Genomic DNA, 106,088 nt, shown 5'->3' with positions numbered 1-106,088 from the left:
GCGGGCGGCAGCACCCGCGCGGGGGCAAGGCCGGCCGCCGGGGCCGCAGGCCGGCTATCGGCCGCGGCGCGGACCTCGTGGGCGCCGATCTGCGCGGCGAGGACCTGCGCGCCGCGAATCTGCGCGGCGCCTACCTGATCGCCGCGAATCTCAGCGGCGCGGACCTGCGCGAAGCGGACCTGATCGGCGCGGATTTCCGCGACGCCGATCTGCGGGGCGCCGACCTGACCGGCGCCCTGTTCCTGACGCAGGTCCAGTTGAACGCGGCCCGGGGGGACGCGTCGACGACCCTGCCGCCGGGCCTTGAGCGCCCGGACCACTGGACGGCGGCGGGCTGAACGCCTGCCGCTTGCCGCGAATCGACGAGAGAAGGAGGCAGGCCCGATGAACGGAATGAAGTTAACGCCGGCCCACGCTTCGGACGTGGAGCGGTTGGCCGAACTGCGCGCGGAAGCGCTGCATGAATCGTTGACGCGGCTGGGCCGCTACGACGAGCGGGGCGTGCGCGAGAGATTCCGCCGTTCGTTCGTGCCGGAGCATACGAAGATTGTGGAACAAGGCGGCGAATTTGCCGGCTGCGTGGCTCTGCGCCCGGAGCCGGAAGGCTACTGGCTGGAGCATTTCTACCTGCGGGGCGGCAGCCGCGGCAGCGGGCTCGGCACGCGGGTGCTGCACGCCGTGCTGGGCGAAGAGCGGGATCGGCGCCTGCCGGTGCGGCTTAACGTGCTGCAGGGCAGTGCGGCCCGCCGCCTGTACGAACGTTTCGGCTTCGAGACCGAAAGCGAAGACGAGATCGACGTCTACCTGATCTTGCATCCCCGAGCGGAGGTGTCCGAAGCATGAAGTTGAATCGGCTCGGCCGCAGCGGCCTGTACGTCTCGGAACTCGGGCTCGGCACCAACGCGTTCGGCAAGCGCGCCGACGAAGAGACGTCGATCCGCGTCATCCATGCGGCGCTGGACGGCGGGATCAACTTTCTCGATACGGCCAATATTTATGCCGGCACGGAATCGGAACGCATCATCGGCAGGGCGCTTGAGGGACGCCGCGACCAGGTCGTGCTCACGACCAAAGCCGGCCTGCCGCGCGGCGAAGGCCCGAACGAGCGCGGTTCGTCGCGCCGCCATCTGCAAAGGGAACTGGAAGACAGCCTCCGGCGCCTGCGCACCGATCATATCGACTTGTACCAGATCCATACGTTCGACCCGGATACGCCGCTCGAAGAGACGCTGCGCGCGCTGGACGACTTCGTCTCCTCCGGCAAAGTGCGCTACGTCGGCGCTTCGAATTATGCCGCGTGGGAATTCATGAAGGCGCTCGGCATCAGCGAGCGGGAAGGCTTCGTCCGCTACATATCGAGCCAGACGAGCTATTCGCTGGCGGACCGTACGCCGGAGCGCGAACTGATCCCGATGTGTCTCGATCAGGGCGTGGGCGTCATTCCGTATTTCCCGCTTGCGGGCGGCATTCTGAGCGGCAAATACGGCGAAGGTACGCCGGCTCCGGCCGGTTCCCGTGCCGAGACCGATCCCAATTTCCGCCGTTTCCTGCACGAACGGTATGTGCGATTGGGCCGCGACGTGTCCGCGCTTGCGGCGGAAGCGTCGACCACGCCGAGCACGCTGGCGCTATCATGGCTGCTGCGCCGTCCGGCCGTGTCGACCGTGATCGTCGGCGCGACGCGTCCGCAGCAGGTGGAAGACAATCTGGAGAGCGTCCGGCTGCGGCCGGACGCGAAGCTGCTGGCGAAGCTCGACGAGATCAGCGAGCCGTTCCGCTCCGGCGAACCGTTCGCGGTATACCGCCTGAATTGACCGGGATCTCCGGCATGACCGACTTCAGGATCGAGAACGGAGCGTGATTCCATGCACGGCCATACGTTTCTGCTTGCGCCGGATTCTTTTAAGGGAAGCATGACAGCCAAAGAAGTCTGTCTCGCGATGGAGACGGGACTGCGCCGGGTCTACCCGGACGCCCGCTATATCCACGTCCCGATGGCGGACGGCGGCGAAGGCACGGTGCAGTCGCTGGTCGACGCGTCGGGCGGCACGCTGCACGAGCGGGAAGTGACCGGTCCGCTCGGCGCGCCGGTGACGGCAAGCTTCGGCCTGCTCGGCGACGGGCAGACGGCGGCGATCGAGATGGCGTCGGCAAGCGGGATCCGGTTCGTTGACGAGCATACGAAAAATCCGCTGATCGCGACCACTTACGGTACGGGCGAACTGATCCGCGCGTGTCTGGACCTCGGCGTCCGGAAGATTCTGATCGGCCTCGGCGGCAGCGCCACCAACGACGGGGGAGCGGGCATGGCCGAAGCGCTCGGCGTGAAATTCCGGGATGCGAACGGGCAGGAGATTCGCCGCGGCGGCGGCGGTCTGGCCGAGCTGCGGTCGATCGACACGTCGGGACTCGATCCGCGGCTCGGGCAGGTCGAAATCGTCGTCGCCTGCGACGTGAACAATCCGCTGTGCGGCGCGCAGGGCGCATCGCATGTGTTCGGCCCGCAAAAAGGCGCCGCGCCGGATGTGGTCGAGACGCTTGACGCCAATCTGTCCCGTTACGCCGACGTGATCGCGCGGCAGCTCGGCCGCGACGTCCGCGACGTGCCGGGAGCGGGCGCGGCCGGTGGCCTCGGCGCGGGACTGCTCGCGTTCACCCGGTCCGGGCTGCGCCGCGGCGTCGACATCGTGCTCGATTATAACCGGTTCGAGCGCCAAGCGGCTGAAGCCGATCTCGTGTTCACCGGCGAAGGCGGAATCGATGTCCAGACCCGGTTCGGCAAAACGCCGTACGGCGTCGCCCGGGCTTCCCGCCGGGCCGGCAAAAAAGTGATCGCGATCGCCGGCTTCGTCGGCGACGGGATCGAGAGCTTGTACGACGAAGGCATCGACGCGGTGTTCGGCATCGTGCCGGGCGCCGCGCGGCTGCCCGACCTGCTGGCCGCCGGCCCGGAGAATGTGGCCCGGACGTGCGAGAATATCGCGCGGGTGCTGAAGCTCTCCGGTTGGAACAGTCGGCAGGAGCCGCCGATTTAACGCAAAAGCCGAAGCCGACCGCTTCGGCTTTTGCGCATGGAATCGGTTCGTTCGTGAAGCCTTCGCGTAACAGGTATACTTGTTTGTGGAAAGGTCGCCCCGAGTATTTATTCGCGTGTGCGCGATTGGGCGAAACGCCGAGCGCGGGAGCACGTAATCCCCGTAGACACTCCCGCGCGACATTCGATGCAGGGCCCGGATCGTTCCCCGGCGTCCATGAAGCAGCGGCACGAGACAAAGCGGAAGTTTGTTAACAATTGTTTAGCATTGTTTAATCTGCAATTCGAATGTATTTTAAACATAGAGCTTACAATAACAGAATCCGCATTCCCACCGATCAAAATTCTATCGAAATCGAGGGACAGGTATGAAAATTTTGATTACGACCGAATGTTACCGACCGATCATCAACGGCGTCGTTACCTCGGTGGTCAATTTGCAAAACGAACTGGAGAAGAACGGGCACGAGGTTCGCATCCTGACCCTGTCGCCGGACGGCCGTTCGTTCACCGAAGGCGGCGTCACCCATATCGGCTCCGTGGGCGCGCTCTACCCGGGCGTTCGCACCGCGCTGCGCGTACATCGAAGAGAGCTGCGCGAGCTGCTCGACTGGAAACCGGACGTTATTCATTCGCAGTGCGAATTCAGTACGTTCCGCATGGCCAGATACATAGCGGGAGCGCTGAAGATCCCGATCGTTCATACGTACCATACGGTGTACGAAGACTACACCCATTATTTCTCGCCCAGCCGCACGTGGGGACGCGCGGCGGTCGCGCTGTTCACCCGCCGCACGCTGAAGCATGTGGAGAGCGTCGTCGCCCCTACGCAGAAAGTCCGCAGTCTGCTGCAAAGTTACGGCGTGCCCGGCGATATCCAGGTCGTGCCGACCGGCGTGGACCTAAGCCAGTTTCAGGCCGAACTGCCTGCGGAACGTCGCCTGCTTCTTAGAAAAAGCCTCGGTCTGGCCGAAGAAGATCGGGTACTGGTGTCTGTCGGACGGTTGGCCAAAGAGAAAAACCTCGAAGAAATCCTGCGCTTCGTCTCACGCTGTCCCCATCCGCGGCTGAAGCTGCTGATCGTCGGAGACGGCCCGAACCGGCAGGCGCTGGAACGGCGCGCGGACGAGCTCGGCTTGCGCGAGCGGATCGTGTTCGCGGGCATGGTCCAGCCGGAACAAGTCGCGAATTATTATAAGCTGGGCGACCTGTTCGTCAGCGCTTCGAACAGCGAGACGCAGGGCTTGACCTACATCGAAGCAATGGCTTCGGGCGTGCCGGTACTGTGCCGCCGGGACGACTGCCTCAACGGCGTCGTCGACAGCGGCGTCAACGGTTGGCAGTACGAGACGTTCGAGCAGTTCGAAGCGTCGCTCGCGACGGCGCTCGATCGGCCGGGACTGCTGGCGGAGCTCGGCGGGAACGCCCGCAAGCTTGCGCTGGAACGCTACTCGTCTTCCGCTTTCGGCGACAGCGCGGAGCAGATCTATCTCCGGGCCGCCGCGAGCTACAGCCCGGCCGCCGGCCGGGCGCCTCTCATGGCGGCGCTCAAATAAAGGTCATCCAAGCCTTGGCAGGCGAGCAGCCCAACAGCCGGATCACCCGGCGGCTTCCGGATTCCATACTGACAGATCGGAGGGAACGACTTTGAAGTCTTTCTCGATGCGCTACATGATGAACGCTACGACCGCCGCGGGCCTGGCCGCCTGCGCGGCCTGCATCGTTTACGGATTCTATGCGGGCCTATTCAGTTCCCAGGCTTCGCTGGAAGCTTTTCTGACGGGTTTTGGCGTCTGGGCGCCGCTGATCTTCGTCGTCTTCCAGGCCGTGCAGGTCGTCATTCCGATTCTGCCCGGCGGTATCGGCTGCGTCGGCGGCATTCTGATCTTCGGGCCGCTGGCCGGATTCCTCTACAATTACGTCGGCATCTGCCTCGGCTCGCTTGCGGCGTTCCTGCTGGCGCGAAGATACGGCCGTCCGATTCTGGACAGCATGTTCAGTCCGAAGCTGCTCGCCAAATACAAACACTGGACGGAAGGCCGGCGCTTCAACAATTTGTTCGCCGTCGGCATCTTCATGCCGGTCGCGCCGGACGATTTCCTCTGCTATCTGGCCGGAACGACGAAGATGACGCTGCGCCGCTTCACGACGATTATCCTGCTCGGCAAGCCGCTGGCGATCGCCGCCTACAGCTTCGGCCTGAGCGCGGCGATTACGTGGGCCGCCAGATTGTTCGGGATGGCTTGAACGTGAAGAAGGGAAGGACAACGAACATGAAAATACTGCTCTATGCCGGATCGCTCGATACGGTCAGCCGAAGCGGGGTCGGCGAAGCCGTGCGCCATCAGCGCGAAGCGCTGGAAAGGCTCGGCGTCGCGTACACGATGGACGAACGGGAAGATTACGACGTCGTCCATCTGAACACCATTTTCCCCGATTCGCTGCGCATGGCGCGAAGAGCGAAGCGGCAGGGCAAAAAGGTCGTGTACCATGCCCATTCCACGATGGAAGACTTCCGCAATTCGTTTATCGGCTCCAATCTGGCCGCTCCCTTGTTCAAACGCTGGATCATGCGCTGCTACCGCAGCGCGGACCTGCTGATCACGCCGACCGATTATGCCAGAGGCCTGCTGCTCGCGTACGGCCTGACCGGCCCGATCGTCAGCTTGTCGAACGGGGTGGACAGTGCCTTCTTCGCGCCGGACGCCGAAGCCGGGCTCCGGTTCCGCGAGCGGTACGGAATCGCCGCCGACACCAAAGTGGTTTTGTCGGTCGGGCATTATATCGAGCGCAAAGGCGTGCTGGACTTCGTGGAACTGGCCCGCCGGATGCCGGACCACGAATTTTACTGGTTCGGCCACACGCCGCTGTACATGATCCCGCCGAAGATTCGCCAAGCCGTCGAGACGAAGCTGCCGAACCTGCATTTTCCCGGCTACGTGAACCGGACCGAACTGCGCGACGCCTACTGCGGCAGCGACCTGTTCCTGTTCGCCACGCACGAGGAGACGGAAGGCATCGTGCTGCTGGAAGCGCTGGCCGCCGAAATTCCGGTCCTCGTGCGCGATCTGCCGATCTATGCGGATTGGCTGCGCGACGGCGAGACCGTGTACAAAGCGCGGAGCCTGGAGACGTTCGAGCGCGGCATACGCGGGATCACGCAGCGCACGCTGCCGGATCTGACGGGTAATGGCCGCGAGCTTGCGCTCGGCCTCGACCTCGACGCCGTCGGACGGCGGTTGGTCGAGCTGTACGGCAGGGCGCTGCATGGCGAACCGGAGCCGCCGCGGGCCAAAGTGCTGCGCACCGACGGGTAACGGCCGTCGAATCGGCCGCCGCCGCTCCCGCAAGCCGGCACGAAGCGTTACCTACCAAAAAGCCCTGTCGTCGCTCGGGAGTATCCGCGGATACCCCCGAAGCGTACGAACAGGGCTTTTTGCGCCGAAAATAAGGCGTTAATCGTTAATCGTTAATCGTTAATCTTTAGCCTGAAGTTAAGGCAGTTTGTTGCCCGCCGCGCGGTAGATGGCGTACCATTCTTCGCGGGACAGCTTCACTTCGCCGGCTTTAATGCAGTCTTTGATGCGCTGCACGTTCATCGTGCCTGTCACCGGCTGCATGTTGGCCGGGTGGCGCAGCAGCCACGCGATCGCGATCGTCGTGTTGCTGACGCCGTGCGCTTCGGCCACGTTGTTGATTTCCGCGTTCAATTCCGGGAACTTGTCGTTGTCGAGGAACACGCCTTCGAAGAATCCGTATTGGAACGGCGACCACGGCTGGATCGTGATATCGTTCAGGCGGCAGTAGTCGAGAATGCTGCCGTCGCGGTCGACCGATTCGTCGATCAGCATGTTGACGTTGACGCCGTTGGAGATCATGTTGGCGTTCGTGATGCTGAGCTGGAGCTGATTGGCGACCAGCGGCTGCTTCACGTATTTTTTGAGCAGATCGATCTGCATCGGTTTTTGGTTGGATACGCCGAAGTGGCGCACTTTGCCCGAAGCTTCCAGCTTGTCGAACGCTTCCGCCACTTCTTCCGGCTCGACGAGGGCGTCGGGACGGTGCAGCAGCAGGATGTCGAGGTAATCGGTGTTCAGTCGTTGCAGGATGCCGTCGACGGAAGACAGGATATGCTCTTTGGAGAAATCGAACTGTCCCTGACGGATGCCGCATTTGGATTGAAGGATCAGGTTCTCGCGTACGGACGGGCTCATATGTACCGCTTCGGCGAAAATCTCTTCGCACTTGCCGCCGCCGTAAATGTCCGCATGGTCGAAGAAGTTCGCGCCTTCGTCGAGTGCCGTTTGCACGAAGGTTTCCGCTTCTTTTTTGTCCAGGGAATCGATTCTCATGCAGCCGACAGCGACTACCGGTACGTCAAGATTGCTGCTTCCGAGCTTGATTGTTCTCATCAGGTCTTTCCTCCTTGTATTGGACGAAGGTCCGATTCAACGGAACCCCCGCTGCTGTATGAATGGACGACATGGGAACAGCACTGTTCAGCACTGCCCGTTACTTGAAAACATATCAATTGTGGCATAAAAATAAAACGTTTTCAAGGTATAAAAGCCACCCTGCGATTTTCGGGGCGAAGCTTAGGCAGACCTTGTCCCTTGGACCGGATTCAGTGGAAAATACCGAGCCCGATCGCCAGAATCATCGCGGTGAGCAGCATCTTTTTCTCGCACGCCGTCACGGCTGCCGCGTCCTGCACGTCCACCCGGGCCAGCCAATAGACCGACAGCGCCGCAGCCGCCAGCACGATACCCGCGGCGAGCGTCCGGCCCGTTCCGGCGAACCAGAGCGCGGATACGCCGATCAGGGCGAAATAGGCGACGGCCGGCAGACGGGCGAACGCGGGGCCGAACCGGTCGGCGGCCCAGACGACGCTGGTCCGCTTGACGGGGGAAGCGCCGCGGTCGGCCTCCAGATCGGGAATATGGTGCACCATTACCCAGGATATGCAGTACATGGCGTTGATCCACGCATTTTGCACGGCCCACAGCGGCAGATCGTCCAGCAGCAGCCACGCTCCGCCCAGTCCCAGCGCGAAAGTGGACGGAAACGTGCTCAGCCACTCCCCGGCAAAAGGAACGTACGACAGCCGAAGCGGAGCCGCGGAGTAGGAGACGGCGCCCCAGATTCCGATGACCAGCAGCACGGCAAGCCGAATCTGCCCCATTGCGGCGAGCGCCACCGCGCCAATCAGCAGTACGGCCGTCAGCCCGAAGCCGAAACGTCCCAGCGCTTCCGGCGAGATGCGTCCGTTCTGAATGACCCGGCTGCCGCCGGACAGCAGGGCGGGACTGCGTTCGTCCGTGCCGGACCGGTAATCGGTATAATCGTTGAGCGCATGCGTCAGCAGGCCGTGGATCAGCAGACAGCCGACGAGCAGCAGCGCCGCCGCGGTCAGTACCCGGTCGGTCGGCACCGCCGGATCGGCAAACAGCGGATAGACGCCGGAGAAAATAATGACGACGCTCGAAGCGATGACAGCGGCCGGCCGCATAAGCAGCAGTCCGTTTTTGAGGACGGCCGCGGCGGAGTTTGGCAAAGGTCCAGCTCCTTTCGAGAGAGGATTCCCTCCTTATATAACACCCGTTCGAAAAGCAGAACCAGTCCGGCCGATTCGAAGCGGTATGAAACCTTTTATCCAGTTTTGGGTTACATATTAAGTATCAAATGGAAAAGGAGTGAGGATATGTCGATCGAATCGTTTTGGCTTTTTTTGCCGGGAATCGCTTTGATCCTGCTGGGTGCTTTTTATTTGAGAAAAGGATCGATGCCGAGGATGGAGCCTTACCGCAAAGACGAACCATGGGACCGAAACGACGCTGCTGCCCGCGAGAAAACGGGCAACCTCGCCGCCGGCGTCGCTTTTCTGATCGCGGGCCTCGTTCTGATTCTCTTTTTCGCGACCGTTCCTGCCCTGATTCCGTGAAGATTGAACCGATTTTTAAAACAAGACTTGAAATCTCCGGAGAAAAAGCCGATAATGAGTATATAAAATAATTATAGTTACTTACTTTAATAAATATATTTAGCCTTCGACTCGGCGGCTCATCAAAAGGAGATTCAATCATGGAAATCGGCATCAGTACATTTGTGGAAACGACCCCTGCGGACGGCACCGGCCCGACGATCAGTCACGCGGAGCGCATTCGCCAGGTGGTGGAAGAGATCGTGCTCGCGGACCAGGTCGGCCTCGACGTGTTCGGCGTGGGCGAGCATCACCGGATCGATTATGCGGCGTCCGCGCCTGCGGTCATTCTGGCCGCGGCGGCGGCGCGCACCGAGAAGATCCGCCTGACGAGCGCGGTGACGGTGCTGTCTTCGGCCGATCCGGTCCGCGTGTTCCAGGACTTCTCGACGGTGGACGCGGTCTCGAACGGCCGCGCGGAGATCATGGCGGGCCGCGGGTCGTTCATCGAGTCGTTCCCGCTGTTCGGGTACGATCTGAACGATTACGACGATCTGTTCGACGAGAAGCTGGAACTGCTGCTCAAGATCCAGCAATCGGAGATCGTCGACTGGAAAGGCGGACACCGTCCGGCGATCAAGGGCCGGGGCGTCTACCCGCGTCCGGTACAGGAGAAGCTGCCTGTCTGGATCGGCAGCGGCGGCAACCAGGAATCCGTCGTGCGCGCCGGCCTGCTCAACCTGCCGTTGGTGCTTGCGATCATCGGCGGACGTCCGAGCCAGTTCGCGCCGCTCGTCGACCTGTACAAGCGCGCCGCCGAGCACGGCGGGAACGACGCTTCCCTGCTTCCGGTCGCTTCGCATTCGCACGGCTTCGTCGGCGAGACCGACGACGAAGCCGCGGACAAGTTCTTCCCGTCGATGCGCTACGCGATGACGGTGCTCGGCAAAGAGCGCGGTTGGGGCCCGTATACCCGCCAGGGCTACGACGCTTTGCGCGGTCCGGAAGGCGCCCTGTACGTCGGCAGCCCGGAGACGGTTGCGAAGAAGATCATCGATCTGCGCAAAAAGGTCGGCATCACGCGCTTCATGCTGCATACGCCGGTCGGCACGATGGGCAATCACGAAGACGTGATGCGTTCGGTCGAGCTGCTCGGCACGAAGGTCGCTCCGATCGTGCGCGAAGAGATCGCGGCTTGGGAAGCGGCGGGACAACCGGCCGAGTAAAGAGGCCGCACGGGATAACAGGATTTGCGAGTCGGGAAGGTCCGCGCCGGAGGGCGCGGGCCTTTTTTGTCGTTGGTCGTTGGGGATTGTGCCGACGAGCGGATCTGGAAGATTGAAAAGAGGAAATCGAAAAGTAAGAAATCGAAAAGAGAAATCAAAAAGAGAACCGAATATTCCTTTACAGGAATATTCGGTTGGGTTATACTGAAGCCGACACAAGACGCAGAGCGGAGAGAGGTGATCTTGCGCGGGCCCGCTTCGGGCGAAAGTAGACAGAAGCCGGATCGAGGGGCCGCGCAGAGACGGTATGGATGAAGGGAATACGGAGTTGTTCGGCGCGTTGGCGGAACCGGGCCGCATGCGGATCGTCTCGCTGCTGCGCGGCGGGCCGCTCAGCGTGGGCGAGATCGCGCAGCGATTGGACATGCGCCAGCCGCAGGCTTCCAAGCACCTGAAGGTGCTTCAGCAGGCGGGCGTGGTCGAGGTGCGGGCCGAAGCGAATCGCAGGCATTACGGGCTGCGGCCCGAGCCTTTTCGCGACCTGGAAGATTGGCTGGCGGGCTACCGCGAGCTGTGGGAAGAACGGTTCGACCGGCTGGACGCGTACCTGCGCGACATGCCGGACTGATCGGCAGCACGGGAACGGGACTTCGGGCCGATGCCCGGGGCAGGCTTGGAATTTGCATTCAAATTCAGCTTTTCGAGGAGGACCACGACATGACCGACCGCATGATCGTAAGAGTCGAAGGCCGCGAATTCATTATGGAACGGATCTTCAAGGCACCGCGCGAGAAAGTGTTTGCCGCCTTCACCCAGTGCGAACACCTGACGCATTGGTGGGGACCGCGAGGCTGGGAACTGACCGCGTGCACGCTCGATTTTCGCCCGGAAGGTGTCTGGCATTACTGCATGACGTGCAAAGACAAGAATCAGGGCGAGTTTTTCGGGATGGAATCGTGGGGCAAAGGGGTATACCGGTCGATCGACGCGCCGAACTCGTTCGTCTACACCGATTATTTTTCCGACGCCGACGGCGCGATCAATGAAGACCTTCCTCCGTCCGACACGACGCTCGTTTTCGAAGAGATCGAAGGCGGCACGAAGCTGGTCTCGCGCACGCTGTACGACTCCGAACAATCGCTGCAGACCGTCGTCGAGATGGGCATGGAGCACGGCATCCGCGAGACGTGGGACCGGCTGGAAGAGTATTTGGCCTAAGCGGCGGCTGCCTGCGGATATAATAGGGATTAATGAGCAAGAACTAATAAGCCCACTGCGGGTTACTTGGGCGTTTCGAATACCGTATCGCGAAGAAGATCGAGCGCCTGCTCGATCTTTTTGGTTTCTTCCGCTGACAGGCCCTGAACGCGCTGTTCGAAGCGCTGCTGCTCCCGCGCGAATATGCGGCTGATAAGAGCCTGCCCCGCTTCGGACAAACGGAACATCTGGCGCCGGCGATCGGTTTCGTCCGCGTCTTTTTCGCACAAGCCTTTCTCTAGCAGCTTGCGCAGTTCCCGGCTCGTATTGGGCAGCGATTGATTGACACAGTCCGCAATCTCGCTTGGGGTGACGGGCTGGGTGAACATCATATATTCCAGAATTTTGTATTGTACGTACGTGATGTCTTCGTCTTTTATGCCCCGCGTCATCTCATGCGTGACTTCATGCACGGCAGATGCAAACGAGACGACTTTTTGAAATAAAGCACTATGGTCCATGTTCTCACCTCTCTTCTTAACATAGCAAAAAACTTATCTATAAACAATTATCATTTGACAAGTATAAACTTGACGTGTTATCTTTTTGTTATCAAATGATAACGAAAAGGGGAACACACATGAACATGCTGTTGATCTACGCGCATCCCAATCACCAGAGCCTGAGTTACTCCTTTATGCAGCAGGTGCTGCGCGGCGGAGGCGAGAACCAGGGCGTCAAGGAAGTTCGCGTGCTCGATCTGTACGAAGAAGGCTTCGACCCGGTGTTGGTGTTTAACGAAGACAAGCGCCGGCGCGACATGCATATCGATCCCGAACTTTCGCGGCATCGCGAGCTGCTCATGTGGGCGGACAAAATCGTGCTGATCTATCCGATCTGGTGGGGACGCCCGCCCGCGATGATGCTGGGCTTCGTCGACCGGATGTTCGCGTCCAAGTTCGCCTATCTCGACAAAGGCGGCCTGATGCCGGAAGGACTCATGAAAGGCAAATCCGTCGTCTGCATCTCCGTCATGAAAGGACCGACCGGCTATTTGCGCCTCGTCATGGGCAACGCCCATCAGGTACTCATGCGCCGGGCGCTGTTCGGATACGTCGGCATCAAAAAAGTGAAGTTTTTCGAATTCGGCGGCATGGAAAGTCCCAAAGGCAAGCATGCGCAGAAGCTGGACAAAGTCTACAAGTATTTCCGGGCCGTGGCTCAGTGAGTCTGGCTGTCTGTCCCGGTACACAGCCCGATATTTCGGAAAAGTTGACACTATGACCACATATTCGCACATCGCAAAAAAAAGGAACGGCTCATAAGCCGTTCCTTTTCTTTTCCTGCCCTTGTCGGAAAAATCGAGTAGAGCGCCGCTCGCCCCATCCGCTTTTTTCCCAACTTCGTCTCGCTTAAAATTTCCCCGGCATCTTTTTCACCACCGCTTCGGACAGGTCGTTGCCGGTCATCCACATATGGTTGTAGCCGATGCGCAGCGCCTGATACGTCTTGGCGTAGTTGGCGTTGTGATACGAATCGATCGCCGTGATCACATGCGCGCCGTGCATGGCGTTCGCCTGGTACGTCATCGTCTTGTCGAGCGGCAGACGGTTGACCTGGAACGCGGTAATCTTGGCGACGAAATCGCCGAGATCGGCTTTGGCGGCTTTGCTGCCCGCTTCGTTACCGGCAAGCGTCGCAGCCAGATACAGCTGGTAATCTTTGATGTGGCGGTTCCACTGTTCGTTGAACGTTTTGGCGGCGCCGGCCCCGAACAGGCTGCGGTGCACCGCGGTCAAAGCGGCCGTGTTTTTATCCAGCGCGGCTTTGGCGTTGGCGTAATCCGGCGCTTTGTCGTGCGCTTTCTGAAGCACGAGGATCGACAGGATCGCGTGCTCGCCGAGTCCTTGTCCCATCTGCTGACGCAGGTAGGCGGCATCCGTCTGGGTCGACGTTCCTTTGAACTTGGCCGGGAACTGCTTCACGACGGCGGTCGCCATCATGGCGCCGATCGTCGAAGTGCGGGCATAGGCGTTATGCGCAGCCGTGTACGCGGTTCCGTATTTGCCGGAAACGTAGCCGTCGAACGATTGCAGCAGATACTGCTCGTGGACGAGCAGGTTTTGTTCGAGCGTCTTGCGGTCGAGGTGTGGATTGAGATTGTTGAGCACCGCGGCCATGGAAGCCGCGTTTTTCTTCAGTTCCGACGTGGCCTGTTTGCGGGCGGCGTCGTTCTTGGAGCGGGTCGCGTCAACGTAGTTCATCAGCAGCGCGATATGGTTATCCCAGCCTGTGCGGAACGTTTGGGCGGCGCTTTTGCCGTAGAGGTCCGACACCATCATGGCCATCGTGTTCGAGTTGGCGTTGAGCAAGTTCATCGCTTCCGAGGCGTCTTTGGCTTGGTTAAATCGTTTTTGCATGGCTATAACCGTGTAGTAGGCATGTTCGCCGTGCACTTTGGCCATCGTCGTGCGCAGATCGGAGGCCGGCGTCTTCGTGGTAGGCGCCGAAGCGCCGAAAGCGGTTGCGGGCAAAGCGGTCAGAACGAGACAAAGCATCAACAAAAGAAAGGGACGAAGCGGTTTTCTCATAGATGCAGCTCCTTTTCTGTGTAGTGGGCTTCACGCTTACCTTTAAAGAAAATTTTTCCTGTTGAATCACCTCAATGGAAATTTGTGTTCGCCTTGCGGGCATGCTATCCTAAAGGCCGTAAAGTGGAAAAAAACGGGCAAGTCTATCTTTTTTCAAAACGGAGGGGAAAATATGAAAGCGCTATTTATCGGAGGAACGGGCACGATCAGCACAGAGATTACGAAGCTTCTGCTTGCGCAGGGGCATGACCTGTATTTGCTGAACCGGGGCAGCCGCAACGCGGAACTGCCGGAAGGCGCGCATCTGCTGCAGGGCGACATCAACGACGAAGCCGAAGCGGCCAAGCTGATCGCGGACCTGGAGTTCGACGTGGTCGCGCAGTTCATCGCATTCGTGCCGGGGCAGGTCGAGCGCGACTACCGTCTGTTCAAAGGGAAGACGAAGCAGTATCTGTTCATCAGCTCGGCGTCCGCCTACCAGTCGCCGCCGGCGGATTACCGGATCACCGAGAGTACGCCGCTTGCGAATCCGTACTGGGAATACTCGCGCAACAAGATCGCCTGCGAAGAATACCTGATGCAGCGGTACCGCGAAGACGGCTTCCCGGTGACGATCGTCCGTCCGAGCCATACGTACAGCGAACGTTCGGTGCCGGTCGGCGTACACGGCAGCAAAGGGCCGTGGCAGGTGCTCAAGCGGATGCAGGAAGGCAAGCCGGTGCTCGTGCACGGAGACGGCACGTCGCTCTGGACGGTTACGCACAGCCGCGACTTCGCCAAAGGCTTCGTCGGGCTTATGGGCAATATTCACGCGATCGGCGATGCGGTGCATATCACGTCCGACGAATCGGTCACGTGGAACCAGATTCACGAGATCGTCGCGTCGGCGCTCGGGGTGGAGCCGAACCTGCTGCATGCGCCGTCGGCGTTCCTCGACGCGTGCAGCGGCGAAGACTACCGCGGCAGCCTGCTCGGCGACAAAGCCAATACGGTCGTATTCGACAACTCGAAGCTCAAGCGGCTCGTGCCGGAATTCGTCGCGACGACGCGGGCGGACCAGGGGCTGCGCGAAGCGGTGGCGTACATGCTGTCGCATCCGGAAGCGCAGCAGGAAGATCCCGAATTCGATGCCTGGAGCGATAAAGTGGCGGCGGCGCTGGAACGGGCCGTGGCCGAGATCAAAGGCTGAAACAAAGTTCGGCCCGGCCGCTTCGCGGATTTTCCGCGAAGCGGCTTTTTGATTGCAGGCCGCGCGGCCCCGTAAGCTTCCGCATGAACCGGCCGCTATCCAACTAATGGTTGGGCACAATCAGCTAAACTGCTATATAATAAAAAGAATTGCGCAAGAATACCCAGTCCCTATAGTCCGTTTGACCGAAAGCGATCCTATCTTCCAGATGGAGCAGGTGAACATGGCCCAGCCGTTATTCGTATACGTATCGATCATCATGATGGGCGGGATGCTGAGCCTTTTTCTCGCGGTTTATGCCCTGCTCCGATTCAAGCATGCGCCAGGCGGCCGATATTACGTGTTGGCCGCGCTTATGGCTTCTATTTTGGCGTTCGGATACGCGTTCGAACTGACCAGCGACACGCTGGAACAGATCAAATTCTGGATCGGCATCGAATATTTCTCCCTGCCTTTCCTGCCGGTGTTTACGCTGCTGATGTGCGTGGAATACGCGGGCATCCGGCTCGGCAATTGGAAAAAGCGCATGCTGTACCTCATCCCGCTGCTGACTTTCGTGATTCAGCATACGAACGATCTGCATTATTTGTACTATACGTCGATCGGCCTGCGGGCGGACGCGCCGTTCCCGATCGTCGAACTCGGCCGCGGGCCGTGGTATGCCGTCCATACGCTCTATTTGTACGGCTGCCTGGCGCTCTCGATCTTCGCGCTGTCGACGCGCATGCGCCGGAGCGGCCGCCGTTTCCGCCTGCAGATGCTGGCGATGGCCGCGGGGTTGCTCGTGCCGGTCGCGGGCAATCTGTATTACCTCGCAGGGCTCAGTCCGTACGGCATCGACCTCGGGCCGGTCTTTATCAGCTTCTCGTTCGTGTTCCACAGCATGGCCGTGTTCCGTTTCCGCATGTTCGACGTGGCGCCGATCGCGCGCGACCTCGTGTTCGAGAATATGGAAGACGGCGTGCTCGTCCTGAATGCGCAGAACGTCATGGTCGATTACAACGCCGCCATGTTGAAGCTTGCTCCCGGCTTGAACAGCCGCCTGATCGGGCGTCCGGCCGAGGAAGTGCTGGCCGAGCGTCCGCAGATCGCGCAGAGCGTAGTCGACGGCCGGGAATGTGATCTGCGGCTCGGCGGGGACGAAGACGGGATTTACGTGCATCTTCGGTTCTCGCCGATCCGCGACCGCGAAGGGCAGCGCTCCGGCAGCATCGTCACGTTCGTCAACATTACCGAACGGGTCGAGATGGAAAAAGAACTCAAGCGGCTCGCCAATACCGACGGCCTCACCGGGCTGTTCAACAAAAACGCCCTGATCGAGCGGGCCGAGCGGGGACTGCGCGAAGCTTCGCGGAATGGCGGGTCCGCCGCGGTCGTCATGTTCGACGTCGATCACTTCAAGCGCGTCAACGATACGTTCGGCCACGAAGCGGGCGACCGGGTCCTGTCCGGCGTGGCGGAGATCATCCGCTCGATCATCGAACCCGAAGACGTCGCCGGCCGCTACGGCGGGGACGAATTCGTCCTGTACCTGCCGGACACCGGCGCACAAGAAGCGTGCGCCCGGGCCGAGCGTATTCGCGCCGCCGTGGCGGCGCTTGCGATCGACGTCGTCGGCCACGGCGTGAGAGTCACGTCCAGCTTCGGCGTCGCGCAGCTTCCGGCGGAAGCGCTGTCCGATCCCACGCCTGCCGACGTCTGCATGCAGACGCTGATGCGCAAAGCCGACCAGGCGCTGTACGAGTCCAAGCAGCTCGGCCGCAACCGCGTCAGCCTGTACGCGGACGAAGTCCGCGGGACGGACGCCGCCCGGTTGGAAGGGGCGGAGTGAGCGGGCTCCCCAAACGGCCGCTCAATCGCTCCACACCGCCGACGCCCATAAATTTATGTTGCGGCTAAACGGCGATTCTCCCTTGTGCCGGAGCCTCGTCTAACGTACGATAGAACGACAGACGTCCATGCGCATCGGAACGGCCGATAGATCGGTACGGCGGGAGGCGAGGGACGCGAAAGCGAGGCGAACCAATCATGGCAAGCAAGAAGGGCGGCACGGGCCGCGGTACCGGCAAGAAAGGCTGGACCCGCTGGCAAAAAGCGGAGAACCGCAAGAAGAACGCACCCAAACCTTACAAGACCAAGGGAACCAAAGACACCGAAGCGAAACCCGAAACCGGCGGAGCAAACGGCGAGTAGGCGGAAGTTTCCGGCCGCAGCCGATGAAGATACAGTCGGCGCAGCAGCGCGGGCAGCAAGAAAAGACCGTTTTCCACGACCATCTGAGAGATGGCGGGGAAAGCGGTCTTTTTGATGGTTTTTTTCGACGGGGATTCGGGATTGGCGCTGCATGTACAAGGCCGATATTCAGTTCGCCGACGAGCCGTGCGCCGCCATCCGCGCGTTGTGCTCGGCGAGCGGCAGGTCGAAATTGTCGCGATTGCCGAGCTGCGTCGTCTGTCCGCTGCCGTGCCGGCCATACAGGACAAGCCAGTAGAAAATCGGATACTGGCGCAGCGGATTCCGCTTCGGCCCGACGCGCACGTCGGCCAGTTCCTCGTAGCGGGGCCAGAGATCCGCGACGTTCGGCGTGATCTTGCGGTGCGCGCGTCCGCCTTCGATATGTTCGCACACGCGCTCGGTTCTCAGCCGTTCACGCCAGCTGCCGTAGAACGTATGCGAGCTGCCGTGCGTCCGGCACAGAAACGGGCGCGCCGGATACACCCGGCATCGTCCCGTCGCCCGGTCGAGCAGCGGACAGGGGAAACTGTTGCGTCCCGCATGGTGGCGAATCGCGTCCAGTTCGCCTTGGCGGTCGGCCGTGTGCGTCAGCGACGCATGCAGGTCGGGATTTTCGCTCTGAAGCGCCAGCAGGTTCTCTTCGGCGCGTTCGAACGCTTCGCGGACTTCGTCTTTGCTCCAGTGTCGTTCCATGTAGACGAGCAGCAGTTCGAATTCGACTTGGGACACGGGAAAATAGTCGGAGCAGCATGAGCTGCATCCTTCGTGGCAGGGGGGCTGCTTGGGACTGCCCGCCCGGTAGTCCGCGATCGTGACTTCGACGTCACCGTACAAGCGGGTCATCTGCACCGCCCGGCTGTCGGCCGAGGCCGTCTTGTGGCAGAGACGCATTTTGCGTCCGCTGCCGCAAAAACACGGTGCGTTCTCATCCGGAGCCAGCTGCGGCGTGTGCGCTTCCGGCGTATTCGGCATGCGGGTTTCACTTCCTCGAAGTTGGATTCTTTTCCCATTATACGCTTTATGCCGCACGGTTGACAAAAAAGGGCCATTCTTTTATTGTTGATAGTAACTTTTAGATAATATCAAAATGTGACGAACGAAATGCTTGCCGTGATAGACGGACGCAGGCGGAAGACGACGCGGAGGTGCACAGGCATGACGGAAGAACGGGCGGAAGGAAACGGTTCGGGAAAAGAAGACGGCCGCGACCACGTGAAGCGTAACGATACAGGGCAGCGAAACGATACAGGCAGCGACGGCGGAAAAAGAGACAAAAGCGGCGAAGACGCGGACAAACGCAGTCCCGGGACGTCGCGCGACGCCGACGGCCGGACGGAAGCGGAGTTTCTCGCCGCGTACGACGTCGGCGATTACGAGCGGCCTTCGGTGGCGGCGGATATGGTCATTTTCACGGTGGCGGGCGACAAAGAAGCGAATTACCGCAAGCTGCCCAAGCGTTCGCTGCGCGTGCTGCTCATTCGCCGGGGCGGGCATCCCTACTTGGGCAGCTGGGCGCTGCCGGGCGGATTCGTCCGCCCGAACGAGACGGCCGATCAGGCGGCGGCCCGGGAGCTGCGCGAAGAGACGGGCGTGGACCGCGTCTATCTGGAGCAGCTGCACACGTTCAGCGACGTGGGGCGCGATCCGCGTACCTGGGTCATGAGCTGCGCCTATATGGCGCTCGTCGACAGCCGCGGTCTGGACGTGCGCGCCGGCGACGATGCCGATCGCGCCGCCTGGTTCGAGCTGACGTACCGGCTGCAAGGCGACAGTCGGGAGCGGCTGGGCGGCGGCGTGGTGCATACGCGGCGCTATGAGCTGCGGCTGACGTCCGTCGGGGCGGACAGCAGCGAAGCAGAAGCGCGTCGCGGGAACGGGCCGGACGGGCCGGAGAGCACGGACGAAGCCGACGTGATCGAATTGACCGCGCTCGTGGAGCGCCGGCTTACCCGCACGAACGGGGCTTCGATCGACGAGTACCGGATCGCGGACAATGACGGTCTGGCATTCGACCATGCGAAGATGATCGCGATGGCGATCGAGCGGCTGCGGATGCGCGTCGAACGCGACGAGCTGGCGCTGCATCTGATGCCCGAGCGGTTCACGCTGACGCAGCTGCAGCAGGTCTACGAAGCGATTCTGGACCGCGAACTGCTCAAAGCGGCTTTCCGCCGCAAAGCGGAGCCGCTCGTGGAGAAAACGGACGAATATACGGAACATGCGGGTCACCGGCCGTCGAGATTGTATCGGCGCAGCCGCGAAGAATGGGGAGATTACCGATGAATTACGAGCTGAACGAACTGCGCCGGGCGCACAAAGCCGGGCAGCGGTTCAAATATTTGTTTTTCTGGGGACATACGCCCAAGCGGCCGGGCACGATCGACGCCAGCTGCCTGAGCCAGTGGTGGCCGAGCGCTTTTACGGTCGACGGCACCGAATATGTCTGCGCGGAGCAGTACATGATGGCGGAGAAAGCGCGGTTGTTCCGGGACGAAGAGACGCGCCAGCGCATTTTGCGGGCCGGACATCCAAAGCGTATGAAAGAGTTGGGCCGGGAAGTCCGGAACTTCGACGACGCCGTCTGGAAAAAAGAAGCGTACGGCATCGTCCGGCGCGCGAGCACGGAAAAGTTCCGGCAGAACGCCGAGCTGTGGGCTTTTCTCCGCAATACCCAAAACCGCGTGCTGGTCGAAGCCAGCCCGAGAGACCGGATCTGGGGCATCGGTCTCGGCAAAGACCATCCCGATGTGGAAGACCCGTCCGCATGGCGCGGAACGAATCTGCTCGGTTTTGCGCTGAGCGAAGCGCGGGATACGTTATTGAAGGAGGAAGTTCAAGATGAATGAACGGACGCAGGGACAGGCAGGCGGCAGCCGGGAAAAAGCGCGCGACCGCATGCGGCGAACCGCCGCCGGGACGGTGGAGATCGCCCGCAGCGGCGTGTACGCCTACCGCGGACAGACGATCGATATTCGCGCAGCGCAGCGGCTGAGCGAAGAGAACAGTCGGCTTATCACGCCGGAACGCGGCGCGGAAATCGTGCGCACGCTGGCCGGCCGCAGCGGCAGCCTGCGCACGGACTACCGCGTCGTCAACGAATCGGCCGTGAAAACGGTGCGGGAGTTGGCGGTGGCCGAAGCCGGGCGGGGCGATGCGGGGCGCGATGTGGAGGCAGGCGAAGCGGCCATAGCTGGAGCGGGCCGTATCGGGCTGCTGAATTTTGCCAGCGCCAAAAATCCGGGCGGCGGCTTCTTGAACGGGGCGACGGCGCAGGAAGAGAATCTGGCGATTTCGAGCGGCCTGTATCTGTCGCAGTTGCGAAACGCCGGTTACTACGACGCCAATCGGGCCTGCGGCTCGATGATGTATACGCATCATGCGATTTATTCGCCGGACGTCGTCTTTTTCCGCGACGAGCGGTTCGAACTCTCGCCTCCAATCTGCGCGTCGATCCTGACGCTGCCGGCCGTCAACTACGGCCAGGTGCTGCTCAAGGGAGAAGATGCCGACCAAGCCAAAGTCGTCATGCTGGAACGCATGCGCCTGGCGCTGGCGATCTTCGCCGAACGCGGCGACCGGACGATCGTGCTCGGCGCCTACGGCTGCGGCGTGTTCCGCAACGACCCGGCGGAAGTCGCTTCCTGGTGGCGCCGCCTGCTGGACGGCGAAGGCTGGTCCGCGCACTTCGAACAAGTCGTGTTCGCCGTACTGGACCGTTCGCAAGACGGCCGCACCCTCCGGCCGTTCGAGCGCATCTGGGGCCGCGCGCTCTGAGCGAGGCCGGCGCCGCGCAGCGGGCGGCTTCGAGCGGGGACACATCGCGGAACGCCGCGACACGCCGCGCAAAGCCAAAAGAAGAGGAAATAAGTGCAAGAAAGCACTTATTTCCTCTTCTTTGCGAGCTCGCCGCAAATAACTGCGTGAGAACACTTATTTGCCGCTTTCCTTGCGGATATTCTCGTCTTTGGGCAAATTAGTTGTTCTCTCGCACCTATTTCGCGATTTGCGGCTTTTTGGAGCCGAATAACTGCAGCTGTGCACTTAATTCGAAAACGCCGGCTGTTCAGGCGATCGGATAGCTGACAAACGGCGGACGATGTGCCTGATGCGCCGCCGCGAAAAGGCCCGAACCGCGATACATGCGCGGCTCGGGCTCCAACTTGGCGTCCGTCTCCAGTGCTCAATACTCGCCCTGCGCTCAATGCCCGCCCTGCGCTCAATGCCCGCCGCTGCGGCGTTTCAAAGATTCCGCGTACGTGTCGCGGCGGAAGTTCAGGATCGGGTCATCGGACAGGGCGATTCCGTCCGGGACGGCGGTCGGGTCCATGATCAGTCCCGGTGGCTCGGCGATCGGTTCCAGCAGCACGAGGCGGCCGGCGTCGATCCGTTTGCGGTCGCTTGGCCAGCGCTTGGTCGGATCGTTCGTCGGGTCGCCTTCTTCGCCGAAGACGATATTCAGCTTGAACGACGGCGGATGTGCGAGCATACGCAGTTCGAGTTCGCGTTCCAGGTAGTCGTCGGGCATGGCGGCCGCGTCGTGGATCGACAGCGTCTGCACGCCGAGGTCGGGAATCCATTCGAACTTGACCGGCCGGCGGCGTCCTTCCGAATCGACGAGAATATAGACGTGAATGCAGTAATAGAGGTTGGTGGCGTAGCTGGCCGGCGGCTTGAGACGCTTGAGCGCCAGCAGGCTCTGCCGGCTCTCGCCGAAGTGGCGGGCGAAGCGGCGCAGCGCTTCCGCTTTGGGCATCTTGCCGGCTTTGGTGCGGTTGAGCGTCGTCAGCATTTCCATAAAAGATTCCGGCGTCCGGGCAAAAAAGACCGGAACGGTGACGCCCACCATATTGGTGTGGCCGCCTTCCGGCAGCATAAACTGGACGGCCATGCCTTTGGCCGGCGATAACAGGTCGGCCAGCGCCGGATCGGTCGAGCTGCCGGAGAAGCGGACGATCGTCTTGATCTCGCGCTCCTGCAAATGCGCGGCGGTCGTGTACGGGGCGGCTTTGCCGCTCGGGAGAAAAGAAGCCCGGCAGCAAAAGCCGCGCGCATGGGCGCGCCGGTAGCCGGGATGGACGCCGGAGACGTGTTCGAGTTCGTCGACGGCTTCTTCGGCCGCCGTGACGTATAGGGAATCGGATGTACCGGAAGCCTCGTTCGCGCCGCCGGATAAGCCGTTTGCTTGATGATTTTCAGTTTCGCTGAACATAGCGGTCGTTCACCTCTCGCTTCCTGTCGCTGCCGGAGAGCACACAGCCTGTGCCGCTCCCCGGCCCTTCTCTTTTCTATACCCGAGAATTCGGCAAATAGAATCGCCCTTCGCCGGATTCGGCAAAGGGCGGTTTGGTCGGTTGGACACCGGAATTCAAACGGTCGACTTTTTCGCCGACCGATTCTTCCTTCCGATTCCAGAAGAGGATGTTGGAGCCTGCTGCCTCTCAATCCGTTTCACATGATCGGAATGCAGCTTACCCCAACAAGATCAGCCCGTAATCGGCTGCAGCCGGTATACCTCGCGGCTCTCGATCAGCGGTTCCGTCGCCCGTCGGTATTCGCGGTAATGCTCGCTGTCCAGATGCGCCTGAACGGCCGCCGCGTTCTCCCAACGCTCGTAGAAGACGAAAGTGAGCGGATCTTCGGTCGATTCGTTCAACACGTATTCGACGCATCCCTGCTCCGTCCTCGTCGGACCGACGACTTTGATTAACTCGCCTCTTAGCTCGTGCTCTGTTCCGGGTTTGGCTTTGAGTATGGCCGTGATCGTGATTTCTTCCATTTTGAAAACCCCTTAGTATCGAAAATTGAGAGAGCCTATGGCCATTTAATTTGCAGCCGCCGCGTCGAAAATTGAGAAAGCCTATGGCCCCTTAATTTGCAGACGCCGCGCTAAGCGACATCTTTTAATCCTTAATCTTTAATCTTTAATCCTTACTCTTTTAGAACTTTACCCTTTCCGTCCCCTTTCAAGACTCGCTTTTCGCCCCCCGGCTTCTTTTCCAGAAAAAGAATGCCGCTCCTCCGACGACCAGTACGCCGAGGATGACGTAGATCACGTTCGAGAAGACGTCAAGCTGGCCGACTACGCTTTCCCACGATTCGCCGACCGCGCTGCCGATATACGTCAGTACCGTGTTCCACAGCAGCGAGCCGAGCGTTGTGAGCAGCAGGAACGAACCCAGATTCATGCGCACGCTGCCGGCGGGGATCGAGATCAGGCTGCGCACGAGCGGCACGAGGCGGCAGAGGAACACGGCCCATTTGCCAAAACGGTCGAACCAGCCGTAGGCTTTGCCCACGTCTTCTTTTTTGAGCCGGAGCCATTTGCCGCGCTTCTCGATCAGCCGCTCCATGCGGTCCTGCTTCATGACGGCGCCGATCGCGTACAGCGCGACCGCGCCCGCCACGGAGCCGAGCGTCGAAGCGATCACGACTCCGGTAATGTTCATGTCCGTCTGCGTCGTCATGAATCCGCCGAACGTCAGGATGACCTCGGACGGAATCGGCGGGAAAATATTTTCCAGGGCAATCAGCAGAAAAATGCCGAAGTATCCCCAGTCGTTCATGAAGTCGGTAATCCAATTCTCCATTTCGTTCACCTCGGCTGTTGAATTTGAAGGGATTCCGGCTCCCGATACTGCTGTGAAAACGTCGATGACGGCGTCCCGATTCAATATGTAAATATCGATATATTTTCAGAAAAAGAAGAGATATTTTCAATTTTGCTTGCGAGCGTCCGCTTGAGGGCAGGGGCCCGGTACCCGCCGCGATGTCCTCCACCTGATCTTAAAGGATGCGGGAATGCGGTTGCAAGTTTGGCCCGGAAGCCGCAGTATTTCGGACTGGGCGCGAACGTTTGTTTGCCGTAGAATAGAGGAGAGAAGGCTGCGCGAAGAGGAGGAAGAACGTATGAAAATCGACCGTTTGCTGGCGATCACCATTCTGCTGCTGAACCGCAGGCGCATCAGCGCGGGGGAGCTGGCGGAGAGATTCGAAGTCTCGACCAAGACCGTCTACCGGGACATCGAGACGCTGTGCCGCGCCGGGATTCCGATCGTGTCGCATCAGGGCATGAGCGGCGGGTTCGAGCTGATGGAACGCTACACGATCGGGCGGCAGATGCTCAGCTCCGGCGAGATCGAAGCGCTGCGCACGGCGGTAAAAGGCGCGGCCAGCGTTCTCGGGGACCGGACGTTCGCCGATCTGACGGAGAAAGTGCAGGCGCTGCTGGGCAGCGGAAGCGGCCAGGAAGGAGCCGGGACGGGCGTCGTGTTCGACTTCAACCCGTGGGGGCCGAACGGAATGATGCGCGGGCAGGTCGAGATTTTGCGGCAGGCTGCCCGGGAAGCGGTGCGGATGGACATTCGCTACCTGAATATGAACGGGCTGGAGAGCCGGCGCCTTATCGAACCGTCCATGCTGCTGATGAAAGGAAGCGTCTGGTACGTACAGGCGTACTGTCTGCTGCGCAGCGAATTCCGGCTGTTTCGGCTGTCGCGCATACTGGAGCTCAGGGAGACGGGCGAGCCGTTTCTGCCTAAGCCGGCGCCGACGCTCGACGGTTACGCATGGAACGACGACTGGAATCCGCTGCCCCGGATCGAAGTGTCGCTGCGTTTTCGCCCGGAAGTCCGGATTCGCGTGACGGACGAATTCGATCCGGCGAGCATCGAAGAAACGGAAGACGGAAGCGCCCGGGTGCGCACGTCGTTCTCGCGCGACGAATGGTTCTACGGCATGCTGCTCAGCTACGGCGACAAGGTGACGGTCGAATCGCCGCCCGAAGTGCGAAGCGAGCTGCTGCGCCGGGCACGAAGCCTGATCGCCGCTTACGGCGCGGACGCCGACGCCGATGGGAGCGACAGGTCCGGAAGCGAAGGCGAAGCCGGAAAAAGCGTGCCGGATCGCGCGTCGGAGCGGGTATTGGAGCGGGTGTCGGACCGAAAATGAGAAAGTGTCGTCAACATGGACAGCAAGCTGTCCATGTTAGGGGCGTATACTGACGGAAATTGAGTCGAGAGAGGAAGAGGGAAATGGAATCTTTCAATGCGTCAGCCCGTCAGCGTGAGCATGAGGAAGAAGCGGACAGCGGGGCCGTGTACGAGACGCGCAAAGCGTTTGCCCTGACCGGCTTCGCCGCAAGAACGACCAATGCGGCCGAATTCGGTTCGGTCGGCAAAATTCCGGGCTTGTGGCAGACGTACGGACAAAGTTCGCTTGCCGCCGAACCGGGGCCCGAAGTGCTCAATCCGCATCTGCTCTATGCGCTCTATACCGATTACGAGAGCGACGCTTCGGGCGCCTACACGCTCGTGATCGGCCATGAATCCGCCGCCGCTTCGGCCGGATCGCAATCTTCGGCCGTTCGGTCCGAAGCTTCCGAAGCCGCAGCGGAGAGCGGTGAAAGCGGCGCGTTCCGTCTGCCCGAGACGTTCCGGGCGCTGGTGCCGCAGAGCCGCTATCGGGTGTTCAAGACCCGTACAGGCCCGATGGGCGAAGTCGTCGCCGAAGCGTGGGCCGGCATCTGGGCCCATTTCGAACAGTCGGCCGAGCGGCGGACGTATACCGGCGACTTCGAGCTGTACGATACCCGGGGCATGGACCCCGAAGCGGCGGAAGCGCTGATCTATATCGCGGTCGGCTGAACGCTGGGCGCTTGGGCGGAGGTCCCGGTTGGAGCGAAGACCGAGTGCGGAATCGAACGGACGATCGAACCGAAGACGGTGCCGGATATGGGAAAAGAAAAGCGAGACACGAACAACCCCCGCCGGGACCCGGCGGGGGTTGTTCGTTCCGATACGCAGCGAGCGCTTAAAGCCGAAGCCGGCCGACCCGCTCGGAAGCACGCTTATGAGCGGGTCCCGTCACTTCGCCGCGGCGTTCAGCATCGCCCAGATGTCTTCGGGCGGAACCGGGCGGCCGAACAGGAAGCCCTGCATCTCGACGCATTCGATCGTGCGCAGGATCTCGGCCTGGTTCTCGCTTTCGACGCCTTCGGCGATAACGCTCATGTCCAGCGTCCGGGCGAGATCGATAATATGCGAGACGATCTTACGGTTGACCTGGCGGTTCTCCAGCTTGCTCGTGAACTGCCGGGCGATCTTGAGTTTGTCGATCGGGAACGTCTCCAGATAAGACAGGGACGAGTAGCCGGTGCCGAAGTCGTCGATCGACAGCGTCAGACCGAGCTGCTTGAGCGCTTTTAACCGGGCCAACACGAGTTCCGGCTTCTCCAGCGCCGCCGATTCGGTAATTTCGAGATCGAGCAGTTCCGGGCGGAGGCCCACTGCGCTCAGCACGCTTTCGATCTGTTCGACGATATCCGGCCGGTGCAGCTGCCGGGGCGACAAGTTGACGCCTACCTTGATCGGCATGCCGGCGTCGCTCCACTGCTTCGCCTGCCGGCACGCCTGGTTCAGCACCCAATCGCCGATTGCCAGAATATGCCCGCTCTCTTCCGCGATCGGAATGAATTCGACCGGCGAGACAAGTCCCAACTGAGGATGGTTCCAGCGGATCAGCGCTTCGACACCGTTCAACTGCCCGGAAGCGGAATCGATCTGCGGCTGATAATGCAGGAAGAACTGCTCGGCATCCAGCGCAAAGCCCAGATCTTTTTCCAACATGAACTTGCGCGACACGCCCGGATCGGTCTCGCAGTACATCCGGTGATGGCCGCGGCCGCCGTATTTGACCTGGTACAGCGCGATATCTGCCTTTTTCATCAGGCCGACCGCGGTGTCGTCGTCGATCGGATACACCGACAGGCCGATACTCGGCAGCGCGACGATCTCCTGCTCTTCCAGATCGTGCGGAGGCCGGAGCGCTTCCAGAATGCGCTGGGCGGCCGCCCGGACGCCTTCCCGGTCGACGACGCCGCGCAGAATCAGCGTGAACTCGTCGCCGCCCTGGCGCGCGACCGTGTCCGCTTCGCCGATGCAGAGCCGCAGCCGTTCCGCTACGGAGATCAGCAGGCGGTCGCCTACGTCGTGGCCGAGCGTGTCGTTCACGTTTTTGAAGCGGTCGAGGTCGATGAACACGACGGCGAACGTCTCGCCCGACGTGCGCGCTTCCTCGATCGTCCCTTTGAGTTCGGCATCGAACGACGCGCGGTTGGGCAGGCCCGTCAGCGCGTCGTGGTAAGCCAGATAACGAATCTGCTCCTCGTTGCGCTTGTTCTCCGTAATGTCGCGGCCGATGCCGAAAATGCCCACGACGCGGTCGCGCACGCGAATCGGGATATGCGTTACGCTGACGATGCTGATCCGGCCGCTGAGACTGCGGATTTGGCCTTCGTAACGTTCGGACAGCCCGGACTTGGCGGCGCCCATGTAATCGTCCAGGCCGCTGACCGGATCATGCACGAATTCGGTATGGGACCTGCCGATCAGCTGTTCCGGCGCGCAGTCCAGCAGATCCGCGGAAGCCGCGTTTGCGCTGTCGAACTTGCCGTTCGAATCGAGCGAATAGACGGCGTCCGGATGGTATTCGAACATCGATTTGTACCGCTGCTCGCTCAGTTCGAGCTGTTCCGTTTTGCGGTACACGCTGAGCAGCAGTTGGTGATTTTCCAGAATGATCAGCAGCTGCCGCACGATCACGAGCAGGATCGACACGCCCGTTCCGATCGTGAAGGCATCGATGCCGGCGGAGCCCGAGATCATGAAGAAGAACAGGATCATCACGTTCAGGTAAGGCAGCACGATCCGCGGGATGTCGAGCCGTTCGACGCCCGCTTCCGGTACGTCCCGAACCGATTCGGTCTGCGTTTCGGGCTGCTGGATATAGCCGGCGCAGCCGACCAGCAGCAGGCTGAGCATGAAGAACGGATCGACGAAGCTGCCGGAATCGTACGATTCGGCGGACAGCAGGTACAGATAGATCGAATCGACAAACGCCTGGGTCACGAGACCGGCGAAGATAAACACGATCAGGCGTCCGGGGAAAATACGGCGCGCGCCCCAATACAGGCTCATCGCGCCGAACAGCAGCGCCAGATCGGTGATCGGATAAGACAGGTTGACGACCATCGTCAGCGGCGACAGCTTGCCTTCGCGCAGAATCGGCCCGATCAGGTAATGCCAGCTGAACGTGGCGGCGACGGTCATGACGATCAGGATGTCGAACACGAGCTTGAACGCGCCGTAGCTTTTTTTGAGCCGGATGAACGGATAGATGAACGCGGCGAGGTAGCAGACGACCTGAAGAATATAAAAGAAGTCGGTCCAGCCCGGGGAAGGGGGATCGATTCGCAAAAATTTCTCTTCGTACAGCCAGATCAATTCGGCGATAAAATAGCTGAAGCAGCCGATCGACAGCAGCGTCCAGAACGTTCGTTTCTCTCCGAGCGTTCGCCGGGCGGCGCCGGCCAGCCAGAAAGCGGCGATAAGGCTTCCGGTTACGGACAGGAGATTGCCTCCCCACGTCGCGACGTTGTCGTTGTCGGTCCAGATCGCGATCCAGGCATAATACCCGAGCGTGAACAGCAGGACGAATAAAAGGGCGGCGGCAGGTTTGACGGAAATGCGCATGAAGGGTTCCCTCTTTTTTATATAGTTCTTTAGTTCTATGGTTATCATAGTCTATCTCTCTCTTCATCGGTACGAAAAAAAGAAAGATTAGAAAAATATCCTCATGGAAATAAAGGGCGCCATAGTAACCAAAACCGCGCCCAGCGGCACTAATAGGGTGAACGAACGGAGGAGGCCGAGAACGACGATGGAAGATTGGGTGAAAAAAGCACAGGCGGGAGAGCCCGAAGCGTACGAGCGGCTGTTTCGGCAGTTCGGTAAAATGGCCTATGCCGCCGCCTACGAAAAACTGGGCGACGTGCAGGCTGCGGAAGACGCCGTGCAGGAGGCATTCGCGGAAGCGTTCGCCGGACTGCGGGAGCTGGAACGCCCGGAAGCGTTCCCCGGCTGGCTGCGCACGATCGTCAGGCGCCGCGCTTTCCGGATGATCCGGCGCAAAGCGGTACCGACGCTGCCGATCGAAGAGACGACGGCGTTCGCCGACGAAGCGGCGAATACGGAACAGATCGCGCAGCGCAGAGAGCAGCGGCGGGCGCTGTACGATTCGGTGGAACAACTGCCGGGCAGCCAGCGGCTCGCGGTACGCCTGTTTTATTTCGAAGGCTACCGGATTCGGGACATTTCGGCTTTTTTGGGCGTATCGGAATCGGCACTCAAAAAAAGGCTGTTCGACGCCCGCGCCCGGCTCCGGTCGGCGCTGCACGTCTCGGACTTCTCCGCCGCGTTCCACGATCTGTACGAAGGAGGAACAAGCATGCTGCACCTTGTAAACGGAGACCATGCCGCCGAGCGGATACGCGAAGCGGGCATCGAAGGGGACGTGCTCGTCTGGCGGGAACTGTACCCGTTCGGACCGGTCTTTCCCGATATGGAACAAGCGTCGGCGCGTTACGCGCGGGCGGAACATCTGGAGCGGGAGCTGGGCATTCCCCGGCAGACGCTGCTCGGCGGCTGCGCGGAGCAGGAACGCAAACTGCGGGAATTGCAGCAGTACGAAGAAGTCGTGCTGTGGTTCGAGCACGACCTGTTCGACCAGACGATGCTGGCGCTGCTGCTGAACCGGATCGGACGCATGCAAACCGGCAGCGCGCGCATCAGCCTGCTCTGCGTCGGCGCCTTCCCGGGCATCGAGATTTTTCACGGCCTCGGCCAGCTCCGTGCCGACCAGCTCAAGACGCTGTCCGGCACGTGGCAGCCGGTCGGGCCCGAGCAGTACGCGCTCGCGGAGCGGCTGTGGGCGGCCTACAGCTCGCCGAATCCCGAAGACCATGTCCGCTTCCTCGAATCGGACACCGCGGCGCTGCCGTTCGCGCGCGCCGCGTTCGAGGCGCATCTGTCGCGGCTGCCGTCGACCGCGGACGGCCTCGGCGTCATCGAGCGGACCGCGCTCGAAGAAGCGGCCGCCGGCGCCTCTTCGCCCGCCGAGCTGTTCAAGCGCTCGGCGGACCGGCTGGTCGCCCTCGGCCTGGGCGACCTGGAATTCTGGCGGCATCTGGAGCGGATGACCGCCGGCCCTGATCCGCTGCTCGTCGCCGGCGGATCGGGAGCGTTCCCGAAATACGGCTTCTTCGAGCCGGAATTCGGGAACCGGACCTTCGCGCCGTCGGAACTCGGACGGCGCATCCTTGCGGGAGAGACGGCCGCGCCTCGGCCGGTCTCTCCCGCCTGGGCCGGCGGGCTGCGCCTCGCCGGCGAAGCTTCGCCGCGCTGGGATGCCCGCGCGCGGCAGGTGGTGCCGGCCGCGGATTGAGCGGCGCGGCAGCAGCGGCCCTCGGCCGTCCGCCTACCCGCCCGCAGCTCGGCCCGGCGGACCGGGTTCGCCGTTCCCACGCGTTCCTCTGCGGACCTACGGCCGGCCCTGCGTACACTCTGCGCTCCGCCGCCCCGTCGACGCGTCTTTTTTTTCGCATCTTTCTTTTCTGGATCGCGTATAAAGGGTAGTCTAGAAGATACACATCCGAGACCAGGGAGGAACACGCATGACGAACGAACCCGACGAGATCCGTCCGGAGAACGCGGAAGAAGCCGCAGCCGGGCGCGAAGCCGCGCAACCGGCCGTGCCCGACAGCGCCGAACAACTTCGCGCCGCATTGGCGGAGGTGGAGAAATGGATGAAGAGCCAGCGCAAACTGCCGATCTGGGACCGCATCACCCAGATTCCGTTCAAGCTGCTCGACAAAGTCACGCCCAAGTTTATCCACCGCAAGATCGGCAGCCTGCTCGACGAGATGGGCAACTACGTCCAGAACGGCGGCAAATACCTGATCGCGCGGCGGCGCGTGACGGGCATGCTGGAGAATCTGGCACGCAAAAGGCAGCAGCCGGAAGCCGGTCCCTACCCGCTCTCCCTGATGGACGAAGCTTCGTCCCGATTGAGCGCGGAGAGCCGCAATCTCGCTACGGCGCAGGGCGCGACTACGGGGCTTGGCGGAGTATTCACGCTCGCGGCGGACATTCCCGCGGTGCTGGGCCTGTCGCTCAAAGTCATTCAGGAGATCGGCCTCTGCTACGGCTACGACGCCAACGAGAAAGCCGAGCGCGTCTTCGCGATCAAAGTGCTGCAGTTCGCTTCCTCCGACATCGTCGGCAAGCAGGCCGTGCTGGAAGAACTGAATCTCAAAGCCGGCGAAGACGGCAAACTGCCGCCCGCCATCACCGGGATGTCCAAAATCCAGGGCTGGCGCGAAGTCGTGATGACCTACCGGGAGAGCTGGGGCTGGAAAAAGCTGCTTCAGGCCGTCCCGGTCGCGGGTATCGTTTTCGGCGCGTTCGCCAACCGGCAGACGCTCGGCGACGTGTCCGAAGCGGCCGTCATGCTGTATCGCAAGCGGCGCGTGCTGGAGCGGCTGGACGCTCTGGACCGGCAGTAGCCGCAGCGGACGGCGTTGCGTGACGTGCGCGCTCTGGCCGTCCCGGCGGCAAAATCGGCGTTCGGTCCTGGACCGGACGCTTTTTGGCGCGGTTTTTGCCGCGATTCGCGTTGATTGGCGGGCTGCGGGTTAATGGTGTGGAAGAGAGCGAGAACGCAGCCGGCGCATTCACTCGCGGGAACGCGGCGTGCGGCACGTTCGGCGGATCAATCGGGGCGGCGAAGGCGGGCAGCAATCCCGGGCTTCGCCGCGATCAAGGAGGCACATCGATGCAGTGGAAAGGCAGAAAAGCGAGCCGCAACGTGGAAGACCGGCGCGGACAAAGCGGCGGAGGCGGCGCATTGAAAGTAGGCGGCGGCCTCGGAATCGGCGGAATCGTGATTGTCATTATCGTCATGCTGCTCGGCGGCGATCCGGGCAGCCTGCTCGGCGGAGGCGGCTCTTCGACGGACACGGCGCAGACCCAGACGCAGGGAAGTTACCAGGGAACGGCGGAGGAAGAAGAACAGGCCGACTTCGTCTCGGTCGTGCTGGCCGATACGGAAGAAGTGTGGAGCCGGGTATTCCGCGAAAACGGGATGACTTACCGTAATCCGAAGCTCGTCCTGTTTACGGACAGCGTGCAGTCGGCCTGCGGCACGGCCAGTTCCGCCGTCGGGCCGTTCTATTGTCCGGGCGATGAGAAGCTGTATATCGACCTTGACTTTTACGACGAATTGAATCGGCAGTTCAACGCTCCGGGCGACTTTGCGATGGCCTACGTCGTGGCGCACGAGGTCGGTCACCACGTGCAGAACCTGCTCGGCACGAGCGGGAAGGTCGACCAGCTGCGCCGGAAATTGAGCGAAACGGAGTACAACAAGTACTCCGTCAAGCTGGAGCTTCAGGCGGATTATTACGCGGGGGTCTGGGCGCATTACGAACAGGGCCAGAACCTGTTGGAGCAGGGCGACCTGGACGAGGCGCTGACGGCCGCAAGCGCCGTGGGCGACGACAGCATCCAGCTGCAATCGCGGGGCTACGTCGTGCCGGACAGCTTCACGCACGGCACGTCCGAGCAGCGCAAAAGCTGGTTCTACAAAGGCTTCCAGAGCGGCACGATCGAAGGCGGCGATACGTTCGGCGGCAGCTTGTAGGATTTGGGCTGCGTGCGGGCGTGCGACGCGGGTTCGCCCGGGCGTCCGATCCAAATGTTGACTTTTCGTCAGCATTTGGATCGAAAACCCGGCTAATTCGGCAAAATGTTGACTTTATGCACACATTTTTGCCCATACAGCGCCGAAAAGGCTCTATTGAGCGAAAAATGCGCACAAAAAGTCAACTTTCGGAGCGAAGAGGCCCCTTTTGCAGCTAAAATGCTGCCGAAAAGTCAACATTCCAGCTGAAAAAAGCCGGAACAGCTCCATTTCACCATGCGGCCAAGCACCATCCGCGCCGCGTTCGATCCGCCGGATCCGCGATCGACAAAAGAACCTTCATTTCCGCCGCCGGGCGGAAACGAAGGTTCTTTTTGATCGTTCGACTTGCGCGACGAGTCCCGCGGCGGCTGTCTCCGCGCGCAGGGCCGCATCCGCGGTCTTCGGCGGCGCTTTGCGCCTCGAGCGGACCGGGTCGGCGTTTTACAAGCCGCCGCCACCGAGTTGCTCCCGGCTTCCGCTCCGCCACGTCCGGCCGCCAGCCGCCGCTTAGTCCTCTTCGCAAGCTCCGGCCGCGGTCTTCGTCTCGCCTTCCATCGACGGCTCGACCGTCACGCCGTCTTCCACGGCCGGCTCCCGTTCCGCTGCCGCCGTCACGCCGCTGCCGCTCGCCGCTTCGCCTCCGGCCTCACTGCCGCCTTCCGCGCCGCTTCCAGCCGCGCCCGCACCTGCCGCTGCTGCGCCTTTCGCTGCGCTCGCTGCTCTGCTTCCGCCATCCGCGCCATCCGCCTGGCCTTCGCCTCCGGCCTCACTGCCGCTGCCAGCCGTACCCACACCCACCTGCGTCTCCGGGAAGCGCTTCGCGATCCACTCCGTGAACAGCGCGTAATCGCGCTCCACGACGTCGGAGTAAGCGTAGGCGAACTGGGAGATGTGTTTGGAGAACGCGTCGGAGTCGTCGCCCATCGCTTTGGCGATTTCTTTTTCGCTGTGGTAGGGCAGGAGGCCCATGCTGACGTCGAAGTCGGCGCGGGCGTGCATCTTGGCCGTCAGGCGGCCCATCAGCGTCAGGACGCGCTCCATGTCTTCGGTCGTCTTGAGGTCTTCGAGCTTCAGGCGCTTCTTGTACGGCGAACGTTCGCGCGCGTAGAAATGGCGGCCGTCCATCGTCAGGAAACCGAGGTAGGGATCGGCTTCGTGGTGCATCGCCTGCTGCGTCGCGGTGACCCGCTTGCCCTGATGGGAGAACGTGTTCCAGAACGATTCGGAATACGGCATGAAGTAGGCGGGCACCGGTACGCGAACTTCCTTGACTTCGAGCACCGTATCGTCAGAATCGCGGTCGCCCGTCGCTTCGGCCGAGCCGCCTTCGATCAGCACATAGAACCGCGATAGGCCGATCGAAGCGGTGCCGGACCCGCGCTTCACGGCGACGTCCTTGATCCGGTAATGTTCCGCGTCGGGACGGCGGCAGAGCAGCGTGTCCATGTACAGGCTCCAGGACCGCTCCAGCTCCGCGCGTTCCGCCTCGGCCGGTTCGACCAACTCGGCATTTTCGAGGAACGCGCGGCCGCTCTGCATCCGGGCTGTTACTTTTTCCAGAAAATGACCCTGCTGCCGTTTCTCCAGTTTGCGCAGCAGCTTGCGAACCGGGCCTTTGGCGCAGTCGGAATCGACGACGAAGTCGGCCGGATCGTCTTTGCCGCAGGCGAACTTGTCGATTTGCTTATAATACGAACGGATATAATGCGCCGCGGCTTCGACCTGTTCGGTCGGCGTATAGCCGAGCTGGCGCCCGACGAGCACGATGCTTACGGCCATCCGCACGACGTCGTAGAGGTAGGAGCCCACGTATCCTTCGTCGAAATCGTTCACGTCGTAGACGATGCGCCCCGTCTCGCTCTGGAAAGCGCCGAAGTTTTCGAAATGCAGATCGCCCTGCACCCATGTGGGGCGCTCTTTGGGCGTGTGATACGGGAAATATTGGCGCGTTACGTCAAAATAGAACAGGTAAGCGCTACCGCGATAAAAAGAAAACGGGCTCAGCGCCATTTTGCGATATTTCTCGGCCCGTTTGTCGTCATCCAGACTCATCCGTTCCCCGTCGAATTCCTCGAATATCGAAATCAGCGTATCCTGGCGCAGTTTTTTGCGCGTGCGCAGCACGCCTTCGGTGATGCTTGCGTTAACCGTGGACATGAACTTCACTCCTCTGAAATGGAATCCCGGCCGATCCGCCCGGAAGGCGGCCGCCGGGCTGGCGGACGATCTGCTTCTGCATGGAAAAGCATACGCAGCCGCGACGTCCGAAGTTGCGCTTCCCGTTTATTTTCGTGGCGCGCCGGGGAAATGTATGATAGGATGAGCAGCGCCGGACGCGCTTCGCGCAGCCGGCGGGCCACCGCATCATTCGAATAAGAGGACGTGACAAGCATGATTCAAATTACCGTACCGAAGCCGGACGTCGTGATCGAGAAGCAGACGGATCCGCAGCTCAGCCATATTTACGGCTTTACCGATTTCCACCTGATTACGCGGGAAGAAGGCGGCATCTTCATGTTTTACGGCGAGAACGACGAGCTGTTGTTCGTCGGCAAAGCCCGCAAGATCAGACCGCGCATCAAGAAGCATTTTGAAGACAACGTCTCTCCGATGAAGGCTCACCGGGAAGAAGTGCGCCGCATCGAAGTGTGCGTCGTCGCCGATCCGACGGAGCGCGAAATTTACGAGACGTACCTGATCAACAACGGCCGCGCGAAATACAACGTGGACAAAGTCTTTTACAAATAAGGCCGCTACGCGCCGCGCCGAGCCGCCGCTAGGCGCTCAAGAGCCCTATCGATCCGGGTATTGCGCGGCGTCCGGACCCGTTTGATGCCAAAAAAAGCTTATCCTCCGAAGGATAAGCTTTTTTGCTTGGGCTTTGCGGGTGCTGCGGTTCACGAACATGCGGTCAGGAAGAATGGTTCCACTTGTGGTCGCCCGACAGGTATTTCTCCGTCAGGATCGACAGCAGCTGGATACCGACTTCGTTGTGTCCGCCCTCGGGAATGATCAGGTCGGCGTATTTCTTCGACGGTTCGATGAACGCTTCGTGCATCGGCTTGACCGTCGTCAAATATTGGTCGTGCACCGAACGGATATTGCGGCCGCGGTCTTCGATGTCGCGCAGCACGCGGCGCAGGATGCGCACGTCCGGATCCGTGTCGACGAAGACCTTGATGTCGAGCAGGGCGCGCAGATGTTCGTCCGACAGGACGTGCAGCCCTTCGATGATGACGATGTTGTTCGGCTTGAGCTCCACCGTCTTGTCCGCGGAACGCGCGTGCACGGTGAAGTCGTATACCGGAGCGTAAGCCGCCCGGCCTGCCTTGAGGTCGTTCAGGTGCTGAACCATCAGATCGTTGTCGAACGCGAAGGGGTGGTCGTAATTGATCGCTCCGCGCTCCTCGAAGCTTAGCTCCGGATGATCTTTATAATAGTTGTCCTGTGATATGAACGTGACTTTGCCCGCGCCGAGGCGGTCGATGACGGAGCGTGCTACCGTTGTTTTACCGGAACCGGTGCCGCCGGCGATACCAATAATAAGCATGGCGATCGATAAACCTCCCTAGGTTGATGGCCGATTGCAATGTTTGCAATTTCAGTATTGTAGCACAGCGCCGCCTTTTTTTCATCCGATTTTGTCCGATTGTTGCGCCCTTTCGCCGATTTACCGAAAATTTTGCGAACGGCGGTCCCGACACCGGCATAAAACGGATTGCGCACGACCGAATGCGCCGATACAATTGAGAAACGCAAAACCCATACTCAGTCCAAGAACGGGAGGACTTCCCTGTGACCAACCCTACCGGCAGCCGCAGTTTGAGCCGGCTGATCCGCCGCTCCATGAATTCGTCCACGCTGTTCACGATTCTCGTTTTTGCGGTCATCGTCACCATCTTGCTCTCCATCGTTATTCGTCCGCTGGCCCAGCTCGGCGCGCAGCTCGTGGCGCATTCGACGATGCGGGAGATGACGTCGCCGGCGTTCCCGGGCAACCACGGTGTCGAACGCCTCGAAGATCTGTCGCCCGACGCTTCCGGCTTTCAGCGCTGGTGGGAGACGGTCGAGCGGCAGGAGGTCGTCAATTACCGGATTCCGCTGATCGACGGCGACGAGCCGCTCGTCTACGACGAAGGGCGCGAGATGCCGCGCGCGCTGCATACGGTCGACCTGATCGTCGAGCTGGACGGCAGGGAGCTGTATCGCAGCGCCTATCTGTCGCCTTCCGGCACGGCCGAAGAAGCGATCCACGAGCGCAATTGGCTGTACGAATATTTCAACAAACCGTATCTGGCGCCGATCGTGAACGACGAAGGACAGGAGATCGGGCTGATTACGTCCCGGATCTATCCGCCGCTGCTGGTAGAGATCGTAGGTGTCACGGCCGTTCTGATGCTGCTGCTCGGGCTGCTGTGCTTCTACGTCAACTATTTGCTCGGCAAACTGCTGATCGGTCCGATGCAGCGTTCGCTGGGGCAGCTGCGCAACGTGTTTCGCCGCCTGGCGGACGGAGACGTGGACGAGCTGTTCGAGAACGGCGTCCGTATGGACCGCTCGTATTCGGAGATCGAGGAGATCGCCGTCGAAGCGGGCCGGATTATCGACAACACGAAGATGTATATGGGACAGCTGCGCGAGAAGAACGAAGAATTGGAAGCGCAAAAAAGAGTGCTGACGCTGCACGCGACGATCGACGGCCTGACGGGGCTGTTCAACCGGCGGCATTTTCTGGAGCTGCTCGCCGGGCGGCTCGAAGAGCCGGGGCTGACGCTTGTGCTGCTCGATATCGACGATTTCAAGCGAATCAACGACACGTACGGGCATGCGGCGGGCGACGTCATTCTCGAAGGCTTTGCCGGCGTGCTGCGCGAAGCGTTCGGAGGGCAGGCGGTAGCGGGCCGGTTCGGCGGCGAAGAATTCGCCGTCTTCCTGACCGGCGTGTCCGAGTCCGAAGCGCTGGACGGCGCCGAGCGTCTGCGGCAGGCGATCGGATCGGCGCGCTTCGAGCTGCCGCGTCACGGTTCGATCGGCGTGACGTCGAGCATCGGCATGGTCTGGGCGCAGCACAATCGCGGCACTTTCGAAGAACTGTACCAGCTGGCGGATGCCGCGCTGTACGCATCGAAAGCGGCCGGCAAAAATCGGGTGACGCTGGCGGACGATTCGCTGCTGCGCCGCGAAGGGTAACAGCGCGCCGAGTAAAATCTGGATTCCTTTTCAAATTTTGTCCAGAAAATGGGCAGGAATGAGACGGGCTCTCGCCGAATACTTCCATACTCGAACAATTTTCCATGCCGCAGACGCTTTTTTGCCGCCTTGTGCCGCCTATGGAAAATATACTTTGGAATATTGGACGGGAGGACCAGGGGACTCATGAACGGACCAAATGAAGAACAAGTAAGCGACAGTTTCGTCGTCAGGGCGCTGGAAGACAATTTGGCTATCATCCGTTTTGACGTGAGCCGCCGGGTCGTGTACGTAAACGAGAATTTTGCCGCGGTACTGGGCTATTCCAGGGAAGAGATGCTCGGCATGGACCATCGGCGCTTCTGCCTGCCCGAATTCGCCAACAGTTCGGACTACGACCGTTTCTGGCGCGACCTGCTCAACGGGCGTACGTACGAAGACAAGGTCGAGCGAATCACTTCGGCCGGCAAAAGGCTGTGGCTGCAAGCCACGTACATGCCGGTCTTCGGCAGCAATCGCCAGGTGCTCGGCGTGTGCAAGGTCGCGTCGGACATCACCGATCGCATCGTGACCATTTCGACCGTCATGGGCGAGCTGCAGCAGATGTCGGACGGCCTGAACATTCGGGCGGAAGCCGGCATCCAGCGCAGCCACGAACTGCTCGGCAGTATCGAGGAGATCGCCGAAGTGTCGAGCCAGAACATGACGACGCTCGAAAGTTTGCAGGAGCAGGCGGAATCGATTCGCGGCATCGTGAAGACCATTCAGCAGATCGCTTCGCAAACGGGGCTGCTGGCGCTGAATGCGGCGATCGAAGCGGCGCGGGCCGGCGAGCATGGCAAAGGCTTCGACGTCGTGGCCAAGGAAGTGCGGAAGCTGTCCGAACGGGTCGGAGAATCGATCGTCGAAGTGCGGCAAAATATCGAAGGCATCACGCGCGAAGTGAATAACATTACGAAAGGCACGAGCCGGGCGCAGTCCACCGTGTCCAAAAGCCAAAAAGGGATTCGGCTGGCTATCGACGAATTCGCGGATATTTCGGCCGCTTCCGGCGAGCTGGATGCGCAGGCGAAAGAGTTTTCCAAACTGATCTGACCTGAAAAAGAATAAACTTAGCCAAGACCGAATCGAGGATTCGGTCTTTTTGATTATACAAAATTCGACATACTTAAAAAGCAGCCCGAAATCGAAACGATTAGATGGGGTTGATTAGAAAAAAGACCCTCCATATGGAATAAATTTCAAAATAATTCTCTGGAAAATGTCGAATAATATAATATTTAGTCGCCAATGGACGATATAAAGAGTAACGCTTTAGTATTGGGCAAAATTGGATTGACGGGCTTTTAATTTTGGTGCCGCAGCCTAGAAATGAATTTACGGAAAAGGGTGAATCGTCTATGGATCGTATTCGTGTAATGAGAGAAGAAGCAATGGATCAGTTGGTCATCAGTGCCTTGGAGAAAAATTTGGCCTTGATCCGCTTCGATATGAAGCGCCGCGTCGTGTACGTCAATTCCAATTTTGCCCAGGCGATGGGGTACACGGAAGAGCAGATGTTGGGAATGGAACACCGGCAGTTCTGTTTCCCGGAATTTTTGAACAGCTCGGAGTACGAAAAATTTTGGCGCGACCTGATGTCCGGACGGAGTTTTCAGGACAAGGTCGAACGGATGGACGCCCACGGCAAGCGGCTCTGGCTGGAAGCCACGTACATGCCGGTCATCGACAGCAGCGGCAAAGTGCAGGCCGTGTTCAAGGTGGCGACCGACATTACGCGCCGGCAGAACAGCATCGAGGAAGTCGTGACCGAACTGCAGCAGATGTCCGAAGGATTGAATCTGCGGGCGGAATCGGGCATCGTGCGCAGCCACGAACTGCTCAAGAGCATCGAGCGGATCTCGGACGTCTCGGAGAAAAATATCTCGACGCTCGCCAGCTTGCAGGGCCAGGCGGAATCGATTCGCGGCATCGTCCAGACGATTCAGGAAATCGCGTCCCAGACGAGCCTGCTGGCGCTGAACGCGGCGATCGAAGCGGCGCATGCCGGCGAGCATGGCAAAGGCTTCGATATCGTGGCCAAAGAAGTGCGCAAGCTGGCCGGCCGTGTCAGCGAGTCGATCGTCGAAGTGCGCCGCAACATCGAAGGCATCACGAAGGAAGTGTCGAACATTACCGAAGGCACGAACCTGGCGCAGGACAATATCGTCCAGAGCCAGTCGCAGATCCGTACCGCGATGGAAGAGTTCGAAGACATTTCCGCCGCTTCGGAGCAGTTGGACGCGCGCGCGAAAGATTTCAACAATATCATTTGACCCCGGCTTGTGTGGCTGTCCGTTTCGGCGGCGCAAGCGGTCCGGCGGACGAATGTTCGGCGCGCTCTGCATGGGGCTGCCTATCGAATCAGGCTGGGGTACGAAGCTCCGGCTTTTTTGCCATGTCCGTCTTGGGCTTCGCTTCCGCTTATGCCTTATAATGAAGAAGACGCGGATCGGTCAACCGAACGGCGGAAGGAGGAGCAGGGATGAAGCTGTCGATTCTGGATTATTCGGAAATTCGCGAAGGTTCTTCTTCGGAGCAGGCTTTCGGCGAATCGTTGGAACTGGCCCGCAGCGCGGAGCGTTGGGGCTATCACCGTTATTGGGTATCGGAGCATCACGGCAACCGGGTGCTCGCGGGCAGCGCGCCCGAAATTCTCGTCACGGCCGCGGCCGCCTCGCTTCAGGGGCGGATGCGGGTCGGCTCGGGCGGCGTGATGCTGCCGATGCACAGTCCGTTCAAAGTGGCGGAAAATTTCTCCGTCTTGTCTTCGCTCTACCCGGGCCGTATCGATCTCGGCGTCGGGCGCTCGACGGGAGGGCGGGCCGAGACGTCCGCCGCCCTGCTGGACGGCCGCAGCGGCTCGTTCCGGCAGTATCCGGAACAGGTGGCGCGGCTGGCGGCCCATATTCGCGGCACCGCCGGCGCCGCGGTCAAGCCGCGCCCGCAGACGCCGCCGGAGCTGTGGCTGCTCGGCTCCAGCGAAGGCGGCGCGCAGATCGCCGCGGCGAACGGCATGGGCCTGGCGTTCGGCCATTTCGTTCGCGGCCGCGCCGGCCGCGAAGCGGTGCGAGCGTACCGCGAACGCTTCGTGCCTGCTACGGGCAGCGAACGCCCGCGGGTGCTGGTGTCGCTGTTTGCCGTGTGCGGCCGCGACGAAGCGGAAGCGCAGCGGCTCGCCGCCGCGTTCGACGATTACCTGCTCGATATCGGCGAAGGCGGCCGGCTGGACCGCGTGCCTTCGCTCGCGGAGATCGCTTCGCGCGTCTATACGCCGGAGCAGCAGGCCAAGATCGCGGCCGGACGCGTGCGCATGGTCGTCGGCGATCCGGCCGGCGTGCGGCGCCAGCTGATCGCGCTCGCGGATCTGTACGAAGCGGACGAAGTGATGCTGGCGACGGTCTCGCCCGACTTCGAAGCGAAGCTGCGCATGTACGAGCTGCTCGCGGACGCGTTCCGGCTGGAGCGCCGGGGTTGAGCCTGCGTGCCGGCTGCAACTTCGCGTCCGATTGCGTCCGATCGCGTCCGGCGCCGCTCGGGCCGCAAATTCCGTATCCGATACAAGGCGCACGCCGCTAAAAGTGTATGCCGCCAAAAGGCGCGCATCGCAAAAAGGCGCGCATCGCAAAAAGGCGCGCATCGCAAAAAGGACCGCCCCCAATAGGGGCGGTCCTTTGCCGTCCGGACGGAAACGGAATCCGTCCGGCGCGCTTGTCCGCGCAGCTTAACGCGCGTACCGCGCAATCGTGTTTTCCAGCAGGTCCGCGACGGCGTGCGGGCCGCGGCTCAGGTCGCTGCGGGACAGGTGCAGGCGAACGAGGCTCTCGTCCGTGCCCATCGCTTCGGAGAAAAATCCGCCGAGGCCGCGGGCGCGGCGGTCGATTTCGAGCATCAGTTCGAGTTCGCCGTTATTTTGGCGGAACAGCACTTCGAGTTCGTCGAGCTGGCCGCGGAATTTGGTCGTCGGCACGTATTCGAACTCCTGCACGAACGGCAGCGGGGCGCCGAGGCGCGGCGCGTAATCGTTCGTCACTTCGCGCAGGCGGAAGCCCAGCAGTTCGACCGCGTCCAGCGCGATCTGGATCTCGTCGCTCGGCGTTACGTTCAGCGCGTCGCGGTCGGTGGCGTCGGCGGCGCTCGGAATATCGAGGCCGGTCTCGACCCATACGCCGGAGCTGCGCAGCGTGATCGGCACGTATTCCGGCAGCGTGAAGCGGAACGGAATCTGCTTGCGTTCGCCGGCGCGCAGCGTGAACCGGTCGGTCAGCAGGAACTTGGTAATCGTGACCGTCTCGCTGTGCTTGCGGTCGTCGCGCTCGCGGATATATTCCGACTTGATGAACAGATAGATACGGTCGACCTGCTGCTCGACCTGACCGCCTTCGATATGCACGATACCCGAGATGTCGCCGCCGACCGGCACCTGCGCCGTGTCGAGCACCGTATCCACCTTGGCATTACCGATTCCGACGCTGGCCAGCATTTTTTTGAAAAAAGACATGAATGTTCACCCTCCGTTTGATTGATGCCAACTATACGCGGCGTGCGGAATGCGGTTTCGTTTTGCCGTCAAAAATTTCGGGCCGGGCCGGTTTATGCTTTCAAAATGCCTCTCGCCGCGCGCTGGCCGGAGATGACCGCGCCTTCCATCGTCGCCAGAAACGGCTGCTTCGTATAATCGCCGGCGAGGAACAAGCCCGGGATCGGGGTGACCTGCTTGGGCCGCTTTTTCTCGCTGCCGGGCGACAGGCGGTAGAAGTTCTCGTCGCCGCGGATAATGCGGTAGTCCATCGCGCTGTCGACGCCGTTCAGCCCGATTGCTTTGAGGCTCTCGACGGTGCGCTGCCACACTTCTTCTTCCGGCAGGTCGACCAGCGAGTCGGGATCGACGAGAATGATCGACGTCCGCCCGTCCTTGCCGCGGAACGTCGTGCGGGACTGCTCGCCGAACGAGCCGAGCTGCGTGCCGGGTCCGAACGTCGTCCGGTCCTGCGCCAGCAGCGGCTGCTGCAGTTCGAACTGCGCCGTCACGTGCGGCATGGCGTCCAGTTCGAAGAACGGCTGGAACGCCGACACGGCCGAGAAATGTTCGGCCAGCAGCTTCTGCGAGCGGCGGATATTGGCGGCCACGACGACGTTCGCCGACAGCAGCCGTTCCCCGTTTTCGAGTTCGACGCCGATCACGGTCTCCTTTTCCACGATCAGGCTCTTGACCGGCGCCGACGTGCGCACCGTTCCGCCGAGCCGCTCGATCGCATCCGCCAGCGGCCGGCACATGACGTCGGTCATGCCGCCGCTGAACGCGCCGATCCGCATTTTGTGCAGGCGCGGAATGCCCGGGGCGAACAGGCCGAAGAAAGCGTAGGACGAATACTGCTCGGGCGGCAGGAAGAAGATGCCCGACGACAGCGGCTGCAAGATGCGGTCCAGCGCCTGCTGCGTCACGTGATGGCGTTCGGCGTAGTCTTTGAGCGAAATCTCGTCAAGGTCTTCGGGATTGGCCAAATAATCTTTGAACCCGGCTGCGAAAAACGAAATCAGCGACGCTTTGTCGGCCGGCGTGAGATAGCTGTTGTTGTCGAGCGCGCCGAGTACCGTTTTGAGCGGAGCCCGGATCACGTCGAGCCCGAATTCGCCGGATTCTTTGGCTTCCGGGTGCCGGGCTTCCATCGTTTTTTCCCAAAAGAGCATGTCGTTCAGTTCGATGCCGGCGCGTTCGAGCAGCTCGGGCAGCAGCGTGTAATAGCCGATAAATTTGTGGAAGCCGGATTCGACCTCCATGCCGTGTTCGTTCCAGTTGGCCGTGCGTCCTCCCACGTACGGGGCGGCTTCCAGCACGAGCACGGATTTGCCTTTTTCGGCCAGTTCGAATCCGCAGGTCAAGCCGGCCAGGCCGGCGCCAATCACGATCGTCAACGGTTTGGACGGAACATTCGGAGTGTGCGACAAGTGATTTTCCTCGCTTTCGGTTTGGGAGTTCATACGTTCCATTACCCGCTTCTCGCAGACTTGCGCTTGACTCTCGGGTTTACCTGAGGGTTTAGGCTAGCCTCAGACGAAGCGGAACACCCGTTTCGCGCCGAAGGAGGAGAACGGACATGAAATCGCGCAAGAAATCGGAGACGGAATCGGGTAAAAGAACGGGCCTAAGATCGGTACGGAAAAAAAAGCCGCGAACGCTCGCGCCGATCGCCGCCGGCTGGGGAAGCTTCGTGCTGGCTTTGTATGCGGCGGCCGCGGCGTATCACGCGATGGAGGGCGCAGGCGTCGCCCTGCCGGTCCAGCGCTTGGTGCAGGCGCTGATCGTCGCCTTGATCGTCGCGGCGGCCGTGCTGTGGATGTACCGCCGGCGGGCGGGCGACTTCCCGCTGCGCCTTGGCGGCGGCGCCTGGAAGCGGGAAATCGGCGCCGGTCTGGCCGCGGCCGGCATCGCGCTTGCGCTTGCGGCGCTCGGGTTCGGGATCGCCCACGGCCTCGGCTGGATCGTCGTGGAAGAGATTCGGTTCACGGCGCCGCTGCTGGGCGCGATGGCGTTCAATCTCGGCGTCGCGCTGCTGTACGAAGCGCTGCCGGAAGAACTCGTGTTCCGCGGCGTCATTCCCGACGCGCTGGGCCGCCGGATGCGCAGAGCCGCCGCGTTTATGCTCGCTCCGGCGCTGTTCGTGCTGGCGCCGCTCGCGACGCGCGCCCTGCAGGCGGCGACCGGCATGGAGACGCAGGCGGTCACCGTCGATTACGTCGTACTGCTGTTCTTTTTTGCCGTGGCGCTGCAGTTCGCCCGCTTCGCGCTGGGCGGTCTCGGGGGAAGCATCGGCTTTCATCTGGCGTACCTCATGCTGGCCCGGTTCGCCGTTTTGGCCGAACCGGGCGAAGGATTGGTCCGCTACGTCGAAATCGAACGGGAGACGGGCAGCCTGTTCGTGCTGTTCCTGACCGTCGTGGTCGGCGGAGCGGCGGTGTTCGCGGTGATCGGCAGCCTGCGCCGCCGGCATAACAAAAAAGCGCCGGGCGGCGCCTTGCGCAAGACGTGGCGGTTGGGGTAAGCTCGCAGCATTACCGAAGAGGAGGAGAGACGATGGACAGCCGCACGTACAAAGTCGGCGAATTGGCCCGGCGTTCGGGTGTCAGCGTGGCCGCGCTTCATTATTATGAAGAACTCGGCCTGCTGAAGCCCGAACGCCACCCGGATTCCGGTTATCGGCTGTACGGCCCGGCGGACCTGGTCCGCCTGCAGGAGATCGCCGTACTCAAAGCGATGGGATTCAAGCTGTCGGCGATCGGCGAGCTGCCGGCCGGCAGCGACGGGCCGCGCGAACAGTCCTGGAAAAGCGCGCTGCTCCGGCAGTCGCAGCAGATTGAGTCGCGCATGGAGGAGCTTGCCGCCATGCGGAAGCTGATCGAGTCCGCCCTGTTCTCGATCGAAGTGAACGGCGAAGTCGTGCTGGAAGACATGGCCGATTTCGTGCGCCAGCTGGGCGACTTCGACGCTTCGCGCCAGGGCGAAGCCCGGCGGGCTTTCTTCTCCGACGAAGAGCTGCGCCGGCTTCCGCAGCCGGTCGAGACCGGGCCGCAGGCCGAAGCCTGGGCGGCGCTGCTGCGAGGCGTTCGCGCCAACCTGCACCGCCCGCCCGACGCGCCGGAGTCTCTTGAGCTTGCGAGCGCACTGCTGGAGTACGCGGAAGGCGCTTTCGGCGGCGACGAGCGGCTGCTTGAGCGCTACTGGACGTTCGTCCGGCCGGAGCCGGGCGAACCGGCCCGCGCCTACGGACTGGACGACGAAGCTTCCGCTTATATTGAAGCGATTACGGACGAATACATGCGCCGGCGCGGCGGGCGATAGGCGGCTGCACGCCGGGCCTGAATGTCGGGCCTGAATGTAGGCCCTGAACACTACGCCTGAATGCCGCGCCTCAGCGGGCGATGTCCGCCATCGCTTCGCGCAGCGTCGGGTACCGGAATTCGAACCCTTCGCGCAGCAGGCGTTCCGGCGCCACCCAGCGGCTCTTGAGCATCAGTTCCGTCTCCGTCCGGATCGCGGCCGCGCCGAGCCGGAGCATCCAGACCGGCGCGGGAAGTCAGAATGTCGCGCTTGTTGCGTTCGTTGTAGCGGCAGTTAACCGAGCGTCCGGCGAGATTGACGAGCAGCGCCGATCCTTCGAGCGCTTCGGCAATCGCGGCGGGATCGTCCCAGGAGATAGGGCCGGGCCGCCGCGAGATCATGCGGACGTCGTATCCTTTTTTCGCGTATCGGGCCTGCAGTTCGCTTCCTATGAATCCGGTCGCTCCGGCGAGCACGATTTTGCGTCTGGGTTCGGCAAAAAGCGGGTTCTGCGTCATCTTTTCCTCCTTGCGGCGTCCAACCGGCTTTTTTTATCGCAATCTTCTCCATTTTATATCCGTGTTCCCTTCAAATCACCCGCCCAGTTGACGATAAAGCGAAAAGGACGCAATCTAAACTGAAGGACGGATCAAGAACCGGATCGACAATGTGCTGGAGGAGACACGGAATGGACAGATACCTGCGAATCGGAGAGGAAAATCTTACGACGGAGAGCGAATGGAAAATCCTGCTGGTCGGAGGCGAACGCGACGAAGCCGGATTGATGTCGCATTTGCTGGCCGGATTTGATTTTGAAAGCCGTCCTGTGCGGCTTCTTCATGCTGAAAACATCCATGAAGCCCGCCCCCTGTTGGAAGAACAGACTGATATCGCAGTCGTACTGCTGGAGCTCGACGCTTCGCAAGACCGGCAGCCGCTGGACCTGGTCGGTTACGTGCGCGGTACGCTTTCGAACGCGGCGGTCCGGATCGTCGTCGTGGCCGACAAAGGCTGGGCGGCGGCGGAAGAAGAGATCATGTGCGGCTACGATATCAACAGCTTCCGGATCAAAGGCGAACTCGACGGCGGCCTCGGCAAGCTCAAGTCGGCGCTGGTCGGCTCGTTTCGCGCTTACCGGGATTTCAAGAAGACCGAAGACGAGAAAAAAAGCCTGGAGCACGTGGCGCTGTATTCCTCGTTCGTGCTCAACGCGGGTTCGATGGAAGAGTTGGCGCAGGACGTGCTGCGTCATCTGGCTTCGATTTTAAAAACGGCACACCCTTTCGAAGGATTGATCCTGCAAAAAAACAACAAAAAATGGCGCAAGCTCGCCGCGGCGGGCAAATATGCGGACCTCGACGTCTATTCGCTGCCCCGCGATATCGAGAACGTGCTGCCGAGGCTGCGCACGTTCAACCGGCATTCGCTGACGCTGGAAGGCTTCAGCTTCCATTCGCCGGGCATCGCGGGTACCGAGCGGTTGATCTTTATCGATTCCTGCCGGACGCCGATCGACTGGGAATACTATCTGGCGGAGTCGTACTGCGCCAATACCGACGCGGCGTTCGAGAACATGGAACTGCGCCACGAGATCGAGAGCACGCAGAAGGAAATCATCTATACGCTGGGCGAAATCGCGGAGACCCGTTCCCAGGAGACGGGATTTCATGTCAAACGGGTCGCCGAATACACGAAACTGCTCGCGCTCAAATACGGACTGCCGGAAGAAGAAGCGAACCTGCTGGCGCTGGCGAGTCCCATGCACGATATCGGCAAGGTCGGCATCAGCGATTCCATCCTCAACAAGCCGGGCAAGCTGACGGAAGAAGAATACGCGACGATGAAGACGCATGCGCTGTCGGGGTACGAAATGCTGAAACATTCCACCCGCCCGATTCTCAAAACGGCGGCGATTATCGCGCTGCAGCACCACGAGAAATACGGCGGAGGCGGATACCCGCACGGGCTGCGCGGCGAAGAGATCCATCTCTACGGCCGGATTACCGCGATCGCCGACGTGTTCGACGCGCTGGCCAGCGACCGGGTCTACAAAAAGGCGTGGCCGCTGGACGAGATCGTGGATTTGTTCCACAAAGAAAAAGGCGGCCATTTCGACCCGATGCTGACCGACCTGTTTCTCGCGCACCTGGACGAGTTTCTGGAGATTCGGGCCCGCTACGCCGACGAGAAAGTGTTCTGACGGGCAAAAGCGCGCTCCCGGCCTCTTGTGTTCAACCCCGAAATTTGGGACAATGAAAAGCGAACGCTCGGCTGTGCGGCTTACCGCCGTACAGCCGAATTTTACGTACCGGGCAGCGGCGCACAAGAAGCGTCCGTTCCGGTTTTGAAAAGAGGGTAACCCACCATGAACAGCAAACCGTCCATTTATGGACTGACTTTGGATGCGCTGTCCGGATGGCTGACGCAAAACGGGGAGAAAAAATCCCGTGCCGCGCACATCTGGGAGGCGCTGTATACGGCAAGAGTGAGCGATTTCGATCAGATGACGGCCGTTAACGGAGCTTGTCTCGATCTGCTCAAAGACCGCTTTGCCCTGAACACGATGACGGAGTTCGTCAAGCAGGAAGCTTCCGACGGCACCGTCAAATTTCTGCTGCAATTACACGACGGCAGCCTGATCGAGACCGTTCTTATGCGCAAAAAGTACGGCTTGTCCGTCTGCGTCACGACGCAGGTCGGCTGCAATATCGGCTGCAGCTTCTGCGCGAGCGGCCTGATCAAGAAAAGCCGCGACCTGACCGCCGGCGAGATCGTCGAGCAGATCATGACCGTGCAGCATTACCTCGACGCGGCCGGCCAAGACGAGAAAGTGACCAACATCGTCGTCATGGGCATTGGCGAACCGTTCGACAACTTCGAGCATCTGATCCAGTTCCTCGAAGTGGTCAAAGACCGCAAGGGACTCGCGATCGCGGCCAAGCGTATCACCGTCTCGACGAGCGGCATCCCGTCCAAGATCCGCGCGTTCGCGGATTTCGGCACCCAGACGCATCTGGCGATCTCGCTGCATGCGCCGAACAACGACCTGCGCACGCAGATCATGATGATCAACCGCGCGTTCCCGCTGGAGCAGCTGATGGACGCTGTCCGCTATTACCTCAAGACGACGAACCGCCGGATCATGTTCGAATATATCCTGCTCAGCGAAGTCAACGACGGCACCGACACGGCGGCCCAACTGGCCGACCTGCTGGACGAGTTCAAGGATCAGGCCAGCATCAACCTGATTCCGTACAACCCGGTCGACGAGCACAGCCAGTACCAGCGCAGCACGCCGGAAGCGATCAACGGCTTCTACGACGTCCTGAAGAAGCGCAATATCAACGCGACCGTCCGCATGGAACACGGCACCGATATCGATGCCGCCTGCGGACAGCTGCGCAGCAAGCAGATCCGCAAAGACGGCCAGTCCGGCCGCGCCGGCACCGTCGCGGCGGGCTGAAGCTGCGCCGCGCCGCAGCGCGGGCATGCCCGAAAAACCCGGCTCTCCACACGGAGAGCCGGGTTTTTGATCGTGCGCACGCGTCCGCGCACGGCATGCGCTTTTTTTGCCAACCGGTTTGCCCGGACTTCGTGAAAGCGCTATACTTTTCCCGAGCCGGCTGTCGCCAACGCCGAGACCGACGGACAGCCGCCTATTCAAGCACAGGGAGGAACGCACATGATACGCAAAGCTTCGGTCATGACAGTCTTCAGGGAGCATCACGACGAATACCGGCGCCGGCACGACGAGCTGTGGCCGGAGATGGAAGTCATGCTGCGCGAGCACGGCATGCTCAGCTACTCGATTTTTCTGGACGCGGAGACGGACCGGCTGTTTGCCTATCTGGAGATCGAAGACGAAGAACGCTGGGCCCGTTTGGCCGATACCGACGTCTGCCGCAGATGGTGGGCGTACATGCGCGACATCATGGAGACGAATCCGGACGACAGCCCCGTGTCGCGGGAGCTGAAGCCGGTGTTCCATCTTTCACATTGAGGTGTTTGAAATTAAGTACAACTCAAATGAAAATAAAAAGCCAGTGCAAAAGTGCGCTGGCTTTTTAAAAGTTAGAATTTTGAAAGTTAGAATAATGTAGGCTGTTTTAACCCGTCTTCTGGGTCTTCTAAGTCGATCACGTATTCATGTGGTGGTAGTAAATTGTTTATTTCCGAATTTGGAAGATGTTTAGTAATAAAATAAAAATCCGAATCTACTATGGATAATCTTTTATCAAAATAAGTATAAACCTTAGGGAAAATTTCTTTATCAATTTGAAGCTCATCTATGTGACTTAAAACTGTTGTTAAAGCTCCTTGATTTATGCTTGTTCCCAAAGGATGCATTTCTTGTAACTTCTCATACAGATATTGAAAAGGAAAACCTTGTCTCATTATAGTTTGATCAGAATAAAGTATTATTCTAGTTATATAATAGTAAAGTTGAAGCTTCCTTCTACGGCCACCACCTGCAACACTTTTGATTTTAATAAAGTAAGTTCCACTCATTTTTTCCCAATAGCTTGAGACGATTTTTTTGGCAGCTTCAAGATCATCAATTGTTAATCTATGATCTTGAGTTTCACGAATATTGAATTTTATGCATAAGTCAGCAAGTAATCCTTGATAAACAGATATTATACCATTAGAAGCTTCTACAAAATAATTTATTACAGAATCGCTTATATTGATATTGAGACAAATACTACCTTTATCTGCTACTTCTTTTAATTCGTCTTCAGTCCAGTTTGTAGCATCAATATAATCAATCCTGTGAGTAAGTTCTCCATTAAACTTTTCAAAATATCCTGAAGTTATTTTTGTTCCTAAAACTATGAATCGGATGCCATTTTGATAGAACATTTTAAGGTCAAACGATAATTGGTATTGTTCAACCAATGAAAGGTAATGGAAATCGTCTAATACTATGGTGGTTTTTTTAACTTTATCTAATTCATTCGAAACCATAACACTTAAAGTATTTGGAATATAGGGTTTTTTGACTTCGTTGACCTGTTCTTTATTGGACTGTTCACCCATGATTTTGAGCTTTAGAAATTCCAGAAAATTAGAGCTGATTTGGCCTCTTAACTTAGTGGATTCTTCTAATGCTTTAGTAATTTTTTCAGTTACTTCTACTCCTGCTTTATATAAAACTTGAACGTAAATATCATTAAGGCTAATACCTTTTGTACAATCAACAACTATTACATCATCAGTTAAAGGTATGCACTTCTTTCTTAAAGATGTTTTTCCAACCTTAGTTTCTCCAAAGATCACCATATGGTGGTCTGTAAGTTCGTACTTGTCTTTAAAGTCATTATCGATCTGCCGAGTGACGTAACTTTTAAGCAAATCTTTAGACACGCCAAATACTTTTTTTAAAGGATCTTTCATATGGTTCCTCCTTCACATATATAGGTATTTTAAAGGATTTTATCATATTAAATAAGTTTTTTCATGCTAAATGTTTATTTTATAAAATAAGTAAAAATTTTAGCTATGTAAGTAATACAAATATATTTATACTGTAACGTTATTTTATTTAACAAAGGAAGCTCTCTTTTCTTGTTTGGATTAATTTACTGGCTAGAAGGGCATCAATTCTTTTAATCATTTTTCGAAAAAGGTTTCTTGAATATTGCCTTCAATAAACAGAAATCGTATGCTGAATGGGAATATCGGGAAGTTCTGCGTGATGCCGGGAGTTTTCGCAACGCATTTGCGCAAGGCGCGTATACGAGGGCATAAACGGATACAGAAGTGGAAGCATGGAATCCGACAAGGAAGGGGAATGGAGAATGGATAGGGACATCGCGGTGATCTTGTTCGAAAAAATGGTCGGAGGCGAGTTGAGGCAGATCGAAGAGCGTCCGTGGAGCATGAACATGGTCGCGGCGCTCGAACACGCCAATTATCTCGTTGTGCAGGGCAAGGAGTACGAAGCGGTCGAAGGCCGGCTGAACGTCGATACGGGCAAGCTCGAACTGCTGCTCGTGCCGATGCACGGCTGAAGCCGGACACCCCAGACGGAACGTTTGCGAAGGAGGGACAAGAACGTTGGATCATACGGATAAAGAACGCTATACGTTAAAAGCGGAACCCCAAGCGCAATCGCCGGACAAGACGGGCGAGTTGGACAAGCCGAATAAGTCGAACAAGCCGGGCAAGGTCGAAAGCCAATCTGCCGATCCGGCCGCCGAAAGCGCCGGCAAGGACAAAGAACCGGGCTTCAGCCGGCCGATCAAGGTGCTGTCGACGTCGCTGGGTCTTGCGCTGATTGCCAATACGGCGCTGGTGCCGGGCGGAGCGCTGGCCTCGAACGCGTCCGGCGGTTCTTCGGAGCCGAAGCTGGTCGAGTTCTCGACGGACGAAGTCAAGCAGTATTACGACCCGACGGTCGACTGGAGCCTGCCGATTACGGAAGAAGACCTGCAGGAGCAGGAGCAGACGACCGCGCCTTCCGGCGGATCGGACGGGACGACCGTCGTTAACAACTATTACGGCGGATACGGTTCCGGCTTCGGCTGGAGCGACCTGCTGCTGTATCACTTCCTGTTCAACAATGCCGGCGTCTATTCGTCGCGCGGCTGGTACGACAACCGCCGCGGCTATTACGCGGGCTCGACCCGTCCGTACACGCCGCGCACGTACGACAGCGGCAGCTTCCAGAACCGCTCGGTGACCGGTTCGACGGTGCGCCCGAAGACGTCGAATTCCACCGGCAAAATTACCCGGCGTTCCACGTCTTCGGGTTCCGGCGGCGTCGGCGGCCGGTCCAGCGGACTTAGCTCGTCCGGCTCCAAGTCGTCGGGTTCGAAGTCCGGCGGCTTCTTCGGCGGATGAGCGGGATCTTTCGCATCGCGGGCACGCCGTCGGAAGACCGCGCGGCCCGCGTGGAGGAACTGCGCGAACTGGGCTTCACGTGGGCGGACTACGAAGACGAACGGTATTGGATCGACCAGGCGGCCGTCATGGGCGCGGACGTCCACGCCGAATTGGAACAGGCGTCGGCCCGACTGTGGAACGTGTTCGACAAAGCGGTTCGCTACGTCCACCGGCGCCGCGACCTGTACGAATTGATCGGCATTCCGCCGATTCTGTGGAACATGCTCGACCAGGCGCCGGTCGCGGAAGACGCGAAGATCAGCCGGTACGCGCGCTTCGATTTTGCCGTAACGGCCGAGCCCGGCGAGCCGGGCCGCGCCCGCATCAAGCTGCTGGAGCTCAATGCGGACACGCCGACCGGCTACGTGGAGTCGTCGATCGCCACGCCGTGGATGTGCGAGCGGCTCGGGCTGCGCAGCATGAACGGCGGTATGGCGGAGCGGGTCAGGGCGGCCTGGGCGGCCGAGCGGCCGGATACGGCAGCGTGTATCGCCTACGGCGAACATGCCGAAGACTCGGGCACGATCGAGGCGCTCGTCAAGCACAGCGGCCGCGAGATGCGGCTGGTCGACTGCCTGGCGCTTACGATCGACGACGGCCGGGTCAAAGACGGAGAGGGCCGGCCGATCGACCGGATGTTTGCCCTGTATCCCAAAGAGTGGATGTCGGTGGACGACGGCGGCGAAGCGCTGGCCTACGCGGTCGAGAGCGGACAACTCAAGCTGTTCAATCATCCGCATGCCATTTTGCTGCAATCCAAAGGCATGATGGCCGTCGTCTGGGGTCTGCACGAACTGGGCATGCTGTACGACGAGGAAGAACGCGACGCCATTTCCCGCTACATGCTGCCTACATATAACAAGCCGTTGTTTTCCGGCGATTACGTCTCGAAGTCCATGTTCGGCCGCGAAGGCGGCTCCGTGCGCATGTACGGACAGGCCGGCGAGCTGGAACTGCAGGACGAAGACGGCTACGACACGAGCGGGCTGTTCCCGGTCGTGTATCAGAAAAGAGCGGATCTGCCGCGCGTGCACACCGCCGAAGGCGAACTGCATCTGCTCGCGGGCATGTTCGTGATCGACGGTGTTCCGTGCGGCATGCTGGGCCGCGCCGGAGGACTCATTACCGGCAATGCCAGCCATTTTATCGCGTTGGGAGTGGAATAGATGCTGCGAAATAACGAAAAGGCCGGGCGGACGCGCCGCATGCGGACGCTCGTCTGGCTGCCGGCGCTTCTGCTGCTGCTCGTGCTCGGTGCCTGTTCGAACAGCTCCGTGACGAGCACAAATGCCGACGACGGGCCGGGCGAAAATACGGTGCCGTGGGACTACCGCATTCAGGAAGGATCGGTCGGCGATCTGATCGGCAGCGATATGACCGTGCTGCCGGACAACGAGCTGCTGCCGAACGACAACAACTACGCGACCGGGCAGGAAGTATGGACGCTGCAATCGATGAGCGCCACGCTGACGACCGACGAGCAGGGACGCAACGACGTGCAGCTGTCCGGCTGGACGACGCTCAAGTCGTATGCGGACGAAGCCGCGGCGAAAGCCGATCTGGAAAATCTCAAAGTGTCCGTTACGACGGAAGTCGACGTGGTCGGCGTGTACAAAACGGAAAAAGGCGGCGAGACGCGCAATTTTGCCGTGGTCGAGCTGCCTTCGGGCAACCGGATCAAACAGCCGGTCGACGAGTCGCGTTACGGCAAGCTGAAAGACGTCAAGACGACGGAAGTCGTGCTGGAAGAAGTGCATGACTTTGCCGATTACGATCTGGCATATGCGAAATTTCGGGGGTGGGCCAAGTGATGGAGGATTTGGGGTTTGACTGGGTAACGGTATACAATTTGGCGGTTAGTCTGGTCGCGATCATCGTGCTGCAAATCGTGGGCATGCTGGTGTTCTTCATCAAGACGCCGTTCAACGACATGGACGAGCTCAAAAAAGGCAATGTGGCTGTCGGCCTCGCGCTCGGCGGCAAGTTTATCGCGACGGGTATCATTCTCGGCATCTCGGCCTACACGAATACGTCGATCTGGTATATGGCGATCTGGTTCGTGGTCGGACAGATCTGCCTCGTGATCGTCTACTACGTATTCGAACTGGTAACGCCGAAGTTCAAAATCGCGGACCAGCTCGAAAAAGGCAACGTCGCCGTCGGTCTGCTGCTGTGCGCGGTGTTTATCGGCACGGCGATCTCGATCAGCAGCCTGATTATCTGATCGGCGCAGCAAAAAGGCCGCGTCCGCTATTCCAGCGGGCGCGGCCTTCTCGGGCTTGGCGGTTGAAGTTCGGCGCGACCGGCGCGAATGGTTCGGGAACGGGCGTGCCGCCGCAGATCGTACCGTCGCAGCACCGCAGCGTGTTACCGAAGGGCATGTCACCGCAGGGTGTGCCACCGCAGAGCGTACCCCAGCAGAGCGTAAAGCCGCAGGGGCTAACGTAGAGCGTGCTGCCGCAGAGCGTACCGCGTCTTAGGCGCCGCCGCCCCGGATCACGCGCACGTCGGCCGGCGGGATGTCTTCGCCTTCGTACAGCATGAAGCGGCCATCCATCCATTCGATCCGCAGCAGCTTCATGTCGTCGGACTGGTACTGCCAGACGGACTGGTCGCCGCCCTGCATGAACGGCGTGCGGCCGGTCGTCGCGACGTGGCCGTTGTACTGCTCTTCGAGATGGTACACGACGCCGTCGAGATCCATCGTCGCCGGCACGTCCTGGATCGAATCGAGGCGTCCGTCGATCGGCCGGTAGAGCGCGTACTTGTTCTCTTCGCGTTCCTCGATAACGAGGTACGACAGGTTCGCGCCGTCGCGCAGCGTCAGGACGACGGCTTTGCGGCGGACGTTCTGGGTGCGGCCGGTGACTTCATACGTTACCATCGAGACTTCGCAAATATCGCCGGGGCCGATCTCGAGAATGCCGCGTTCCTTCAGCGGAGCTTCCGGTTTGGCAAAGATGTTGCGGATGCGTTTGAACATGGACATGGTTATGACCTCCAACCTGGGATAAAGCCGGCTTGTCCGGCAGATTTCGCATGTAGGGCTTTACGTGTTGCCACGCGGCCGCGTTTCGGAAAAGTCTTCTATTCTTCTATCGTAGACGATCCGCGGCCCGAATCCAAGCAAGGGGGAGCGGACGTGCACTTTTTTATCCGGCTGTCGACCAGGTTGATGCACTTGAGCAAGACGACGATCGGAGTCATCATTCTGACCTTCGTGCTGCTGAGCGCAACGATCGCCTACGCGATCGAGCCTGCGACTTTTACGAACTGGTTCAACGCTTTCTATTGGGTGCTGACGACGATGGCCACGGTAGGGTACGGCGACTATTTCGCCACGACGCCCGCGGGCAAAATTTTTACCATTTTCCTGTACATCTTCGGGATCGGCCTGCTCAGCCTTGTGATCGGCAAGGTGATCGATTCGATCGCGGAGGTGCAGCGGCAGAGAGGGGCGGGCCTGTTGAAGTTCGAAGGACGGGAACATATCGTGATCGTCAACTGGGGCAAAAAAGCGCGGTCGGCGATCGAAGAAATTTTGGAAAACGCGCCCAGAACGCAGATCGTGCTCATCGACGAATCGAACCGGCATCCGCTGGAACAGCTGGAGCAGGTGCATTTCGTCAGCGGCGATCCCGCCGCGGATCATATCCTCGCCAAAGCGAGCATCGCCACCTGCCGGGCCGCGATCATCTTCGCGGACGAGCGCATTCAGGAAGGGGCGCTCGTCGACGGCAAATCGCTGCTGATCGTGTCCAGCATCGAGCGGATCGCGCCGCAGGTCCATACGACGGTCGAGATCACGATCGAGAACCACGTCCAGAACTTCCGCCACGCGCAGGTGAACGAGTTCATCCTGTCGCATGACGCCATCTCGCGCCTCGCGGTGCGGGCGGCGCTGCACGAAGGCAGCTCGGACGTCATCACGCAGCTGCTCAACCGCACGAACGGCAGCGACGTGTACGAAGTGCCGGTCGACCGCTCGTGGCGCACGTACGGCGACGCGTTTCAGGCGCTGCTGGCGCAGGGCGCCACGCTGATCGCCGACCGCGAAGACCTCGGCATCAACCGCAAGCTCGATACGCCGATCCCGGCGGCAGCGAAGCTGTACGTGGTGGCGGACGAAGAGACGCACCGGCGGATTTCGGGGAAAAGCGCGCGCGGGTGAGACGGGTGCGGGTGACGAGCACGGCGGAGCAGTGAGGTTGCGGCGGATGGAGCGGATTGCAGCGGGGCTGGTGAGGCGATTGAGACGGTTAGAGCGGATTAAGGCGCTTGAGGCGGAAAAGGTAGGCTGCTTTGCAGCGCGAAGCTGCGGCGGCCGCGAAAACAAGCCGAAAAGGCTGTTTGAGGCGGGAAATGTGTGCGAAAAGGCAACATTTTGCTGCGGGACGGCGGGTTTTTGAAGGAATGTTGACTTTATGATCACATTTTTGCTTAAAAAACGCCGAAAGGACTGTTTTGAGCGGAAAATGTGTGCAAAAAGTCAACATTTCGAACTAAACTGCTCTTTTTTTGCTAAAATGCTGTCGAAAAGTCAACATTTGCANNGGGTTCGGGTTCGGGTTCGGGTTCGGGTTCGGGTTCGGGTTCGGGTTCGGGTTCGGGTTCGGGTTCGGGTTCGGGTTCGGGTTCGGGTTCGGGTTCGGGTTCGGGTTCGGGTTCGGGTTCGGGTTCGTTTGCAGCTCCGAAGGAGCGAATGGTTTTGATTTGCCGGATCGAGTAACGGTCTATCGAAAATCGCCAACGAAAAGCCCGGCCATCGCATCGCGCGATCGGCCGGGCTTTTTCCTGCGGAGCAAGAGGCCGAGGCTCTCTTAACATCCCGGCGGAAACCAGATCGTCCGCAGGTCGATCCAGCCCTGCGCGCCGAAGCTGACGCCGCGAATGCCGGGCAGGTACGCCGTCTGAAGCGGCGTCTCATGCAGGATATGCAGCTGATGCTGCGCGATCAGGAACGCTTCCAGCCGATCCAGTTCGCGGCCCCGCCCGCGGGGCGTTGTCTCTCCCGCGGCCCGGCGCAGCGCGCTCCGGACGAAAGAACGGGTCGACGAGTCGGCATGTTCCGACAGCGTCTGGTACAGGTCGAACAGCCGCAGCTGTTCGTCGCGGTCGCGGATCAGCGAGAACAGAATCAGGTCGGCTGCCAGCCGGGTCCGGCCTTTGAAATCGTCCACCGTCACGATGATGACCCGGCACGCATAGCCGCGGCGTTCCAGCCGCTCTCGGAGGAGAGCGGCGTCTTTGCGATACTGCGGAATGGTCAGCAGGCGCAGCGGCTGCCGCTCCGCGGTAGGTTCGGCCGCCGGCGCAGCGGAAGCCGAATCGGCCAAATCCGTGCCCACGAAGCCGCCGGATTCGGCTGCTGTGCCGGTGCCGGCAGCGCCCGTTCGCGTGCGGCTCTCCGCCGCGCCCAAGCGAGCCGCATCCGCCGGTTCCGCTCCGGCCGTCGCCGCATCCGCTCCAGCCGTCGCCTCATCGGCCGTGTCTTCCCGCCGTCCGTCCGCCCCGCCGGGCGCGTCCTCCGCGGAGATCGCCTCCATGACCGCGGCCCGTTCGGCGGGATCGCGCAGCGGGCCGCTTTTCGTGTTGCACGTGACGAATTTGCGCGAGAACACTTCCGCGTGCGCCCGGCTCCAGGCGCTTTCCTGCCGCATGCCGCTGCTGCCGGCGCCGTCCGGCTGCGTCGCTTCCGCAGGCGATCCTGCTCCCCGCTCCGCACCCGCAGAAGCTTCCGTCCCGCTGTCAGCGCCCTCCGGCCCTGCGGTGGAATCTCCGCCTTCCGGCTCTGCCGCTTCCGCAGGCGATCCTGCTCCCCGCTCCGCGCCCGCTTCGTCGTCGTCGCCGCCCTCTTTTCCCGCCGTCCCACCATCCGCCCGTGCCGCGTCGCCGCCCGCGCCTACCGCTGCGCCGTCCGCCCTTGCCGCCTCCCCGTCCGTCCCATCCGCCTCTGGCCCGCCCCCCGGCCACACATGAAAAGGCGAATCCGATTCGCCGCCGTCTTCGCCGCCTTCGATCCGCCACGGGAGATTGACGATCTCGACCCGGTCCAGATGCGCGCGGCCCGCGTAATGCGGCACATGTGCTTCGAGCACGCACAAGCCGGGATCGAATGCCGCGACCCGGAACGGGCCGGTGCCGATCGGGCGCAGGGCGACCGGTTCGTCGCCGCGCCGCAGCGGCACGATCGACGCCCGGCTGGTGCACAGAAACGGCAGAAACAGCGCATGCGCCCGCTTCAGGCGAAACCGCACGACGAGCGGGCCGGGCGCCGTCACTTCGGCGATATTGCGGAACATGAAGCCGTACAGCATCCGTTCGGGCAGCCGCCGCATGCGCTCGAACGAATGGACGACGTCGTCGGCGGTGAGGAGGCGGCCGTCGTGGAACGGCACGTCTTTGCGCAGGTAGAACGTCCACGCCGTGCCGTCGTCGCCGCATTCCCAATGATGCGCGAGCGCCGGCAGGATCTCGTCCGAGCCGCCCTGCTGCCGCACTAGTCCGTCGAACACGTGGCCGACGACAAACGATTCCGCCAGCAGGTTCGTGCGCAGCGGGTCGAGCGAATGCAGCCGCTGGCGGATCGGCAGCCGCAGCGTGTCGATTTGCCGCCCGGTGCGGGTCTCCGAATGGTGGCCGAAGTAGGCGCGCAGCGATTCGCGCAGCCGTTCCCGCATCGCGGGCGGCGGAGCGCCGTCGCCGAGACCGCCCGCGAGGCCGCGCACATCGCCGCGCCCGATCGCGTCCGCCACCGAGGCTGCGGCGATCTCTTCCGGCGTCACGCGAAACGTCAGGCCCGACCGCCGGCCGCGGCCACGCCTGGACGACCAGCCGATCCAGTCCGCCGCCGCCATTTTGCCGATGACCGTCAGGGCGCTCCGATGCGTGCAGTCCAGCGTCTCCGCCACCTCCGCAAGCGTCACCTGAGCGCCCGTCTCCCCGTCGTCTTCCGCTCCGTACCGCTCGTGCAGCAGCAGGAATTGTCTGTGCAGCTTCATGCTCGCCCTCCTTCGTAAAATGCGAAAAAACGTCTCCCAACCTTTCTATTTATCTTCTTATTTTAACGTCTACAATGGGAAAAGAATACAGTCCCGACGGCCTAGACCGTTCGGACAGGCGGAGGGAACGAGACATGAACGAATCGACGATCAAGGCAAAAAGGAGCCTGCTGCCCGCCCTGGCAGCCGCGCTGACGTTGGGCGGCCTGCACCAACTGCTGTTCTACGGGCTGCTGCCGGGCTTGTCCGTGCCGCTGTTTTTGCTGCTGCTGTACGCCTACTTCTGGACGTTCGGCCGGGAAGCGGTACGTCCGCAAGGGCGGTCCGGCTATCTGCTTGCGGCCGCCGTGCTGCTGCTTGCGCTGACGTATGCGCTGTTCGACAACCCGGTGTTTTTCGTACTGAACCTGCTCGCGCTGCCGATCCTGACCGCCTGGCATCTGACCTATATGCTGGGCGACCGCAGACGCAGCTGGCACGACCTGCGGCTTATTCCCGACGCGTTCGGCCATGTGCTGAAGCAGACGGTGCTGCATGTGCCGGACGTGTTCGCTTTGTTCCGGCGCCGTCCGCAGGAAGGCGATGCGGCAACAAGCGAAGGCGATTCCGCGCTGCGGCAGGTGCTGTATGGGCTGGCGTTCGCGGTGCCGCTGCTTGCGGTCGTGCTGATGCTGCTGCTGTCGGCGGACGGCGTGCTGCGCACGATGGCGGGCGAAATCCCGGCCTGGTTCGGCAATCTGTCGATCGGAGACGGGGGAATCCGGCTGCTGTGGGCGCTTGCGACAGGTGGATTCCTGTTCACGTACCTGGGCGGTTTCCGTTCGCCGAAGCGCCGGCCGCCCGTACAGGGTCCGAAGCTTGCGGAACATCTTGAGCCGGCCCACCCCGTTCAATCGGGCGATCCGCTCTCCAAACTGCAGCCGCTGCCCGTGGTCACGCTGCTGGTCGCGCTGAATCTCGTCTACGTGCTGTTCGTATCGTTCCAGTTCTCGTATCTGTTCGGCGCCTGGCAGGGCGTGCTGCCCGAATCTTCTTCGTACGCCGACTATGCGCGCAGCGGCTTCGGGGAATTGATCGGCGTAACGTTTATCAACTTCGGCGTGCTGCTGCTCGGTCTGTACGCGACGCTGCGCGGGGAAGGCCGGATGCGCCGGGCGCTGGACGGCCTGCATCTGCTGCTCGCGCTGTGCTCGGTAGCGATGCTCGGTTCGGCTTTTTCCCGGCTGCTGCTGTACGAAGAAGCGTACGGCTATACGCGGCTGCGTTTTCTCGTGCATGCGTTCATGATTTTCCTGTTCGCCGTGCTGATTCTGTTCGCGCTGTGTATCCGCATGCGCCGCATCCCGCTCGGCCGCGTGTTGGTCGCGCTCGGCGTCGTCGCTTACCTGACGGTCAACTATGCCTGTATGGATCGCGTCATTGCGCGGCTCAATCTGGATCGCCAGCATGCGGCCGAGGCAACGATCGACCTTGAGTATCTGCTGGACCTGTCCGACGATGCGGTGCCTGTCCTGATCGAACGCGCCAAACCGGACAGCGAGCTGAGTCGGCGGCTGCGGGAAAAAGCCCAGATCGAGCTTGGCGAACACGTGCCGTGGCAATCCTGGAACCTGTCCGATTGGCGCGCCCGCGAGCAGCTTAATCGATATGTAAACTGAAACGTATGCCGCAGCGGCGGGCTTTGGACGCAAGTTTGACCTGTCTGTTAACGTTTTGGAATTTGCTGAAAAAACACCTGAAAAACCGTCACCTTCTTCGCTCCTTCTGGGTAAAAGGGAGAGAGAGCGGCCGGCCTGCACGAATGTTTGGATCGTGGCAATGCCGGTCCGCACCGAAAGAAGAGGAGGGATTGCGTGGATTTTTATCGCTCAAGCGGGGAAGAATCTTTGAAGGAACTGAAGTCCCGCCCGGAAGGTCTGGAATCGGGGGAAGCCGGCAGACGGCTTGAGGAACACGGCTACAACGAACTGAAAGAGCGGCAAAAAGATCCGATCTGGAAGCTGATTCTCGAATCGTTCAAAGATCCGATGGTCATCGTGCTGCTGGCGGCCGCCATCGTGCAGCTCGCGCTCGGCGAGATCATCGAATCGGTCATTATCTTCGCGGTATTGATCATGAATTCGGTCATCGGCGTCGTGCAGACGCGCAAAGCGGAAAATTCGCTCGATGCGCTCAAGCAGATGTCGGCGCCCGCCGCCAAAGTCAAACGGAGCGGACAGGTACATACGATCGAGGCGAGGGAAGTGGTGCCCGGCGACATCGTGCTGCTCGAAGCGGGCGATTACGTGCCGGCCGACGGACGGCTGCTGGAGAGCAGCTCGCTGAAGACGGACGAAGGCATGCTGACCGGCGAATCGGAACCGGCGGAGAAGCATACCGACACGATCGAAGAAGAGTCGGGGATCGGCGACCGCCGCAACATGGTGTTCAGCGGCGCGCTCGTGGTCTACGGCCGGGGGACGATGCTCGTCACCGGCACGGGCACGAATTCGGAGATCGGCAAGATCGCCGGATTGATCGAGAGCGCCGAAGCGAAGCAGACGCCGCTGCAGCGCAAGCTGGAGAGCTTCAGCAAGAAGCTCGGCCTGTTCATCCTTATTCTCTGCATCGTCATCTTCGGCGTCGAAGCGGGACGCGAATGGTTCTCCAACGATACGGGAGACATGACGGGCGCGATCCTGAACTCGTTCATGTTCGCCGTAGCCGTCGCGGTCGCGGCGATTCCCGAAGCGCTGTCGTCGATCGTGACGATCGTGCTTGCGGTCGGCACGAACAAGATGGCGAAGCGCCATGCCATCATCCGGCGACTGCCGGCGGTCGAGACGCTCGGTTCGACAAGCGTCATCTGTACCGACAAGACCGGTACGCTGACGCAGAACAAGATGACCGTCGTCGACGACTTCGTGCCGGAAGGCCGCGAAGGCCAGGTGCCGGACGATCCGAACGAATGGACGGATTCCGAGCAGTGGCTGATGCGCATCGCGGTATTGTGCAACGACTCGCGCATCAACGAAGACGGGCAGGAGATCGGCGATCCGACGGAGACGGCGCTGCTCGCCTACAGCTCCAAGAAAAACCGCAGCCACGAAGAAGTGCGCGGCACGTACGAACGCGAAGGCGAGATTCCGTTCGACTCCGACCGCAAGCTGATGTCGACGGTGCATACGGTTGACGGCCGCCGCCTGCTGCTCGTCAAAGGCGGACCGGACGTGCTGCTCGACCGCTGCACCGGCATCCGGATCGGCGGACGCGAAGAGAAGTTCACGGACGAATGGCTGCGCGGCATTCAGGCGCAGAACGAATCGTTCTCCGACCGCGCGCTGCGCGTGCTGGCGTTCGGCTACAAAGAAATCGCCGCCGGCGTCACGGTCGACGAGGACGACGAGAACGAATTGGTGTTCGTCGGCCTGACGGCGATGATCGATCCGCCGCGCGACGCGGTCTACGGCGCGATCAAGGAAGCGCGAAGCGCCGGTATTCGTCCGGTCATGATCACGGGCGACCACAAGACGACGGCGCAGGCGATCGGCCGCGATATCGGGCTGATGGAAGAAGGCGACGAAGCATTGACCGGCCGCGAGCTGGACGCGCTGTCCGACAGCGAACTGGACAACCGGCTGGAACATATCGCCGTGTACGCGCGCGTCTCGCCGGAGAACAAGATCCGGATCGTCCGCGCCTGGCAGAAAAAAGGCCGGATCACCGCCATGACCGGCGACGGCGTCAACGACGCCCCGGCGCTCAAGCAGGCCGATATCGGCGTGGCGATGGGCAGCGGCACGGACGTGGCCAAAAACTCCGCGGCGATGGTCCTGACAGACGACAACTTCGTCTCGATCGTCAGCGCCGTCGAAGTCGGCCGCACCGTGTTCGACAACATCAAGAAATCGATCGCCTACCTGTTCTCGGGCAATCTGGGCGCGATCATCGCGATTCTGTTCGCGCTGATCTTCGACTGGATCAATCCGTTTACGGCGCTGCAGCTGCTGTTCATCAACCTGCTGAACGATTCGCTGCCGGCGATCGCGCTCGGCATGGAGAAAGCCGAACCGGAAGTCATGCGGCGCAAGCCGCGCGACATCAACGAAGGCATCTTCGCGGGCGGCACGCTCCAGACCGTCATCACGCGCGGCGTGCTGATCGGGATCGCGGTCATCGTCTCGCAGTATATCGGGCTGCAGCAGTCGCCCGAGCTGAGCGTGGCGATGGCGTTCACGACGCTGATTCTGGCGCGTACGCTGCAGACGTTCGCGGCGCGTTCGCAGACGCAGACGGCGTTCGGAGCCGGCTTCTTCGATAACAAATACGTGCTCGGCGCCGTGCTGTTCTGCTTCGCGTTGTATGCGGTCACGCTGCTGCCGGGCGTGCGCGACATCTTCTCGATCCCGGCCGATTTCGGCGTGAACGACTGGCTGATCGCAGCCGGCCTTGCGCTTGGCGCGGTCGTGCTGATGGAGATCGTCAAAGTGATCCGGGTACGGATGGAACGTACCAAAAACTAAGTTCGCAGCCAAAAGACGCTCTCTCCCTGTTCGTAGGGCGGGAGCGTCTTTTTTACTTTTTTGACGGATACAAAAAACGGTCGGTACCGTCCTGCGCGCCGAAATATCGAAGATAATAGCCTTGTTTGTACCGATCGCGAACTTGGTCGATATGCGGGTCGTTTTCGAATGAAAGATAACCGGCCAAGTAAAGCATAATCAAATACTCTTCGAATTCAGGGTTGCCGAGCTCTCTGTCTTCGTCGTCGATGCCGTGAAAAATCGCAACTTCCAACGACAGCAAATTGGACATCCCGACCTGCGTAGAATTCATGACCCAGGCATGGGCATCGTCTTCTTCCGGATCAAAATCGGCATTTAGCTGCATTAACTTTTCGATGCCGCGGGGATCTTCGAATACATAAGCGCCTTTTGCTTGGTCGAAGCCCGCTTGAGGGTCCTCCCTTAGCCGAGAAAAGCGATTGAGATCAACTTTTTCAGCATAATAGACTTCGGTTAATCGGGCGTGGATTTGCTCGTCCGTAAAACGGTTGGGGAGGTTCGATTTCACGTAAAGGTCGTAGAGCTGTTGAATGTTCGGGAGAGTCATGTACTCATTCCTTTCGTCGACTCAACGGGGGCTTGCGCAAAAGGCGGAATCCCGTTATATTGTTTTCATGAGAATGATTATCAATTAAAATTCGGACGGAGGCTCACGATTCCATGACAACAAGAACGTTCAAAAGTTTGGCTTTTACGCTGGTCGGCGGTCTGGCCCTTGCTCTAAGCGCCTGCTCGGGCGATGCGGCGACAGATAATGCGGCAGACCAAGGTACGGCGGCGACCGAACCGGCAGCCGGTCAGACGACAGGCGAAGCGGCGGACAGCGGCACCGGCGGCGAGGCGGCTTCTTCGGCGGAAGAACGCGTACTGACCGACTCGATGGGGCATGAAGTGACGATCCCGGCCGAGCCGAAAGCGATCATCGCTTCCTATCTGGAAGATCCTCTGGTCGCGCTCGGCGTCAAGCCGGTCGCGCAGTGGATGATCGGTACCGATATGCTGCAGGCGTATTTGCAGGATTCGTTGTCCGGCATTCCGGGCATTCCGTCCGACCTGCCGCTCGAAGTGACAGCCAGCTACGCGCCGGACCTGATCCTGATGGACAGCGCGGAACTGGTGGCGGGCGACAAGTACAAGCAGTATTCGGCGATCGCTCCGACCTATGTGGTAGGCAACGCGCAGAACAACGATTGGCGGCAGGAACTGCTGACGGTCGGGGAAGTGCTGGGCAAGCCGGAAGACGCGCAGCGGGTGCTGGACGAATACGAAGCCAAAGCGGCCGATGCCAAAAGCAAGCTGGACGCAGCCACTAAGGGCGCGAACAAAGCGGCGGCGCTCTGGGTTACGGAAAAAGACGTCTACGTCGTGAACATGAACCTGTCGAGCGGCGACGTGATCTACAACGATCTCGGCATGGCCGTGCCGGACATCGTGAAGCAGTCTTCGGAAGCCGGCGAAGCGAACTGGAGCAGCCTGTCGCTTGAGCTGCTGGCCGGCCTGGACGCGGACTACGTGTTCCTCGTCAACGCAAGCGGCAAAGACAAGGAGCAGGTGCTGGCCGATCCGGTCTGGCAGAATATCCCGGCCGTGAAGGCGGGGCAGGTGTACGAGTTCGGCCGCGACAGCAGCTGGCTGTACACGGGCGCCGTCGCCAACAGCCGGATGATCGACGACGTGCTGCGCAGCGTCACGGGCGCCGAGTAACCCGCCAAGCCGCGTCAGGCGGGCGGCAGGGGCTGCCTAGGCGCCGTCTAGGCCTCAGTCCGCCGTCATCGCGCCCGGAAGTTCACCGTCGACGATCCGGTTCAGCACGTCCTGTACGGTCACTCCGTCGAAGTAGTCGAGATAGCGCCGCTCCGCTTCGTCGAAGTAGCCGCTCATCGCGCCGGAGATCCCGGATGCGACGACGCAGTCGCTGCCGGGGCTTCCGGTATTCTTTTTCGGCCGAAGTCCTCCGCAGCATGCCGCCCGGTACACATCGGACAGCCGGATGCCGGCAGGCTCGGCCGCCAGCCGGTAACCGCCGCCGATGCCTTCGCGCGTAAGCACCCAGCCTTGTTCCCGCAGGCAGCCCATCGTTTTGCGGACTCGCGCAGGGTGGATGCCAACGTTTGCGGCCAGTTCCTCGCTGTTGGCGGACCGGGAAGGAGAGTGGGCCAAATAGACTAAAATGTGCACGGCGGCAGGAAATTCGCTATTCATTGTTTATCCCTCCCTCACTTGATTTAATATAAGGATAAGATTCGAAGGTCCGTGCGGAGAACGAATAACGGTTCACCTTTCTTGACCTTTTGAACTGTATCCTTTATAATTACAGTTATAACCCAAGTATAATTCTTTCAGCCGCATCTGGCAAACAACAAACTTCTTAACGGGGAAGAGAGAGGTGTATCAACATGAGTAAATGGACGACGGGAGACTGGATTCAAGCATATACCGACGACGGAGCTCTGGTACACGGTTATCTGATTGCGGCGAGTGCGCCCATTCAGACGGCTCTGCTGCAAGTGACCCACAGCGACAACAAGGAGTTGATGGGCAAGGAGATTGCCGTATCGGATCGGGGCATGAAGAAATTGTCGGAGAATCCGCGCAAAAGCGAGCAGGAGATTCGCAGCCTGATCGACCTGGCGCTGCAGATTCGCGACGAAGCCTGGTTCACGGAACTGACGAACGAGCTTCGCACCGGTCCTAGACGGGCCAGACGCAAAGACGACGGCCAGCAATTCCGCACGGTGAACCGGTTGGGATCGCCGGACATTCGTTGAGACCGCCCTGCATGACCGCATGTTCTGAAATTCGGCTCGAAACCTATAGATTAGCGTCAACGGCATGAAGCGGAATCGTCTTGGAGGCGATGGCCGCTTTTTGTTTTTTTGCCGGGAAAAGAAAAAGACAGAACAAAGCAAAGGAGGCACGCGTATGGGATACCGAAAAATCGCCGCCGGCCTGCTGGCTGCCGCCCTGCTGCTCGCGCAGAGCCGAACCGCCGGCTTCGCGAATCCGGGTTCGCCGCCGGCGCAGCCGATCGTGCTGGCGTATTACACGGCCGATTCGGAGACTTCGCTGCGGCAGTATTCGGACCGGTTCAATCGGCTCGCCACCGATACGCTCAATACGGACGCGGCCGGCAATCTGGTCGGGTCCGTGCCGGAGCCGGCGCTGGAGAGAGCGGACCGCGCCGGCATGGAGTCGTACGCGCTCGTCTCGAATTACGGCGAGAACGGCTGGGACGCGGATATCGCCCGCCGCGTGCTGAACGAACCGCCGGCCAAAATCCGGCTTATTCGCAACATGCTGCAGACGGTCCGCACGCACGATTACGCCGGCATCAATATCGACTTCGAAGAAGTGCGGCCCGAAGATCGGGCGGCGCTGAGCCGCTTCGTGCGCGACACGGCCCGGGAGATGCGCAAATTCGGCAAAAAAACGATGGTGTCCGTGCCGGCCAAATCGGAAGACGATCCCGATAACGGCTGGTCCGGTGCTTTCGATTATAGAGCGCTCGGGCGCGAAGCCGATCTGATCCAGGTCATGACGTACGACGAACACGGCCTGTGGAGCGAACCGGGTTCGTCGGCCGGCCTCGCGTGGATGGAATCTTCGCTGAAATTTGCCGTCTCGGAAGTGGAGCCGTCCAAGCTGCTTGCGGGCATTCCCGCTTACGGCAACGATTGGAACCTGTCCGATCCGCAAGACGAGAGCGGCGCCATGCTGAAATGGACGGAAGCGCGCCGCATCGTCCGCATGCTGGGCAATCCCGGGACGCGCGACGCCCGGTCGCTGTCCATGCGCCTGCCCTACACCGCGCCGGGCGGGGACAAGCATGTGCTCTGGTACGAAGACGCGTACAGCGTCAAGCTCAAGGCGCGGCTGGCGGTCAAGTATCGGCTGGCCGGCTTGTCCGTGTATGCGCTGGGCATGGAGGACGAGACCTTCTGGACGGCGCTGCAGGCGGGGCTGAAGTGACGGACCGCAAGTTTCATAAAATACGAAATTCCGCGCCGCGTATCTTCTCTTTATCTTCTTATTTTATCTTTTACAATAAAGAGTAAGAAGATCGATCAGACCGATCGAAGAGGAGGCTATAACGTGCGATACGGAACAAGCGAAGACGTCATTCGGATTCGGGTACTGCCGCAGGAAGCGACGGAAGTGGCGGAATGGGCAGGGCTGATGCTGAGCGAGCTGGTGGGAGAAGAAGCGGGCGAAGAAGGGACACCGGTGCGTCTTCGCGATCCGGAGCGCGCGGCGGAACTATTGGAGCTGCTCATGCTGTGCGCGGAAGAAGGCGCGGACGCGTCGTCGGCGCTTGAGCCGGCGATCAGGCTGTGCGAAGCGGCAGGGCAAGGCGTGAAAGAACCCGGCGTAGCAGGGCCAGAGATGTCGTCGCGGCCCGGCGAAACGGAGCGAAGGTCGGCGAAGATGCCGGTGTCGGTATCGGCGAAAGGGGCGGGAACGGATAAGCGGCAGGACGGGGGCAAAGAGCGGATCGGAACGCCGTATCCGCCGCCGATCGGCTGGCATCCGTACTACGGAAGCGGCGCGCCGGATTTTGCGGACCGCGAAGAGGAGTCCGCTTACCGCAGCGACGAAGAGCGTGCGGACGTGCTGATGGCGGTCCGCTTCGGCGCTTCCGCCCTGATCGATCTGGCACGCAGCCACGGCATGGACGTGCCGCCTGGCGGCAAGCGGGCAGTAGGCGGATCTCCGGGGCGTCGTCCCCGCCGCTGAACGATCGCCGGTATACGAAAAAGCGCCGATCTCTTCGCATTCGACGGAATGCGGGAGGCGGCGCTTTTTTTCTTTTTTGCGTAAAGTGCACGAAGGAAGAAGTTGATCGGACTGAATCGGATCGGACTCGATCACTTGGGGTCTGAAAGCTTAGGCGGCGCTGATCTTCTGATTGTCGGTCGCGCTGCCGTTCGTGCCTTCCTGTTTTTTGTTGCGGCCCCAGACATGTGCTCTGAGGTAAGGGATGACCCAACGGTCGAGACCGATTTTGCCTGCGTTCAGGGCAGCGACGACGATGAAGATCTCGGCCAGGATCAGGTACGGGTTGGTGCTGACGGTGCCCGAGAAGAGGAAGGCGAAGTTCATGACCATGCCCATCAGAGCGGCGAAGGTGGTGAACGTGCCGAGGATCAGGCCCAGGCCGACGGCGAATTCGCCGATTGGGACGAGGACGTTGAACAGGCCGACATTCGGGATGGCGAAGTGTTCGAGGAAGCTTGCCCACAGAGGCTGTACGGCCGGATGGTCGCCGCCCGCTTGAGCCAGCGCGCCCTGCATGAAGCCCGAAGCGTCAAAGCCTCCGCCGGTCAGCTTGCCCCATCCTCCGGTAATCCATTTGTATCCGATGTACACGCGCAGTACGGTCAGCAACCACATTGCCACTTTGTTCGTTCTCAGCCAGTTGTTCATTAGTTCCACTCTCCTAAGGGTTTATTGGGTCGCTGTCTCAGCGGCTCTGTTTGTTTGTTTGGTTGATGATCATCTCTTCCATGTCCTTATCTTAAATTAAATCTAAAATTTAATATGTGATAAATATCACAATATATGACGAATTTAAAATAAAAGTTCGGGCGCGCATAAAAAGCGGTATCCGGGCAAGCGGAAGCCGGCGTTCGGCGGGCTGCCGAGAGGGGGTTGAGAGGTGGTTGAGAGGCGGTGAAAAGGCGGTCGATAGCAGGTCAAGAAGTCGTTAAGAGGCGGTCAGAAGGCGATCCAGAACCGTTCAAGAGCCGTATGCGTATAAAAAAAAGCTGCCCGCTCTCCGAGGAGAGCGGGCAGCCTTTCTGGCGTTCCCGGATCGGCGGGGCCGGATTAGGGTTCGGGTATCGATGTTCCTGTGTCGGCGTTCGCGTATCAACTTTCCCTTACCGGCGTGCCCGGATCGTCAAAGGCCGGTGGCCGCTTCGCGCCTTCGGCCCTGACGTCAGGCGTCCCCGCGTCCGTTCCGCGAGCCGCCGCGGGACTCGCCCCGGCGGTGCTCCGGCGCCGCGCCCTGCTGCCCGGCCGGGCTGTCGCCGGCTGAAGACGCCGCGCCCTTGGCTGGCGCGTCGCCAAGCAGCGAGCCGAGAATCAGCCCGATGAATCTCGCGGCGATTCTGCGGCTGCCGGAGTCCGGCGAATACGGATCTTCGGCGGACAGGCTGAGCTTCTGGAGCAGGCCCATCATGGCGGTGAAGATGAACTCGCCGGTCTCGCGCAGATCAAGGTCCAAGCGAAGCGAGCCGTCTTCGATACCGGCGCTCAGCGCTTCGTTCAGGAAATGCCGCTCTTTCTGCTCGGCGATAAAAGCGCCGTACCGCTCGCGCAGGCTGTCGCCGGGCGGATACGCGTCGTAGTGCAGGTCGAACAGCAGAATGAACTTCATGGAGTCCCGATTGCAAGCGGCATACGCCGCCCAGGCCAGCAGCATGGCCCGAAGACGGTCGGCGCCGGTCGGCGCGGGCAATAACCGCTCGCCCGGCAGAGCCTCCACCGGCCCGCCGGGCCCGATGGGTCCGATAGGTCCGATGGGTCCGGCCGAGCCGCCCGAATCCGCCGCGGCCTGCTCGCCGGCCGCCCGGACCTGTTCGGCCATCTGTGCCAGTGCCTGCATCTGCACTTCGAAGCCGACTTCGTCGATCGATTCGAAATGCTTGTAGAAGGTGACGCGGCTGACACCGGCCTGTTCGCAGATGTCTTTGACGGCAACAGCGGCAAAGCCCCGCTTCAGAAACAGCGCACGTCCGGCGGCGATCAACTCCTCGCGGTTGTGCTGCTTGCGCTGCCGATGCCATGTCTCACTCATGGACAGTTCCTCCTTTCGCTGCCGGCTTCGCCTGGCGCCTGCCCGTCAGGGCAAGCGCGGCCAGCAGAATGACCGCCCCCAGCACATAAGGCAGATTGATCTGTACGTCAAACAGCCATCCGGCGAGCAGCGGCCCGACGATGCTGCCGAGGCTCATATACGTCGTGTTGAGTCCCGCCGCATAGCCCTGCCGGTCTCCGGCGGCGTTGGCGATCAGCGTGCCGACGGTCGGGCGCAGGAACGAGTTGAACGCGAAGAAGATGGCCGAAATCAACAGCAGATAGACGAGATTGAACTGGATCAGCATGAGCACCAGAGCGGCTGCGGTCAGGATCAGCGACAGCCGGATCAGCCTGATTTCGCCGAACCGGCGCACCGCGCGGTCCAGCAGCCAGATCTGGCAGACGATGCCGATCACCGCGCCGAGCGTGATGACGATCGAGATGCTGCGCGCGTCGAAGCCGTATTTTTGCTCGACGAACAGCGCGTAGACCGTCTCGTAGTTGACGAGCCCGAACGTCATGACGAACACGAGCAGCAGATAGCGAAAATAAGGCGTGCGGAACGAATCCGCGACCTGCCGCGCGATCGGCTGCCGCTTGCGCACGCCGGCGGCGGCTCTGCGTTCCGGCGTCAGCGTCTCGCGCAGCAGCAGCGACAAGCCGGCGGCCAGCAGGCTGAGACCCGCCGCGCAGTAGTAAGGCACGCGAATGCCGAATTCGGCGATCAGGCCGCCCAGTCCGGGCCCGAGCACCATGCCGAGATTCATCGCGGCGCCGAGGTAACCCATGCCTTTGGCACGGGTCGCGGGCGTCGTGCTGTCGGCGACGTACGCCATGACGGACGGGACCATCAGGCCGAGCCCGATGCCGCCGATAAAGCGCGCGGCGTACAGCAGCGGCAGCGTATGGCCGACCGCGAACAGGTAATCGGAGACGACGGTGAACAGCAGGCCGGCGATAATAAGCTTTTTGCGGCCGAGCCGGTCCGACAGCTGTCCGCCGATCGGCGAGAACAGGAACTGCGCCGCGCCGAAAGCCGCGACCAGGTAGCCGGCGGCCGTTCCCGCGGCATCGAACTGCTTGAGGTACTCGGGCAGGATCGGAATGACCATGCCCTGACCGAGCAGCGCGATAAACAAATTGAGCATGAGCACGAACATCGGCAGGCCGATGTTCGAAGATTTTCCGGAAGCGTCCGGCAGGGAAGCGGGCATGATCGGACTCCTTTTATATAGTTTACACACTGTAATCTTTACAACCCGATCAGCATACTCCTTTTTTTTGCCAAAGTAAATGCGGTTGTTTGCTGTTTGGGGGGAGAGGCCGGCGCGGAAAAGGGTAACAGGAAGTATGCCTATTAACTAAGCATTTCCTATATAGTAGAATCATGGACTAACATTTTGAAAAAAGAGAAGAGGGAGGGGTCCGCATGAACGATTTCAAATCCCGGCTGTTCGCGATCAGGCAGAACCAGCGCAATCTGCTGCAAGAAACGCAGGCACTGCTGGAAGAGTACGAATCGAGCGATTTGATTCACGAGAACGAGAAGCTCCGCCGCCAGTCGGAAGAGGACAGGCGGGAGCTGGCCGCGCTCCGCGCCGAGAGCTTCAAGCTGAACAAGCAGAACGCCGAACTGCGCCTGTCGCTGACGGAACAGATTCTGGATGAGAAGCTGAATATTTTGCGCTTGTCCCGAAGCAAAATGGATACTTATTTTGCCGGGAGCAAAGTCCAGCGGATCAACCGGCTGCGCCTATTCGAAGAACAGGCGCGCACACGCATACATAAGATGATGACGGCTGCGCTTCGGCTGAACGGCGGCGAGCAGCAGCAATTCCGTCTCAAGCTGGAAGAGCTGTCGGAGCAGCTGGAGATCAGCCTGGATCGCCAGCGCCGCTGGCAGGAAGAAGCGGACCGGCAGGCGGGCGAATCGCTGGACGACGGCTATCGCCTGCTGGAAGACGAAGGCGTGGACGAAGACACGATCCGGCGCCGGGTACGGCAGAACCGGATCGAGATGAAGATCGGCCTGAACTGGATCAACAAACTGGCGATTCTGCTGATTCTGGTCGCGGTCGGCATGGCGTTCAATTACACGTACTCGACGTGGTTCAACGATTACGTGCGCGGCAGCGTCTTTTTCCTGTTCGGCGCGCTTCTCCTCGGCGGCGGCGAATGGCTGTACCGGCGCGGCCGGCGCACGTTCGCGCTCGGGCTGCTCGGCGGCGGGACGGCCGTGTTGTACGGCTCGATTTTCTACAGCTATTTCCTGCTCGGCATTATCGGGATGACCGCTGCGCTGCTGCTGTCGGTGCTCGTCACGCTGACCACGGTGCTGCTGGCGCTGCGTTACGAATCGCGGACGATCTGCGCGCTGGGACTCGTCGGCGGCTATCTGCCGCTGCTGTCGTACGGGCTCGCTTCGGGCCTGTCGGGACCTGCCGTGTATGCGGCAATGGTCTACCTGCTCCTGCTCAACCTGCTGCTGCTGCTCGTCTCGCTGCATAAGCGCTGGACCGTGGTCGCGTATATCGGCTTTGCGCTGAACACGCCGGTGATGCTGCTGCTCGTCGGGCTGGCGGACAGCCGCTGGGTCGGCGCGGGCTACGCTTTCGCCACTTTCCTCATGTATCTCGCGTTGACGCTTGTGTACCCGATGCGCTTCAAGCAGAAGCTGTCCGAATGGGACGTCGCGCTGCTCGGCATCAATACGTTCGTCGGCTGCGGCGTCATGTACGCGCTGCTGCAATCGTCGGGCGCGATCGAGTTCCGGGGCCTGCTTGCGCTGCTGTTCGGCCTGCTGTATGCGGGACTCGGGCTGCTGGCGGAACGGCTCGTGCCGGAGGAGAAAAATACGCGGCTGCTGTTCTATGTCACGGCGCTCGTCTTCGCGATTCTGATCGTTCCGTTCCAACTCGGCGAAGCGTGGACGTCGCTCGGCTGGTTGGCCGAAGCGTGCGTGCTCAGCGTATACGGCCGCCGCGCCGGTTCGAAGATGCTGGAACGCGGCGGCTGGGCCGTCATGCTGCTCTGCATAGTCGCTTTCGTGGTAGTCGATCTGCCGCTCGGCGGGTTGACCCTGCTGATCAGCGGCGAGAATTCCTCTGTGTTCATGGTCAAATACACGCTCTTGACGCTGGGCACGCTCGGCCTCGCGCTGTTCTATGCGTGGGATGAATCCCGGAACCGCGGCGTGGAACGTTCTTCCGAAGCGGAACGCCGCGTCCGCTATTCGCCGGACGAGCGCCGCATGCTGCTGATCTTCCGGTACGCCGCGCTGCTGAACGTCTGGTTCTACGGGTTGTACGAAACGTTCTACGTCTACGAGCGTCTGCTCCCGAACGGCGGCAGCCATTACCTGTTCTACAAAATGCTGCTCGCGGCCGCCGTGACGGCGCTGCTCTCGGTAGGCCTCTCCCGCTTCACGCTGATCCGGGACGAAGTCACCCGCATGTATGCGCTGATCCAATACGGCATCGCCTGCTTGATCGGTATCGCGCTCATGCTGACGATGCCGGTGCTGTCGGCGCGAAGCGATCTCAACGGAGCGAACGATTACGCGGCGCTTGCGGTGCTGCTTGTCGTCAACGCCGCCGTGTTCTGGAGCGGCAATCGCAGCCTGCGCAGCGTCGTGCGCCGCTATCCGCAGGCCGGGGAATGGTATCCGGTCGGCATCGCGGCCTACGTGCTGGTCATGCTGACCGCCCTGCTCGGCGTGCAGCTCCATGTCGACGATTTCGGCCTTCTGTACAGCCTGGCTTACCTGCTGGTCGCGCTGGGCTGCATCCTGTACGGCTTCCGCCGCCGCTACGTCCATATCCGCCGGCTCGGCCTGATCCTGACGCTGCTGTGCACGGCCAAGCTGCTGATCTTCGATCTCGGGCTGAACGGTCTGGGCAGCCGGATTCTGGCGTATTTCGCGGCCGGATTTATTCTGCTCGGCATTTCTTATTTGTACCAGCGCGTATCGAACCGCCTGGAAGCGGACGAAGGGAAGGAGCGTAACGACGATGCGGAAAAAGAAGATTGAAGGCAAACCCCGTCATTCGGTCGCCGCGGAAAAAAAGATTGAACGCAAGCCCGACAAGTCGGCTGCGGCGAAAAAAAAGCTTGGCGCCGCGCTCTGCGCGGCCGTGCTGTTGGCCGCGGCCTCGGGCGGCGCGGACGCCCGGGCGGAACAGCCTGCGCCCGCTGCCGCCCCAGCTGTGTTCGGGGCCGCGGGCGAAGCACCCGCCGGGCGCCAAACGGCGCCTGTATTCGAGGCTCGGCCGGCGGAAGACGACTACGCGGATTCCGGCACGTGGAACTTTGCCAAAGAGATCCAGGCTGCTCCGGGATCGCAGTACCAGGCGCTGTTCCTCGATGCCGACGTCTACGCGCGGGCCGGGGAGAACTTGAACGACGTGCGCATCGTCGATTCGACGGGCCGGTTCGTGCCGTATTACGCCGATTCGGGCGAAGAAGGCGAGCGGGGACTCGACCGCCAGTATCCGCTGGAGCTGGTCGACCGCGCCAAGAGCAAAAGCGCGACGCGGTTCGATTTTCGCGTCGTCCCGGCTTCCGGCAGCGAAGACGTGCGCGGCAGCCGGCTGACGTTCCCGCTGTCGCAGAGTTCTTTTCTCAAAAAAGTACGGGTTCGGGGCAGTTACGACGGGCAGCTCTGGGAAGACTTGACCGAAGGCGAACTGTATTCGACCGGCGAAGGCATATTCCGTAACGTGATCGAACTGGAAGAGCCGGTCAAATACGGCTATTACCGCTTGATCGCGCCAAACGGCGAAGAACCGCTTGCGCTGACTGAAGGGACGCTGACCGACGTCGGCGCGGCCGTCAGCGGCGAACGATTCCGCCGGACCGCGGAGCTGCCGTTCAACGTGCAGCCTTCCGCGCGCATGTCGGAAGTCGTGATCTATAACGCCGACAAGCTGCGCATTGACCGGATTCGGTTGAACGCTTCCGCGTCGGACGGCTCCAGCAGCTTCAGCCGGCTGTTCTACGTGAACCGGGCCAAAGGCACCGGCGCGAATACGCGCGTATTGTCGCCGACGCGGCTCAACCGGCTGGAACTTGACGGCGAGAGCGTCGACGATACCGAGATCCGGCTGGCGGAACCGATCCGCAACGAGAAGCCGATGATCGTGATCGACAACGCGGGCAATCTGCCGCTGAACATCGAATCGATCGAAGTGGGCTACCGCGTCGACCGGCTCGTGTTCGAAGACACCGGCGCCGGCCCTTACCGCCTCGTGTACGGGGCGGAGCGGCAGCCTCCGCCGCAGTACGACCTCGCCGCGTTCCGCACCGAGATCGAACGCTCGAAGCCGGCCGAAGCCGCGCTCGGCCCCGAGAATGCGGCCCGGTTCGTGCCGCCGGCTCCCGGCACGGACGGAGCCGACCCCGCGCCCAAAGTCGGCGCGGGCGCTTCGCTCCAGATTCTGTTCAATGTGGTGCTGGTCGGCGTCGCTCTGCTGCTGATCGTGCTGGTGAGCCGGAAATTGAGGAAAAAGTGAGGGGATCGCATGCGATTTTTTACGGAAAGATTGTATCGGGAAATGCAGTTGAGCAGTCTGCTCGCGGTGCCGAGGACGAAGGAAGGGTGGGACGAAGAATTGGCGTTCTGCCGCGAGATCGGAGTCGATTACGTCGAGCAGGCCCACGTGAGCCTGGCCCATAACCGCAAGGAGCTGCTTGCGCTGCTGCCGGCAAAGCTGCATCCGTACGTGCTTGACGGCACGCTCAATCAGCCGTATGCGCCGCCGGAGCTGGCCGCACAGATCGCCGAATGGCGGGCAGACTTCGATCGCCGGCGGCAGGAGTTCGGCCGTGCCGTGCGGGAAGCTTACGAATCGGTCAAGGAGCAGCTGCCGCCGGCCGCCCGGGAACTGTGGGAACGTTCGCTGCACGACGCACAGTTCGTCTCGTGCGAACGCCGGCCGGGCGGCGTGATCGAGCTGCGGTTCGACGAGTCGACGATGGGCAAAGCCTCGGCGCCGCCGAATCGCCTCGTCTTCTCGGGCGTGGGCGCCGCGACGATTCCGGACGATCTGGAGCGCGCTTATTGGTACGGCGAAGAATTCGAGTTGGCGCCGGCCGGGTTCGCCCTGCTTGTCCTGCTGCAAAAAGAAGACGGAGGATTTACCGAACTGCGGATCGAAGCGGAAAGCCTGGAAGTGGACTGGGCCTGAATGTGCGTTAAAATGAAGAAGAGTCGACGATACGAAGGAGGCATTCCCATGCACGACAAACACCCGGACCCACACCCGGACCCATCCGGGCCGGACGCTTACGCGGCCGCCAAAAGCCAACTGCTGGACGCTTACCGGTTCCGCCATGCCGTCAAGGACTTCGATCCCGCGCGGCAGGTGGCGGCGGACGATTTCGACTTCATTCTGGAAGCCGGCCGGCTGTCGCCGAGCTCGTACGGCTTCGAGCCGTGGAAATTCGTCGTCGTGCAGAATCCGGAGCTGCGGAGCAAGATCGCGGTGCATGCCGGCGGCGCTCGCCGCCAGCTGGCTTCGGCCAGCCACGTGATCCTCGTGCTGGCGCGGCTGCCGCACGATATGACGGCCGACTCGGCCTATATCTCGTACATGCTCGGCGACGTGCAGCGCCTGCCGCAGGAGATCTCCGACATGAAGCGCAAAACGTACGACGCGTTTCTGCGTACGGGCTTCGCGCTGCAGGATAACGAGCGCGCCATGTTCGAATGGTCCTGCCGCCAGACGTATCTGGCGCTCGGCAACATGATGACCGCCGCCGCGATGATCGGCATCGATTCCTGCCCGATGGAAGGCTTCGTCAAGCTTGAGACAGAACGCGTGCTGGCCGAGGAAGGGCTGCTGGACACGGCGCATTTCGGCCTTGCCTGCATGGCCGCTTTCGGCTACCGCGCGGGCGAACCGACGGAGAAGACCCGCCGGCCGCTTGGCGAAGTGGTGGAGTGGCGGTAGGTTCCGCCTGCGCGCCTGCGTGTTCGTTCGCCCGGCGCCAGAGCCGCGCGCTATCTCAAGGCTCAAAAAAAGAAGCGAAGACCGCCTACCCGGTCTTCGCTTCTTTGCGTCCGAACTGTTTTTTTACTATGCCGCCTATTCCGTCTGTTCGCCCGGTCTATTTCCCGACGCGGAACAGGTCGAACCCGTCGATTTCGGCGTAGCCGTCTCCTTTGGCGAAACGGATCGTATGCTTGCCTTTGTCCAGCGTCATTTTCTGTGTCGAGGTGCCCCAGTTGTCCCAGCCCTGGTTCGTCACGAAGAAGTCGCTGGCCGGTCCGCCGTCCACGGACAGCTTCAGCGTCGACCAAGTGCCGCCCGCCGTTCCGTTGCCGGTGCGCGCATAGAGGATGTACGTGCCGCTTTTGTCCACGTCGACGTCGATGTCCACGTAGCTCTCGGGCGTGTCGATATAGCCGACTTTCGCGCCGCCCGAACTGTCCGCGTGCTGCGACACTTTGGCCGTGCCGCCGAGCCGGCCGTCTTCCGCTTCGTAGCGGTCGCGCTGCGGTTCGCCCGAAGGCAATGGAATCGGTTGGTTGGGATCAAGCGGACTGCCGAAGTTCGGCGTCTTGTCCGCGTTCCAGCTGAACGGCTGCGTGCGAATCTCGCGGTCCCAGCCGGAACCTTGTCTTTTGGCCGCATGATACACGATCCAGTCTTCCTGCCCGTCCGGCGACTCGGTGAAGCTGGCATGACCCGGTCCGTAGACGCCGCCGCCCGTCTTGAACACCTGATCCGGCCGTTTGGTCCACGAAGCCGGGTCCAGCAGATCGCTGTTGTTTTTGGCCGTCAGCAGGCCGAGCGAATAATCGTCGGTCCAGCTGCCGCTTGCGGAGTAGACGATGTTGATCTGATTGCCTTTGACGAGAATCTGCGGGCCTTCGTTCACGTTCGGCGAATGGTTCGTCTCCCATTGATACTCCGGCCGCGCGATCTCGACTCTCGGCGAATCGATCGTCCACGGATTGCTCATGCGCGCGATATAGAGCACCTGCCGCACGTTCTCGGTACCTTCCCAGCCCGACCAGACGAAATACGAGACGCCGCGCGCCTTGAACACCGTCCCGTCGATCGCCCAGCGGTTGGTCGAATCGGCGATCGGGCCTTTGTCGACCCAGGTGCCTTTGAGCGGATTGAGCGACTTGTTCTGCATGACGTACATCCGGTGGTTGGCGTTGTCCCCGTCGTCTTTGGCATAGTAAATATACCAGGCGCCGTCGATCCGGTGGATTTCCGGAGCCCACACGTTCTGGCCGCCCGTCTCGACGACCGTCGTCTCGGCCGCGTCGATGCCGGTCATCGTCTTGGAGCGCCAGAGCGTCACGTTGCCGCCCGTCGTTTTCGTGAAGTAATAGTAGCCGTCCGCGTGCCGGTACATGAACGGATCGGCGCCGTCCTGCATGATGACGTTGTAGAAATCGTTTTTTGTCTGAGCCGAAGCTGCCTGTGCCGCCTCATAACTTCCGCCGCTAAGCGTCGTGCCGAGCAGCATCAGTGCAAGGCCGCCTTTGAGCCATGTTTTTCTGTTCATTCGGTGTTGTCTCCCCTCGGTTGAGTGTTACGAACAACTTAACGCAATCGCGCGGCGGCGAACAGGACGGATCTTTGGGGGGAACGGTCTTATTTTTTGGGAAAAGACTTGCGGTTGCGCAGATATGGACCTATTTTTAGGTATGGACGTAATTTTGGCAAAATGAAGGAAAAACGGCGTTTGCGCTGCGATCGGATTTAGAATGGAGGCAGGGCGTGTATAAGGACAATAAATGGACATAACGGTGACCGGATGCCGGGAACGAGGAGGAGAAGCGGGATGGGCCGCTCGGATTTTTGGTACGGAAAAAGAACGCCGCTCTGGCTCGTGCCCGTGCTGGGCGCTCTGGTGCTGACTTTGGGGCTGTGGTTGACGGACAATTATGAAAGCGGATACGAAACGCCGGCCGCGGCGGAGACGAAGACGGCAATCGAGTTCTGGACGCCGTTCAGCGGCGGGGACAGCTCGTTCATGAACGGTCTGGTCGCCCGGTACAACGAAGAGAACGGCGACGGGATCGTCGTGCGGATGAACAACAACAAGCTGGACGATTATTATACGAAATTGTCGACCGCGATCGTGACCGGCGAAGCGCCGGACGTGGCGATCGTGCACGCTTCGAAGTACGCGCAGTACGTGCCGGCGGATTTCGTTACGGCGATCGCGGGAGAAGAAGCGGCGGAGGCCGGGGTGGACTGGGACGGGTACAACCCGAACATTCTGCGCAAAACGGTGCTGGGCGACCGCCACTTCGGCGTGCCGCTGGATGCCCACTTCGGCGTGCTGTATTACAACAAAAAATGGCTGAAGCAGGCGGGGGTGTACGCAAACGGCAAAGTGGTCCTTGAGCCCGGGGAACAGGGATTTACCGATTTCCTCAAAAAGATCCGCGCGAACGTTCCCGAAAACGTGGCGCCGCTCGCCGTGCCGAATATCCGCATCGATTCGCTGTGGCTCTGGTGGTCGCTGTACAGCCAGATCGACGGAGGCGGACGGCTCTACGCGGCGGACGGCAAACACGCCGGATTGAACATGAAAGCGGCGGAACGTTCGCTGGATTACGTCGATTCGCTGTACCGGGAAGGGCTGATTCCGCCGGACATCAACGACGCGACGAGCCAGTTCGCGCGGGGCGAAGCGGCGACGCTGTTTCTCGGCGTCTGGTCGATCGGGCTGTTCGAGCAGGCGGAAGGGCTCGACTTCGGCGTCATGCCGCTGCCGCAGATCTACGAACGCCCCGCCTCGTGGGGCGACGCGCATACGCTGGCGCTGCCCGCGCAGGCGCAGGCCGATCCGGCGAAGCGCCGGGCGGCGCTGAAGTTCGCCGCCTGGCTCACCCGCCACGGCGACGTCTGGGCGCAGGCCGGGCATATTCCGGCGTATGAAGCGGCCGCGCAATCGCAAGCTTTTCTCGCGCTGCCGAATCGGAGCGATTACGCCGAAGCGGCCGACGACGTCGCTTATTTCCCGGATCATCCGAAGCAGGGACGGGTCAGCGACGAACTGGTCGTCGAACTGGAGCGGCTGTGGTCGGGCAGCCAGACGGTCGACGGCATGCTGAAGGGAATCGGGCCGAAAATCGACCGGATTCTGGAGGAATAACAGATGGGCAAATATGCGCAATACCGCAGTCTGTGGAGCCGCAAACAAGCGCGCCGCGCCAACCGCAGCCTCGCATTCAAGCTGATCGGCATCAATCTGATCCTCATCGCCGTGCCGCTGCTGCTCTCGTCGCTGCTCAGCGGCATCGGCTACTCCCGGGCGGTCCAGCGCAACGTCGGCGCGTACCAGGCGGACGCCGTGCACGAATTCAGCGCGAACCTCGACATCTATATGAACGAACTGGCGCTGCTGTCGGTGCTGCCTTACCAGACGCCGGACCTGCTCGATTATCTGGAGTGCCGGGACGCGGGCGAAGCGACGGTGTACGAAGAACGGATGCTGCTGGAAGAATTCATGCGGCGTATCCGGGTGAACGGGCGGGTCGATACGATCGGGATCACGCTGCAGGCGGAAAAGGTGCGTTCGTACGTCGAGCCGCCCGACAGCCCCGGACGGTTCACCGAGGAAGACGATCCCGACCTCAGCGCGTTCGCGGAAGCGGCCGCGTTCGGCGAAGCGGTGTTCGTCGGTCCGCATTCGCTGAAATCCGACAACGGCTCGACGTACAGCGTCTTCTCGGCGGTCCGCGTCATTCGCAGCCTCGAAAGCGGGGAACGGCTCGCCATTCTCAAAATCGACGTGCCGTCGAGCGACCTGCGCGAGCGGATCGCGAACCTGTCGGGCAGCGGCGAGCGCTCGGTGGCGGTGCTCGGCGGAAGCGGCGAGCCGATCTACGAGAGCGGCGCCTTCCCCGATTCGACCGGCCGCCTCGCGGCTTATCGGGGCGAAGGTACCGTCGCGCTCGGCAGCGGGCGTTCTTCGGTGCTGATGACGTACGTGACGTCGCCGGTGACGGGCTGGACCGTGCTTCAGGCCGTCCCGATGAGCGTCCTGCTCAAGGACGCGGAGACGGTCAACCGGCAGATGCTGCTCGTCGGTCTGGCCTGTCTGGCCGCTTCGATCTTCGTCTCGATCTTGTATGCGCTGCGGATCACGCGCCCGCTCAGCCGGCTGCGCCATTCGATGAAGCTGGTCGAGAAAGGGCAGTTCGGCATCTCGATCCCGGTCGAGAGCGAAGACGAGATCGGCCACTTGAGCCGGACGTTCAATCTGATGGTGTCCCGGCTCGGCACGCTGACGTATCGGCTGTACGAGACGGAGATCCGGGAGAAAAACGCGGAGATCGCTTCGCTGCAGAGCCAGATCAATCCGCATTTTCTCTATAATACGCTCGGCTCGATCAGCATGTACGCCGAGCTCGAAGGCAACCGCGAAGTCGTCAGCATGACCAACCATCTCAGCGCCCTGCTGCGCTACAGCATGGGCGGGGGACGCGACGAAGTGACCGTCCGCGAAGAGATCGAGCATATTCGCGGATATCTGGCGATTCAGGGTATCCGCTACGAAGAGCGGCTGCGTTACCGGATCGAAGCGGAGCCGGGATTGATGGACAGCCCGGTCATTCGGCTGACGCTGCAGCCGGTCGTGGAGAACGCGATCGTGCACGGGCTGGAGCACGGCAGCGGCGAAGTCGGTATCGTCATCGCGATCGGGCGAAGCGGCGAACGCATCCTTATCTCCGTGACGGACGACGGACCGGGCATGAGCGACGAACAGCTGCGGCGCCAGAACGCCAAGATGGAAGAAGGGCTGCTGCCGGAAGGACCGGGCGGGCACGGGCTGGTCAACGTGCACCGCAGGCTGGTGCTCAAGTACGGATCGGGCTTCGGCGTCCGGCTGGAACGGGCGGAGTCCGGCGGCATCCGGGCTTCGATCCGGCTGCCGGACCTGCGGGAACGCGAAGAGGAAGAAGGGAGAGACCGCCATGGATAAACGCAAAGTGCTGGTCGTCGACGACGAAGCGATTTTTCGCCGGGGACTGCGCCATTTGATCGGAACGTCGGACACCCCTTGGGAAGTGTGCGGAGAAGCCAAAGACGGCCTCGAAGCGCTGGAGGAGATCGAGCGCACGAAGCCGGATCTCGTCATTACGGACATCCGCATGCCGCGCCTCGACGGGATCGGCCTGCAGGAACAGCTGCGCGAGCGCTACCCGGACATCCGCTGCTTCGTGCTGAGCGGCTATAACGATTTTCGCTACGCGCAGAGTTCGCTGCGCTTCGGCGCGCGGGATTACCTGCTCAAGCCGATCGACAAGGCGGAGCTGTACCGGGTGCTCGGCCAGGTGGAGCGCGAATTGGTGCAGGCCGAGCTGCAGCGGGCCGAGCGGCTGCCGCAGCGGCGCCTGCCGGCCGTGCTCGCGGAAGAGCGGGACCGGCTGCTCGACGGGCTCGTGCGCGGCGAACTGCCGCATGCGCGCCCGGGCGAGCTGCGCGAAGCCGGCATCGAGTTCGAACGGGGCGTGTACGTGCTCGTCGCCGAGCTCGACAAGGACTCGGTCGAGCCGACCCGCTACGAGCGGCAGGAAGCGGAATTGTTCTCGCTCTACATTCGCCAATTCATCGAAGAAGCGCTGTCCGGCGTGCGGACAGGGTTCGTGTTCCGGCGCGGCGCCGGCGTCGTCGCGCTGCTGGACGCCGAAGCGTCCGCCGCGTCGCGGGCGGACGTCGCGGAACTGGCCCGGCATATCGCGGGCCGTATCCGGCGCGAAGCGAACCTGACGATCACGATCGGGATCGGCGGCGGGGTACACGGCGTCGAGGAGATCTCCAAATCGTATGGCGAAGCGAGAATCGCTTTGCTCTACCGGCTGACTTCCGGCGGCAACCGGGTCCTGCTGTACGAGGACCCGCCGCGCCAGGAACCGGGCGCGGTGCGGACGCCGCTGACCCAGCGCGGCTATCTGGAGCAGGCGCTGCTCGAAGGCGAAGGCGGGGACCTCGGCGAGCGGGTGCGCGAAGGCATCGGGCAGCTGTGCGATTCGGGCGCGAGTCCGTCCGTGATCCACGAGCAGGTGTGCCGGATGCTGCTTGAAGCATACGGCCTCGCCGTGGACCGCGGCGTCCAAGGCGATTGGCCGGAAGGCCGCGATATCGGCGCGGCGCTGCAGGGCGCGCTTGCGCTCAGCTCGCGCTCGGAGCTGGCCGCTTACTGCGCGGGCCTGCTGCGCTCGCTTCAGGCGCTGGTCCGCCGCGGAGACGAGAGCGAAGGGCTGCACGCGGTAGACCGCGTTGTCCGCCATATCGAAGAACATTACGCCGAGCCGATCACGCTCGGCAGCATGGCGGAACTCGTCTTCCTGAATGCGTCTTACCTCAGCAGCCTGTTCAAGATCCGGCTCGGCCGCTCGTTCGTCGAGATTCTGACCGAAGTGCGCGTGCGCGAAGCGTCCCGGCTGCTGCTGCATACCGACGACAAAATCGCTTCCGTCGCCTACGGGACGGGCTTCTCCAACATCCGGCACTTCAACCGCGTCTTCAAGGCGGAGACGGGCCGCACGCCCAAAGAATTCCGGGAGACGCTGCGCCCGGACCGGGCGAATGCCTGAAAGGCGCGCGGATGTGGGGATGGGAAGATGGGCGGCGGGCAACACGGCTTCCAGGCGTCGCCTCGTTCCGTCAAAAGTTTGGCGGCCGCCAAACGACAAACCGTCTCCGACCTTCCCGCCCGCAGCCGCGGCCGGAAGGCCGAACCGCTCCAAGCCGGAACCTGGTCTCCGGCTTTTTTGCGTTGGGCACCCCGCTGCCGCAGCAGGCTCGACTGCGCGCCGCTCTATGGCTTCGCGCTCTGATTCGCCGCCTGCTAAACCCAAATATATGTCCACTCCGCCTAAAGAAGCGTCATTTTACCGCGCGGCCTTCGGCCTTATGATTAGTTTGTAAGCGTAATCAACAGAAAACGCGGGGTTTAACGAAAACGGCCGTTTGCTTCGAGAAGACTTTTCGAGAAGTCCAACCGGGCCGTTTATCCGAAAGGGAGGCACGAAGATGAGAAAAAGAAACCTGTTCAAACCGGCGGCATTGGCTTTGACGCTCATGCTGCTGCTTAGCGCCTGTGCAGGCGGCGGAGCCGGCACGAGCGGCAGTGGCGGCGGCACGACGGCCGGCACCGGAGGCGAAGGCGGCGGCGATGCGCCCGCCGGCAAGACGACCATTTCGTTCTGGACGCCGTTCAGCGGCGGCGACGGCGAGTTCATGACGCAGATGATCGAGAAGTTCAACGCGGAGAATCAGGAGATTCACGTGGAACAGCTCGCGAACCCGGCGGGCGATTATTACACGAAATTGCAGACGTCGCTTGCGTCCGACCAGGCGCCGGACCTTATGGTCCTGCACTCCTCGCGCATGCCGCAGTTCGTTCCGGCCGGCTTCGTAACGCCGCTGGACGATCTGGCCGCGGAGAGCCAGCTCGATTGGGGCGAATTCAACCCGACGATTCTGGAATCGACGATCTATGAAGACAAACATTATTCGATTCCGCTCGATACGCATGCGATCGTCATGTACTACAACAAAGACCATCTGGAGAAAGCCGGCGTGCTCGGCGAAGACGGCAAACCGGTCTTCGACCAGACGCCGGAAGGCTTCACCGAATTCCTGACCAAGATCAAAGCCGCCGTACCGGCGGACGTGGCGCCGCTGGCCCAGCCGGACGTGCGGACCGACTCCTACTGGATGTTCTGGGGCTTCTACAACCAGCTCACCGACGGAGGCAAATTCTACGACGAGAGCGGCAAAGCCGCGCTCAACAACCCGCAGGCGCTTGAAGCGCTTGAGTACGTCAACAGCCTCTACACGTCCAAGCTTATTCCGCCGAAGATCAACGACGCGGTCAAGCTGTTCCAGGACAAGCGCGCCGCCGTGCTGACGACGGGCGTATGGAGTACCGGCGCGTTCGAAAGCGTCGACGGCCTGAACTTCGGCGCCGTACCGATGCCGCAAATCTACGACCAACCGGCGACGTGGGGCGATTCGCATACGCTGGCGCTGCCGAAGCACGGCACGGAAGATCCGGTCAAGCAAAAAGCCGCGCTTACGTTCGCCAAATGGCTGGCGGACAACGGCGAGCTGTGGGCCAAAGCCGGCCATATTCCGAGCGTAACGCGGGTGCTTGAATCCCAGGCGTTCAAAGACATGCCGTACCGCAGCGACTACGCGGCCTCGGCCGACTTCGTCAAATACTGGCCGCGTAACGAGAAACAGGGCCAGATCAACGACAACGTCATCAAGGAATTCGAGAAGATGATGGCCGGCAAACAGGACCCGAAGACGACGCTTGAAAAAGCGAACGCCGTCATCGACAAGACGAGCGGCAAGTAACCGCCCGGACCGGTCCGGAATTTGCCGGATATCAAGCAGAAGGAAGCGGCAGGGGCGATTCCGCCGCGCGCCGCTTCCTTTTTTTATGAATCTGAAAGGAGTGACCGCAACCATGGCTTCCAAAACATTGTCCGACCGCAACAATGCGGGAGCGAACGCCCGCGCGCCGCGAAGCTCGCTGCGTCGGCAGGGCTGGGTAACCGGCGTCCTGATGGTGCTTCCGTACACGATCTTTTTCCTGCTGTTCTCCATGATTCCGATCATCTACGGCTTCGGCGTCAGCTTCTACGACTGGTCGCTGCTCGGCGACCGAACGTTTATCGGGCTGCAGAACTATACGAATCTGCTGCAGGACGAAGAATTCCGCACCAATCTGCTGAACACGGTGCTGTTCACCGTCGTCAGCGTGCCGCTCATTACGGCGATCGGGCTGCTGCTGGCGGTGCTCGTCAACAGTATCCGCAAAGGACAGGGCTTTCTGCGTATCGCGTTCTTCATGCCTTACGTGCTGTCCGTTTCCGTCATCTCCAGCATCTGGGTCATTTTTCTTCAGCCGTATACCGGCCTGCTGAACCGCATTCTGCGCGGAATCGGCTTGATCAACAGCGAGATCTTCTGGCTGTCCGATTCGACGCTCGCCTGGGCTTCGATCATTATGGCGACGCTGTGGTGGACGATGGGCTTCGTGTTCGTGCTGTTCCTCGCGGGGCTGCAGGACATCCCGGAATCGTTCTACGAAGCGGCCGGACTCGAAGGCGCGAGCCGCTGGCAGACGTTCCGCTACGTGACGTTCCCGTCGCTGTCGCGCGTGACGGTGCTGGTGGTCGTGCTGCAGACGATCTCTTCGTTCAAAATCTTCGGCCAGTCCAAGCTGATTACCGGCGGCGGTCCGGCGGGCGCGACCAAGACGGTCGTGTTCTCGATTTACGAAAACGGCTTCCAGACGTTCCAGATGGGCTACGCTTCGGCCATCGCGTTCGTGCTGATGCTGGTCATTCTGGTTATCTCGCTGCTGCAGACGACGCTGCTGCGCAGATTCGGGGAATAAGCCCACAAGGAGGAGTGCACGATGCTCGATCGAATCTACCCTTATGTCGTACGGATCGCGGCCGTTCTGCTGGCCCTCATGTTTCTGACGCCGATCCTCTGGATGCTGTCGCTCTCGCTGACGCCCGAAGGAGGCAGCCTGTTCGCCGGCGGCTTCAACGTCTCGTTCGACAACTACGCCACCGTGCTGAACCGGGCTCCGATCTTCGGCTGGATGGGCAACAGCCTGGTCGTGTCGTCGATCACGACGGCGCTCGTGCTGCTGCTTGCGTCGATGGCCGCCTATTCGTTTTCCCGTATTCGGTTTCCCGGCAGCAAAGTGCTGTTCATCCTGTTCCTGTCGGCGATGATGATTCCGGGCGAAGCGACGCTGATCCCGCTGTACCTGCTGATGCGCGACGCCGGCCTGCTCGGCACACGCGTATCGCTGATCCTGCCGGCGATCGCGGGTCCGATGGGCATCTTCATCATGAAGCAGTTTTTTGACGGACTGCCCAAAGACCTGGAAGAAGCGGCGCGCATCGACGGAGCCGGCTTCTTCAAAATCTGGTATCGCATCTTCCTGCCGCTGTCGCGTCCCGCGCTTGCCGCGCTCGGCATTTTCACCTTTATCGGCGCCTGGAACGACTACGTCTGGCCGCTGATTTCCATTTCGGACAAAGCGTACATGACGATCACGCTCGGCCTGCCGATGTTCCAGAGTTCGTACAACCAGGAATACGCGCTGCCGATGACCGCCAATGCGCTCGCCGCCATTCCGGTGCTGATCGTGTTCCTTATTTTCCAGAAGCAGATCATCAAAGGCATCGCCTTCACCGGCGGCAAAGAAATGTAACGAATCGTTCGGCCACACCCATTTTCCGATCATCAAGGAGGACTTATGCCTACGCCATCTTCTGAACCGTCATCCCTGCAAAAAAATACCGCGCTGCCCCGTCCCGAATATCCCCGTCCGCAGTTCGAGCGCGCGCAGTGGCTCAATCTGAACGGGGAATGGGACTTCGCGTTCGACGACGAACGCCGGGGCGACCGCGAACGCTGGTACGAATCCGGCCGCGGTAATTTCGAACGCCGGATCAACGTCCCGTTCGCTTTTCAAAGCAAGCTCAGCGGCATCGGCGATCCCGGCTTCCATGATCTCGTCTGGTACCGCCGCGCGTTCGACGTGCCGGAAGAGTGGGCCGGCCGCCGGGTCGTCCTCAATATCGGCGCGTGCGATTATGCGTCCACCGTCTGGGTCAACGGCCGCTGGGCCGCTTCGCACGAAGGCGGCCATACGCCTTTTGGCGCGGACATTACCGACCTGCTGAACGCGGAAGGCGGCAACACGCTCGTCTTGCGGGCCGAAGATTTCAGCCGCGACGTGACGCTGCCCCGGGGCAAGCAGTTCTGGCAGGAAGGCTCGCAGAGCATCTTCTACACCCGGACGACCGGAATCTGGCAGACCGTCTGGCTGGAACCGGTGCATGAAGCGCGGCTGGAAAAAGTAAAGCTGACGCCCGATATCGACCGCGGCGAAGTGCGGATGCGCCTATTCTTTTCCCAGGAGACCTTTTCGCGGGAGACGAGTTCCGTGACCGAAGCCGCCGAGCCGGTTACGGCCGTCGTGCGGATTTCTTTTGCCGGACAGCCGGTTGCCGAACAGTCTTTCCCCGTGCGCAATGCCGAAGAATCGCGCGCGATCGGGCTGAACGATTTCAACGATCACGGCCTCGGCCGCTGGTGGACGCCGGAGCAGCCGAATCTGTACGACGTTACGTTCGAACTGGTGCGCGGCGGGCAGACGATCGATGCGGTAAGCAGCTATTTCGGCATGCGCAAAATTTCGATCGAGAACGGGCGGCTGAGCCTGAACAACCGTCCGACCTATATGCGCCTCGTGCTGGATCAGGGTTATTTCCCGGACGGCGTGCTGACGGCACCGACGGACGAAGATTTCGTGCGGGATATCCGCCTGACCAAAGAAATGGGCTTCGACGGCGTGCGCAAGCACCAGAAGATGGAAGACCCGCGCTTCCTGCACTGGTGCGACCGGATGGGGCTGCTCGTCTGGGGAGAAGCGGCGAACGCCTACGCGTATTCGGAACAATACGTGAGCAGGTTTACCCGCGAATGGCAGGAAGCGGTCGACCGCGACTATAACCATCCGTGCATCGTCGTCTGGGTACCGATGAACGAAAGCTGGGGCATTCCGAACGTGCAGGTCGACGTACGCCAGCAGCAGCACGGCCAGACGCTGTACCATCTGACGAAGTCGCTCGACGAGACGCGTCCGGTCATCTACAACGACGGCTGGGAGATGATGACGACCGATATCGCGGCGATCCACGATTACGAATGGCGCGAGCCCGTGCTGACCGAGCGCTACGCGACCGCGGAGCGGGCGACGCAGGCCATGCCGGCCAACCGGCGCATCTTCGTCGGCGGCAGCCGGTACGAAGGCCAGCCGATCCTCGTGACCGAGTTCGGCGGCATCGCCTACCGCAAAAGCGAGCAGGAAGGCTGGGGCTATTCCGGCGCGGACAGCGACGAAGACTTCCTGGCCCGCCTCGGCGCGGTCATCCGTCCGCTGACCGTATCCGGCGTCGTGCAGGGCTTCTGCTACACGCAGCTGACCGACGTCGAGCAGGAGATCAACGGGCTCGTGACCTACCACCGGGTGCCGAAAGTGCCGGTGGAGGAAATCCGCAGAGTCGTGCGGGGCGAAGAGTAGGCGGAGAAATTGCGGACCGCCGGATTCGACACGGAAAAGCCGGGCAACCCCGATGGGGGTTGCCCGGCTTTTTGACGTTTGCACAGAAAGCTTCTAATTGTAGACAAGTACACCCTACAAAGACACTCTTCTCTCTCCTTGCCTACAAAAACCGTCCGACACAAAACGTTCACGGCCCAAAGCTGTTTTTGAGGCGCGGACCCTATCCGGCAGGTGTTTGTCGGAGGTATAATGTAAGCGTAAACAAAACAACGAATCCACCCCCGGATTTCTATCCGTTTCATCATCCAAGGAGGATGGCCAACATGGCAGCGGCATTGAAAGAATTCAAAAATTGGGTCACCGGCCTGCGTCACCCGGATCATGTACTTGGCGACGACGACTATCGCCGACTGGAATTTTCGGTCGAGCGCCACTTGCATACGCCGGAAGTTCGCAGTCCGATCACGTATCAGGAAGAAGCCCGGATCAAAATGGTTCAGTATCATTAGAAGAGCGGGTTGATCGAGCGGAGATCGGAGCGTCCCGCCGCTTTATTTTCCGGTCAAGTCTTCGCCACTCCGCTCATTCATGACTTCCCGACTCCGCCGATCCGGCATTCGCACAAGGACGCAAACCTTGCCGCGGAAGCCGGATTTTTCATTGCGGTTTTCGGTGAAAAAGAATGGGCATGATCGTGCAATCCTACAGCCGCGCAATAAGCAGGACTGCGATCGGAGCCTTTTCTTTTTTTGAACGGTACGGAGATCCGAAAAGTTGGGGGAGCCGTCTGCGGAATATTTTTCCGGGGCGTCTCCTATGCTACAATGAGAACGTTCCAACCCAAAAGCTTGACCACAATGCGAGAAGCGGAAGGATGACGAAAATGAGCGAACAACCTATCAACGAGAGCGAAATGATCGCCTATATCGCGGACAAAACGGGAGTCGGCGAAGCGGGCATCAAATACGTGCTGAAGCACGAGCAGGACTTTATTGCGGCCGCAGCCAAAAAGCCGGGCGACACGATCGAACTGGACGGCGACGAGCTGGTCGATTACGTCATGGCCCGCAAAGACGTCAAGCTCAACGAGCTGGAAGTCGAAAATGTGCTGGATGCCGAGATGGCCTACCTGATCGACAAAGGGCTGGCGGGTTACGAAGACTGAGTTTTCGACAGCTGCCGCAATCGGCACGGCATTCGACGCCCGGCGCGGCGGCAGACGGAAAACTTTCGGCCCAGGCGCAGGGGATCGAAGCCGCACAGGCGTCGATGAAGTGACGAAAATGTGGGAAAAGGCGCGTTTTCGCGAGGGAATTTGCAGACAGTACGCGACAAGCGGGCGAATCGGCAAAATTCCGCGCAGAAAGCGCGCCTTTTCGTTATTAGGAAGGAGGCATCATGCCCATGGAACCGGAAGACCGAATAAAAAGGCGGGCGGCGATGGAGCAGCTCGTCTCCGAGGCGGATGCCCATCTGCCCGAGTCGCCGACGGCACCGACCGGCCCGACCAGCCCCACTGGATCGGAAGAGAAGCCGAAGAAGAAAAAGCGGGGTACGCTGCGCAAGCTCGCGATCACGTTCAACTGGGTCTTGATCGCCGTGCTGCTTCTCGTGCTGGCAGGCTTTGTCTACCAATGGCTCGGCGAGCGCGAAGACCGGCAGGCGTTCGTCCCTCCGGGACAGATGGTGGAGGTGAACGGACACCGGATGCACGTGTACACGGAGGAAAAAGCGGGCAAAAGCGCAAGCGAAGCGACGGTCGTGCTGATTGCGGGGTGGGGGACGCCGAATCCGTACGCGAACTTCTCTCCGCTGTACGATGGCCTGCGCGGCAAAGCGCAGTTCGCGGTCGTGGAGCGGTTCGGGTACGGCTACAGCGACGTGACGGATGACGATCGGGACGTCGACCGGATCGCGGAAGAACTGCACGAAGCGCTGGAAGCCGCCGACGTGCCGCCGCCTTACGTGCTGGCGCCCCATTCGCTCGGCGTGCTGGAGTCGATCCGGTTCGCGCAGCTGTATCCGGGCGAAGTCAAAGGGCTGGTGCTGATCGACACCGGCTCGCCGGAGTTTTACGAGACGTTCCGATCGCGCGCGTTCCAGTCCCGGCTTCAGCGGATCGCGATCAAGTCCGGCGCCGTGCGGGCGCTGTATCACGTGCCCGGTTTTGCGGAAAAGGTAGCGGCGGGACGCAACGGGCTCAAGCTGCTGTCGCCGGACATGAAAGAGCGCGACCGCCTCGCCACGCTGCTCGTGGCGAACAACGAGAATGTCACGGACGAGATGCAGGAGATGCACGCGAACGCCCGCAAAGTGGTGCAGGGCAAAGAGCGGCTGGACATCCCGATGATCATTCTCGCGGCCGACCATCTGGGCGAGATCAGCGAAGAACGGATGGATACGCAGCGGCAGTTCGGCGAATCGTGGTCGACCGAATCGGAAGTCCGCGTCGTGCAGGGCAGCGGTCATTCGATGCCGGCGTATCAGCCTCAGGCGATCGTCGACGCGCTGCTCGAAAGCGTGGAGAAGACCCGTTAAGCGAGAAAAGAAAACGGTACGGTTGACAACGATTCGTTCCTGAAACTATAATGGTTACAATTGATGGATTCATTCATCCCACCTCATTTTTGAAGGAGCGAATACACATGGGCAAAATTATCGTAACCGGAGCTTCCGGTCATCTGGGAACGGCGGCAATCCGCCATCTGATCGATCTCGGCACACCGGCGGGAGACATCGTCGGAATCGTGCGCGACAAGGCCAAAGCATCGGAGATCGCGCAGCTCGGCGTCGAGCTTCGCCATGGCGACTATGACGATGCTTCTACGCTGCCCGCAGCGTTTGAAGGCGGCGAGAAGCTGCTGTTCGTCTCCGCCTCGTCGATGGACAACACGCTGCGCATTCGCCAGCATGCGGCCGTCGTCGAAGCGGCGCGCAACGCCGGCGTTCAGCATATCGCCTATACGGGCATTGCTTTCCCCGAGCAGATGACGACAGGTCTGGAGAACGTGCATCTGGCGACAGAATACATGCTCCGCACTAAGGGCATCGCGTACACGTTCCTGCGCAACGGGTTCTACGTGGAGCTGCTCGTGAACGAAGGCACGCCGCATGTGGCGGCCGCAGGTTCGGTCATCTCCGCGGCGCCAACCGGCAAGATGAACTACGTGACCCGCGACAATCTGGCCCGCGCCGCAGCCGTCGTACTGACGGGCGAAGGCCACGCCAACCGCATCTACGAGCTGACTTCGCCGCAGCCGTTCTCGTACGACGAATACGCCGCCGTGCTGGCCGAAGTCTCCGGCAAGCCGGTTGCCCACAAGGCGCTGCCGGCTCCTGAAGCCGTAACCGCGCTGGCCTCCGCCGGCGTACCGGAAGAAGCCGGCGGCTTCCTCGTATACGTGGTTGACGCCGCGATCGAGAAGGGCGAATTCGCTTCCGCTTCGACCGACCTGACCGACCTGATCGGAGACGCGTATACGCCGCTGAAGAGCGCGGTGGGAGCGGTGTTCAAGGGCTGATCGGGGGCCAATCTCCGATCGGACGCGCGCAGGCGCGGGCGACCGCGCTGCATGGCATGAAGAGCAGCGTATACGAACGCAAGCGGCGTACATGCAAGCAGTGAGCCTGCAAGCGATAGGTCTACCGAAAAGCCCGGCATGGGAATCATGCCGGGCTTTTTTGTGCGAGAACGGCGGAAAGGAACACGGTACACGGAGCGGACTGCATCTTCGTGTACGCTAACGAACCGGGAGAACGCTATTAGGCCGTTTTCGGGCTTTTTCCGATTTTAACGAATCGATATAACGCTATATGCGATCTGAAGCGTGTTTTTGCGGAAAATAACCGGAATAGCGATGCGACGATTCGTTAGTTTTGCGAAACCGGCGAAACCGGCTGTTTAGCGTGATAAGGATTCGTTAGCGCCGGTCGAAGCCGGTATAGACCGCCGCCGCGGCAGCGAGGCTCTGAAGCGCCGCCGCGCGTGCAAAAGCACGGCACGCAAAAAGCCGCCTCCGGTATCTTTCCCGGAGGCGGCTTCGACGTTCAGAAAATCGAAATCAGTTCTTTCGTATACGGATGGCGGTCTTCCGCGAACAACTCGTTCGCTGCGAAGCGGTCGATGATCTCGCCGCCCCGCATGACCATGACGCGCTGGCTCATCCGGTGCACGGCGGCAAGGTCGTGCGAGATAAACAGGTACGACAGGCCGAGCGACGTGCGCAGGCCGTCCAGCAGGTCCAGCACGGCGCCCTGCGAGATGACGTCGAGACTGGCCGTCGGTTCGTCGAGCACGACGACGTCCGGCTCGATGCCGATCGCCCGCGCGATCGTGACGCGCTGGCGCTGTCCGCCGCTCAGCTCGTGCGGGTAGCGGCCGGCGAGTTCGGCCGGAAGCTCGACGGCTTCGAGCAGCCGTCGGATATAGGCGTCGCGCGACGTGTACGCGAAGTGCGTGAGCTTCGCGCCCTGGCCGAGCTGCTGATACGGATCGAGCAGCGAATCCGCGATCCGCAGTTTGGGATTCAGCGCGGCCGTCGGGTTCTGGAACACGATCTGGATCTTGCGGCGATGCGGCCGCAGCCTGCGGCCGTTCAGGCGGGCGATCTCGTGCCCGCCGAGCCGGATCGAGCCGAGATCGGCGTCTTCGATCCGCATGAGGCAGCGGGCCAGCGTGCTTTTGCCGCAGCCACTCTCGCCGACCAGGCCCAGGCATTCGCCGCGGTCGAGGGCGAAGCCGACGTTCTGCACGGCCGGACGCTCCGCGCCGGCATACGTGCGGGTAAGGCCGTCCACGCTCAGGACGGGCGCGGCGCTTGAAGAGGGAGGCAATGGCGGTTGGATCAAGTCGGTTCCTCCTCGAGTCCCGAATTCAGCGAGCGGCTCAGGATGGGAGCGGCCGCGATCAGCTGGCGGGTATAATCGTGCTGCGGATGGTCGAGAATGCGGTGCTTGCCGCCGGATTCGACGATCCGGCCTTCCTTCATGACGGACAAGCGGTTGGCGTAGCGGCGGACGTGCCGCCAGTCGTGCGTAATGAACAAGATGGCGCAGCCGGTCTCCGCCTGCTTGCGCGCCAGCAGTTCCAGCACCCGGTGGCCCGACACGCTGTCGAGCGCAGTCGTTACTTCGTCGGCGATCAGCAGGCGCGGCGACAGCATCAGCGCGGTCGCGATCGAAGCCCGCTGCAGCTGGCCGCCGCTCAGTTGGAACGGATAGCGGCGCAGCAGCTTGGCGTCCAGCCCGACCGATTCCAGCGCTTCGGCCGCTTTGGAGCGGCGGACGGCGGCGGATTTTTCCCCGTGGACTTTCTGGTATTCGTCGAAGTGCGCGCCGATGCTGCGAAACGGGGTGAACGCGCCCTGATAGTCCTGAAAAATATACGAGATGCGGCTGCCCCTCAGGGCGCGCATCTCTTTCGGCTTGCGGTCCAGCAGATTGCTTCCGTCGAACATAATCCGTCCCGACGCGTGCAGATTGGGCGGCAGCAGCTGCCCGATCGCCTGCGACAGCAGGCTTTTTCCGCTGCCGCTCTGCCCGACCAGCGCCATGAATTCGCCTTCGCGCACGGCAAGCGACACCTTGTCGACGAGCGTGCGGTCCCGGCCGGCGATACTCAATTCCTCGATGGAGAGAATCACGGCTGCACCTCCTTTTTCACGTCGAACCGGTCTCGCAGGTAGTCGCCCAGCATGTTCGCGATCAGGACGACCGAGACGATGGCGAGGCCCGGGTACACCATCAGTTCGGGACGCGACTGGAAGTACGGCCGCGAATCGTTCAGCATGGCGCCCCACTCCGGCGTCGGCGGCTGCGCGCCCAGGCCGATATACGACAGCGACGAGATCAGCAGAATGATTTTGCCGATATCGAGACTGGCCAGCACGAGCACATGCCCCGCGATATGCGGCAGCAGATGCTTGGTCATGATGCGCGCGTCCGACAGGCCGTTCGTGCGGGCGATCCGGATATAGTCTTTTTGCGATTCGGCCAGGACGGTGCTGCGAACGAGCCGGGCGTAGCTGACCCATTTGACGATGACGATCGCGAGCACCAGATTGCCGATGCCCGCGCCGAGCAGGCCGCTCAGCACGATGGCGACGATCGTATCGGGAAAAGCGAGAAAGCCGTCGGCGATCCGCATAAACAGCCGGTCGACCCAGCCGCGTCGGTAGCCGGCGATCAGGCCGAACGGAATACCGATTACGAGTGCGGCGCCCAGCGCGAGCAGGCTGTAGCCGATCGTCTGCGCGCCGCCGAGCAGCAGACGCGTGAGCACGTCGCGGCCCAGATGGTCGGTGCCGAGCGGATGCGACGCGCTTGCGCCGTGCAGGCGTCCGCGCAGGTCGGTCAGCGTCGGATCGTGCTTCAGGTACAGAAACGTATAGGCGGAGGCGGCCAGGACGAGCAGCACGAACAAGGCGCCGGCGATCGCCTGCCAGCCGTGCTTTTTCGACTTCGGTGCGCCGGATAAGCGCAGGGAGACCGGTTTGGGCATCATCGGTGGGCCTCCTTTTCCTTGAGTTTCATCTCGGGATTCAAATACCGGTACGACAGGTCGACCGCCGTGTTCACGACGAAGACGACGACGGCCATGATCAGGATATAGCCCTGGATCAACGGATAATCGCGCTGGCGAATCGCGTCGACGACGAGTTTGCCGATGCCCGGATAGGCGAACAGCACTTCGATCACGACGACGCCGCCGATCAGGCTGCCCAGGCTGACGCCGAACACGGTGATGACCGGAGGCAGGCTGTGGCGCAGCGCATGCAGCCAGAAGATGCGGCCTTCGGACAATCCGCGTGCCCGCGCGGAACGGACGAACTCCTGGCTCAGCGAGTCAAGCAGGCTGGAGCGCAGCAGACGCACGTAGACGCTGGAGATGGCAAGCCCCAGCGTCAGAGAAGGCAGAATGAGCGAAGCGAGGCCGCCGCGTCCCATCGTCGGCAGGCTGCCGAAGCGGACGCCCAGCAGGTCGATCAGGATCAGGCCGAGCCAGAAGCTGGGCACCGCCGCGCCGACGATCGACAGCATGCGGCTGAACGTATCGATCCAGCGTCCGCGGTACACCGCCGAGAGCGAGCCGAGCGGCACCGCCACGAGCAGCATGACCAGCAGTGCGCCGAGCGTCAGTTCCGCCGTCGCCGGCAGCGCCTTGAGCAGTGTCTGCATGACCGGCTGGCCGGTGGAATACGAAGTGCCGAAGTCCAGCCGCACGAAATCGAGCAGCCACTTGCCGAACTGGATCGGCAGCGGGTCGTTGAAGCCCATCTCTTCGCGCATGTCGTCTACCTGTTCCTGGCTGACGGACAGTTCGTCCACGTTCAGGATCGTCAGGACCGGATCGCCGGGCGCAAGGCGGATAAACAGGAAGCTGACGAACATGATGAACAGCAAGAACAGAAAAACTTCGAGAAACTTGCGGACCAAAAGGCGAAGCATTACATCACGTCCAGCTTATTCGTGATCATGTAGTATTCGCTGCGCGTCGTGATCCAGTTTTTGACCTTGGTTCCGTTGTAAGCCACGATCGTGGCCGGGTGCAGGACGAACGAGTTGAGCACGTTGTCGTGCACGTAGTTCGCGGCCCGCTCGGCGAGTTCGGCGCGTTTCTCGGGAGCGACGGTCAGGTTCAGTTCGTCGATGATCGCGGTCAATTCCGGATCTTCCGAACCGCTGAAGTTCAGCGCGCCTGTCGGATGGTACGTCGCGTTCAGGTAGTAGCCGGCGTCGCCGCGCGGGGCGGTCAGGTTGCTGTACGTCGCCAGATCCCAGTCGCGGTTCGAAGCCATATATTCTTCCGGAGTGTCGATCTGGCGGATCTCCACGTTGATGCCGATCTGCTTGGCGTCGGATTGGAACACCTGCGCGATCAGCGGCAGGTCGGCGCGGGCCGAGTAGGTCAGCAGCGTGAGCGCAAGCGGCTTGCCGTCTTTGGCCATGACGCCGTTCTCAAGCTTGTAGCCGGCCGCTTGAAGATGCTTCACGGCCGCTTCGGAGCCCGTATCGGACGCCGTGTTGTCGTATTTCGGCGCGAACGGCAGCGAAGGCAGGAACGGTCCGATCGCGGGTTCGCCGTAACCGAGCAGAATCGTGTCCACGATGCCCTGGCGGTCGATCAGCGCGTCCATCGCTTTGCGTACGTTGAGGTCCTTCATGCTGTCCCGCTCCATGTTCATCGTCATCTGGTGCACGCGGAACGTCGACGTCGATTCGACTTTTGTGCCGGCAATCGCTTTGAGCGAATCGAGGCTTTCGACTTCCGGACGGTACACGATATCGACCTGGCCGGATTTGAGCGCAAGCGACCGGGCGTTGGCGTCTTCGTTGAACGAGAACGTGATCGAGTCGAGCGGCGAGACGCCGTCCCAGTAGCCGTCGTAACGGCTCAGTTCAAGCTTGCTGCCCGGGGTAAACGTATCCAGCGCGAACGGACCCGTGCCGATCGGCTTGTTGACGATATCCGGCTCGCTCACGTCGATGATGGCCGTGTTCGGGTTGACCAGTTCGGACGCGAATTCGGGAAACGGCTGGGTCGTCGTAATGGCGAGCTTGTCGCCGTCGGCTTCGATCGATTCGATCTTCAGCGCGTTCTGGATCGCGACGTTTTCTTCCAGCGCACGTTCCAGCGAAGCTTTGACGGAATCGCCGGTCATCGGCTTGCCGTTCTGGAATTTGACGTCGTCGCGCAGGTCGATCGTCCAGTGTTGGCCGTCTTGGCTGTCCCAGCTCTCGGCGAGCCACGGAGCGACGGTCAGGTTGTCTTCGTCGAGCCGCACCAGTGTTTCCGTGATGCCCGCGCGCAGCGGCACGTAGCTGGAATCGACGTGCGGATCGAGCGAGCTCGTGGCGAAGTTGTAGAGGAAGTGGACGTTTTTGTCGGTCGAAGCCTGGGCCGCGTTCGGCGCGGACGCAGTCAATTCGGACGAAGAGCCGCAGGCGCTGAGCAGTCCGGCGCCCAAAGCGAGGGATAACAGAGCGGAGAACCGCATTTTTGTGTTCAACAGGAAAACCTTCTTTCTGATTTCTCGGGTCTGATTTATCTATTTCGTAATAATTATGATTAACACGACGAAGTCCATCTTATCGTAACGATTACGTTTTGACAAGCTATGTCATAGAGAACATAGTTGTCTGGTCAAGAAACACCCAGTTAACAGACAATAAAGAGAAAATAAAGGGAAGGTATAGGAAAAATAAAGAGAAGCTACAGGAAAGAAGCAGGGAGGAAGCACAGAAATACGGCAGCGCGAAAAAACCCCTCCGGCAGGAGGGGCAGAACACATCTATAGAAAAAGCGAAGGTTCGGTCAAACCCCTTTCGCTTGAATGTTAGGACAAGGCCGCAGCTTCGGCCGCTTCCTCGCGTGCTTCGCGGTCGGCCAGCAGGCTGTCGATGCCGAATCCCGGTTCTCTGGAAGCGGCGAAGTAAGCGGCCAGCGCCATCAGCGCGAGATCCAGTTCGTAACCCGACGATCCGCCCGCGCCGAGCAGGCCCGAAGGAAGCTTGACCGTCACGATGGCGCCGATCATGACGACGATAAAGGCGGCGGCCGACGCCCGTGTCAGCAGCCCGAGAATCATCATCGTGCCGCAGACCAATTCCAGCATGGCGATCATGTAGGCGAGAAAACCGGGCAGGCCCACGCTTGCGAACCAGTCCGCCGTGTTGCCGATGCCGCCGCTCAATTTCGAAATGCCGTGCGCCAAAAAGATCGTTCCCAATAAAAGCCGCATCGCCGTTGCCGTCCATTTCATCGTCATCGTCAGTTGCTCCTCGCAAGTTTCTATGTAAATTAAAGTTGTTTACTAATCATAATATAATCGGTTTACTAAAGTTCGTCAATTACTTTTTGTAATAAAAAAAGCGAACCCCAAGGGCTCGCTTTGAATGGACAAACAGACTACGTATTGCGCGGCGTGTAATCCAGATCCTTGAACAGCCGGTCCAGCTCTTTGGGCGTCAGGTCGCGCCATTTGCCGGTCGGCAGACTGTTCAGGTAGATGTTCATGATCCGCGTGCGCTTGAGCGCGCGGACGTTGTAGTCGAGCGCTTCGCACATGCGGCGGATCTGGCGGTTCAAGCCCTGGGTCAGCGTGATCTGGAACACGAATTTGGACAGCTGCTCCACTTCGCATGGCAGCGTCTTCGTATCGAGAATCTCGACGCCCGACGCCATTTTCCGGATAAACTCCGGGGTGAGCGGACGATCGACCGTGACGATGTATTCTTTCTCGTGCCGGTTCTCCGCTCTCAGAATCTGGTTGACGATGTCGCCGTCGTTCGTGAGCAGGATCAGGCCTTCGGAGTCTTTGTCGAGCCGGCCGACGTGGAAGATCCGCTGCGAATGGCCGATAAAATCGACGATGTTGCCTTTGACGCTGCGCTCGGTCGTGCTGGTGATGCCGACCGGTTTGTTGAGCGCGATATAGACGTTTTCCTGCGCCGCTTTTTCTTTGATCCGTTTGCCGCCGACCCGCACGTCGTCGCCCGGTTCGACCTGGCTGCCCAGGTCGGCCGGCGCGCCGTTGATCGTCACTTTGCCTTCGGCGATAATTTTGTCCGCTCCGCGTCTCGACGTGAAGCCGGACTCGGCGATATATTTGTTAATCCGCAATGTGTACGCACACCTTTCTCGTTGAAAAAATTCTCTGTTTACCATAGCGCAAAAGGGCAGGGGTTGTACAGACGTTCCGAACTTTATGCGTGAAGACGAGTTGGGAAAAGAACGTAAAAAGGCCGGTTCACTTGAACCAGCCTTTCTCCTTGAAGCGCGTAATCGCTTCGATCCGGTTGCCGACCCCGAGCTTGTCGAGGATGACCGAGACGTAGTTGCGCACCGTGCCGTTCGTCAGCGACAGCTCGCTTGCGATCTCTTTCGTGTTTTTGCCTTCCGAGATGAGCAGCAGCACTTCCTTCTCCCGTTCGGTCAGCGGATTCTCTTCGGCAAAAGGCGCGTCGTCGACCAGTTCCGGCGCATAGATGCGCCGGCCGGACATGACGCTGCGGATCGCTTCGGCCAGATCTTCGCTCGGGCTGTCCTTGAGCAGATAGCCGTGCGCGCCGGCCTTGATCGCCCGTTCGAAGTAGCCCGAGCGCGCGAACGTCGTCAGGATCAGCACGCGGCAGCCGGAGCCTTTGAGCTCCTCGGCCGCTTCGAGTCCCGTTTTCTTCGGCATCTCGATGTCCATGACGCAGATGTCCGGCTTGTGCAGCCGAACGAGGCGCACCAGTTCCTCGCCGTCGCCCGCGCGGCCGACCACTTCCATGTCTTCTTCCAGATCGAGCAGCGAAGCGAGCGCCCCGAGCAGCATGCGCTGGTCTTCCGCGATAACGATTCTGATCATCGTCTTACCCCTCCTTGTCGATCGCCCGTCCGACGGCGGGCGGAGATGCTTCCGGCGCGAGGCTTTCCGGCTCCGGCTCCTGCTGCGCCAGCACGTTCGGGATGCGCATCGTGAGCGTCGTTCCCTTCTCGCCCGGCAGCGCCGCCGCGATCTCCAGGCGGCCGTTCACGAATTCGAGGCGTTCGCGCATGCCGCGCAGTCCGCTGCCGCGCGAACGGCTGCCCTGCCGGTCGCCGCGCTTTTGCCCGTCGCCCTGGCCGAGCCCGCTGCCGTTATCGGACACGCGCACGATCAGTTCCGCCGGCAGCGGCTCGATCTCGATCGAACAGGCGCTTGCGCCGCTGTGCTTGACGATATTCGTCACCGCTTCCTTGAGGCACATGCTGACGACGTTCTCGTTCAGCAGCGACGTGCGCGTCTCGGCCGGATCGCCGATCAGCGTGAACTCGATCTCGGCTGCTTTGAGAATCTGCCGCAGCCGGTGCACTTCGTCTTCCACGTGGGTGCCGCGCATCTGCGTGACGAGCTCCCGCAGTTCCTTCAGCACGACGCGAGCGGTCTGCTGCACGTCGCGGATTTCGTTCTCCGCGCGCTGCGGATCTTTGCTCACGAGCCGGGCGGCGAGGTCGCTTTTGAGTCCGATCAGCGCCAGGTTCTGCCCGAGCGTATCGTGCAGATCCCGCGCGATCCGCTGCCGTTCTTCCATGACGACCAGTTCCGAGATCCGTTTGTTCGCATGTTCGAGCTGGCCTTCGAGCCGTTCGCTGCGGTTGCGGTTGTACGTCGTGACCGGCAGCAGGATGACCGCGATCACGGTCAGGGCGACGAACGGCCACTGGCTGACCATCAGCGGATTCAGATGCACGTAACCGACGTAGACGGAAGCGAGCGCGGCCGCAAGCTGAACCCAGTACAAGGTAGTAAAACCGCTTTTGCTGCGAATATTCCCGACGAAATAAGCGAGGAACACCGCAAAATACATATAACCGAACATCAGCGTCATCGACACCGAGAACACGATCTGCATGACGGTCCAGAAATAGAGCAGGCGGCCTTTGGAAGCGAACGCCAGCAGGTAGCAGACGAAAAATCCGATGACCATGCAGATGCCGGTGACGACATGGAACGGGGTCGAAGAGCGGAAGATGAAATAGAACGGCAGGATATAGAAAACGACCCATACGTACGGATTGAGGCCGGTGCTGCGCTGGAAGATTTGATACCACTTCTGCATGATCGACTGCCCCCTATAAAGCGATGCCGGCGGCACGACCGCCGTGGGTCTGCGCACGACCTGATTTTTTGTGATCATTATAACCCGGGGCCCCCTTTTTTCCCAAACCGACCCCGTCGCGGGCTGCGCGCGGAAGCCGGTCTTAATGGCGAAATCGCCGACTCAAGCGGCTTTTTCGTTCTGTTTTTGGCAAAGCAAAGACCCCGGAATGCGGAATGCCGGGGTCGGATGATTGGATCCGTGAAGATATCCCTGATCGATCAAGCGGCGTACAATCGATCAATCGTGGGGAAGAGCCGTCTTTTTGTTCAGTTCGCGGGATACGGCCTGGACCGCATTTTTCGGAAGTCCGCTGCGAACTTTCCGGCTGTAGCCGGTGAACGTTTTGGTTTCTTCGTCCCACAGGCGGAACTTGAGCGATTGCAGGCTGGTTTTCAGCGTGATCGTCGTCGCTTTTTGCAGCGGAATCGACGAATCATGCGCTTTTTCCAGATTGTAGTTCGGCACTTTCGGACTCAGGTGATGCACGTGGTGGAAGCCGATGTTGCCCGTGATCCACTGAAGCGGCTTAGGCAGTTTGTAGTACGAGCTGCCTTCGACGGCCGCGTTCACGTAGTTCCATTCTTCTTCGTGTTCAAAGTACGAATCTTCGAATTGATGCTGCACGTAGAACAACCAGATGCCGAGCATGCCGGAGAAGAAGAAGACCGGACCTTGCACGAGCAGGAAGGCCTGCCAGCCCATTGCCCATACGAGACCCGCATACAGCAGCACGATCAGGATCGTCGTCAGGTGCGTGTTGCGGCGTTCCAGAGCTTTGGCGCCTTTGCGGTTGAAGCGGCCCTGAATCAGGAAGACGAAGATCGGTCCGATTCCGAACATGACGAGCGGATTGCGGTAGAAACGGTAAGCCAGACGCGTCCAGAAGGAAGCTTGTTCATACTCCTCGGTCGTCAGCAGCCACATGTCGCCTTCGCCGCGCTTGTCGAGGTTGCTGCTTGTCGCATGGTGCATCGTATGGCTGTATTTCCATTTGCGGTACGGCATGATCGTAATGACGCCGGTGATTGTGCCGACGATGTCATTGGCTTTTTTGTTTTTGAAAAAAGAACCGTGCGTGCAGTCGTGGAAAATGATGAACGTCCGGATCACGAAGCCGGAAGCGACGAGCAGGAGCGGAAGGGCCAGCCAATAGGAGATCGACATGGCCAGATAACCTCCGACCCAGAACAGGATGAGCGGGATAATCGTATTCAACAGCTGAAAAACGCTGGCTTTGGTGTCTGCTTTTTCGTATGGTTTCATGTGCTGCTTGAGTTCCGTAATCGGATTGTGGGCACGGGACGCGGTCATGAATGACTCCCCTTTCGCGGACGTTCCTTGGAACGCCTCTCTTGTACCCAAGTATAACGGGGATCGAAGCGTTACCACAGTCATAAATGTCAGATGACACAGATGACAAATGTCATACCGTCGCCGTATTTATCTCAATTTTTGAATATACAAAATGCGCGGAGAAGAGTAGAATGAGGACGTCCGGCATACATTGTGAATTAATTAACAATGCACAGCCGAAAAGAGACGCATACCAGGAACAGGGGTTGGGGACAATGGGGAACGAGCATGTGTACGGAAAAAAAGAGCGGGGAAAAGGCCGGGCGGGACTGCTGCTGCTTGCGGCCGCGATCGGCGCGGCGCTTGCCGGCTGCGGCTCTTCGCCCGGCGATGACGCGGCCGGAGCGGCTGCCGCGGGGCAGCCCGCCGCAGAGACGATTACGCTGGGGCTGCTGCCGTCGATCGACGCCATTCCTTTTCTCGTGGCGCACGAGCAGGGCTTCGACGCCGAGAACGGGGTGACGCTCGATATTCGCACGTTCAAAAGCGCCAAAGACCGCGACGTCGCTTTTCAGGCGGGGCAGGTCGAAGGGCTCAGCGCCGATCTGGTCGCGATCTCGATCTATAACGAAGCGGGCCAGGACGTGAAGATTACGAGCACGACGTTCGGCGAGTTCGATCTGCTGACCGGGAAAGCGGATATCCGCAGCGTATCGGACCTCAAAGGCAAAACGGTCATCCTGTCCAAAAACACGTCGACCGAATACACGATGGCGATGATGCTCAAGCAGGCCGGACTGACGGAAGCCGATATTACGATTACCGAAGTGCCGCAGATCCCGACGCGCCTTGAGCTGCTCAAGAACGGCAAAGCCGACGCGGCGGTGCTGCCGCAGCCGTTCGTAACGATGGGCACGGCAGCGGGGCTGGAAGTGCTGGGCTCGACGCAGACGGCGAAGATCAATCCGTTCGTGCTCGCTTTCCCGCAGCGCGTCATCGACGACAAGGCCGACGCGATTCGCGGCATGTACGCCGCGTACGATCAGGCGGTGGATTACATGCAAGGCCGCGAGCAATCCGACTACCTCGATCTCATTATCGAAAAGGTCGGCTATCCGGAGACGCTTAAAGAACAGATCGACGTGCCGGATTACGGTCCGGCCGTTCAGGCCGATCCGGCGCAGGTGGATTCCGCCCTGGATTGGGCACGGGACAAAGGGCTGCTGACGCGGGACCTTCAAGCCGCGGACGTCATGTCGGACGTGCGGTTCAAATAGAAGGCCGGATGCGGGGAAGAGGTAGCAGGGCGCCCACGTCCGGGCAGGCAGGCGGACATTCCCCGATCCCCGGTTTCGATGCTCTATATGGAAGGAACATGATGGAAAGAACGCGAACAGGACCGGGGCGACCCACCAGGAGGAGGGAAGAAGATGGAAGACGAACAGGCGCTTGGCGGATATAGCCGCGGCGCGGAAGATCCCGCGGACGGCAGGCGGACGGCCGAAAGCGAACCGGGCCGCAAAGCGTTCGATCGGGAGAAGCATTCGCCCCGATCGAATGTGCCTGCGGCTGACGCGGCGGGCGGCGGAGGCTTCGCCGCGCGGGGGCTGCACGTCGCCTACGGCGGCGTAACGGTTCTCGGCCCGCTCGACCTTGACCTGCCGGAGCCCGGCATCTATACCGTACTGGGCCTATCGGGCAGCGGCAAATCGACGCTGCTGCGGGCGGCCGCGGGACTGCTGCCGGGCTTCGGCGGCCGTCTCGCCCTGGGCAGCCGCCCGCTTGGCGGCGGGCGCGCGGCCGGCGCCGCCGGAGCCGAAGGACCGGCGGTG

General features: G+C 60.9%; 95 protein-coding genes. 62 read left to right on the top strand and 33 right to left on the bottom strand.

What is annotated here, in order from left to right; translation table 11 throughout:
• From FTE24_RS15845 to FTE24_RS15815, 7 genes are all read left to right on the top strand, one after another.
• On the top strand, positions 1 to 338 hold a 338-nt coding region (locus FTE24_RS15845), incomplete at its 5' end, for a pentapeptide repeat-containing protein (protein WP_160441790.1).
• 46 nt (positions 339 to 384) lie between these two features.
• Positions 385 to 843: a GNAT family N-acetyltransferase gene (locus FTE24_RS15840; protein ID WP_150234159.1), complete on the top strand. Its 459-nt coding sequence runs from the start codon at positions 385 to 387 to the stop codon at positions 841 to 843.
• Entirely contained in the window at positions 840 to 1,814 is a 975-nt protein-coding gene (locus tag FTE24_RS15835) for an aldo/keto reductase (RefSeq protein WP_150234157.1), read from the top strand. The genes FTE24_RS15840 and FTE24_RS15835 overlap by 4 nt, the downstream gene beginning before the upstream one ends.
• Before the next feature lie 51 nt (positions 1,815 to 1,865).
• On the top strand, positions 1,866 to 3,035 hold the full coding sequence (locus FTE24_RS15830) for a glycerate kinase (protein ID WP_150234156.1): 1,170 nt from the start codon (positions 1,866 to 1,868) through the stop codon (positions 3,033 to 3,035).
• Positions 3,036 to 3,402: 367 nt separating this feature from the next.
• Positions 3,403 to 4,590, top strand: coding sequence for a glycosyltransferase family 4 protein (locus FTE24_RS15825; protein ID WP_150234154.1), 1,188 nt, complete (start codon positions 3,403 to 3,405; stop codon positions 4,588 to 4,590).
• Positions 4,591 to 4,681: 91 nt separating this feature from the next.
• Positions 4,682 to 5,281, top strand: a complete 600-nt coding sequence (locus FTE24_RS15820) for a TVP38/TMEM64 family protein (protein WP_150234152.1) — start codon at positions 4,682 to 4,684, stop codon at positions 5,279 to 5,281.
• 26 nt (positions 5,282 to 5,307) lie between these two features.
• Positions 5,308 to 6,351, top strand: a complete 1,044-nt coding sequence (locus tag FTE24_RS15815) for a glycosyltransferase (protein WP_150234150.1) — start codon at positions 5,308 to 5,310, stop codon at positions 6,349 to 6,351.
• A 177-nt stretch (positions 6,352 to 6,528) separates the two neighbouring features.
• Here FTE24_RS15815 and FTE24_RS15810 read toward each other — a convergent pair whose 3' ends face one another.
• Positions 6,529 to 7,446 carry an aldo/keto reductase gene (locus tag FTE24_RS15810; RefSeq protein WP_150234148.1) on the bottom strand — a complete coding sequence of 306 codons (918 nt, stop codon included), beginning with the start codon at positions 7,444 to 7,446 and terminating at the stop codon, positions 6,529 to 6,531.
• 212 nt (positions 7,447 to 7,658) lie between these two features.
• Complete coding sequence (locus tag FTE24_RS15805) at positions 7,659 to 8,588, bottom strand: prenyltransferase (RefSeq protein WP_150234146.1); 930 nt, start codon at positions 8,586 to 8,588, stop codon at positions 7,659 to 7,661.
• Positions 8,589 to 8,735: 147 nt separating this feature from the next.
• Here FTE24_RS15805 and FTE24_RS15800 point away from each other — a divergent pair, with 147 nt between their 5' ends.
• The 4 genes from FTE24_RS15800 (at position 8,736) to FTE24_RS15785 (ending at position 11,398) form a co-directional block, all read left to right on the top strand.
• Complete coding sequence (locus tag FTE24_RS15800; RefSeq protein ID WP_150234144.1) at positions 8,736 to 8,975, top strand: hypothetical protein; 240 nt, start codon at positions 8,736 to 8,738, stop codon at positions 8,973 to 8,975.
• A 140-nt stretch (positions 8,976 to 9,115) separates the two neighbouring features.
• Positions 9,116 to 10,180, top strand: a complete 1,065-nt coding sequence (locus FTE24_RS15795) for an LLM class flavin-dependent oxidoreductase (RefSeq protein ID WP_150234141.1) — start codon at positions 9,116 to 9,118, stop codon at positions 10,178 to 10,180.
• Between the two features lie 307 nt (positions 10,181 to 10,487).
• Entirely contained in the window at positions 10,488 to 10,808 is a 321-nt protein-coding gene (locus FTE24_RS15790) for an ArsR/SmtB family transcription factor (RefSeq protein ID WP_150234139.1), read from the top strand.
• Positions 10,809 to 10,897: 89 nt separating this feature from the next.
• Complete coding sequence (locus FTE24_RS15785) at positions 10,898 to 11,398, top strand: SRPBCC domain-containing protein (RefSeq protein WP_150234137.1); 501 nt, start codon at positions 10,898 to 10,900, stop codon at positions 11,396 to 11,398.
• A 62-nt stretch (positions 11,399 to 11,460) separates the two neighbouring features.
• Here the strand turns inward: FTE24_RS15785 and FTE24_RS15780 are convergent, their stop codons facing one another.
• Entirely contained in the window at positions 11,461 to 11,898 is a 438-nt protein-coding gene (locus FTE24_RS15780; RefSeq protein ID WP_150234135.1) for a MarR family winged helix-turn-helix transcriptional regulator, read from the bottom strand.
• Positions 11,899 to 12,017: 119 nt separating this feature from the next.
• Between FTE24_RS15780 and FTE24_RS15775 the strand changes: the two genes are divergently transcribed.
• On the top strand, positions 12,018 to 12,605 hold the full coding sequence (locus FTE24_RS15775) for an NAD(P)H-dependent oxidoreductase (RefSeq protein ID WP_150234133.1): 588 nt from the start codon (positions 12,018 to 12,020) through the stop codon (positions 12,603 to 12,605).
• Positions 12,606 to 12,789: 184 nt separating this feature from the next.
• On the opposite strand, the gene FTE24_RS15770 is transcribed toward FTE24_RS15775, so the two are convergent.
• On the bottom strand, positions 12,790 to 13,968 hold the full coding sequence (locus FTE24_RS15770; RefSeq protein ID WP_150234131.1) for a hypothetical protein: 1,179 nt from the start codon (positions 13,966 to 13,968) through the stop codon (positions 12,790 to 12,792).
• 172 nt (positions 13,969 to 14,140) lie between these two features.
• Here FTE24_RS15770 and FTE24_RS15765 point away from each other — a divergent pair, with 172 nt between their 5' ends.
• The 3 genes from FTE24_RS15765 (at position 14,141) to FTE24_RS15755 (ending at position 17,350) form a co-directional block, all read left to right on the top strand.
• Positions 14,141 to 15,157, top strand: a complete 1,017-nt coding sequence (locus FTE24_RS15765; RefSeq protein WP_150234129.1) for an SDR family oxidoreductase — start codon at positions 14,141 to 14,143, stop codon at positions 15,155 to 15,157.
• Between the two features lie 223 nt (positions 15,158 to 15,380).
• The gene (locus FTE24_RS15760) at positions 15,381 to 16,988 is read left to right on the top strand and encodes a histidine kinase N-terminal 7TM domain-containing diguanylate cyclase (protein ID WP_160441789.1); all 1,608 of its coding nucleotides are present in this window, start codon (positions 15,381 to 15,383) and stop codon (positions 16,986 to 16,988) included.
• Positions 16,989 to 17,185: 197 nt separating this feature from the next.
• A complete protein-coding gene (locus tag FTE24_RS15755; protein WP_141447643.1) occupies positions 17,186 to 17,350 on the top strand; it encodes a DUF3934 family protein in 165 nt (54 codons plus the stop codon).
• A 168-nt stretch (positions 17,351 to 17,518) separates the two neighbouring features.
• Here FTE24_RS15755 and FTE24_RS15750 read toward each other — a convergent pair whose 3' ends face one another.
• Positions 17,519 to 18,364, bottom strand: coding sequence for a YkgJ family cysteine cluster protein (locus FTE24_RS15750; protein ID WP_150234124.1), 846 nt, complete (start codon positions 18,362 to 18,364; stop codon positions 17,519 to 17,521).
• A gap of 183 nt (positions 18,365 to 18,547) precedes the next feature.
• Between FTE24_RS15750 and FTE24_RS15745 the strand changes: the two genes are divergently transcribed.
• The 3 genes from FTE24_RS15745 to FTE24_RS15735 are packed head-to-tail and all read left to right on the top strand — an operon-like array spanning position 18,548 to position 21,166.
• Positions 18,548 to 19,675, top strand: a complete 1,128-nt coding sequence (locus FTE24_RS15745) for an NUDIX hydrolase (protein WP_150234122.1) — start codon at positions 18,548 to 18,550, stop codon at positions 19,673 to 19,675.
• A complete protein-coding gene (locus FTE24_RS15740; protein WP_150234120.1) occupies positions 19,672 to 20,238 on the top strand; it encodes an NADAR family protein in 567 nt (188 codons plus the stop codon). Before FTE24_RS15745 ends, FTE24_RS15740 begins: the two co-directional genes overlap by 4 nt.
• The gene (locus tag FTE24_RS15735) at positions 20,231 to 21,166 is read left to right on the top strand and encodes a TIGR02452 family protein (protein ID WP_150234119.1); all 936 of its coding nucleotides are present in this window, start codon (positions 20,231 to 20,233) and stop codon (positions 21,164 to 21,166) included. The genes FTE24_RS15740 and FTE24_RS15735 overlap by 8 nt, the downstream gene beginning before the upstream one ends.
• 442 nt (positions 21,167 to 21,608) lie before the next feature.
• On the opposite strand, the gene FTE24_RS15730 is transcribed toward FTE24_RS15735, so the two are convergent.
• The 3 genes from FTE24_RS15730 to FTE24_RS15720 all read right to left on the bottom strand — a co-directional run bounded on the left by FTE24_RS15730 (position 21,609) and on the right by FTE24_RS15720 (position 23,979).
• Positions 21,609 to 22,601, bottom strand: a complete 993-nt coding sequence (locus tag FTE24_RS15730) for a catalase family peroxidase (RefSeq protein ID WP_150234116.1) — start codon at positions 22,599 to 22,601, stop codon at positions 21,609 to 21,611.
• 273 nt (positions 22,602 to 22,874) lie between these two features.
• Positions 22,875 to 23,168 (bottom strand): putative quinol monooxygenase, encoded by a 294-nt coding sequence (locus tag FTE24_RS15725; RefSeq protein ID WP_150234115.1) that lies wholly within the window; start codon positions 23,166 to 23,168, stop codon positions 22,875 to 22,877.
• A 187-nt stretch (positions 23,169 to 23,355) separates the two neighbouring features.
• Entirely contained in the window at positions 23,356 to 23,979 is a 624-nt protein-coding gene (locus FTE24_RS15720) for a DedA family protein (protein WP_141447637.1), read from the bottom strand.
• A gap of 319 nt (positions 23,980 to 24,298) precedes the next feature.
• On the opposite strand from FTE24_RS15720, the gene FTE24_RS15715 reads away from it, so the two are divergent.
• Together FTE24_RS15715 and FTE24_RS15710 are read left to right on the top strand one after the other, a co-directional pair.
• A complete protein-coding gene (locus FTE24_RS15715; RefSeq protein ID WP_150234113.1) occupies positions 24,299 to 25,339 on the top strand; it encodes a helix-turn-helix transcriptional regulator in 1,041 nt (346 codons plus the stop codon).
• Between the two features lie 83 nt (positions 25,340 to 25,422).
• Positions 25,423 to 26,034 (top strand): GyrI-like domain-containing protein, encoded by a 612-nt coding sequence (locus FTE24_RS15710; protein WP_150234110.1) that lies wholly within the window; start codon positions 25,423 to 25,425, stop codon positions 26,032 to 26,034.
• A gap of 219 nt (positions 26,035 to 26,253) precedes the next feature.
• Here FTE24_RS15710 and FTE24_RS15705 read toward each other — a convergent pair whose 3' ends face one another.
• Positions 26,254 to 28,920: a DUF4084 domain-containing protein gene (locus FTE24_RS15705; protein WP_150234108.1), complete on the bottom strand. Its 2,667-nt coding sequence runs from the start codon at positions 28,918 to 28,920 to the stop codon at positions 26,254 to 26,256.
• A gap of 187 nt (positions 28,921 to 29,107) precedes the next feature.
• Here FTE24_RS15705 and FTE24_RS15700 point away from each other — a divergent pair, with 187 nt between their 5' ends.
• From FTE24_RS15700 to ypfJ, 3 genes are all read left to right on the top strand, one after another.
• Entirely contained in the window at positions 29,108 to 30,670 is a 1,563-nt protein-coding gene (locus FTE24_RS15700) for a sigma-70 family RNA polymerase sigma factor (protein WP_150234106.1), read from the top strand.
• A 229-nt stretch (positions 30,671 to 30,899) separates the two neighbouring features.
• Positions 30,900 to 31,790: an EcsC family protein gene (locus FTE24_RS15695; protein WP_150234104.1), complete on the top strand. Its 891-nt coding sequence runs from the start codon at positions 30,900 to 30,902 to the stop codon at positions 31,788 to 31,790.
• Positions 31,791 to 32,059: 269 nt separating this feature from the next.
• Positions 32,060 to 32,926 (top strand): KPN_02809 family neutral zinc metallopeptidase, encoded by an 867-nt coding sequence (gene ypfJ, locus FTE24_RS15690; RefSeq protein ID WP_150234102.1) that lies wholly within the window; start codon positions 32,060 to 32,062, stop codon positions 32,924 to 32,926.
• Positions 32,927 to 33,475: 549 nt separating this feature from the next.
• Here ypfJ and FTE24_RS15685 read toward each other — a convergent pair.
• On the bottom strand, positions 33,476 to 35,125 hold the full coding sequence (locus FTE24_RS15685; RefSeq protein WP_337190061.1) for a DUF2252 domain-containing protein: 1,650 nt from the start codon (positions 35,123 to 35,125) through the stop codon (positions 33,476 to 33,478).
• 234 nt (positions 35,126 to 35,359) lie between these two features.
• On the opposite strand from FTE24_RS15685, the gene FTE24_RS15680 reads away from it, so the two are divergent.
• Positions 35,360 to 35,716 (top strand): nucleotide excision repair endonuclease, encoded by a 357-nt coding sequence (locus FTE24_RS15680; protein ID WP_141447630.1) that lies wholly within the window; start codon positions 35,360 to 35,362, stop codon positions 35,714 to 35,716.
• Between the two features lie 163 nt (positions 35,717 to 35,879).
• On the opposite strand, the gene udk is transcribed toward FTE24_RS15680, so the two are convergent.
• The gene (udk, locus tag FTE24_RS15675; protein WP_150234100.1) at positions 35,880 to 36,518 is read right to left on the bottom strand and encodes a uridine kinase; all 639 of its coding nucleotides are present in this window, start codon (positions 36,516 to 36,518) and stop codon (positions 35,880 to 35,882) included.
• Positions 36,519 to 36,763: 245 nt separating this feature from the next.
• On the opposite strand from udk, the gene FTE24_RS23580 reads away from it, so the two are divergent.
• The 4 genes from FTE24_RS23580 (at position 36,764) to FTE24_RS15655 (ending at position 41,675) form a co-directional block, all read left to right on the top strand.
• Positions 36,764 to 38,158 carry a diguanylate cyclase gene (locus FTE24_RS23580; protein ID WP_150234098.1) on the top strand — a complete coding sequence of 465 codons (1,395 nt, stop codon included), beginning with the start codon at positions 36,764 to 36,766 and terminating at the stop codon, positions 38,156 to 38,158.
• Between the two features lie 186 nt (positions 38,159 to 38,344).
• Positions 38,345 to 39,253, top strand: a complete 909-nt coding sequence (locus tag FTE24_RS15665; RefSeq protein WP_150234096.1) for a methyl-accepting chemotaxis protein — start codon at positions 38,345 to 38,347, stop codon at positions 39,251 to 39,253.
• A gap of 338 nt (positions 39,254 to 39,591) precedes the next feature.
• The gene (locus FTE24_RS15660; protein ID WP_237401783.1) at positions 39,592 to 40,473 is read left to right on the top strand and encodes a methyl-accepting chemotaxis protein; all 882 of its coding nucleotides are present in this window, start codon (positions 39,592 to 39,594) and stop codon (positions 40,471 to 40,473) included.
• 209 nt (positions 40,474 to 40,682) lie between these two features.
• On the top strand, positions 40,683 to 41,675 hold the full coding sequence (locus FTE24_RS15655) for an LLM class flavin-dependent oxidoreductase (protein ID WP_150234092.1): 993 nt from the start codon (positions 40,683 to 40,685) through the stop codon (positions 41,673 to 41,675).
• Positions 41,676 to 41,921: 246 nt separating this feature from the next.
• On the opposite strand, the gene FTE24_RS15650 is transcribed toward FTE24_RS15655, so the two are convergent.
• The gene (locus FTE24_RS15650) at positions 41,922 to 42,698 is read right to left on the bottom strand and encodes a sporulation protein (RefSeq protein WP_150234091.1); all 777 of its coding nucleotides are present in this window, start codon (positions 42,696 to 42,698) and stop codon (positions 41,922 to 41,924) included.
• A gap of 92 nt (positions 42,699 to 42,790) precedes the next feature.
• The gene (locus tag FTE24_RS15645) at positions 42,791 to 44,188 is read right to left on the bottom strand and encodes a hydroxysqualene dehydroxylase (RefSeq protein WP_237401782.1); all 1,398 of its coding nucleotides are present in this window, start codon (positions 44,186 to 44,188) and stop codon (positions 42,791 to 42,793) included.
• 107 nt (positions 44,189 to 44,295) lie between these two features.
• Between FTE24_RS15645 and FTE24_RS15640 the strand changes: the two genes are divergently transcribed.
• Together FTE24_RS15640 and FTE24_RS15635 are read left to right on the top strand one after the other, a co-directional pair.
• Positions 44,296 to 45,240: a CPBP family intramembrane glutamic endopeptidase gene (locus tag FTE24_RS15640; protein WP_150234089.1), complete on the top strand. Its 945-nt coding sequence runs from the start codon at positions 44,296 to 44,298 to the stop codon at positions 45,238 to 45,240.
• 32 nt (positions 45,241 to 45,272) lie between these two features.
• Positions 45,273 to 46,037 carry a MerR family transcriptional regulator gene (locus FTE24_RS15635; RefSeq protein WP_150234087.1) on the top strand — a complete coding sequence of 255 codons (765 nt, stop codon included), beginning with the start codon at positions 45,273 to 45,275 and terminating at the stop codon, positions 46,035 to 46,037.
• A gap of 50 nt (positions 46,038 to 46,087) precedes the next feature.
• Here the strand turns inward: FTE24_RS15635 and FTE24_RS15630 are convergent, their stop codons facing one another.
• Positions 46,088 to 46,534, bottom strand: coding sequence for an NAD-dependent epimerase/dehydratase family protein (locus FTE24_RS15630; protein WP_442978170.1), 447 nt, complete (start codon positions 46,532 to 46,534; stop codon positions 46,088 to 46,090).
• Positions 46,535 to 46,704: 170 nt separating this feature from the next.
• Here FTE24_RS15630 and FTE24_RS23320 point away from each other — a divergent pair, with 170 nt between their 5' ends.
• The 3 genes from FTE24_RS23320 (at position 46,705) to rhaM (ending at position 50,016) form a co-directional block, all read left to right on the top strand.
• Positions 46,705 to 48,216 carry an HD domain-containing phosphohydrolase gene (locus FTE24_RS23320; RefSeq protein ID WP_160441788.1) on the top strand — a complete coding sequence of 504 codons (1,512 nt, stop codon included), beginning with the start codon at positions 46,705 to 46,707 and terminating at the stop codon, positions 48,214 to 48,216.
• Positions 48,217 to 48,381: 165 nt separating this feature from the next.
• Positions 48,382 to 49,479 carry a 23S rRNA (adenine(2503)-C(2))-methyltransferase RlmN gene (gene rlmN / locus FTE24_RS15620; protein WP_150234083.1) on the top strand — a complete coding sequence of 366 codons (1,098 nt, stop codon included), beginning with the start codon at positions 48,382 to 48,384 and terminating at the stop codon, positions 49,477 to 49,479.
• A 219-nt stretch (positions 49,480 to 49,698) separates the two neighbouring features.
• A complete protein-coding gene (gene rhaM, locus FTE24_RS15615; protein ID WP_150234081.1) occupies positions 49,699 to 50,016 on the top strand; it encodes an L-rhamnose mutarotase in 318 nt (105 codons plus the stop codon).
• A gap of 86 nt (positions 50,017 to 50,102) precedes the next feature.
• Here the strand turns inward: rhaM and FTE24_RS15610 are convergent, their stop codons facing one another.
• Positions 50,103 to 51,413: an AAA family ATPase gene (locus FTE24_RS15610; RefSeq protein ID WP_150234079.1), complete on the bottom strand. Its 1,311-nt coding sequence runs from the start codon at positions 51,411 to 51,413 to the stop codon at positions 50,103 to 50,105.
• A gap of 404 nt (positions 51,414 to 51,817) precedes the next feature.
• Here FTE24_RS15610 and FTE24_RS15605 point away from each other — a divergent pair, with 404 nt between their 5' ends.
• The 5 genes from FTE24_RS15605 to FTE24_RS15585 are packed head-to-tail and all read left to right on the top strand — an operon-like array spanning position 51,818 to position 55,128.
• Positions 51,818 to 52,030, top strand: coding sequence for a hypothetical protein (locus FTE24_RS15605; RefSeq protein WP_141447617.1), 213 nt, complete (start codon positions 51,818 to 51,820; stop codon positions 52,028 to 52,030).
• 46 nt (positions 52,031 to 52,076) lie between these two features.
• Complete coding sequence (locus tag FTE24_RS15600) at positions 52,077 to 52,862, top strand: hypothetical protein (protein ID WP_237401781.1); 786 nt, start codon at positions 52,077 to 52,079, stop codon at positions 52,860 to 52,862.
• On the top strand, positions 52,859 to 54,070 hold the full coding sequence (locus tag FTE24_RS15595; protein WP_150234077.1) for a glutathionylspermidine synthase family protein: 1,212 nt from the start codon (positions 52,859 to 52,861) through the stop codon (positions 54,068 to 54,070). Before FTE24_RS15600 ends, FTE24_RS15595 begins: the two co-directional genes overlap by 4 nt.
• On the top strand, positions 54,071 to 54,715 hold the full coding sequence (locus FTE24_RS15590) for a hypothetical protein (protein ID WP_150234075.1): 645 nt from the start codon (positions 54,071 to 54,073) through the stop codon (positions 54,713 to 54,715). It begins immediately after the preceding gene.
• Entirely contained in the window at positions 54,715 to 55,128 is a 414-nt protein-coding gene (locus FTE24_RS15585) for a DUF350 domain-containing protein (RefSeq protein WP_150234450.1), read from the top strand. Before FTE24_RS15590 ends, FTE24_RS15585 begins: the two co-directional genes overlap by 1 nt.
• Positions 55,129 to 55,380: 252 nt before the next feature.
• Here the strand turns inward: FTE24_RS15585 and FTE24_RS15580 are convergent, their stop codons facing one another.
• On the bottom strand, positions 55,381 to 55,893 hold the full coding sequence (locus FTE24_RS15580) for a DUF4178 domain-containing protein (RefSeq protein WP_150234072.1): 513 nt from the start codon (positions 55,891 to 55,893) through the stop codon (positions 55,381 to 55,383).
• Positions 55,894 to 56,046: 153 nt separating this feature from the next.
• Between FTE24_RS15580 and FTE24_RS15575 the strand changes: the two genes are divergently transcribed.
• The gene (locus tag FTE24_RS15575) at positions 56,047 to 57,075 is read left to right on the top strand and encodes an ion channel (RefSeq protein ID WP_150234070.1); all 1,029 of its coding nucleotides are present in this window, start codon (positions 56,047 to 56,049) and stop codon (positions 57,073 to 57,075) included.
• Positions 57,076 to 57,724: 649 nt separating this feature from the next.
• Here FTE24_RS15575 and FTE24_RS15570 read toward each other — a convergent pair.
• Positions 57,725 to 59,905 carry an ABC transporter substrate-binding protein gene (locus FTE24_RS15570; RefSeq protein WP_150234068.1) on the bottom strand — a complete coding sequence of 727 codons (2,181 nt, stop codon included), beginning with the start codon at positions 59,903 to 59,905 and terminating at the stop codon, positions 57,725 to 57,727.
• Between the two features lie 134 nt (positions 59,906 to 60,039).
• On the opposite strand from FTE24_RS15570, the gene FTE24_RS15565 reads away from it, so the two are divergent.
• Both FTE24_RS15565 and FTE24_RS15560 read left to right on the top strand, forming a co-directional pair.
• Positions 60,040 to 61,563 (top strand): DUF4153 domain-containing protein, encoded by a 1,524-nt coding sequence (locus FTE24_RS15565; protein WP_160441787.1) that lies wholly within the window; start codon positions 60,040 to 60,042, stop codon positions 61,561 to 61,563.
• A 195-nt stretch (positions 61,564 to 61,758) separates the two neighbouring features.
• Complete coding sequence (locus FTE24_RS15560; protein WP_150234064.1) at positions 61,759 to 64,407, top strand: HAD-IC family P-type ATPase; 2,649 nt, start codon at positions 61,759 to 61,761, stop codon at positions 64,405 to 64,407.
• 52 nt (positions 64,408 to 64,459) lie between these two features.
• On the opposite strand, the gene FTE24_RS15555 is transcribed toward FTE24_RS15560, so the two are convergent.
• On the bottom strand, positions 64,460 to 64,996 hold the full coding sequence (locus FTE24_RS15555; protein WP_150234061.1) for a pyruvate kinase: 537 nt from the start codon (positions 64,994 to 64,996) through the stop codon (positions 64,460 to 64,462).
• A gap of 113 nt (positions 64,997 to 65,109) precedes the next feature.
• Here FTE24_RS15555 and FTE24_RS15550 point away from each other — a divergent pair, with 113 nt between their 5' ends.
• Positions 65,110 to 66,153, top strand: coding sequence for an ABC transporter substrate-binding protein (locus FTE24_RS15550; protein WP_150234059.1), 1,044 nt, complete (start codon positions 65,110 to 65,112; stop codon positions 66,151 to 66,153).
• 54 nt (positions 66,154 to 66,207) lie between these two features.
• On the opposite strand, the gene FTE24_RS15545 is transcribed toward FTE24_RS15550, so the two are convergent.
• Positions 66,208 to 66,651 carry an Rrf2 family transcriptional regulator gene (locus FTE24_RS15545; protein WP_150234057.1) on the bottom strand — a complete coding sequence of 148 codons (444 nt, stop codon included), beginning with the start codon at positions 66,649 to 66,651 and terminating at the stop codon, positions 66,208 to 66,210.
• 194 nt (positions 66,652 to 66,845) lie between these two features.
• Between FTE24_RS15545 and FTE24_RS15540 the strand changes: the two genes are divergently transcribed.
• From FTE24_RS15540 to FTE24_RS15530, 3 genes are all read left to right on the top strand, one after another.
• Positions 66,846 to 67,217: an IDEAL domain-containing protein gene (locus FTE24_RS15540; RefSeq protein WP_141447605.1), complete on the top strand. Its 372-nt coding sequence runs from the start codon at positions 66,846 to 66,848 to the stop codon at positions 67,215 to 67,217.
• A 154-nt stretch (positions 67,218 to 67,371) separates the two neighbouring features.
• Positions 67,372 to 68,418: a glycosyl hydrolase family 18 protein gene (locus FTE24_RS15535; protein ID WP_160441786.1), complete on the top strand. Its 1,047-nt coding sequence runs from the start codon at positions 67,372 to 67,374 to the stop codon at positions 68,416 to 68,418.
• 123 nt (positions 68,419 to 68,541) lie between these two features.
• A complete protein-coding gene (locus tag FTE24_RS15530; RefSeq protein WP_150234053.1) occupies positions 68,542 to 69,183 on the top strand; it encodes a hypothetical protein in 642 nt (213 codons plus the stop codon).
• A gap of 150 nt (positions 69,184 to 69,333) precedes the next feature.
• On the opposite strand, the gene FTE24_RS15525 is transcribed toward FTE24_RS15530, so the two are convergent.
• From FTE24_RS15525 to FTE24_RS15515, 3 genes are all read right to left on the bottom strand, one after another.
• Complete coding sequence (locus tag FTE24_RS15525) at positions 69,334 to 69,873, bottom strand: DoxX family protein (RefSeq protein WP_150234051.1); 540 nt, start codon at positions 69,871 to 69,873, stop codon at positions 69,334 to 69,336.
• Positions 69,874 to 70,387: 514 nt separating this feature from the next.
• The gene (locus tag FTE24_RS15520) at positions 70,388 to 71,248 is read right to left on the bottom strand and encodes a TetR/AcrR family transcriptional regulator (protein ID WP_150234048.1); all 861 of its coding nucleotides are present in this window, start codon (positions 71,246 to 71,248) and stop codon (positions 70,388 to 70,390) included.
• Positions 71,241 to 72,464, bottom strand: a complete 1,224-nt coding sequence (locus tag FTE24_RS15515; protein ID WP_150234046.1) for an MFS transporter — start codon at positions 72,462 to 72,464, stop codon at positions 71,241 to 71,243. Before FTE24_RS15515 ends, FTE24_RS15520 begins: the two co-directional genes overlap by 8 nt.
• Positions 72,465 to 72,679: 215 nt before the next feature.
• On the opposite strand from FTE24_RS15515, the gene FTE24_RS15510 reads away from it, so the two are divergent.
• The 4 genes from FTE24_RS15510 to FTE24_RS15495 are packed head-to-tail and all read left to right on the top strand — an operon-like array spanning position 72,680 to position 78,200.
• A complete protein-coding gene (locus FTE24_RS15510) occupies positions 72,680 to 75,280 on the top strand; it encodes a DUF2339 domain-containing protein (protein WP_150234044.1) in 2,601 nt (866 codons plus the stop codon).
• Positions 75,261 to 76,760, top strand: a complete 1,500-nt coding sequence (locus FTE24_RS15505) for a DUF3999 family protein (RefSeq protein WP_150234042.1) — start codon at positions 75,261 to 75,263, stop codon at positions 76,758 to 76,760. The genes FTE24_RS15510 and FTE24_RS15505 overlap by 20 nt, the downstream gene beginning before the upstream one ends.
• 9 nt (positions 76,761 to 76,769) lie before the next feature.
• On the top strand, positions 76,770 to 77,435 hold the full coding sequence (locus FTE24_RS15500; RefSeq protein ID WP_150234040.1) for a DUF4085 family protein: 666 nt from the start codon (positions 76,770 to 76,772) through the stop codon (positions 77,433 to 77,435).
• Positions 77,436 to 77,483: 48 nt separating this feature from the next.
• Positions 77,484 to 78,200, top strand: a complete 717-nt coding sequence (locus FTE24_RS15495) for an NAD(P)H-dependent oxidoreductase (protein WP_150234038.1) — start codon at positions 77,484 to 77,486, stop codon at positions 78,198 to 78,200.
• Between the two features lie 157 nt (positions 78,201 to 78,357).
• On the opposite strand, the gene FTE24_RS15490 is transcribed toward FTE24_RS15495, so the two are convergent.
• On the bottom strand, positions 78,358 to 79,773 hold the full coding sequence (locus tag FTE24_RS15490; RefSeq protein ID WP_150234036.1) for a family 43 glycosylhydrolase: 1,416 nt from the start codon (positions 79,771 to 79,773) through the stop codon (positions 78,358 to 78,360).
• A 279-nt stretch (positions 79,774 to 80,052) separates the two neighbouring features.
• Between FTE24_RS15490 and FTE24_RS15485 the strand changes: the two genes are divergently transcribed.
• The 11 genes from FTE24_RS15485 (at position 80,053) to FTE24_RS15435 (ending at position 93,857) form a co-directional block, all read left to right on the top strand.
• Positions 80,053 to 81,375, top strand: coding sequence for an extracellular solute-binding protein (locus FTE24_RS15485; protein ID WP_150234034.1), 1,323 nt, complete (start codon positions 80,053 to 80,055; stop codon positions 81,373 to 81,375).
• Positions 81,376 to 81,378: 3 nt separating this feature from the next.
• Entirely contained in the window at positions 81,379 to 83,208 is a 1,830-nt protein-coding gene (locus FTE24_RS15480; RefSeq protein WP_150234033.1) for a cache domain-containing sensor histidine kinase, read from the top strand.
• Positions 83,201 to 84,823 (top strand): response regulator, encoded by a 1,623-nt coding sequence (locus tag FTE24_RS15475; RefSeq protein WP_150234031.1) that lies wholly within the window; start codon positions 83,201 to 83,203, stop codon positions 84,821 to 84,823. The genes FTE24_RS15480 and FTE24_RS15475 overlap by 8 nt, the downstream gene beginning before the upstream one ends.
• 439 nt (positions 84,824 to 85,262) lie before the next feature.
• Entirely contained in the window at positions 85,263 to 86,594 is a 1,332-nt protein-coding gene (locus FTE24_RS15470) for an ABC transporter substrate-binding protein (protein WP_141447591.1), read from the top strand.
• 112 nt (positions 86,595 to 86,706) lie between these two features.
• A complete protein-coding gene (locus FTE24_RS15465; RefSeq protein WP_150234029.1) occupies positions 86,707 to 87,642 on the top strand; it encodes a carbohydrate ABC transporter permease in 936 nt (311 codons plus the stop codon).
• A 21-nt stretch (positions 87,643 to 87,663) separates the two neighbouring features.
• On the top strand, positions 87,664 to 88,476 hold the full coding sequence (locus tag FTE24_RS15460) for a carbohydrate ABC transporter permease (RefSeq protein WP_141447589.1): 813 nt from the start codon (positions 87,664 to 87,666) through the stop codon (positions 88,474 to 88,476).
• Positions 88,477 to 88,521: 45 nt separating this feature from the next.
• Complete coding sequence (locus FTE24_RS15455) at positions 88,522 to 90,354, top strand: glycoside hydrolase family 2 protein (RefSeq protein ID WP_150234027.1); 1,833 nt, start codon at positions 88,522 to 88,524, stop codon at positions 90,352 to 90,354.
• A 305-nt stretch (positions 90,355 to 90,659) separates the two neighbouring features.
• A complete protein-coding gene (locus FTE24_RS15450) occupies positions 90,660 to 90,845 on the top strand; it encodes a hypothetical protein (protein ID WP_141447587.1) in 186 nt (61 codons plus the stop codon).
• 374 nt (positions 90,846 to 91,219) lie between these two features.
• Complete coding sequence (locus FTE24_RS15445) at positions 91,220 to 91,501, top strand: hypothetical protein (protein ID WP_141447586.1); 282 nt, start codon at positions 91,220 to 91,222, stop codon at positions 91,499 to 91,501.
• A 239-nt stretch (positions 91,502 to 91,740) separates the two neighbouring features.
• On the top strand, positions 91,741 to 92,874 hold the full coding sequence (locus tag FTE24_RS15440) for an alpha/beta fold hydrolase (protein WP_150234025.1): 1,134 nt from the start codon (positions 91,741 to 91,743) through the stop codon (positions 92,872 to 92,874).
• Positions 92,875 to 92,981: 107 nt separating this feature from the next.
• On the top strand, positions 92,982 to 93,857 hold the full coding sequence (locus FTE24_RS15435) for an SDR family oxidoreductase (protein WP_150234023.1): 876 nt from the start codon (positions 92,982 to 92,984) through the stop codon (positions 93,855 to 93,857).
• Between the two features lie 526 nt (positions 93,858 to 94,383).
• Here the strand turns inward: FTE24_RS15435 and FTE24_RS15430 are convergent.
• From FTE24_RS15430 to FTE24_RS15385, 10 genes are all read right to left on the bottom strand, one after another.
• Positions 94,384 to 95,184 (bottom strand): ABC transporter ATP-binding protein, encoded by an 801-nt coding sequence (locus tag FTE24_RS15430; protein WP_237401780.1) that lies wholly within the window; start codon positions 95,182 to 95,184, stop codon positions 94,384 to 94,386.
• Positions 95,181 to 95,978, bottom strand: coding sequence for an ATP-binding cassette domain-containing protein (locus tag FTE24_RS15425; RefSeq protein WP_150234020.1), 798 nt, complete (start codon positions 95,976 to 95,978; stop codon positions 95,181 to 95,183). The genes FTE24_RS15430 and FTE24_RS15425 overlap by 4 nt, the downstream gene beginning before the upstream one ends.
• Positions 95,975 to 96,838 carry a nickel transporter permease gene (gene nikC / locus FTE24_RS15420; RefSeq protein ID WP_415663141.1) on the bottom strand — a complete coding sequence of 288 codons (864 nt, stop codon included), beginning with the start codon at positions 96,836 to 96,838 and terminating at the stop codon, positions 95,975 to 95,977. Before nikC ends, FTE24_RS15425 begins: the two co-directional genes overlap by 4 nt.
• The gene (gene nikB, locus FTE24_RS15415) at positions 96,835 to 97,782 is read right to left on the bottom strand and encodes a nickel ABC transporter permease (protein ID WP_150234017.1); all 948 of its coding nucleotides are present in this window, start codon (positions 97,780 to 97,782) and stop codon (positions 96,835 to 96,837) included. Before nikB ends, nikC begins: the two co-directional genes overlap by 4 nt.
• Positions 97,782 to 99,332, bottom strand: coding sequence for a nickel ABC transporter substrate-binding protein (gene nikA, locus FTE24_RS15410; RefSeq protein WP_150234444.1), 1,551 nt, complete (start codon positions 99,330 to 99,332; stop codon positions 97,782 to 97,784). The genes nikB and nikA overlap by 1 nt, the downstream gene beginning before the upstream one ends.
• 339 nt (positions 99,333 to 99,671) lie before the next feature.
• Positions 99,672 to 100,103: a DoxX family protein gene (locus tag FTE24_RS15405; protein WP_237401779.1), complete on the bottom strand. Its 432-nt coding sequence runs from the start codon at positions 100,101 to 100,103 to the stop codon at positions 99,672 to 99,674.
• A gap of 140 nt (positions 100,104 to 100,243) precedes the next feature.
• Entirely contained in the window at positions 100,244 to 101,002 is a 759-nt protein-coding gene (rluF, locus tag FTE24_RS15400; RefSeq protein ID WP_141447581.1) for a 23S rRNA pseudouridine(2604) synthase RluF, read from the bottom strand.
• 82 nt (positions 101,003 to 101,084) lie between these two features.
• Positions 101,085 to 101,687, bottom strand: coding sequence for a response regulator transcription factor (locus FTE24_RS15395; RefSeq protein ID WP_141447580.1), 603 nt, complete (start codon positions 101,685 to 101,687; stop codon positions 101,085 to 101,087).
• A 4-nt stretch (positions 101,688 to 101,691) separates the two neighbouring features.
• The gene (locus FTE24_RS15390) at positions 101,692 to 102,921 is read right to left on the bottom strand and encodes a sensor histidine kinase (RefSeq protein ID WP_150234440.1); all 1,230 of its coding nucleotides are present in this window, start codon (positions 102,919 to 102,921) and stop codon (positions 101,692 to 101,694) included.
• A gap of 279 nt (positions 102,922 to 103,200) precedes the next feature.
• A complete protein-coding gene (locus tag FTE24_RS15385; RefSeq protein WP_150234015.1) occupies positions 103,201 to 104,274 on the bottom strand; it encodes a fatty acid desaturase in 1,074 nt (357 codons plus the stop codon).
• 257 nt (positions 104,275 to 104,531) lie between these two features.
• Here FTE24_RS15385 and FTE24_RS15380 point away from each other — a divergent pair, with 257 nt between their 5' ends.
• Both FTE24_RS15380 and FTE24_RS23065 read left to right on the top strand, forming a co-directional pair.
• Positions 104,532 to 105,533, top strand: a complete 1,002-nt coding sequence (locus FTE24_RS15380; protein ID WP_150234013.1) for an ABC transporter substrate-binding protein — start codon at positions 104,532 to 104,534, stop codon at positions 105,531 to 105,533.
• A 153-nt stretch (positions 105,534 to 105,686) separates the two neighbouring features.
• Positions 105,687 to 106,088: ATP-binding cassette domain-containing protein (locus FTE24_RS23065; protein ID WP_337190060.1), on the top strand; the 402-nt coding region annotated here is incomplete at its 3' end.

Origin of the sequence: Saccharibacillus sp. WB 17, assembly GCF_008634075.2 — a bacterium.
Taxonomy (GTDB): domain Bacteria; phylum Bacillota; class Bacilli; order Paenibacillales; family Paenibacillaceae; genus Saccharibacillus; species Saccharibacillus brassicae.
This window is presented reverse-complemented; position numbering and strand designations above follow the sequence as displayed.

Coding starts and splice junctions, on each gene's coding strand:
- FTE24_RS15790 (WP_150234139.1), top strand. CDS start 10,488: ATGGATGAAGGGAATACGGAGTTGTTCGGCGCGTTGGCGGAACCGGGC.
- FTE24_RS15450 (WP_141447587.1), top strand. CDS start 90,660: ATGGCAGCGGCATTGAAAGAATTCAAAAATTGGGTCACCGGCCTGCGT.
- FTE24_RS15750 (WP_150234124.1), bottom strand. CDS start 18,364: ATGCCGAATACGCCGGAAGCGCACACGCCGCAGCTGGCTCCGGATGAG.
- FTE24_RS15665 (WP_150234096.1), top strand. CDS start 38,345: ATGAACGGACCAAATGAAGAACAAGTAAGCGACAGTTTCGTCGTCAGG.
- nikA (WP_150234444.1), bottom strand. CDS start 99,332: ATGCGGTTCTCCGCTCTGTTATCCCTCGCTTTGGGCGCCGGACTGCTC.
- FTE24_RS15680 (WP_141447630.1), top strand. CDS start 35,360: ATGATTCAAATTACCGTACCGAAGCCGGACGTCGTGATCGAGAAGCAG.
- FTE24_RS15580 (WP_150234072.1), bottom strand. CDS start 55,893: ATGTCCATGTTCAAACGCATCCGCAACATCTTTGCCAAACCGGAAGCT.
- FTE24_RS15440 (WP_150234025.1), top strand. CDS start 91,741: ATGGAACCGGAAGACCGAATAAAAAGGCGGGCGGCGATGGAGCAGCTC.
- FTE24_RS15475 (WP_150234031.1), top strand. CDS start 83,201: ATGGATAAACGCAAAGTGCTGGTCGTCGACGACGAAGCGATTTTTCGC.
- FTE24_RS15380 (WP_150234013.1), top strand. CDS start 104,532: ATGGGGAACGAGCATGTGTACGGAAAAAAAGAGCGGGGAAAAGGCCGG.
- FTE24_RS15755 (WP_141447643.1), top strand. CDS start 17,186: ATGGCAAGCAAGAAGGGCGGCACGGGCCGCGGTACCGGCAAGAAAGGC.
- FTE24_RS15695 (WP_150234104.1), top strand. CDS start 30,900: ATGACGAACGAACCCGACGAGATCCGTCCGGAGAACGCGGAAGAAGCC.
- FTE24_RS15495 (WP_150234038.1), top strand. CDS start 77,484: ATGCACGACAAACACCCGGACCCACACCCGGACCCATCCGGGCCGGAC.
- FTE24_RS15815 (WP_150234150.1), top strand. CDS start 5,308: ATGAAAATACTGCTCTATGCCGGATCGCTCGATACGGTCAGCCGAAGC.
- nikB (WP_150234017.1), bottom strand. CDS start 97,782: ATGCTTCGCCTTTTGGTCCGCAAGTTTCTCGAAGTTTTTCTGTTCTTG.
- FTE24_RS15405 (WP_237401779.1), bottom strand. CDS start 100,103: ATGACGATGAAATGGACGGCAACGGCGATGCGGCTTTTATTGGGAACG.
- ypfJ (WP_150234102.1), top strand. CDS start 32,060: ATGCAGTGGAAAGGCAGAAAAGCGAGCCGCAACGTGGAAGACCGGCGC.
- FTE24_RS15780 (WP_150234135.1), bottom strand. CDS start 11,898: ATGGACCATAGTGCTTTATTTCAAAAAGTCGTCTCGTTTGCATCTGCC.
- FTE24_RS15525 (WP_150234051.1), bottom strand. CDS start 69,873: ATGAACAACTGGCTGAGAACGAACAAAGTGGCAATGTGGTTGCTGACC.
- FTE24_RS15825 (WP_150234154.1), top strand. CDS start 3,403: ATGAAAATTTTGATTACGACCGAATGTTACCGACCGATCATCAACGGC.
- FTE24_RS15500 (WP_150234040.1), top strand. CDS start 76,770: ATGCGATTTTTTACGGAAAGATTGTATCGGGAAATGCAGTTGAGCAGT.
- FTE24_RS15465 (WP_150234029.1), top strand. CDS start 86,707: ATGGCTTCCAAAACATTGTCCGACCGCAACAATGCGGGAGCGAACGCC.
- udk (WP_150234100.1), bottom strand. CDS start 36,518: ATGCTTATTATTGGTATCGCCGGCGGCACCGGTTCCGGTAAAACAACG.
- FTE24_RS15740 (WP_150234120.1), top strand. CDS start 19,672: ATGAATTACGAGCTGAACGAACTGCGCCGGGCGCACAAAGCCGGGCAG.
- FTE24_RS15810 (WP_150234148.1), bottom strand. CDS start 7,446: ATGAGAACAATCAAGCTCGGAAGCAGCAATCTTGACGTACCGGTAGTC.
- FTE24_RS15710 (WP_150234110.1), top strand. CDS start 25,423: ATGGAATCTTTCAATGCGTCAGCCCGTCAGCGTGAGCATGAGGAAGAA.
- FTE24_RS15830 (WP_150234156.1), top strand. CDS start 1,866: ATGCACGGCCATACGTTTCTGCTTGCGCCGGATTCTTTTAAGGGAAGC.
- rluF (WP_141447581.1), bottom strand. CDS start 101,002: ATGGTAAACAGAGAATTTTTTCAACGAGAAAGGTGTGCGTACACATTG.
- FTE24_RS15760 (WP_160441789.1), top strand. CDS start 15,381: ATGGCCCAGCCGTTATTCGTATACGTATCGATCATCATGATGGGCGGG.
- FTE24_RS15700 (WP_150234106.1), top strand. CDS start 29,108: ATGGAAGATTGGGTGAAAAAAGCACAGGCGGGAGAGCCCGAAGCGTAC.
- FTE24_RS23320 (WP_160441788.1), top strand. CDS start 46,705: ATGGACAGATACCTGCGAATCGGAGAGGAAAATCTTACGACGGAGAGC.
- FTE24_RS15685 (WP_337190061.1), bottom strand. CDS start 35,125: ATGTCCACGGTTAACGCAAGCATCACCGAAGGCGTGCTGCGCACGCGC.
- FTE24_RS15765 (WP_150234129.1), top strand. CDS start 14,141: ATGAAAGCGCTATTTATCGGAGGAACGGGCACGATCAGCACAGAGATT.
- FTE24_RS15385 (WP_150234015.1), bottom strand. CDS start 104,274: ATGACCGCGTCCCGTGCCCACAATCCGATTACGGAACTCAAGCAGCAC.
- FTE24_RS15590 (WP_150234075.1), top strand. CDS start 54,071: ATGCTGCGAAATAACGAAAAGGCCGGGCGGACGCGCCGCATGCGGACG.
- FTE24_RS15595 (WP_150234077.1), top strand. CDS start 52,859: ATGAGCGGGATCTTTCGCATCGCGGGCACGCCGTCGGAAGACCGCGCG.
- FTE24_RS15470 (WP_141447591.1), top strand. CDS start 85,263: ATGAGAAAAAGAAACCTGTTCAAACCGGCGGCATTGGCTTTGACGCTC.
- FTE24_RS15550 (WP_150234059.1), top strand. CDS start 65,110: ATGACAACAAGAACGTTCAAAAGTTTGGCTTTTACGCTGGTCGGCGGT.
- FTE24_RS15480 (WP_150234033.1), top strand. CDS start 81,379: ATGGGCAAATATGCGCAATACCGCAGTCTGTGGAGCCGCAAACAAGCG.
- FTE24_RS15770 (WP_150234131.1), bottom strand. CDS start 13,968: ATGAGAAAACCGCTTCGTCCCTTTCTTTTGTTGATGCTTTGTCTCGTT.
- FTE24_RS15605 (WP_141447617.1), top strand. CDS start 51,818: ATGGATAGGGACATCGCGGTGATCTTGTTCGAAAAAATGGTCGGAGGC.
- FTE24_RS15565 (WP_160441787.1), top strand. CDS start 60,040: ATGAACGAATCGACGATCAAGGCAAAAAGGAGCCTGCTGCCCGCCCTG.
- FTE24_RS15725 (WP_150234115.1), bottom strand. CDS start 23,168: ATGGAAGAAATCACGATCACGGCCATACTCAAAGCCAAACCCGGAACA.
- FTE24_RS15520 (WP_150234048.1), bottom strand. CDS start 71,248: ATGAGTGAGACATGGCATCGGCAGCGCAAGCAGCACAACCGCGAGGAG.
- FTE24_RS15705 (WP_150234108.1), bottom strand. CDS start 28,920: ATGCGCATTTCCGTCAAACCTGCCGCCGCCCTTTTATTCGTCCTGCTG.
- FTE24_RS15505 (WP_150234042.1), top strand. CDS start 75,261: ATGCGGAAAAAGAAGATTGAAGGCAAACCCCGTCATTCGGTCGCCGCG.
- FTE24_RS15545 (WP_150234057.1), bottom strand. CDS start 66,651: ATGAATAGCGAATTTCCTGCCGCCGTGCACATTTTAGTCTATTTGGCC.
- FTE24_RS15435 (WP_150234023.1), top strand. CDS start 92,982: ATGGGCAAAATTATCGTAACCGGAGCTTCCGGTCATCTGGGAACGGCG.
- FTE24_RS15650 (WP_150234091.1), bottom strand. CDS start 42,698: ATGTCTTTTTTCAAAAAAATGCTGGCCAGCGTCGGAATCGGTAATGCC.
- FTE24_RS15555 (WP_150234061.1), bottom strand. CDS start 64,996: ATGACTCTCCCGAACATTCAACAGCTCTACGACCTTTACGTGAAATCG.
- FTE24_RS15610 (WP_150234079.1), bottom strand. CDS start 51,413: ATGAAAGATCCTTTAAAAAAAGTATTTGGCGTGTCTAAAGATTTGCTT.
- FTE24_RS15485 (WP_150234034.1), top strand. CDS start 80,053: ATGGGCCGCTCGGATTTTTGGTACGGAAAAAGAACGCCGCTCTGGCTC.
- rlmN (WP_150234083.1), top strand. CDS start 48,382: ATGAACAGCAAACCGTCCATTTATGGACTGACTTTGGATGCGCTGTCC.
- FTE24_RS15730 (WP_150234116.1), bottom strand. CDS start 22,601: ATGTTCAGCGAAACTGAAAATCATCAAGCAAACGGCTTATCCGGCGGC.
- FTE24_RS15460 (WP_141447589.1), top strand. CDS start 87,664: ATGCTCGATCGAATCTACCCTTATGTCGTACGGATCGCGGCCGTTCTG.
- FTE24_RS15785 (WP_150234137.1), top strand. CDS start 10,898: ATGACCGACCGCATGATCGTAAGAGTCGAAGGCCGCGAATTCATTATG.
- FTE24_RS15585 (WP_150234450.1), top strand. CDS start 54,715: ATGGAGGATTTGGGGTTTGACTGGGTAACGGTATACAATTTGGCGGTT.
- FTE24_RS15720 (WP_141447637.1), bottom strand. CDS start 23,979: ATGGAGAATTGGATTACCGACTTCATGAACGACTGGGGATACTTCGGC.
- FTE24_RS15840 (WP_150234159.1), top strand. CDS start 385: ATGAACGGAATGAAGTTAACGCCGGCCCACGCTTCGGACGTGGAGCGG.
- FTE24_RS15645 (WP_237401782.1), bottom strand. CDS start 44,188: ATGGAACGTATGAACTCCCAAACCGAAAGCGAGGAAAATCACTTGTCG.
- FTE24_RS15735 (WP_150234119.1), top strand. CDS start 20,231: ATGAATGAACGGACGCAGGGACAGGCAGGCGGCAGCCGGGAAAAAGCG.
- FTE24_RS15455 (WP_150234027.1), top strand. CDS start 88,522: ATGCCTACGCCATCTTCTGAACCGTCATCCCTGCAAAAAAATACCGCG.
- FTE24_RS15655 (WP_150234092.1), top strand. CDS start 40,683: ATGAAGCTGTCGATTCTGGATTATTCGGAAATTCGCGAAGGTTCTTCT.
- rhaM (WP_150234081.1), top strand. CDS start 49,699: ATGATACGCAAAGCTTCGGTCATGACAGTCTTCAGGGAGCATCACGAC.
- FTE24_RS15835 (WP_150234157.1), top strand. CDS start 840: ATGAAGTTGAATCGGCTCGGCCGCAGCGGCCTGTACGTCTCGGAACTC.
- FTE24_RS15795 (WP_150234141.1), top strand. CDS start 9,116: ATGGAAATCGGCATCAGTACATTTGTGGAAACGACCCCTGCGGACGGC.
- FTE24_RS15570 (WP_150234068.1), bottom strand. CDS start 59,905: ATGAAGCTGCACAGACAATTCCTGCTGCTGCACGAGCGGTACGGAGCG.
- FTE24_RS15445 (WP_141447586.1), top strand. CDS start 91,220: ATGAGCGAACAACCTATCAACGAGAGCGAAATGATCGCCTATATCGCG.
- FTE24_RS15635 (WP_150234087.1), top strand. CDS start 45,273: ATGGACAGCCGCACGTACAAAGTCGGCGAATTGGCCCGGCGTTCGGGT.
- FTE24_RS15510 (WP_150234044.1), top strand. CDS start 72,680: ATGAACGATTTCAAATCCCGGCTGTTCGCGATCAGGCAGAACCAGCGC.
- FTE24_RS15490 (WP_150234036.1), bottom strand. CDS start 79,773: ATGAACAGAAAAACATGGCTCAAAGGCGGCCTTGCACTGATGCTGCTC.
- FTE24_RS15640 (WP_150234089.1), top strand. CDS start 44,296: ATGAAATCGCGCAAGAAATCGGAGACGGAATCGGGTAAAAGAACGGGC.
- FTE24_RS15515 (WP_150234046.1), bottom strand. CDS start 72,464: ATGCCCGCTTCCCTGCCGGACGCTTCCGGAAAATCTTCGAACATCGGC.
- FTE24_RS15800 (WP_150234144.1), top strand. CDS start 8,736: ATGTCGATCGAATCGTTTTGGCTTTTTTTGCCGGGAATCGCTTTGATC.
- FTE24_RS15390 (WP_150234440.1), bottom strand. CDS start 102,921: ATGCAGAAGTGGTATCAAATCTTCCAGCGCAGCACCGGCCTCAATCCG.
- FTE24_RS15540 (WP_141447605.1), top strand. CDS start 66,846: ATGAGTAAATGGACGACGGGAGACTGGATTCAAGCATATACCGACGAC.
- FTE24_RS15395 (WP_141447580.1), bottom strand. CDS start 101,687: ATGATCAGAATCGTTATCGCGGAAGACCAGCGCATGCTGCTCGGGGCG.
- nikC (WP_415663141.1), bottom strand. CDS start 96,838: ATGATGCCCAAACCGGTCTCCCTGCGCTTATCCGGCGCACCGAAGTCG.
- FTE24_RS15715 (WP_150234113.1), top strand. CDS start 24,299: ATGAAAATCGACCGTTTGCTGGCGATCACCATTCTGCTGCTGAACCGC.
- FTE24_RS15630 (WP_442978170.1), bottom strand. CDS start 46,534: ATGACGCAGAACCCGCTTTTTGCCGAACCCAGACGCAAAATCGTGCTC.
- FTE24_RS15660 (WP_237401783.1), top strand. CDS start 39,592: ATGGATCAGTTGGTCATCAGTGCCTTGGAGAAAAATTTGGCCTTGATC.
- FTE24_RS15745 (WP_150234122.1), top strand. CDS start 18,548: ATGACGGAAGAACGGGCGGAAGGAAACGGTTCGGGAAAAGAAGACGGC.
- FTE24_RS15535 (WP_160441786.1), top strand. CDS start 67,372: ATGGGATACCGAAAAATCGCCGCCGGCCTGCTGGCTGCCGCCCTGCTG.
- FTE24_RS15775 (WP_150234133.1), top strand. CDS start 12,018: ATGAACATGCTGTTGATCTACGCGCATCCCAATCACCAGAGCCTGAGT.